At 67.3% G+C, this 92,646-nt stretch carries 97 protein-coding genes and 1 riboswitch (1 of these 98 running past the window's edge); of the genes, 50 read left to right on the top strand and 47 right to left on the bottom strand.

Going from position 1 to position 92,646, the window contains the following annotated elements:
- Positions 1 to 172: 172 nt before the first annotated feature.
- From FKQ52_RS04010 to FKQ52_RS04030, 5 genes are all read left to right on the top strand, one after another.
- Positions 173 to 760, top strand: coding sequence for a hypothetical protein (locus FKQ52_RS04010; protein WP_141625996.1), 588 nt, complete (start codon positions 173 to 175; stop codon positions 758 to 760).
- 90 nt (positions 761 to 850) lie between these two features.
- Positions 851 to 1,780, top strand: a complete 930-nt coding sequence (locus tag FKQ52_RS04015; RefSeq protein WP_141625997.1) for a DnaJ C-terminal domain-containing protein — start codon at positions 851 to 853, stop codon at positions 1,778 to 1,780.
- A 3-nt stretch (positions 1,781 to 1,783) separates the two neighbouring features.
- Positions 1,784 to 2,947 carry a phosphoserine transaminase gene (locus FKQ52_RS04020; RefSeq protein WP_141625998.1) on the top strand — a complete coding sequence of 388 codons (1,164 nt, stop codon included), beginning with the start codon at positions 1,784 to 1,786 and terminating at the stop codon, positions 2,945 to 2,947.
- Positions 2,948 to 3,019: 72 nt separating this feature from the next.
- The gene (locus tag FKQ52_RS04025) at positions 3,020 to 4,315 is read left to right on the top strand and encodes an adenylosuccinate synthase (protein ID WP_141625999.1); all 1,296 of its coding nucleotides are present in this window, start codon (positions 3,020 to 3,022) and stop codon (positions 4,313 to 4,315) included.
- Positions 4,316 to 4,387: 72 nt separating this feature from the next.
- On the top strand, positions 4,388 to 5,194 hold the full coding sequence (locus tag FKQ52_RS04030) for a two-component system response regulator (RefSeq protein ID WP_141626000.1): 807 nt from the start codon (positions 4,388 to 4,390) through the stop codon (positions 5,192 to 5,194).
- A gap of 71 nt (positions 5,195 to 5,265) precedes the next feature.
- Here FKQ52_RS04030 and rpoH read toward each other — a convergent pair whose 3' ends face one another.
- The 3 genes from rpoH to FKQ52_RS04045 form a co-directional block, all read right to left on the bottom strand.
- A complete protein-coding gene (gene rpoH, locus FKQ52_RS04035; protein ID WP_141626001.1) occupies positions 5,266 to 6,153 on the bottom strand; it encodes an RNA polymerase sigma factor RpoH in 888 nt (295 codons plus the stop codon).
- 215 nt (positions 6,154 to 6,368) lie between these two features.
- Complete coding sequence (locus FKQ52_RS04040) at positions 6,369 to 6,674, bottom strand: GNAT family N-acetyltransferase (protein WP_141626002.1); 306 nt, start codon at positions 6,672 to 6,674, stop codon at positions 6,369 to 6,371.
- 10 nt (positions 6,675 to 6,684) lie between these two features.
- Entirely contained in the window at positions 6,685 to 7,686 is a 1,002-nt protein-coding gene (locus FKQ52_RS04045) for an RluA family pseudouridine synthase (protein ID WP_141626003.1), read from the bottom strand.
- A gap of 99 nt (positions 7,687 to 7,785) precedes the next feature.
- Here FKQ52_RS04045 and FKQ52_RS04050 point away from each other — a divergent pair, with 99 nt between their 5' ends.
- Positions 7,786 to 8,424 carry a DUF2799 domain-containing protein gene (locus FKQ52_RS04050; protein ID WP_141626004.1) on the top strand — a complete coding sequence of 213 codons (639 nt, stop codon included), beginning with the start codon at positions 7,786 to 7,788 and terminating at the stop codon, positions 8,422 to 8,424.
- Between the two features lie 23 nt (positions 8,425 to 8,447).
- Here FKQ52_RS04050 and fba read toward each other — a convergent pair whose 3' ends face one another.
- From fba to FKQ52_RS04080, 6 genes are all read right to left on the bottom strand, one after another.
- On the bottom strand, positions 8,448 to 9,533 hold the full coding sequence (gene fba, locus FKQ52_RS04055) for a class II fructose-bisphosphate aldolase (protein WP_141626005.1): 1,086 nt from the start codon (positions 9,531 to 9,533) through the stop codon (positions 8,448 to 8,450).
- A gap of 142 nt (positions 9,534 to 9,675) precedes the next feature.
- Positions 9,676 to 10,869: a phosphoglycerate kinase gene (gene pgk, locus FKQ52_RS04060; RefSeq protein WP_141626006.1), complete on the bottom strand. Its 1,194-nt coding sequence runs from the start codon at positions 10,867 to 10,869 to the stop codon at positions 9,676 to 9,678.
- Between the two features lie 21 nt (positions 10,870 to 10,890).
- Positions 10,891 to 11,250 carry a hypothetical protein gene (locus FKQ52_RS04065; protein WP_141626007.1) on the bottom strand — a complete coding sequence of 120 codons (360 nt, stop codon included), beginning with the start codon at positions 11,248 to 11,250 and terminating at the stop codon, positions 10,891 to 10,893.
- Complete coding sequence (gene gap, locus FKQ52_RS04070; protein WP_141626008.1) at positions 11,250 to 12,257, bottom strand: type I glyceraldehyde-3-phosphate dehydrogenase; 1,008 nt, start codon at positions 12,255 to 12,257, stop codon at positions 11,250 to 11,252. The genes FKQ52_RS04065 and gap overlap by 1 nt, the downstream gene beginning before the upstream one ends.
- 118 nt (positions 12,258 to 12,375) lie before the next feature.
- Complete coding sequence (locus tag FKQ52_RS04075; protein WP_141626009.1) at positions 12,376 to 13,908, bottom strand: ATP-binding protein; 1,533 nt, start codon at positions 13,906 to 13,908, stop codon at positions 12,376 to 12,378.
- On the bottom strand, positions 13,905 to 14,624 hold the full coding sequence (locus FKQ52_RS04080; protein WP_240811734.1) for a response regulator: 720 nt from the start codon (positions 14,622 to 14,624) through the stop codon (positions 13,905 to 13,907). The genes FKQ52_RS04075 and FKQ52_RS04080 overlap by 4 nt, the downstream gene beginning before the upstream one ends.
- Before the next feature lie 132 nt (positions 14,625 to 14,756).
- Here FKQ52_RS04080 and FKQ52_RS04085 point away from each other — a divergent pair, with 132 nt between their 5' ends.
- The 3 genes from FKQ52_RS04085 to FKQ52_RS04095 are packed head-to-tail and all read left to right on the top strand — an operon-like array spanning position 14,757 to position 18,100.
- Positions 14,757 to 15,476 carry an EF-hand domain-containing protein gene (locus FKQ52_RS04085; RefSeq protein WP_141626011.1) on the top strand — a complete coding sequence of 240 codons (720 nt, stop codon included), beginning with the start codon at positions 14,757 to 14,759 and terminating at the stop codon, positions 15,474 to 15,476.
- 59 nt (positions 15,477 to 15,535) lie between these two features.
- The gene (locus tag FKQ52_RS04090) at positions 15,536 to 16,819 is read left to right on the top strand and encodes a S41 family peptidase (RefSeq protein ID WP_141626012.1); all 1,284 of its coding nucleotides are present in this window, start codon (positions 15,536 to 15,538) and stop codon (positions 16,817 to 16,819) included.
- Between the two features lie 9 nt (positions 16,820 to 16,828).
- On the top strand, positions 16,829 to 18,100 hold the full coding sequence (locus FKQ52_RS04095; RefSeq protein ID WP_141626013.1) for a S41 family peptidase: 1,272 nt from the start codon (positions 16,829 to 16,831) through the stop codon (positions 18,098 to 18,100).
- On the opposite strand, the gene purT is transcribed toward FKQ52_RS04095, so the two are convergent.
- Genes purT through tkt form a run of 4 tightly spaced genes read right to left on the bottom strand, consistent with a single transcriptional unit; the run spans position 18,071 to position 22,456 of the window.
- On the bottom strand, positions 18,071 to 19,267 hold the full coding sequence (gene purT, locus FKQ52_RS04100) for a formate-dependent phosphoribosylglycinamide formyltransferase (protein WP_141626014.1): 1,197 nt from the start codon (positions 19,265 to 19,267) through the stop codon (positions 18,071 to 18,073). The genes FKQ52_RS04095 and purT overlap by 30 nt on opposite strands.
- A 15-nt stretch (positions 19,268 to 19,282) precedes the next feature.
- Entirely contained in the window at positions 19,283 to 20,107 is an 825-nt protein-coding gene (locus FKQ52_RS04105) for an alpha/beta hydrolase (RefSeq protein WP_141626015.1), read from the bottom strand.
- Positions 20,107 to 20,502: a VOC family protein gene (locus FKQ52_RS04110; protein ID WP_141626016.1), complete on the bottom strand. Its 396-nt coding sequence runs from the start codon at positions 20,500 to 20,502 to the stop codon at positions 20,107 to 20,109. The genes FKQ52_RS04105 and FKQ52_RS04110 overlap by 1 nt, the downstream gene beginning before the upstream one ends.
- A gap of 4 nt (positions 20,503 to 20,506) precedes the next feature.
- Entirely contained in the window at positions 20,507 to 22,456 is a 1,950-nt protein-coding gene (tkt, locus tag FKQ52_RS04115; protein WP_240811790.1) for a transketolase, read from the bottom strand.
- 141 nt (positions 22,457 to 22,597) lie between these two features.
- Between tkt and FKQ52_RS04120 the strand changes: the two genes are divergently transcribed.
- From FKQ52_RS04120 to FKQ52_RS04150, 7 genes are all read left to right on the top strand, one after another.
- Positions 22,598 to 22,855: a hypothetical protein gene (locus FKQ52_RS04120; protein ID WP_141626018.1), complete on the top strand. Its 258-nt coding sequence runs from the start codon at positions 22,598 to 22,600 to the stop codon at positions 22,853 to 22,855.
- Positions 22,855 to 23,169 (top strand): cell division protein ZapA, encoded by a 315-nt coding sequence (locus FKQ52_RS04125; RefSeq protein WP_141626019.1) that lies wholly within the window; start codon positions 22,855 to 22,857, stop codon positions 23,167 to 23,169. Before FKQ52_RS04120 ends, FKQ52_RS04125 begins: the two co-directional genes overlap by 1 nt.
- An 88-nt stretch (positions 23,170 to 23,257) precedes the next feature.
- Complete coding sequence (locus tag FKQ52_RS04130; protein ID WP_205750849.1) at positions 23,258 to 23,770, top strand: GbsR/MarR family transcriptional regulator; 513 nt, start codon at positions 23,258 to 23,260, stop codon at positions 23,768 to 23,770.
- Between the two features lie 21 nt (positions 23,771 to 23,791).
- Positions 23,792 to 24,457, top strand: coding sequence for a DUF4166 domain-containing protein (locus tag FKQ52_RS04135; protein ID WP_141626021.1), 666 nt, complete (start codon positions 23,792 to 23,794; stop codon positions 24,455 to 24,457).
- A gap of 1 nt (position 24,458) precedes the next feature.
- The gene (locus FKQ52_RS04140) at positions 24,459 to 26,000 is read left to right on the top strand and encodes a TIGR01777 family oxidoreductase (RefSeq protein ID WP_141626022.1); all 1,542 of its coding nucleotides are present in this window, start codon (positions 24,459 to 24,461) and stop codon (positions 25,998 to 26,000) included.
- Positions 26,001 to 26,245: 245 nt separating this feature from the next.
- Positions 26,246 to 26,818 carry a 5-formyltetrahydrofolate cyclo-ligase gene (locus FKQ52_RS04145; protein WP_240811735.1) on the top strand — a complete coding sequence of 191 codons (573 nt, stop codon included), beginning with the start codon at positions 26,246 to 26,248 and terminating at the stop codon, positions 26,816 to 26,818.
- A 3-nt stretch (positions 26,819 to 26,821) separates the two neighbouring features.
- Positions 26,822 to 27,643 carry a TIGR00282 family metallophosphoesterase gene (locus FKQ52_RS04150; protein WP_141626023.1) on the top strand — a complete coding sequence of 274 codons (822 nt, stop codon included), beginning with the start codon at positions 26,822 to 26,824 and terminating at the stop codon, positions 27,641 to 27,643.
- Positions 27,644 to 27,650: 7 nt separating this feature from the next.
- Here FKQ52_RS04150 and FKQ52_RS04155 read toward each other — a convergent pair whose 3' ends face one another.
- From FKQ52_RS04155 to FKQ52_RS04165, 3 genes are all read right to left on the bottom strand, one after another.
- A complete protein-coding gene (locus FKQ52_RS04155) occupies positions 27,651 to 28,085 on the bottom strand; it encodes a DUF305 domain-containing protein (RefSeq protein WP_141626024.1) in 435 nt (144 codons plus the stop codon).
- Complete coding sequence (purL, locus tag FKQ52_RS04160; protein WP_141626025.1) at positions 28,085 to 30,295, bottom strand: phosphoribosylformylglycinamidine synthase subunit PurL; 2,211 nt, start codon at positions 30,293 to 30,295, stop codon at positions 28,085 to 28,087. The genes FKQ52_RS04155 and purL overlap by 1 nt, the downstream gene beginning before the upstream one ends.
- A gap of 69 nt (positions 30,296 to 30,364) precedes the next feature.
- Positions 30,365 to 31,174 (bottom strand): hypothetical protein, encoded by an 810-nt coding sequence (locus FKQ52_RS04165; protein ID WP_141626026.1) that lies wholly within the window; start codon positions 31,172 to 31,174, stop codon positions 30,365 to 30,367.
- A gap of 109 nt (positions 31,175 to 31,283) precedes the next feature.
- Here FKQ52_RS04165 and FKQ52_RS04170 point away from each other — a divergent pair, with 109 nt between their 5' ends.
- Entirely contained in the window at positions 31,284 to 31,478 is a 195-nt protein-coding gene (locus tag FKQ52_RS04170) for a hypothetical protein (RefSeq protein WP_141626027.1), read from the top strand.
- 12 nt (positions 31,479 to 31,490) lie between these two features.
- Here FKQ52_RS04170 and FKQ52_RS04175 read toward each other — a convergent pair whose 3' ends face one another.
- The 8 genes from FKQ52_RS04175 to purC all read right to left on the bottom strand — a co-directional run bounded on the left by FKQ52_RS04175 (position 31,491) and on the right by purC (position 38,557).
- Positions 31,491 to 32,042, bottom strand: a complete 552-nt coding sequence (locus FKQ52_RS04175; RefSeq protein ID WP_141626028.1) for a sugar O-acetyltransferase — start codon at positions 32,040 to 32,042, stop codon at positions 31,491 to 31,493.
- Between the two features lie 68 nt (positions 32,043 to 32,110).
- Complete coding sequence (purQ, locus tag FKQ52_RS04180; RefSeq protein WP_141626029.1) at positions 32,111 to 32,773, bottom strand: phosphoribosylformylglycinamidine synthase subunit PurQ; 663 nt, start codon at positions 32,771 to 32,773, stop codon at positions 32,111 to 32,113.
- 33 nt (positions 32,774 to 32,806) lie between these two features.
- Positions 32,807 to 34,048 (bottom strand): MFS transporter, encoded by a 1,242-nt coding sequence (locus FKQ52_RS04185; RefSeq protein WP_141626030.1) that lies wholly within the window; start codon positions 34,046 to 34,048, stop codon positions 32,807 to 32,809.
- 114 nt (positions 34,049 to 34,162) lie between these two features.
- On the bottom strand, positions 34,163 to 36,487 hold the full coding sequence (gene metE, locus FKQ52_RS04190) for a 5-methyltetrahydropteroyltriglutamate--homocysteine S-methyltransferase (protein WP_141626031.1): 2,325 nt from the start codon (positions 36,485 to 36,487) through the stop codon (positions 34,163 to 34,165).
- 106 nt (positions 36,488 to 36,593) lie between these two features.
- Positions 36,594 to 36,803, bottom strand: a riboswitch (cobalamin riboswitch).
- 80 nt (positions 36,804 to 36,883) lie between these two features.
- Positions 36,884 to 37,363 (bottom strand): YbhB/YbcL family Raf kinase inhibitor-like protein, encoded by a 480-nt coding sequence (locus FKQ52_RS04195; protein WP_141626032.1) that lies wholly within the window; start codon positions 37,361 to 37,363, stop codon positions 36,884 to 36,886.
- Between the two features lie 71 nt (positions 37,364 to 37,434).
- Positions 37,435 to 37,566 (bottom strand): hypothetical protein, encoded by a 132-nt coding sequence (locus tag FKQ52_RS16750; protein ID WP_255431444.1) that lies wholly within the window; start codon positions 37,564 to 37,566, stop codon positions 37,435 to 37,437.
- Complete coding sequence (gene purS, locus FKQ52_RS04200; protein ID WP_141626033.1) at positions 37,563 to 37,799, bottom strand: phosphoribosylformylglycinamidine synthase subunit PurS; 237 nt, start codon at positions 37,797 to 37,799, stop codon at positions 37,563 to 37,565. Before purS ends, FKQ52_RS16750 begins: the two co-directional genes overlap by 4 nt.
- Positions 37,799 to 38,557, bottom strand: a complete 759-nt coding sequence (gene purC, locus FKQ52_RS04205) for a phosphoribosylaminoimidazolesuccinocarboxamide synthase (protein WP_141626034.1) — start codon at positions 38,555 to 38,557, stop codon at positions 37,799 to 37,801. Before purC ends, purS begins: the two co-directional genes overlap by 1 nt.
- 269 nt (positions 38,558 to 38,826) lie before the next feature.
- Here purC and FKQ52_RS04210 point away from each other — a divergent pair, with 269 nt between their 5' ends.
- Positions 38,827 to 39,150 carry a DUF1476 domain-containing protein gene (locus FKQ52_RS04210; protein ID WP_205750851.1) on the top strand — a complete coding sequence of 108 codons (324 nt, stop codon included), beginning with the start codon at positions 38,827 to 38,829 and terminating at the stop codon, positions 39,148 to 39,150.
- A 75-nt stretch (positions 39,151 to 39,225) separates the two neighbouring features.
- Here the strand turns inward: FKQ52_RS04210 and FKQ52_RS04215 are convergent, their stop codons facing one another.
- The 6 genes from FKQ52_RS04215 to FKQ52_RS04240 form a co-directional block, all read right to left on the bottom strand.
- A complete protein-coding gene (locus FKQ52_RS04215; protein WP_141626035.1) occupies positions 39,226 to 39,813 on the bottom strand; it encodes a fasciclin domain-containing protein in 588 nt (195 codons plus the stop codon).
- Between the two features lie 123 nt (positions 39,814 to 39,936).
- Positions 39,937 to 40,443, bottom strand: a complete 507-nt coding sequence (locus FKQ52_RS04220; RefSeq protein ID WP_141626036.1) for a DNA-deoxyinosine glycosylase — start codon at positions 40,441 to 40,443, stop codon at positions 39,937 to 39,939.
- A 10-nt stretch (positions 40,444 to 40,453) separates the two neighbouring features.
- Entirely contained in the window at positions 40,454 to 40,813 is a 360-nt protein-coding gene (locus FKQ52_RS04225) for a hypothetical protein (protein ID WP_141626037.1), read from the bottom strand.
- A 3-nt stretch (positions 40,814 to 40,816) separates the two neighbouring features.
- Entirely contained in the window at positions 40,817 to 42,115 is a 1,299-nt protein-coding gene (gene purB / locus FKQ52_RS04230; RefSeq protein WP_141626038.1) for an adenylosuccinate lyase, read from the bottom strand.
- Between the two features lie 284 nt (positions 42,116 to 42,399).
- Positions 42,400 to 44,061, bottom strand: a complete 1,662-nt coding sequence (locus FKQ52_RS04235) for a lytic transglycosylase domain-containing protein (RefSeq protein WP_141626039.1) — start codon at positions 44,059 to 44,061, stop codon at positions 42,400 to 42,402.
- Between the two features lie 170 nt (positions 44,062 to 44,231).
- A complete protein-coding gene (locus FKQ52_RS04240) occupies positions 44,232 to 45,023 on the bottom strand; it encodes a uracil-DNA glycosylase family protein (protein WP_141626040.1) in 792 nt (263 codons plus the stop codon).
- Between the two features lie 200 nt (positions 45,024 to 45,223).
- On the opposite strand from FKQ52_RS04240, the gene FKQ52_RS04245 reads away from it, so the two are divergent.
- The 5 genes from FKQ52_RS04245 to FKQ52_RS04265 all read left to right on the top strand — a co-directional run bounded on the left by FKQ52_RS04245 (position 45,224) and on the right by FKQ52_RS04265 (position 51,820).
- Entirely contained in the window at positions 45,224 to 46,873 is a 1,650-nt protein-coding gene (locus tag FKQ52_RS04245; RefSeq protein ID WP_240811791.1) for an electron transfer flavoprotein-ubiquinone oxidoreductase, read from the top strand.
- 145 nt (positions 46,874 to 47,018) lie between these two features.
- Positions 47,019 to 48,866 carry a tetratricopeptide repeat protein gene (locus FKQ52_RS04250; protein WP_141626042.1) on the top strand — a complete coding sequence of 616 codons (1,848 nt, stop codon included), beginning with the start codon at positions 47,019 to 47,021 and terminating at the stop codon, positions 48,864 to 48,866.
- Positions 48,867 to 48,869: 3 nt separating this feature from the next.
- Positions 48,870 to 49,736, top strand: a complete 867-nt coding sequence (locus FKQ52_RS04255; RefSeq protein ID WP_141626043.1) for a 4-(cytidine 5'-diphospho)-2-C-methyl-D-erythritol kinase — start codon at positions 48,870 to 48,872, stop codon at positions 49,734 to 49,736.
- A gap of 223 nt (positions 49,737 to 49,959) precedes the next feature.
- Positions 49,960 to 50,802 carry a fasciclin domain-containing protein gene (locus FKQ52_RS04260; RefSeq protein WP_141626044.1) on the top strand — a complete coding sequence of 281 codons (843 nt, stop codon included), beginning with the start codon at positions 49,960 to 49,962 and terminating at the stop codon, positions 50,800 to 50,802.
- Positions 50,803 to 50,899: 97 nt separating this feature from the next.
- Complete coding sequence (locus FKQ52_RS04265) at positions 50,900 to 51,820, top strand: hypothetical protein (RefSeq protein WP_141626045.1); 921 nt, start codon at positions 50,900 to 50,902, stop codon at positions 51,818 to 51,820.
- Positions 51,821 to 52,028: 208 nt separating this feature from the next.
- Here the strand turns inward: FKQ52_RS04265 and FKQ52_RS04270 are convergent, their stop codons facing one another.
- Positions 52,029 to 52,769: a polysaccharide deacetylase family protein gene (locus tag FKQ52_RS04270; protein ID WP_141626046.1), complete on the bottom strand. Its 741-nt coding sequence runs from the start codon at positions 52,767 to 52,769 to the stop codon at positions 52,029 to 52,031.
- A 270-nt stretch (positions 52,770 to 53,039) separates the two neighbouring features.
- On the opposite strand from FKQ52_RS04270, the gene FKQ52_RS04275 reads away from it, so the two are divergent.
- From FKQ52_RS04275 to glyS, 3 genes are all read left to right on the top strand, one after another.
- Entirely contained in the window at positions 53,040 to 53,927 is an 888-nt protein-coding gene (locus FKQ52_RS04275; RefSeq protein ID WP_141626047.1) for a glycine--tRNA ligase subunit alpha, read from the top strand.
- 107 nt (positions 53,928 to 54,034) lie between these two features.
- Entirely contained in the window at positions 54,035 to 54,484 is a 450-nt protein-coding gene (locus FKQ52_RS04280) for an endonuclease domain-containing protein (RefSeq protein WP_141626048.1), read from the top strand.
- Positions 54,484 to 56,568, top strand: coding sequence for a glycine--tRNA ligase subunit beta (gene glyS / locus FKQ52_RS04285; RefSeq protein WP_141626049.1), 2,085 nt, complete (start codon positions 54,484 to 54,486; stop codon positions 56,566 to 56,568). Before FKQ52_RS04280 ends, glyS begins: the two co-directional genes overlap by 1 nt.
- A gap of 209 nt (positions 56,569 to 56,777) precedes the next feature.
- Here the strand turns inward: glyS and FKQ52_RS04290 are convergent, their stop codons facing one another.
- The 5 genes from FKQ52_RS04290 to FKQ52_RS04310 form a co-directional block, all read right to left on the bottom strand.
- A complete protein-coding gene (locus FKQ52_RS04290; RefSeq protein ID WP_141626050.1) occupies positions 56,778 to 57,773 on the bottom strand; it encodes a glycerophosphodiester phosphodiesterase family protein in 996 nt (331 codons plus the stop codon).
- A gap of 55 nt (positions 57,774 to 57,828) precedes the next feature.
- The gene (locus tag FKQ52_RS04295) at positions 57,829 to 58,734 is read right to left on the bottom strand and encodes a cobalamin biosynthesis protein CbiG (RefSeq protein ID WP_141626051.1); all 906 of its coding nucleotides are present in this window, start codon (positions 58,732 to 58,734) and stop codon (positions 57,829 to 57,831) included.
- An 80-nt stretch (positions 58,735 to 58,814) separates the two neighbouring features.
- The gene (locus FKQ52_RS04300; RefSeq protein WP_240811792.1) at positions 58,815 to 59,321 is read right to left on the bottom strand and encodes a hypothetical protein; all 507 of its coding nucleotides are present in this window, start codon (positions 59,319 to 59,321) and stop codon (positions 58,815 to 58,817) included.
- 12 nt (positions 59,322 to 59,333) lie between these two features.
- Positions 59,334 to 60,131 (bottom strand): exodeoxyribonuclease III, encoded by a 798-nt coding sequence (gene xth, locus FKQ52_RS04305; RefSeq protein WP_141626053.1) that lies wholly within the window; start codon positions 60,129 to 60,131, stop codon positions 59,334 to 59,336.
- Positions 60,132 to 60,235: 104 nt separating this feature from the next.
- Positions 60,236 to 61,219 (bottom strand): hypothetical protein, encoded by a 984-nt coding sequence (locus FKQ52_RS04310; protein ID WP_141626054.1) that lies wholly within the window; start codon positions 61,217 to 61,219, stop codon positions 60,236 to 60,238.
- A 137-nt stretch (positions 61,220 to 61,356) separates the two neighbouring features.
- On the opposite strand from FKQ52_RS04310, the gene FKQ52_RS04315 reads away from it, so the two are divergent.
- The 6 genes from FKQ52_RS04315 to FKQ52_RS04340 are packed head-to-tail and all read left to right on the top strand — an operon-like array spanning position 61,357 to position 66,189.
- Positions 61,357 to 62,448, top strand: a complete 1,092-nt coding sequence (locus tag FKQ52_RS04315; protein WP_141626055.1) for an MBL fold metallo-hydrolase — start codon at positions 61,357 to 61,359, stop codon at positions 62,446 to 62,448.
- Positions 62,445 to 63,218 carry an enoyl-CoA hydratase gene (locus tag FKQ52_RS04320; protein WP_141626056.1) on the top strand — a complete coding sequence of 258 codons (774 nt, stop codon included), beginning with the start codon at positions 62,445 to 62,447 and terminating at the stop codon, positions 63,216 to 63,218. The genes FKQ52_RS04315 and FKQ52_RS04320 overlap by 4 nt, the downstream gene beginning before the upstream one ends.
- Positions 63,219 to 63,252: 34 nt before the next feature.
- Positions 63,253 to 63,726 (top strand): GNAT family N-acetyltransferase, encoded by a 474-nt coding sequence (locus FKQ52_RS04325; protein ID WP_141626057.1) that lies wholly within the window; start codon positions 63,253 to 63,255, stop codon positions 63,724 to 63,726.
- Between the two features lie 41 nt (positions 63,727 to 63,767).
- The gene (locus FKQ52_RS04330; RefSeq protein WP_141626058.1) at positions 63,768 to 64,322 is read left to right on the top strand and encodes a DUF1285 domain-containing protein; all 555 of its coding nucleotides are present in this window, start codon (positions 63,768 to 63,770) and stop codon (positions 64,320 to 64,322) included.
- Complete coding sequence (locus FKQ52_RS04335) at positions 64,319 to 64,981, top strand: CoA pyrophosphatase (protein ID WP_141626059.1); 663 nt, start codon at positions 64,319 to 64,321, stop codon at positions 64,979 to 64,981. Before FKQ52_RS04330 ends, FKQ52_RS04335 begins: the two co-directional genes overlap by 4 nt.
- Positions 64,978 to 66,189, top strand: a complete 1,212-nt coding sequence (locus FKQ52_RS04340; RefSeq protein ID WP_141626060.1) for a CCA tRNA nucleotidyltransferase — start codon at positions 64,978 to 64,980, stop codon at positions 66,187 to 66,189. Before FKQ52_RS04335 ends, FKQ52_RS04340 begins: the two co-directional genes overlap by 4 nt.
- Here the strand turns inward: FKQ52_RS04340 and FKQ52_RS04345 are convergent.
- On the bottom strand, positions 66,170 to 67,162 hold the full coding sequence (locus FKQ52_RS04345) for an endonuclease/exonuclease/phosphatase family protein (protein ID WP_141626061.1): 993 nt from the start codon (positions 67,160 to 67,162) through the stop codon (positions 66,170 to 66,172). The two genes, FKQ52_RS04340 and FKQ52_RS04345, sit on opposite strands and share 20 nt — an antisense overlap.
- Positions 67,163 to 67,194: 32 nt before the next feature.
- On the opposite strand from FKQ52_RS04345, the gene FKQ52_RS04350 reads away from it, so the two are divergent.
- From FKQ52_RS04350 to ssb, 12 genes are all read left to right on the top strand, one after another.
- Positions 67,195 to 67,668, top strand: coding sequence for a DUF4112 domain-containing protein (locus FKQ52_RS04350; RefSeq protein ID WP_141626062.1), 474 nt, complete (start codon positions 67,195 to 67,197; stop codon positions 67,666 to 67,668).
- 145 nt (positions 67,669 to 67,813) lie between these two features.
- Positions 67,814 to 69,292, top strand: coding sequence for a DUF2793 domain-containing protein (locus FKQ52_RS16755; protein WP_141626063.1), 1,479 nt, complete (start codon positions 67,814 to 67,816; stop codon positions 69,290 to 69,292).
- The gene (locus tag FKQ52_RS16375) at positions 69,289 to 69,456 is read left to right on the top strand and encodes a hypothetical protein (RefSeq protein WP_168196789.1); all 168 of its coding nucleotides are present in this window, start codon (positions 69,289 to 69,291) and stop codon (positions 69,454 to 69,456) included. The genes FKQ52_RS16755 and FKQ52_RS16375 overlap by 4 nt, the downstream gene beginning before the upstream one ends.
- A complete protein-coding gene (locus FKQ52_RS04360) occupies positions 69,453 to 69,734 on the top strand; it encodes a hypothetical protein (RefSeq protein WP_141626064.1) in 282 nt (93 codons plus the stop codon). The genes FKQ52_RS16375 and FKQ52_RS04360 overlap by 4 nt, the downstream gene beginning before the upstream one ends.
- Positions 69,731 to 70,216, top strand: coding sequence for a hypothetical protein (locus FKQ52_RS04365; RefSeq protein WP_205750853.1), 486 nt, complete (start codon positions 69,731 to 69,733; stop codon positions 70,214 to 70,216). The genes FKQ52_RS04360 and FKQ52_RS04365 overlap by 4 nt, the downstream gene beginning before the upstream one ends.
- Positions 70,217 to 70,611: 395 nt before the next feature.
- Positions 70,612 to 71,439 carry a flagellin gene (locus tag FKQ52_RS04375; protein ID WP_141626065.1) on the top strand — a complete coding sequence of 276 codons (828 nt, stop codon included), beginning with the start codon at positions 70,612 to 70,614 and terminating at the stop codon, positions 71,437 to 71,439.
- Between the two features lie 92 nt (positions 71,440 to 71,531).
- Positions 71,532 to 71,816 (top strand): flagellar protein FlaG, encoded by a 285-nt coding sequence (locus FKQ52_RS04380; protein WP_141626066.1) that lies wholly within the window; start codon positions 71,532 to 71,534, stop codon positions 71,814 to 71,816.
- 131 nt (positions 71,817 to 71,947) lie between these two features.
- Positions 71,948 to 72,781 carry a flagellin gene (locus tag FKQ52_RS04385; RefSeq protein ID WP_141626067.1) on the top strand — a complete coding sequence of 278 codons (834 nt, stop codon included), beginning with the start codon at positions 71,948 to 71,950 and terminating at the stop codon, positions 72,779 to 72,781.
- A 256-nt stretch (positions 72,782 to 73,037) separates the two neighbouring features.
- Positions 73,038 to 75,761 carry a transcriptional regulator gene (locus FKQ52_RS04390; RefSeq protein ID WP_141626068.1) on the top strand — a complete coding sequence of 908 codons (2,724 nt, stop codon included), beginning with the start codon at positions 73,038 to 73,040 and terminating at the stop codon, positions 75,759 to 75,761.
- Between the two features lie 60 nt (positions 75,762 to 75,821).
- The gene (locus FKQ52_RS04395) at positions 75,822 to 76,514 is read left to right on the top strand and encodes a hypothetical protein (RefSeq protein ID WP_240811736.1); all 693 of its coding nucleotides are present in this window, start codon (positions 75,822 to 75,824) and stop codon (positions 76,512 to 76,514) included.
- Positions 76,514 to 76,918, top strand: coding sequence for a hypothetical protein (locus FKQ52_RS04400; RefSeq protein WP_141626069.1), 405 nt, complete (start codon positions 76,514 to 76,516; stop codon positions 76,916 to 76,918). The genes FKQ52_RS04395 and FKQ52_RS04400 overlap by 1 nt, the downstream gene beginning before the upstream one ends.
- Positions 76,919 to 77,122: 204 nt before the next feature.
- On the top strand, positions 77,123 to 77,617 hold the full coding sequence (gene ssb, locus FKQ52_RS04405; RefSeq protein WP_304580236.1) for a single-stranded DNA-binding protein: 495 nt from the start codon (positions 77,123 to 77,125) through the stop codon (positions 77,615 to 77,617).
- A 37-nt stretch (positions 77,618 to 77,654) separates the two neighbouring features.
- Here the strand turns inward: ssb and FKQ52_RS04410 are convergent, their stop codons facing one another.
- Complete coding sequence (locus tag FKQ52_RS04410) at positions 77,655 to 77,855, bottom strand: hypothetical protein (RefSeq protein ID WP_141626071.1); 201 nt, start codon at positions 77,853 to 77,855, stop codon at positions 77,655 to 77,657.
- 208 nt (positions 77,856 to 78,063) lie between these two features.
- Here FKQ52_RS04410 and FKQ52_RS04415 point away from each other — a divergent pair, with 208 nt between their 5' ends.
- Positions 78,064 to 78,429, top strand: a complete 366-nt coding sequence (locus FKQ52_RS04415; RefSeq protein ID WP_205750855.1) for a DUF4253 domain-containing protein — start codon at positions 78,064 to 78,066, stop codon at positions 78,427 to 78,429.
- Between the two features lie 81 nt (positions 78,430 to 78,510).
- Positions 78,511 to 79,416 (top strand): DMT family transporter, encoded by a 906-nt coding sequence (locus FKQ52_RS04420; protein ID WP_141626072.1) that lies wholly within the window; start codon positions 78,511 to 78,513, stop codon positions 79,414 to 79,416.
- Between the two features lie 59 nt (positions 79,417 to 79,475).
- On the opposite strand, the gene FKQ52_RS04425 is transcribed toward FKQ52_RS04420, so the two are convergent.
- Both FKQ52_RS04425 and lspA read right to left on the bottom strand, forming a co-directional pair.
- Complete coding sequence (locus FKQ52_RS04425) at positions 79,476 to 80,039, bottom strand: DUF3035 domain-containing protein (protein ID WP_141626073.1); 564 nt, start codon at positions 80,037 to 80,039, stop codon at positions 79,476 to 79,478.
- A gap of 61 nt (positions 80,040 to 80,100) precedes the next feature.
- Positions 80,101 to 80,643, bottom strand: a complete 543-nt coding sequence (gene lspA, locus FKQ52_RS04430; RefSeq protein WP_141626074.1) for a signal peptidase II — start codon at positions 80,641 to 80,643, stop codon at positions 80,101 to 80,103.
- Positions 80,644 to 80,821: 178 nt separating this feature from the next.
- Between lspA and FKQ52_RS04435 the strand changes: the two genes are divergently transcribed.
- A complete protein-coding gene (locus tag FKQ52_RS04435) occupies positions 80,822 to 82,081 on the top strand; it encodes a cation:proton antiporter (RefSeq protein WP_141626075.1) in 1,260 nt (419 codons plus the stop codon).
- Between the two features lie 66 nt (positions 82,082 to 82,147).
- Here the strand turns inward: FKQ52_RS04435 and FKQ52_RS04440 are convergent, their stop codons facing one another.
- Positions 82,148 to 82,927, bottom strand: a complete 780-nt coding sequence (locus tag FKQ52_RS04440; protein WP_141628229.1) for a PhoH family protein — start codon at positions 82,925 to 82,927, stop codon at positions 82,148 to 82,150.
- A gap of 286 nt (positions 82,928 to 83,213) precedes the next feature.
- On the opposite strand from FKQ52_RS04440, the gene FKQ52_RS04445 reads away from it, so the two are divergent.
- The gene (locus FKQ52_RS04445) at positions 83,214 to 83,741 is read left to right on the top strand and encodes a gamma carbonic anhydrase family protein (RefSeq protein WP_141626076.1); all 528 of its coding nucleotides are present in this window, start codon (positions 83,214 to 83,216) and stop codon (positions 83,739 to 83,741) included.
- Here the strand turns inward: FKQ52_RS04445 and FKQ52_RS04450 are convergent.
- Together FKQ52_RS04450 and FKQ52_RS04455 are read right to left on the bottom strand one after the other, a co-directional pair.
- Entirely contained in the window at positions 83,738 to 84,940 is a 1,203-nt protein-coding gene (locus FKQ52_RS04450; RefSeq protein WP_240811737.1) for a cation:proton antiporter, read from the bottom strand. The genes FKQ52_RS04445 and FKQ52_RS04450 overlap by 4 nt on opposite strands.
- A 106-nt stretch (positions 84,941 to 85,046) precedes the next feature.
- The gene (locus tag FKQ52_RS04455; protein ID WP_168196790.1) at positions 85,047 to 85,589 is read right to left on the bottom strand and encodes a PAS domain-containing protein; all 543 of its coding nucleotides are present in this window, start codon (positions 85,587 to 85,589) and stop codon (positions 85,047 to 85,049) included.
- 154 nt (positions 85,590 to 85,743) lie between these two features.
- Here FKQ52_RS04455 and FKQ52_RS04460 point away from each other — a divergent pair, with 154 nt between their 5' ends.
- The gene (locus FKQ52_RS04460; protein WP_240811738.1) at positions 85,744 to 86,601 is read left to right on the top strand and encodes a hypothetical protein; all 858 of its coding nucleotides are present in this window, start codon (positions 85,744 to 85,746) and stop codon (positions 86,599 to 86,601) included.
- Positions 86,602 to 86,730: 129 nt separating this feature from the next.
- On the opposite strand, the gene FKQ52_RS04465 is transcribed toward FKQ52_RS04460, so the two are convergent.
- The 4 genes from FKQ52_RS04465 to hfaA form a co-directional block, all read right to left on the bottom strand.
- Positions 86,731 to 89,577 carry a pitrilysin family protein gene (locus FKQ52_RS04465; RefSeq protein WP_141626079.1) on the bottom strand — a complete coding sequence of 949 codons (2,847 nt, stop codon included), beginning with the start codon at positions 89,575 to 89,577 and terminating at the stop codon, positions 86,731 to 86,733.
- 141 nt (positions 89,578 to 89,718) lie between these two features.
- Positions 89,719 to 90,975 (bottom strand): holdfast anchor protein HfaD, encoded by a 1,257-nt coding sequence (hfaD, locus tag FKQ52_RS04470; RefSeq protein ID WP_141626080.1) that lies wholly within the window; start codon positions 90,973 to 90,975, stop codon positions 89,719 to 89,721.
- On the bottom strand, positions 90,902 to 91,915 hold the full coding sequence (gene hfaB, locus FKQ52_RS04475; protein ID WP_141626081.1) for a holdfast anchoring protein HfaB: 1,014 nt from the start codon (positions 91,913 to 91,915) through the stop codon (positions 90,902 to 90,904). The genes hfaD and hfaB overlap by 74 nt, the downstream gene beginning before the upstream one ends.
- Complete coding sequence (hfaA, locus tag FKQ52_RS04480; protein WP_141626082.1) at positions 91,912 to 92,337, bottom strand: holdfast anchoring protein HfaA; 426 nt, start codon at positions 92,335 to 92,337, stop codon at positions 91,912 to 91,914. Before hfaA ends, hfaB begins: the two co-directional genes overlap by 4 nt.
- 171 nt (positions 92,338 to 92,508) lie before the next feature.
- On the opposite strand from hfaA, the gene FKQ52_RS04485 reads away from it, so the two are divergent.
- A protein-coding gene (locus FKQ52_RS04485) for a rhomboid family intramembrane serine protease (RefSeq protein WP_141626083.1) crosses the window boundary here: on the top strand, positions 92,509 to 92,646 show its beginning. Its footprint extends 477 nt past the window's final position; only the first 138 of its 615 coding nucleotides appear in the window; its start codon is at positions 92,509 to 92,511; the stop codon falls past the right edge of the window.

Consider the following 92,646-nt stretch of genomic DNA (forward strand, 5'->3'; position numbering starts at 1 on the left):
CGCGACGGTGGCGACCCTGCTGCATCCGATCACCCGCGGAGCGCGCCATCGCTGGGATCATACACAGACGTTGACGATCAACGTCGAGGGGCGTGCCCCCGAGAGCCTGAGTACTGCGGCTGTATTGGGCGGTGGGAACGCAATCGCCCTGGAAACCGGTCAGGGATGGGAGTTGATCCAGTTCCGCCGGGCGGACCTGTTGGGTGATGACACATGGCGGCTGTCAGGCCTGTTGCGGGGGCAGCAAGGGACCGAGCGCGCCATGAACGCCGGTGCGTCCGCGGGAGCGGTGGTTGTGCTGCTGGACTCCGGTCCGGAGAGGATGGTCGTGGCGGCGGGAGAGCGGAACCTGCCTTTAATCTGGCGAGCCGGCCCCGAGGGCGTTCCGGGTGGCGAGGGCGTCACGGAGACTCAATTCCAACTGACTGGCGCTCATGCCCGCCCCTGGAGCCCCGCCCATCTCAGAGTGAAGGCGCTCAACGGGGGAGGTTTCACGCTCAGCTGGATTCCTCGCTCGAGAATCTGGGGAGACCTGTGGGATGGCGACGACTATCCGAGTGATCCGTCTCGTTTCCGTATCCGGGTAATGGACGATGACCGGCCGGTCCGGGTGTGGGAAGTTCAAGCCGCCGAGGGCGTCTATTCGTCTGAAGACTTCGCGGCTGATTTTCCTGACGGAGCACCCGCGCGTGTCAGAATCGCCGTGGCGCAATGGGGCGAGGGCTACGGATGGGGCGAGGAGGCTTTGTTCCGACTGTGATCTGCTGCATCCGCGAAGGATGAGGTTTGCGGAATCCTTCGGATGGCCTAACTGAAATGCTCGGCATTTGACGCAGGAGCGAACTCGAACGTGGCGGGCGATCCCTACAAGGAACTGGGCGTGGCCCGGGGTGCGAGCCAGGACGAGATCAAGAAGGCGTTCCGCAAGCTCGCCAAGGAACTCCATCCCGACAAGAACCCCGGAAACAAGGAAGCCGATGAACGCTTCAAGCGTGTCACAGCGGCCTTTGACATCGTGGGCGACAAGGACAAGCGCGCGAAGTTTGATCGTGGAGAGATCGACGCTGACGGCCGTGAACAGTTTCGCGGTTTCGGCGGCGGCGGCGCGACCGACGGGCGTGGCCCTGGCGGGTTCGGCCAGAACCCGTTCGGTCAGGGCAGCGGCGCGCGCGGCGGTTTCGAAAACATCGATCTCGACGAGATATTCGGCGGCATGTTCGGTGGTGGCGGCGCGCGTCAGGGCGCCCGTGGGGGGGGCTTCGCCAAGGGACAGGATGTTCGCGCGACGCTGGAGATCAGTCTTGAAGACTCGATTTCCGGCGCGACACGGCGGATCCAGTTTTCCGACGGCCGCACGCTGGATGTCGCCATCCCCAAGGGCGCAGGCGACGGTCAGACCATTCGTCTGAAGGGGCAGGGCATGCCCGGCAGGGGCGGTGAAAGCGGCGATGCGTTGATCGAGTTGAAACTGGCTCCGCACCCGGTCTTCACCCGCGATGGGGCGGACCTGACGATGGATCAGCCGGTGCCGCTCTATGATGCTGTTCTGGGCGGCAAGGTACCGCTCAGGACGCCGGAAGGCACAGTCAGCATGACCATTCCCGCCGGGTCGAGTTCGGGCAAGGTCTTGCGTCTGAAGGGGCGGGGCGCCTTCGCCAACGGAAAGCGCGGTGATCTGCTGGCCAAGCTCATGATCGTCTTGCCCGAGGGCGACGACGCATTGACCAAGCTGGCCCAGAAGGCGCGTGACGCCGGGCCGATCCGGCCGTTCCGTGACTGACCGATGACCAGCAAGCCGAACGCCAAGCCTGAACGTCCGTGGTTTTCCTCTGGCCCGACCGCCAAGAGGCCTGGCTGGTCCTCACAAGCGATTTCCCATGATTTGTTGGGACGAGGAATCCGCGCGCCGGAAGTGGTCGGTCGCTTCGCCTACGGGCTGAAACTGACCCGCGAACTGCTTCAGCTCCCCGAGGATTGGGTGATGGTCTACGTCCCGGGCTCCGACACCGGCGCGGTCGAGGCGGCGATGTGGTCGATGCTCGGTGAGCGTCCGGTGCAGGTTCTGGCCTTCGAGAATTTTGGAAAGGTCTGGGCGACCGACGCCAAATCGCACCTGAACCTTGATCCCGAAATCATTTCTGCGCCTTGGGGGCAGTTCCCGGACACGTCGCGGGTCGATCCGGCAAAGGATCTGGTCTTCCCCTGGAACGGCACGACCTCTGGCGTGAAGGCGCCCGGCGCGGACTGGTTGTCGACCGAGCGCGAAGGCCTCGTGATCTGCGACGCCACCTCCGCGGCGTTCGCCATGCCCCTGCCATTCGAGAAGCTGGATGTCGTGACCTTCAGCTTCCAGAAGGCATTGGGCGGTGAAGCCGGGTTGGGCGTGGCCGCCCTGTCGCCACGGGCGGTCGAGCGGCTGGATCGCTACGAGCCGCCTCGTCCTGTTCCCAAGGTTCTGCGTCTGCGCGGGGACAACGGCTTCGAGCGAACGCTTGCGACCGGTTCGATGCTGAACACCTTCTCGGTCTGGACGCTGGAAGACTGGATCGACGGCGTTGAATGGGGGATTTCGATTGGCGGCCTTGAGGCCCTGATCGCGCGCACCGACGCCAACGCCGCGGCGCTGGACCGGTGGGTGTCGCGGACGGATTGGGTGGAGTATCTCGCCGAAACGCAGAACATCCGTTCGACCACCTCTGTCTGCCTCAAGATTGTCGATCCACGCGTCACGGCGCTGGATGATGAGACCCGTCGGGATCTGGTCACCCGGATGAAGGCGCTGGTTGAGAATGAGGGTGCGGCCTTCGACATCGAAGGCCACCGCAACGCGCCCGCCGGTCTGCGCATCTGGTGCGGCTGCACGGTCGATGTGGCGGACATCGAAGCCCTGACGCCTTGGCTGGATTGGGCGTTCGCCACGGCGATCATCGAATATTCCGTCGACTGAGCAGGACACCCGGCGATTCCCCCGCTATAGGCTGCGCCCGCATTCCGGAAACCGGATCAGCGGAGAAGTGTCTTGGCGAACGTCGCGGTAGTCGGCGCCCAGTGGGGTGACGAAGGCAAGGGCAAGATCGTCGACTGGTTGTCGAACCGGGCCGATATGGTCGTGCGGTTCCAGGGCGGGCACAACGCAGGCCACACACTGGTCGTTGACGGCAAGGTCTACAAACTGGCGCTGCTGCCCTCGGGCGTTGTGCAGGGCAAGCCGTCGATCATCGGCAACGGCGTGGTCGTTGATCCTTGGCATCTGGTCGGCGAGATCGAGAAAATTCAGGCCCAGGGCGTGGCCATCACCCCGGACATCCTGACCATCGCCGACAACGCCTGTCTGATCCTCCCGGTCCACCCGGCGCTGGACGTGGCGCGCGAGGCCGCCGCCAGCGCGCCTGGCGCCAGGATCGGCACGACCGGGCGCGGCATCGGTCCGGCGTATGAAGACAAGGTGGGCCGTCGCGCCATTCGGGTGTGCGATCTGGCCAACGAAGACGATCTGAAGATCAAGATCGACCGCCTTCGCTCGCACCATGACCCGCTGCGCGCGGGTCTGGGGCTTGAGCCCATCGATCCCGACGTTCTGCTGAAACAGTTGCTCGAGATCGCGCCCAGGATTCTGCCCTATGTGAAGCCCGCCTGGCGCGTGCTGGATCAGGCGCAAAAGTCCGGCAAGCGCGTGCTGTTCGAAGGGGCGCAGGGCGCCTTCCTCGACGTGGATCACGGCACCTATCCCTATGTGACCAGCTCAAACACCGTGGCCGGTCAGGCTGCCGCCGGCTCCGGCATTGGTCCGCGCGGCGTCGGCTATGTGCTGGGCATCGTGAAGGCCTACACAACCCGCGTCGGCGAAGGGCCCTTCGCCTGCGAGCTCAACGATGCGGTCGGCGAGCATCTGGCGACCGTCGGTCGTGAGGTCGGCGTCAACACCGGTCGCGCCCGTCGTTGCGGCTGGTTTGATGCTGTGCTGGTGCGCCAGTCCGTGGCGATCAACGGTATCGACGGCATCGCCCTGACCAAGTTGGATGTGCTGGACGGGCTGAAGACTTTGAAGATCTGTGTCGGCTATCGGGTCAATGGCGAGGTGCTGGACTACCTGCCCTCCAGCCTGAAGGACCAAGCCGCCGCAGAGCCGGTGTTCGAGGAGCTGGAAGGCTGGATTGAAAGCACCGCCGGTGTCCGGAGCTTCAAGGACATCAACGCCAATGCGATCAAATATGTACGCCGCATTGAAGAGCTGATCGGCGCGCCGGTGGCTCTGCTGTCCACCAGCCCGGAGCGGGATGACACCATCCTGATGCGTGATCCGTTCCTCGGCTAAGGACAACTCCTTAGCGTTCAAGTCAATTTAACCCGGACCGATCATAAGGGGTGGACCTGAGGAGGTTTCCCCTTGTTCGCTATTGATCGTCGCATCCTCGCCCGGATTGAGCCGGTGACGAAGCGGGTTCTGATTGTCGACCCTAACCCTCACGCCGCGAGGCTGTTGACGGACGTCGTCAAGGCGCTGGGCGCCCGTGATGTGATCGTGGAATCGGAGGAGGCGCGGGCGCTCAAGGCGGCGTCAGCGCTGGAGCCCGGCATCATTTTCACTGAACGCACTGGACCCGGGCTGGATGGTGAAAGCCTGTCGCGCCGCATCCGTCGGTCCGACATGGACTGCCGCCGCGCGCCGATCATCATGGTGACGGCTGAAGCGACCGCGACGACCATTCTGGGCGCCCGGGATTCCGGGGTTCACGAGTTCCTGCGCAAGCCGTTCACCAGCGGCGACTTGCTGAAGCGGGTGGAGAACGTGGCGCTGAAGCCGCGCGACTGGATCGAGGCGGTCGGCTATGTCGGCCCGGATCGCCGCCGCTTCAACTCGGGTGAGTACACCGGTCCGGCCAAGCGCAAGGGCGACCGGGGGACGAGCGGCGCGGCGGCCATTGACGCGGCCAAGGATCAGGCGATGCGCATCCTCGCCTCGGCGCTGGATCAGTTCGATCATGATCCCATGCAGGCGGTCCGTGCGATCCGCGAGCAGGCCGGGGCCCTGAAGGCCGTGGCCATGAAACTGGCTGACACCCGTCTGGTTGTCGCTGTCGGTGCGCTGGAGGTCAGTCTGGCTGCCGGCGCGGCCAGCAAAGAGACCCTGGCGGCTCCGATCGGCGCCTTGCTGGCGATGCATCAGGCCGCGCCCATGAAAAAGGCGGGCTGAACCAGCCCGCCTTGATCAGTTTTGCTTTGTCGCTAGCGCTCGCGACGCGGTCGCTCACTGCTTGAGCGCCTTTAAGCGTCGACCAGATTCCGCTCTTCCGCGGCGGCGCGCATGGCCTTCTGCAGCTTCTCGAACGCCCGCACCTCGATCTGACGTACGCGCTCGCGGCTGACGCCGTACTGGCCGGCCAGTTCTTCCAGCGTCACCGGGTCATCCTTCAGGCGACGCTCGGTCAGGATGTGTTTCTCGCGGTCAGTCAGCTCTTCCATCGCTTCCTGAAGCAGGCCCATGCGGAGCGACTTCTCCTCGTTCTCCGCCAGCGCCGTCTCCTGCGAAACAGCGTTGTCGTCGGCCAGCCAATCCTGCCATTCGCTTTCGCCGTCCGCGCGCAGCGGGGCGTTCAGCGAGGCATCGCCGCCAAGCCGGCGGTTCATGCTGATCACATCCTCATTGGTCACGCCCAGCTTGGTGGCGATGGCCTCGACGTGTTCCGGATGCAGGTCGCCCTCCTCGAAAGCCGAGATCTGGCTCTTGGCCTTGCGCAGGTTGAAGAACAGCTTCTTCTGCGCGGCGGTGGTCCCCATTTTGACGAGCGACCAGCTGCGCAGGATGTATTCCTGGATTGAGGCGCGGATCCACCACATGGCGTAGGTCGCCAGACGGAAGCCCTTGTCCGGATCGAATTTCTTGACCGCCTGCATCAGCCCGACGTTGCCCTCGGATATCACTTCGCCGATCGGCAGGCCGTAGCCGCGATACCCCATGGCGATCTTGGCCACGAGACGAAGGTGCGATGTCACGAGGCGGTGGGCGGCTTCAGGGTCCTGATGTTCCGTCCAGCGCTTGGCCAGCATGAACTCTTCGTCCTTGGCCAGCATCGGAAACTTTCGGATTTCCGTGAGATAGCGCGACAGGCCCTGTTCGGGCGACATCACCGCAAGTGTAGTATTGGAAGCCATAGTCTTTGGTCCCTCCGACCGTATCCCGAGCGGGTCCAACGGTATCGGCCACCGAATGTGCACCGACGCCTCACCCCTCAACCGGCTAGATGGGAACGGGTTTCCGTCTTTGTCAGAGGCGGATTGTCACACGAAAGCGTGACCGTTGCCCGGGCGCCACTACGCCAGTCGAGGGAGCTTATAGCGGATAGTTAGTTTCTAATCAATACGCACTATCAGAGGCCGAGAATCTGGCGATAGGTCGGGTGCACGGCTTCGGCGTGTTCCGGATGCTTCTGCAGATAGCTGGAGAAGAAAGGGCAGACGGGCAGAATCAGCAGGCCGCGCGCCTTCGCGTCGGAAAGCACGTGTTTGGCCAGTCGGCTGGCGATGCCGCGGCCTTCCAGCCTTTCCGGAACCAGCGTCTCGGTGATCATCAGGTTGGGCGGCGACAGGTTGTAGGTCACCACGGCGACCTCGCCGTCGACGGTTAGTTCGTAGCGCTTGGCGTCGGCGTTATCGCGGATTTCGGGATCAAGCATCTGGCGACCTTCAGAGGTGTTGGAGGAGGGTTTCGAGTGCCTGCATGTCGGCGGGCGGCGCGGTCTCGAACCGCAGGGCCTCGCCGGTAACGGGATGAACGAAGCCGAGGACGGCCGCGTGCAGCGCTTGTCGGGTCAACCCGGCCTCGGCAACGGCGGCGCGCACCGGGGCCGCGGGACTGCCGGAGCCATAGACAGGGTCCCCGAGGATCGGTGAGCCTTTCGAGGCCAGATGGACCCGGATCTGGTGCGTGCGTCCGGTGTGCAGGGTGCAGGCGACGCGCCCGGCCAGCGGCGCTCCGCCGGCCCGCGCCGGCTCTCCGAAGGTTCGATCCACCACATAGTCGGTGATGGCGTTGCGCCCGGTGGACTTCAGCACAGCCATCTTCTTGCGGTCGGAGGATGAGCGACCGATCAGGGTCTCGATACGCCCCTTCGACGGACTTGGCGCGCCGCGCGTCAGGGCGATGTAGGTGCGTTCAATGTCGTGGGTGGCGAACAGCGCCGAGAGCCCCTGATGCGCGCGATCCGTCTTGGCGGCGACCATGACGCCGGAGGTGTCCTTGTCGAGCCTATGCACGATCCCCGGTCGCGCGACGCCGCCGATCCCCGATAGGCTCTCTCCGCAATGGGCCAGCAGGGCGTTGACCAGTGTGCCGGTCTCATTGCCCGGCGCGGGATGGGCCGCCATGCCCGCGGGCTTGTCGATGACGATCAGGTCCGCGTCTTCATAGAGCACAGCCAGCGGGATCGCTTCGGGCTGCGGCGTGGCCGGCGCGATCGGGGGCAGGGTGATGGCGTACAGGCCTGCCTTCGCCTTGGACGAGCCGCCCGAAATCACGCCCCCGTCGAACGTCACCGCGCCCTCGCCCAGCAGCGTTTGCAGACGCGCCCGCGACAGGCTCGGGAAGGCTTCGGCCAAGGCCTTGTCCAGACGCACGCCCGCCGTCTCGATGCGAGCCTCCAGCACCGGGGCGTCGTCGTCTTCCGTCAGCAAGGGTTCGTCAGACACCCCGCACCTCTAGCATGGGCCGGACCGCGCGCGTCAAACCCGTCTTGGACCGAGCGTGGCGGCAAGGTAGAATATCGACGGTCTTCGGGGGAGGGCGCGATGCGCATCGTTGTCGTCGGTATGGCCTTGGTCGTCGCGGGCTCGCTGCTGGGCAGTTGCGCGACCATGAGCGCGGAAGAGTGCATGGCCGGCGATTGGGGTGGTCGCGGCTTCGCGGACGGCGCGGCGGGCTACGCCCAGAGCCGTCTGGGGGAGCATGCCGAGGCGTGCAGCAAGCATGGTGTCGTTCCCGATGACGGCGCCTATCGCGCCGGCTGGGCGCAGGGCGTGCTGCGCTACTGCACCCTGCCCAATGGCTTCGCCCAGGGCCGCAGCGGCGCAGCATACAACGGCGTCTGCCCGCGCGACCTTGAGCAGGACTTCCTGCCCGCCTATCAGGACGGTCAACTGGTCTATGCGGCCGAACAGGCGGTCTCCACAGCGCGAAGCAGCGTCGACAGTCTGGGCGGCCGACTGACCGAACTCGACGACAAGATCACGGCGAAACAGCGCGAACTGCGTCAGGACGGCCTGACCGATGAGCAGCGGGATCAGATCCGCAACCGCATCCAGGAAATCCGTCGTGAGCGCGAGGACACCGAGCGCAGCTGGCGCCGTGCCCAGGATGAGGTGGATGACGCCGAGCGCAACGCCCGCGACGTTCGTTATCGCTTTCAGAGACTCTACGGCGCCTGGTGAGAGCGCCGTAGGTCACGTCAGGATCAGGCCGCGCGCGAGGCGGCGCCGCCGAAGTGCGGGTCCAGCTCGCCCGAAGCGTAGCGCTTGGCCATCTGGGCGGTGGACAGCGGCTTGATCTTCGAAGCCTGACCTTCGCAGCCGAACTGCTGGTAGCGCTCGATGCAAAGCTTGCGCATGGCTTCCTTGGCGGGCTTCAGATAGGCGCGCGGGTCGAACTCGCCCGGCTTCTCGGCCAGCACCTTGCGGATGGCGCCGGTGATGGCCATCCGGTTGTCGGTGTCGATGTTGATCTTGCGCACGCCGTGCTTGATGCCGCGCTGGATCTCCTCGACCGGCACGCCCCAGGTCTGGGGCATCTGGCCGCCGTATTGGTTGATGATGTCCTGCAGGTCCTGCGGCACCGACGACGAGCCGTGCATCACCAGATGGGTGTCCGGCAGGCGGCGGTGGATTTCCTCGATCACGTTCATGGCCAGCACTTCGCCGTCCGGCTTGCGGCTGAATTTGTAGGCGCCGTGGCTGGTGCCCATGGCGATGGCCAAGGCGTCGACCTTGGTGGCGCGCACGAAATCGACGGCCTGATCCGGGTCGGTCAGCAGGGCCGAGTGGTCCAGCTTGCCTTCGAAGCCGTGGCCGTCCTCGGCCTCGCCCATGCCGGTTTCCAGCGAGCCCAGCACGCCCAGTTCGCCCTCGACCGAGACGCCGCAGCTGTGCGCCATCTGGGTGACGCGGCGGGTGACGTCGACGTTGTACTCGTAGCTGGCCGGGGTCTTGGCGTCTTCTTCCAGCGAACCGTCCATCATCACCGAGGTGAAGCCGTACTGGATGGCGGTGGCGCAGGTCGCCGGGCCGTTGCCGTGGTCCTGGTGCATGCAGACCGGGATGTGCGGGTACAGCTCGGCCAGGGCGTCGATCAGCTTGGCCAGAACGATGTCGTTGGCGTAGCTGCGGGCGCCGCGCGAGGCCTGGATGATGACCGGCGCGTTGACCTCGTGGGCGGCCTCCATGATGGCGAGGCCCTGCTCCATGTTGTTGATGTTGTACGCGGGCAGGCCGTAGCCTTCCTCGGCCGCGTGATCGAGCAGTTGTCGCAGCGTGATGCGCGCCATGGCGTGGTCTCCTGAGCCCTTTTTGATTTTGGGCAGGGTTTAGACCGGCGACGGATGGAAGTCACGCTGTGTTACAGCCGGGCAGGCCCGTCCCTGCAAGGAAGAACGGGCCTGTGGCGGGCAAGCGACGCCCGTGGAGCCGTCAGGCCTGAAGCGCTTCGACGCCGGGCAGGGGCTTGCCTTCCATCCACTCCAGGAAGGCGCCGCCGGCGGTGGAGACGAAGGTCATGTCGTCGGCGACCCTGGCGTGATGCAGGGCCGCGACGGTGTCGCCGCCGCCGGCCACGGCAACCAGCTTGCCGGCCTTGGCCAGTTCCGCTGCGTGCTGGGCGGCGGCCACGGTGGCGCGATCAAACGGCGGCACCTCGAACACGCCCAGCGGGCCGTTCCAGATCAGGGTCTTCGACGCATCCATCGCCGCGATCAGACGGGAGACGGTCTGCGGACCCGCATCCAGAATGCGGTCGTCGGCCTGAATGGCGTCCAGTCCGCGCACGTCCGGCTCGACACCCGGCGTCAGGCCCTTGGCCGTCACCACATCGACCGGCAGCAGGAGTTCGCAGCCCTTGGCTTCCGCCTCGGCCATGATCTCGCGCGCGGTGCCGGCCAGATCCTTTTCACACAGCGAGGCGCCGACATCGTGCCCTTGGGCGAACAGGAAGGTGTTGGCCATGCCGCCGCCGATGGCGAGGCGGTCCAGCTTGCCGACCAGGTTCTTCAGCAGATCCAGCTTGGTCGAGACCTTCGACCCGCCGACGATGCCGATCACCGGCTTCTGCGGATTGCCCAGCGCGGCGTCCAGCGCATCCAGTTCACGGCGCATCGACTCGCCCGCATAGGCGGGCAGCAGGCGGGCCAGACCCTCGGTCGAGGCGTGGGCGCGGTGCGCGGCCGAGAAGGCGTCGTTCACATAAACATCGCCCAGTTCCGCCAGTTGCGCGGCGAAGGCCGGGTCATTGCTTTCCTCACCCGCGTGGAATCGGACGTTCTCCAGCAGGATCACGCCGCCCGCGTCCAGATCAGCCACCGCCGCCTTGGCTACATCGCCCACGCAGTCGTCGGCGAACCGCACCGGCGCGCCCAGCAGGTTTTCGAGCGGCTCGACCACCGGCTTCAGGCTCATGGTCGAAACCCGCTGGCCCTTGGGCCGGTCGAAGTGCGCCAGCAGCGCCACCTTGGCGCCCGCGTCCCGCAGCTTCTGGATCGTCGGCAGGGCCACGCGCAGCCGGGTGTCCTCGGTGACCTTCCCGGCCTCCATCGGGACGTTGAAGTCCACGCGAACCAGCGCCGTCTTGCCGGCGAGGTCCTTGGCGTCGTCGAGGGTGCGGAAGGTCATGGGGTGCCGGGTCTCGAGAGATTAGAAAGGATTGCAGACAGGATAGGCCATGAGCCAATTTTGCCAGGCGGCAAACCCGAATAGGAGGAGCGCGAGCACCGTCAGAACAATCGTCAGCGGTGAGCGGGGAGCGGGTCGAACAAATGCGACGAGAGCGGCGAGCCATAGCGCTCCCAGCAACGCGAACACCGTCGATCCGGCGAAGGCGCCGAGTCCCGTTCCGGGCATTCTATGATCGAGCGTTGGGCCGAACATCGCGGGGTAGAAGACTACATTTCGGATGAAGCAACCCAGCGTCACGCCCATCGACGCGACCGGGGCTGCCATGACGATCACGATTCCATGCAGGAACCGGCCGGCACGGGGCCCCGGCTTCAGCATCAGAGGAACTTCGCCATCTGCAGGGCGGTGTCGCTCATGCGGGTCGCGAAGCCCCACTCGTTGTCGTACCAGCTCAGCACGCGGGCCAGCTTGCCGTCGACGACCTGCGTCTGCGGCAGGGCGGCGGTCGACGAGGCGGCGATGTGGTTCAGGTCGGTGGACACGACCGGATCGTTGGTCGTGAACAGCACGCCCTTCATCGGACCGTCGGCCGCAGCCTGCAGGGCGGCGTTGATCTCCTGCGCCGTCACTTCGCGCCCGGCGACGACCTTCAGGTCGACGACCGAGACGTTCGGAGTCGGGACGCGGATCGACGAGCCGTCCAGCTTGCCCTTCAGTTCCGGCAGCACGAGGCCGAGGGCCTTGGCGGCGCCGGTCGAGGTCGGGATCATCGACAGGGCGGCGGCGCGGCCGCGGTACAGATCCTTGTGCATCGTATCCAGCGTCGGCTGGTCGCCGGTGTAGGCGTGGATGGTGGTCATGTAGCCGCGCTCGATGCCGAACAGATCGTTCAGCACCTTGGCCACCGGGGCCAGGGCGTTGGTGGTGCACGAGCCGTTCGAGACGATGATGTCGTCGGCGGTCAGGGTCTCGTGGTTGACCTTGAAGACGATGGTCTTGTCGGCGTTCTCGCCCGGAGCCGAGATCAGCACCCGCTTGGCGCCGGCCTTCAGGTGGGCCTCGGCCTTGTCACGGGCGGTGAAGATGCCGGTGCACTCGAACGCGATGTCGACGTTCAGTTCCTTGTGCGGCAGGTTCGCCGGATCGCGCTCGGCGGTCACCTTGATCTTGCCCAGACCCACGTCGATCCAGTCGTCGCCGTGCTCGACCGTGCCGGGGAAGCGACCGTGGACCGAGTCGTACTTCAGCAGGTGGGCATTGGTGGACACCGGACCCAGATCGTTGATCGCCACGACCTCGATGTCACGACGACCGTGCTCGACGATCGAGCGCAGGACGAGGCGTCCGATACGGCCGAAACCATTGATGGCGACGCGAACGGTCATGGGCGGGGCTCCCTTTGGGTGATGCCGGAATATAGTTCGGCGCTTCAATGAGACCCAGAGCCCGGCGTTTCAACCCCGCGACCGTAACAAGACGTGATGAACTGTAACGCCCCGCCGCTCAGAACGCGCCCATGGGCACGGCCAGCCGGGCGATCAGGCCGCCGCCGCGACGGTTGGCCAGCGTCACATCGCCGCCCGCGCCCCGCGCCGCCTGCCGCGCCACGGTCAGACCCAGACCCGCGCCGCCGGTTTCCCGGTTGCGGGATTGCTCGCCACGTCGGAAAGGTTCGAACACCGCCTCCAGCTCGGCGTCCGGCAGGCCGGGGCCGTCATCCTCGACCGTGATGACCGCCTGGCCATCCAGCGCGAAGGCCTTCACCCGCGCCGCGCCGCCGTACTTCACCGCATTGCCGATCAGATTGTCCAACGCCCGCCGCAGCGCCGCCGGGTCCGCCAGTACGTTCAGATGAGCGCCGCCGTCGAAGACCACGTCCGCGCCGGTCTCGGCGAAGCCCGCCGCGCAGTCGGCGGCCAGGGCATCCAGATCGACCGTCTCGCTGCGTTCCGGCGTCGTCTCGCCGCGCACGAAAGCCATGGCCTGTGCGATCAGGGCGTCCATCTCCTCGATATCCGCGACCATCCGGTCCCGCACCGCGTCCGGCGCCGATTCCGCGCGGAAGCGCAGGCGGGTCAGGGGCGTCCGCAGGTCATGCGCGATCGCCGCCACCGTCTGCGTCCGCTGGCGCATGTGATTGCGCAGAGAGGCCTGCATGTCGTTGAACGCGTGTATGGCGGTCCGCACCTCCGAGGGCCCGGAGGGCGTAAGCGGCTCGGCTTCCGGGTCGGCGCCCAGACGCTCGGCGGCGCCGGCGAACACCCGGATCGGGCGGGTCAGCCTCTGCGCCATCCACCACACCAGCGGCGCCAGCAGCAGGACCGAGATGCCCAGCGCCAGCAGAACCCGCTGCTGCCAGGGTGACAGCAGGCCGTGCGGCGGCTCGACCGTCGCCCATCGACCGTCGTCCTGCTGCACAGAGGCGGTGAAGGGCGCGAACGTCAGCCGGTCAGCCCGGATGGTGAATTGCTGGACGCTGGAGTTGACCACGATCTGTCCGCCACGCTCGGGGCGGCTCATGAGAAAGCGCGTGGCGGCGTCGGTGGGCGACGTGGCTGTCGGCCCCTCTGTCCGTCGGGCCTCGCTCTCGGTCGCGCCGGACTTTCCGACGGCATCCGGGCGCACGAAGACGTAGTTGATCTCACCCGCGGGCCTCATGCGGATCGGCGGACCATCCGGGCTGGGGCCCCGGCGACGCGGCGGGCCGCGTTCGACCGAGACGCGCACCTTGTTCGCAGACACCCCCAACCGGTCAGCCAGCGAGGCGGCGATGGCCAGAGCGACAGGGTCGTGGGAATCCCGCTCGGTCCGCTTGACCGGCTGATCAGTGATCCGGCGCTGCAGGGGGCGGCCGTCCGAGGTCTCCGCCGTCTCGCCCTTCAGCGCCTTGCTGGCCGCGTCGATGCTGAAGCCCACAGGCTTCGGGTCTGGCGACAGCACCACGAGCGCGAAGGTCACCGCTTGCGACAGGACCAGCGCCAGCACCGCCAGCGCGGCGACCTGGAACAGGACCGGGAAGGAACTCGGACGTTTCAAGCGGCGCCCCTCAGACGCTCGACCTTCACATCGAACATATAGCCTTCGCCGCGCAGGGTCTGGATCATCTCCAGCCCTGACCCGTCGTCCAGCTTCTTCCTCAGACGGCTGATCTGCACGTCCATGGCCCGGTCGAAGACATCGGCGTCCGAGCCCCGGGCGCGCTCCAGCAACTGGTCGCGGGTCAGCACCCGGCCGGGCCGCTCGGCGAAGGCGCGCAGCAGGGCGAACTCTCCGGCGGACAGGCTGACCAGTTCGCCGTCCGGTCGCGTCAGTTCGCGACGCAGCAGGTCCAGCTTCCAACCCGCGAAGCTCAGGGCGGGGCCGCCAGTGCTGACGGCTTCCTCGCGCGGACGGCGCAGCACCGCCCGCACCCGCGCCAGCAGTTCGCGCGGATTGCACGGCTTGGCCAGATAGTCATCGGCGCCCAGCTCCAGACCGATGATCCGGTCCATGTCCTCGCCCATGGCGCTCAGCATGATGATCGGCACGCCCTTGCCGGAGATGCGGCGGCAGACGGACAGGCCGTCCTCGCCCGGCATCATCAGGTCCAGCACGATGAGGTCCGGCGCCTGAAGCGCGATGGCGCGATCCATCTCGGCGGCGGATGCGGCGCCCACGGCCTCATAGCCGTGCTGACCGAGGTAATCACAAAGCACCTCACGGATGCCGGGGTCGTCATCGACGACGAGAACGCGGGACGTATCAACTTGCATGGGAGCCATTCTGACCGAGCGCGGCGCCGCCGTCATTTCAGCGCTGAAATATTACGGGCGAACGTTGAAATATCTGTGCAAGCGCCGGGTGGTCCAAAGGGGGTGCATCGAAACTCCGGAGCCCGAGTCCCCATGCTCTCTGTCATCGCCCTCTCCGCCGCCCTTCTGCAGGAACCGCCGGCGCCGCCCCCGCCGCCGCCCGTCGAAGCGCACAGCCGCGTCGTTTTCCTCGGCGCCGATGGCGGCCCGCCCGGCGAACTGGACGCCGATAACGACGGCCAGGTCACCCGCGAGGAATTCGCAGCCCCGATGAACGGCGCCTTCCACCGCCTGGATAAGGATGCAGATGGTCGTCTTTCGCCTGACGAACTGGCCCGGCGTCCCGGCGCTCTCGAAGACGGCGTCACGATCCGCCGTCTCGGCGACGGCGAGGTCCAGCGCTTCGAACTGCGCCGTCCCGGTCCGGCGGGCGAAAGCCCGGCCCGCTTCAGCCGTGATGGCGGACGGACTGTGGTGTTTGTCTCGCCTGATGATGACAGCGCCGGGTCCCGGGTGGTCGTGCGGCCCCGTCGGGGCGGCCCCGGCGTCATCCGGTTCGACGGCGTCGGTCCCGGCGGCAGCCTGCCTCACGGAGGCCGCGTCGTGGTCCATGCCGCCGATGGTCCAGGAAACCGCGACCTCGACAAGGACGGCGACGGCAAGATCAGCGAGGCCGAGTTCACCGCGCCCTTGCGTGAAGCCTTCGCGCGCATGGACGCGGATCGTTCCGGCTTCATCGAGGAAGGCGAACGGGGCCGCGACGGCGAGGTCCGAGTCTTCACCCACCGCATCGAGACTCCGGACGACGAGTGATCCGCACCCGTCGATTTCGTGATTTGGCCGTCGCTCGACCGGCGCCATAACGTGGACGGATGATCTTCCGTCGTCTCGTCACACGACTGACCGCGTCGGCCGCGATGGGCCTTGCGCTCATCGCGGCGCCGTCGTTCGCGGCGCCCGTGGTGGAAGGGCCTGTCGTCACCGCTCCGCTCGGCATCGCGGCGTCATCCCCGACAAGGGAACGGGCCCGGATGAACCAGCGGGTGTTCGACCGGGTCTGGGGCGAGGTGCGGACCCAGTACTATGACCCGGACCTGCACGGCGTCGATTGGGACGCGGCGCGTCGCACCTATCGTCCACAGGCCCTGCAGGCCGTCGACGACCGGTCGCTCTATCTGGTCATCGACCAGATGTTGAACCTTCTTGATGACGACCATGCCGGGGCCTCATCGCCCGCCGTCGCGCATCGGCAGGACACCCTGCGCCAGCGCCGCGCCGCCATCGGCCTGTCCCTGCGTCCCGATCCCGTCCACCACGGCGACTACCGGATCGAGGCCGTGCGGCGGGGCTCGCCCGCTGAAGCCGCCGGGGTTCAGGAAGGCTGGCGGCTGCGCGTCAGCGAAGACGGCTGGAGTCCGGAAGTCGATGTCACCGAGGGGCGGACTCTCAGTCTGGTCTTTCTGGATGACGAGGACCGTCCGCACGCGCTGGACCTGACCCCGGTGGTCATGGAGCCGCAGCCGGCCTTCGCCGCAGACCGGTCGCGCCCAGGCGTGGTGGTCCTGCGGATCGAGGGGTTTGAGGCCGGTCTCGGTCGCTGGATGGGGCAGGAACTCGCCGACCTCTCGCCGGACACAGATCTGATCATCGACCTGCGGGGCAATCCCGGCGGACGCCTGATGGAGGCCGACGCGGTTCTCAGCTGCTTCCTGCCGCGTGATCAGGCCTGGGCGACGCGCACCCCGCGCTCGGGCCGCCACATCGTGCTGAGCACCGCGGGCGGCTGCGGTGATCTGGACGCGCCAGTCTCCAATCCGGTCGCGGTTCTGGTCGACAGCGACAGCCGGTCCGCCGCCGAACTGACCCCCGCCGCCTTGCAGGAGGCCGGGCGCGCCGTCGTCGTGGGCGAACGGACCGCCGGCGCGGTGCTGATCTCGCAGGAAACCCGCCTGCCCGACGGCGGGCGGCTAACCCTCAGCCGGTCGGATTTCGTCACCTCCGGCGGCGTCCGTCTGGAGAAACGTGGCGTGATCCCGGATGTGGAGGCGTCCGCCACCCGTCTGGACCGGCGCGAGGGCCGCGATCCGGCGCTGGACGCCGCGATCACTCTCCTGTCCGGCGAAACCGCCTTGGCTGATCCCGCGCCTTCGCTCTAGCCTGCGCGCATGTCCCGTTTCAGCCTGCGCATCCTCTTCGTCGGTCTGGCGCTGTCGCTCGCGGCCTGCGCCTCCATTCCCTATGCCAAGCCCGATGTGCTTCCGCCGCCGGTGCGGGTCGCTGACGGTTCGCCGGAGCGCGCGGCGCTGAATGGTGAGGTCTGGGATGCGGCGGTCCGTTACACCGAGCGGCTGTTCTACAAGCCCGACTTCGGCGGCGTGCCCTTCTCGCAGGAGGCGGCCGCCCGCCGCCCCGCAGCCCTCTCCTCGCCTGACGAAGACCAGTTCTATGCCCGGCTGACCGAACTGCTGGATCTGCTGGACGACGACCACACGCATGCCCTCGGCCCGGTCGAACGCGAGATGGTCCGCGCCCGCGAATTGGGCGAGTCGCGGGCCGGGTACGGCGTCGTCGTTACAGCGCGCGGGGATGACCGCGTCGTCGCCTTCGTCCGCCCCGGCACGCCCGCGGCAGAGGCCGGCGTCCTGCCGGGCTGGCGGATCGACAGCGTCAACGACTTCCCGATCCTCGTCGCGCCTCCAGCCGTGGCGGGCCGAACGGACCGTGTGGTCTTCATTGACGATGATCAGGCCCGGCGCACGCTCGACCTGACGGCGGTTCTGCTGGAACCTCGCCCCCGCTTCGAGACCCGGACGCTGGCCGACGGCGTGGCCTATATCCGCTTCGATGACTTCGACCTGGCCCGATACAATCAGTTCAAGGCCGAGATGGAGCGGCTGGCCGAAACCCCGCCGCCGGGCCTGATCATCGACCTGCGCTCCAACGGGGGCGGTGGTCTGAACTTCGCGGGGCTCATCCAGTCGTGGTTCTTCCCGGACAAGCAGGACATCACCGTACTGCGGGGGCGATTCATCGACCGGCGCATGTTCGCCGATCCCGCGCCGCATCCCTACGCCGGGCCGGTCGCGATCATCGTCGGGCCCGGCTCGGCCAGCGCCTCGGAACTGCTGTCCGGCGTCATGCAGGAGAAGGGCAGGGCGGTGGTCGTCGGCGAGACCACCCGCGGCGCGGTCACCGGAACACGCGCGATCAACCTGCCGGACGGCGGCCTTCTGCGCGTCGGCATGATCGTCATGACCACCCCGGCCGGACGCAATCTGGAGAAGGTCGGCGTAATCCCGGACGTCGTGGCGCCGGACGACTGGCGCGCCATCCGCGATGGGCGGGACCCGCCGCTGGACGCCGCACTGGCGAACGTGCGCGAGCGGGCGACCGCTTCAATCGAGGTGTCAGCCGGCGACCGGCCGGACCTTCCCTGACGCTTCACGGGCCCGCTCGCGGGCCTGATCGGTGTCCGCGCCCCGCGCCAGCGCCACGCCCATCCGGCGACGCTCGAAGCTCTCCGGCTTGCCGAACAGGCGCAGGTCGGCGGTCGGCACCGACAAGGCCTCGGCCACACCCTCGAAGGCGATGCCCACCGCGTCCATGCCCCCGTAGATAACCGCGCTGGCGCCCGGCTCACGCTGGCTGACATCCACCGGCAGGCCCAGAATGGCGCGGGCGTGCAGGGCGAACTCGCTCATCGTCTGGGTGGCCAGCGTCACCAGTCCGGTGTCGTGCGGGCGCGGGCTGACTTCCGAGAACCAGACCTGTTCGCCCTTCACGAACAGCTCCACCCCGAAGACGCCCAGACCGCCCAGTACGTCCGTGATCTTGCGTCCGATATCCTGTGCTGAGGCCAGCGCGGCGGCGGTCATCGCCTGCGGCTGCCAGCTCTCGACATAGTCGCCCTTCACCTGCCGGTGGCCGATGGGCGCGCAGAAGTCTGTGCGGATCGAACCGTCCGCCGCCTTCGAGCGCACGGTCAGCAGGGTGATCTCGAAATCGAAGTCGATCTTGCCCTCGACGATCACCGTCGCCGTCTCGACCCGCCCGCCCGACTGCGCATAGGCCCAGGCGTTGGGGGCGTCCTCGATGGCCTCCACCATCAACTGGCCCTTGCCCGACGACGACATCACCGGCTTTACGAACACCGGCAGGCCGATCTCATGCGCCGCGGCGGCCAATTGGGCGGCCGAGGTGGCGAAGGCATAGGGGCTGGTCGGCAGGCCCAGTTCCTCGGCCGCCAGACGACGGATGCCCTCGCGGTTCATGGTCAGCTGGGTCGCGCGGGCGGTCGGGATCACGGTCGCCATCCCGGCTTCCTCGATCCGCGCCAGCACGTCCGTGGCGATGGCTTCGATCTCCGGCACGATGATGTGCGGGGCCTCGGCCATGATCAGGCCGTTCAGCACCTGCGGATCGGTCATCGGGATGACGTGGCTGCGGTGCGCCACCTGCATCGCCGGGGCGTTCGGATAGCGATCAATCGCGATCACCTCGGCGCCCAGCCGCTGCAGCTCGATGGCGACCTCCTTGCCCAACTCGCCCGAGCCCAGAAGCATCACGCGAATGGCGGAGTCGGAAAGCGGGGTGCCGAGGCGCATGGGGTCAGTCTCCGGTCAGTTGGCGGGCGGCAGGGCGTACAGCCGCCGGAAGGCGTCCAGTGCGGCGCCATGATAGATGGTGGCGTGGCTCTCGGTCGGGCGCGGCTCATAGGTCCAGCTGACGCCCGGCATGGCGAAGTCTCGCAGATTGCCGACCAGAACATCCATCGCCGCCTGCATCTCTCCGCCCTCGTCGCCGATGGTCAGGATCAGGGTGCGCGGCTCGTTCGAGTGGTCGCGCAGATGCGCGCCCGCCTGCCGCGCCAACTGTCCGCCGTCCCACCACAGGCTGGGGCTGACGGCGACCCAGGCGTCGAACATCTGCGGTTCCTTGAGGAAGGTCTCCACGACAAACAGACCGGCCAGCGACTCGCCCATCAGAGCGCTCTCGCCGCTGGTGCGATAGCGGCTCTCGATGAAGGGCAGGACCTCGTCGTTCAGGAACTGGCGGAATCGGGCCGACTGTCCCTGTGTCGGATATTGCGCGATCAGGTCCGCGTCTTCCGTCGGCAGGGCCAGCTCGTTGCGCCGGTCCACGGATGCGACGCCCACCACGATCACGTCGCGCGTCGTGCCGACGATGGTTCCCAATTGGGCGATGCCCGAGATGTGGTGGAAGTCCTGCGCCTGTCCGCCGTCCAGCAAATACAACACCGGATAGGTCTGGGCGGACTCGGCATAACCGGGCGGCAGCCAGACATTGATCTCCCGCGTAGCGCCGTATGTCGCCGAGGGCAGGGCGTACGACTGGCCGATCACAATGGGCGTCGGTTCGACAGTCTGCGCCGCCGCCGGAACAGCGAAAGCCAGGGCAACGACAGCGGCGACGAGACGGAACATCAGGCGGTCTCTCCGGCGGGCTGGATCAGATCCCAGTGGTTGCCATACAGGTCCTCGAACACCGCGACCACGCCATACGGCTCATGCCTCGGCGCCTCGCGGAAGATCACGCCCGCCGCCATCCACGCCGCATGATCTCGCGCGAAGTCCTCGGTCTCCAGAAACAGCCAGACCCGCCCACCGGCCTGATCACCGATGCGGGTGACCTGCTCCGGCGTCGTCGCCTTGGCCAGCAGCAGGGCTGTGTCCCCGCCCTTCGGCGTCACTGTCACCCACCGCTTGCCGCCGCCCATGTCGGTGTCGCTGGTCAGGTCGAAACCCAGCTTGCCGACATAGAAGGCGATGGCCTCGTCGTAGTCGCGGACCAGCAGGCTGACGGCGCCGAGGCGGCTCATCGGATCAGAGCCGCGACTTGACCGCGTCCACCACGGCTTCAGTGGTGATGCCGAACTTCTCGTACAGCACTTCCGCCGGAGCCGAGGCGCCGAAGCCGGTCATGCCGACGAAGCCGCCGTCCTCGCCGATGAAGCGCTCCCAACCCTGCTGCAGGGCGGCCTCGACGGCGACGCGCACGGTGCCGCGGCCGATGATGCTGTCCTGATAGGCCTTGGGCTGCGCGAAGAAGAGCTCGAAGCAGGGAACCGAGACCACGCGGGTCGGGATGTTGTTGGCCTCCAGACGGTCGGCCGCTTCCAGCGCCAGCGGAACTTCGGTGCCGGTGGCGAACAGGGTGGCCTTGGCCTCGCCCTTGGCGGCGCGCAGTTCATAGGCGCCCTTGGCCGTCAGATTCTCCGACGAGGCGGTGACGCGCACGGCGGCGGTCTTCTGCCGCGACAGGCACAGCGCCGACGGTGCGTCCTTGGTCTGCAGCGCGACCTTCCAGGCTTCCATCGCCTCGATGGTGTCCGCCGGGCGGAAGACCAGCAGGTTCGGAATGGCGCGCAGGGCGGCCAGATGCTCGACTGGCTGGTGGGTCGGGCCGTCTTCGCCCAGACCGATCGAGTCGTGCGTCAGCACGTGCACCGCGCGCACGCCCATCAGGGCGCCGAGGCGGATCGCCGGACGGCTGTAGTCCGAGAACACCATGAAGGTGCCGCCATACGGGATCACCCCGCCGTGCAGAGCCAGACCGTTCATCGCCGCGGCCATGCCGAACTCGCGGATGCCGTAGTTGATGTAGCGGCCTTCATAGGTCGGGGCGTCGAGGATCGGGGTGTCCTTGACGAAGGTGTTGTTCGAGCCGGTCAGGTCGGCCGAGCCGCCGACCAGTTCCGGGATCGCGGCGAACAGTTCGTCCAGCGCGGCGCCCGACGACTGGCGGGTCGCTTGGGCGGGCTTGGTCTCGACCAGTTCTGCGATCTTCGCGTCCAGCTTGGCGAACGCGCCGTCCGGCAGTTCACCCTTCATGGCGCGGGTGAAGTCGGCGGCCTGTTTCGACTCGCTCAGGCGGGCTTCCCATGCCTTGCGGTCCTTGGCGCCCTTGCGGCCGACCTTGCGCCAGGCCGACAGCACGTTCTCCGGCATTTCGAACGGGGCATGATCCCAGCTGAGACCCAGCCGGGTCGCCGCGATCTCGGCCGCGCCCAGCGCCGCGCCGTGGGTCTTGTGGCTGCCTTCCATCGTGGCGGCGCCGCGACCGATCTTGGTCTTGCAGGCGATCAGCGTCGGCTTGTCCTGCTTCGTCGCCCATTGCAGCGCCGACTTCACGGCCTTCATGTCGTGGCCGTCGACGGCCTTGACTGCCCATCCGGCGGCCTTGAACCGCGCCTTCTGGTCCGTGACGTCCGACAGGGAGACCTTGCCGTCGATGGTGATGTCGTTGTCGTCCCACAGGACGTGCAGCTTGTTCAGCTTCAGACGGCCGGCCAACGCGATGGCCTCCTGCGACACGCCTTCCATCAGGCAGCCGTCACCGGCGATCACCCACGTCCGGTGATCCACCAGATCGGCGCCGTACCTGGCCGCCAGATGACGTTCCGCCAGCGCGAAGCCCACCGAGGTAGCCAGACCCTGACCCAGCGGTCCGGTGGTCACTTCAACACCCGGCATGTGGCCATACTCGGGGTGACCCGCCGTCTTCGAACCCCACTGACGGAAGTTCGACAGCTCTTCCTTGGTCGCGGCCTTGTAGCCGGTCAGGTGCAGCAGGGCGTAGATCAGCATCGAGCCGTGACCGGCCGACAGAATGAAGCGGTCGCGGTCGGCCCAATCGGGGCGGCTCGCGTCGAACTTCAGAAACTTCGAGAAGAGGACCGTCGCCACGTCCGCCATCCCCATTGGCATGCCGGGGTGCCCGCTCTTCGCCTTTTCTACGCCATCCATGGCCAGTACGCGGATCGCGTCCGCCATCTGCTTCGGGGTGGCTTTCGCGGGTACGGCTTTGGCGTCGGTCACTGTGGAGACCTTTCGTCGGAGGCGGAAAAAGGGAGGCGCGCCGCTTTACCCCGACGCGCGCGCGGGTTCTATACGGAATCTGGAGGTTCTGACCGGATGGATGCTGCAACGGCCGCTAAGGATCGTGTCGACAGGGCGCTGGCCCTGCTTGAACGCCGCCTGCTGGACCTGAAAAGCCGCGCCGCGGGCGCCAGCCGCGTGCCCGACGACGACCTGTTCGCGCCCCAGCCGTCCAGCGAGACTGACCGCGCCCGCATTCATGAGCTGGAGTCCGCGGGTCGTGACGCCGCCGAGGCCCTGTCCCGCGCCGCCGATGCGATTCGCGAAACCCTCTCCGAGCAGGAGGGGCGCTGATGGCTACCGTCACCGTCGAAATCAACGGCCGACCCTACGCCGTCGGCTGCGCGGATGGTCAGGAAGACCGCGTGCGCGCTCTTGCGTCCCAGTTTGACGGCCATGTCCGTCAGGTGGCGGGCGAAGTCGGTCACGTCGGGGACCTGCGCCTGTTCCTCATGGCCGGTCTGCTGCTGGCCGACGAATTGCATGAGGCCCGCACCAATGGCGGCGCGGCTCCCGTCGCCGAACCGGCGCCGCCGTCCAACGACGGCGTGGCCGAGGCGCTCAACGCTGTCGCCGCGCGCCTCGAAAAGATCGTCCAGGGTCTGTGACGCCCTGACGCAGCGGCGTTGCGTTGACCCGCAGTCTCTTCTGTCTGATATTTCTGTCATGACAGAAATAACGAAAATTCCTGCGCCATTGGAACGCTTCGTCCTGCACTGGGGCGAGATGGGCGGCTTCTGGGGCGTGAACCGTTCTGTCGCCCAGATCCATGCCTTCCTGATGACGGCTGAGAAGCCGATGACGGCGGAAGACATCGCCGTCGCCTTGGAAATGGCACGGTCCAACGTCTCCAACTCTCTGAAGGAGCTTCTGGCCTGGAACCTGATCCGGCGGGTGCCGGTGCGCGGCGACCGTCGCGATCACTTCGAGGCCGAGGCTGATGTCTGGGAGGTCGCCTCCCGCATCGCCGCCGGTCGCAAGGCCAAGGAGATCGATCCCGCTCTGGAGACGCTGCGCGCCTGTGTCGCCGAGGCCGAGACGGACCCAACGGTTCATCCGGTCGCGCTGAAGCGGCTCAAGGAAATGCTCGAGTTCACCGAGACCATCGACCGCTGGTACGGCCAGATCACCACCGTGGCTCGGCCCAAGCTGATGGCGCTGCTGAAACTGGGGGCGCGCATCGCCGCCCTCATTCCCGGCGGCAAGTAGGACAGGAAAGGGGAGGGGACGATGGGGGCCGTCGCTGCGATCACGACCACGGAGCATGCGGTTCAGGTGGAACTCGCAGATCTCCGCTTCCGCGCCCTGCTCCCCGCCGCCGAATGGGCGGCCCTGCCGCTTGCCGTGCGCCGTCGCTTCAGCAAGCGCATGAGCCCCGGCGCCACCGTCGTCTATCGGGGCGAGGTCGCCCATGTTCATGTCAGCCTCATGGGCCGTCTGCTGGCGCAGGCTTGCCGCCTGATCGGTGCGCCCCTGCCGCTGGTCTTCCATCCGGGCGTCAGCGTCGTCACCGTCACCGAAGACGCCGTCGGACAGGGGCAGGTCTGGAGCCGCATGTACGTCCGCAAGGACGGCTTCCCGCAGGTGATCCACAGCGCCAAGCGCTTCGCCGGCCCGACCGGGCTTGAGGAACACGTCGGCGCCGGCGTCGGCATGGCCCTGAGCGTCGCCGCCGAAGACGGCGCGCTCGTCTTCCGCAGCGCCTTCTACTTCGCGACCGTGCTGGGCCTGCGCGTGCGCGTGCCGCGCTGGACGGAGCCTGGCGCCCTGACCATCACCCATCGCGATCTGGGGCAGGGCCGTTTCGCCTTCACCCTCGCGCTGGACCATCCGTGGCTTGGCCGCCTGCTCGGTCAGGACGCGATTTTCCGGGATCCCCCGGCTGACGAGGCCTGAAATGACCGACCTGCTCTGGACCCTCGTGGCGCTCCAGATCGCCATGGGCGCCTTCGACACCCTGTTTCACCACGAACTGACCGAGCGACTGGCTTGGAAGCCGTCGCAGAAGTCCGAGCTTCGCCTGCACGGCGTGCGCAACCTGATCTACGCCGCCCTGTTCCTGCTGCTCGGCTGGGCTGAGCCGAAGGGCGCGCTCGCCGTCGCGGTCCTGATCCTGCTGGTGGTCGAGGTGGCCATCACCCTGACTGACTTTGTCGAGGAGGACCACACCCGCCGCCTGCCGGCTTCCGAGCGTGTCACCCACACCCTGCTGGCGCTGAACTACGGGGCGATCCTGACCCTGCTGGTCCCGCTGCTGGTCGGCTGGATCAGCGCGCCGACGGGCTTGACGGGGGTGTCCCATGGTCTGTGGAGCCTGATGATGACCGCGGCCGCCATCGGCGTCGCCGTCTTCGGCCTTCGTGATCTGGCCGCGAGCAACCGCTCTGAGCGGCTTGTCCAGCCCGATCCCGCCGCCATGGGACGTGACTTGCCCGGCCGCCGCCGCGTGCTGGTCACCGGCGCCACGGGCTTCATCGGCCGCCGCCTCATCGCCGCCCTGACCGGCGCCGGGCATGAAGTCATCGCCCTCGTCCGCAATCCGAAGGCCGCTGACTTGTCCGCGCCGATCACCGTCGTCACCGACCTGCGCCAGATCGCCGACGACGCCCGCATTGACGCCGTCATCAATCTGGCCGGCGAGCCGATCAGCGACAGCCCGTGGACCCTGAACAAGCGTCGCCGCATCCTGCGGTCCCGTTTGAAGATGACCCGCGACGTCCGCCGCCTGATCGCCCGCCTGCGGGTCCGGCCCGAGGTTCTGGTCAGCGGTTCCGCCATCGGCTGGTACGGCCTGCATCAGGACCAGACGCTGGATGAGACCGGTCCCGCAAACCCCTGCTTCAGCCACCGCCTGTGCCATGCATGGGAGCAGGCCGCCCTGCGAACCGAAGCCCTCGGTGTGCGGGTGGTTACTGTTCGGATCGGTCTGGTTCTCGGCGCTGATGGCGGGATGCTGTCGAAACTGCTGACCCCGTTCGAGTTCGGTGTCGGCGGGCCGATGGGCTCGGGGCGTCAGTGGATGTCATGGATCGCGCTGGACGACTGCGTGCGTCTGATCCTCCATGCCGTGGCCGAGCCTCGCGTCATCGGCCCCGTGAACGCTGTGGCGCCCAACCCCGTCACCAATCGCGATCTCAGCCGCGCGCTGGGCCGCGCCCTGAACCGACCGGCCTTGCTGGCCGCGCCCGCCGCGCCCCTGCGCCTCGCCTTCGGGGATTTCGCCGAGGAACTTCTGCTCGGGGGACAGCGCGTCCTGCCGGGACAGGCGCTGGCTACCGGCTTCCGCTTCCGTCACCCGGAGGTCGAGGATGCCCTGCGCGCCATTGTCGGCGCCCGCCCGCGTCCCGCCACTGGCGCGAAGGGCGGCAAGCGACTATCTTGCCTCACGGCGGGTCATGCTGTGGCTCACGTCGAAGGCAACATATCCTCGCGGCCTTAATTCACTCGAAGGGATCTGCCCCTGTCCGACCTCGTGGGGTTGGGCACGCGGAGCCCACCTGGCTACCCAGGCTCGAGAGGATTTAAACCGTCCTTCACGGCTCTCACGGCGCCGCCACCCCTTCCTTCTTGGTGCGCTAACGCTCGCGACGCGGTCGCTCGCTGCTTGAGCGCGATCCCGGTTCTTCCCCCTTTGGGGAGGGGACCATCCGTAGCCGCAAGCGAAGGATGGTGGAGGGGCGCCGGATGCGATACGCGATCCTCATGACGGACAAGAGCCAGCTTCGCTCGGATATGCGCGCCCTGCGCAAGCGGCTGGCCGGGCTCGATCCAGAGGCCGCCCCCCGCGCGGCCGGGCACGCCGACGCCCTCCCGCCCGGTGATCCGGTCGCCGTCTATCGCGCCATCGGCTCCGAACTCGACACCGACGCCCTGTCGCTGGCCCTGATCCATCAGGGTCGGGCCCTCTGCCTGCCGGTGGTGCTTCAGCCCGACGCCGCCATGATCTTCCGACTCTGGTCGCCGGGCGAACCGCTGGAGCCGGATGCAGCCGGAGTTCCCGCGCCCCTTCCGTTGGCGCAGGCTGTGATCCCCCACCTGATCCTCACGCCCCTGCTGGCCTTCGACGGTCAGGGTGGCCGATTGGGGCAGGGCGGCGGCTACTACGACCGCACCTTCGCCGCCCTTCCGGACGCCATCCGCATCGGCTTCGCCTACGCCGGACAGCAGGTCGAGGATCTCCCGATTGAAGGGCACGACATACGCCTGCATGGCGTTCTGACCGAGGTCGGCTATACCGCCGCCCGAAAGGTACTCTGAAACATGCGTCTCGCCTTCTTCGGTGATGTGGTCGGCAAGTCCGGCCGCGACGGTCTGTCCGACCACCTGCCCGCGCTCAAGCGTGACCTGAAACTCGACTTCGTGGTGGTCAACGCCGAGAACGCCGCGGGTGGTTTCGGCATCACCGAGCACACCGCCAACGAGCTGTTCATGGCCGGCGCCGACTGCCTGACGCTGGGCAATCACAGCTGGGACCAGCGCGAGGCCCTGACCTATATCGTGCGCGAGCCGCGCCTGATCCGTCCGCTCAATTATCCGCGCCTGATGGACGCACCGGGCGCGGGGGCCAACCTGTTCGAGACCCAGTCGGGCCGCACGGTTCTGGTCATGAACGTGCTGGGCCGCGTCCACATGGATCCCATGGACGACCCGTTCAGCGCGGTGGAGAAGGAACTGGCCGCCTGTCCCATGGGCATGGCCGCCGACGCCATCATCGTCGACATCCACGCCGAGGCGACTTCGGAGAAGATGGCCATGGGTCATTTCTGCGACGGCCGCGCTTCGTTGGTGGTGGGCACCCACACCCACGTCCCGACCGCCGACTGCCAGATCCTGCCGGGCGGTACGGCCTACCAGACCGACGCCGGCGGCTGCTGCGACTACGACTCGGTCATCGGCAACGAGAAGGAGGAGCCGCTGCGGCGCTTCACCACCCGTCTGTCGGGCGGCCGCTACACCCCGGCCCACGGCCCGGCGACCATCTGCGGCGTCTATGTCGAGACGGATGATCGCACGGGCCTCGCCACCCGCGTTGAGCCCCTGCGCGTCGGCGGACGCCTCAGCCAGGCGATCCCGGTCGTCTGACGGACGGTTACTCGCCCGCCGGCTTCCAGGCCCGCATCTCCGCTATTTCGCGGGTCTGGGCGTCCTTGACCGCCTGCGCCATGCGACGGATTTCGGGGTCGGTGGATTGGGCCAAAGCCACATCGGCCATGGCCACCGCGCCGCGATGGTGTTCGATCATCTTGGCGATATAGGTCTCATCGACCGTCTGGCCTGAGGCGGAGGCCATCTTGTCGTGCATGGATCGCTCTGCTCGACGGAATGCGGCGTCGCCTTGCGTTGGACGACCTTCCCATCCCGGCCCTGCGGTCTCGGTTTCGGCGGCTTTCGACACCTGGCCATCCTCCACCGTGGCCGAATGGTTGACCGCCGCCGTCTCTCGCAGGGCCTGCTCCACCGGATCGCCGCCGCCCTCGCAGGCGGCCAGCATCACCAGAGCGGCAAGACCCGGCGCGGCGCGCATCAGCCGTTCATCCAGTTCGGCATCCAGCTCTCGTGCATCTCGCGCAGGTGCGAGACCGGCAGGCGGAACAGTTCGCCCTTCGGCCCCGACGAGGCGAAGTCCGAGCCCTTCACCATGCCGACGACCGAGGCATGCAACCCGGCTTCATGGGCCTTGGCGATCAGGGCGTTGGCGTCGGTGACGGCCACCAGATAGCGGGCCTGGTCCTCGCCGAACAGGAAGGCGTGGGCGTGCGCCGCGCTCGAGGCGTTCAGCTCGACCCCGACATCCGACGCCAGCGCGATGTCCGCCGCCGCGCCGATCAGTCCGCCGTCCGACAGGTCGTGCACGACCGTCAGTTCGCCGCTCTCGATCAGGCCACGCACGAAGTCGCCCGTATTGCGTTCCAGCTTCAGGTCCACCGGCGGCGGCGCGCCGTCCTCGCGGCCCAGCACTTCGCGCAGGTAAATGGACGCGCCCAGCTCGCCGCGGGTCTCGCCGATCAGCACCAGCGTATCGCCCTCGACCGCGCCGCCGAAGCCGGTGACGGTGTCATAGTTGGGCAGCAGGCCGACCGCGCCGACCGTCGGGGTCGGCGGAATGGCGACGCCGTTGGTCTCGTTGTAGAGGCTGACGTTCCCCGACACGACCGGGAAGTCCAGCTCGCGGCAGGCCTCGGCCATGCCGTCGATGGCCCGCACGATCTGGCCCATGATCTCGGGGCGCTGCGGGTTGCCGAAGTTCAGGTTGTCGGTGATGGCGATCGGGCGCGACCCCACGGCGGTCAGGTTGCGCCAGGCCTCGGCCACGCACTGCTTGCCGCCTTCATAGGGATCGGCCTGCACATAGCGCGGGGTGCAGTCGCTGGTGACGGCCAGACCCTTGTCCGTGCCATGCACCCGAACCACGCCCGCGTCGGCGCCGGTGGCCGAGTCGTGCAGGGTGTCCGCCATCACGTGACGGTCGTATTGCTCCCAGATCCAGCGCTTGGACGCCATATCCGGGCAGGTCAGGACGTTCAGCACCGCGTCAGTCCAGTTCTCCGGCGCGGGCACGTCCTTCGGATCGAGGCGCGGCTGCAGGTCCGGCTGCACCCACGGACGGTCGTACAGAGGCGCGTCGTCGAACAGCGGGGCCAGTGGCACGTCGCAGACCACTTCGCCGTGATGCTTCAGCACCAGACGGCCGGTGTCGGTGGTCACGCCGATCACGGCGGCGTCCAGACCCCACTTCTCGAAGATGCGGTAGCCGTCTTCCTCGCGGCCCGGCTTCAGAACCGCCAGCATCCGCTCCTGCGATTCCGACAGCATCATCTCATAGGCGGACATGCCTTCTTCGCGCTGGGGCACGGCGTCCATGTTCAGCTCGATGCCGACGCCGCCCTTGCCGGCCATCTCGACCGACGACGAGGTCAGACCCGCTGCGCCCATGTCCTGAATGGCGGCGACGGCGCCCGAGGCCATCAGCTCCAGCGTGGCCTCGATCAGCAGCTTCTCGGCGAACGGGTCGCCGACCTGCACGGTCGGGCGCTTCGATTCCGACTCATCATCGAACTCCGCGGACGACATGGTCGCGCCGTGGATGCCGTCGCGGCCGGTCTTCGAACCGAAGTAAACCACCGACAGGCCCGCCGAGGGCGCGGCCGAGTAGAAGATGGCGTCCGACTTCGCCAGACCCACGCACATGGCGTTGACCAGGATGTTGCCGTTGTAGCCGGCGTGGAAATTCGTCTCGCCCGCCACGGTCGGCACGCCGACGCAGTTGCCGTAGCCGCCGATGCCCGAGACGACGCCCGAGACCAGACGCTTGGTCTTCTCATGCCCCACGTCGCCGAAGCGCAGGGCGTTCAGCAGGGCCACCGGGCGCGCGCCCATGGTGAAGACGTCGCGCATGATGCCGCCCACGCCCGTCGCCGCGCCCTGATAGGGCTCGATGTAGGACGGGTGGTTGTGGCTCTCCATCTTGAAGATGCAGGCGTCGCCGTCATCGATGTCGATGACCCCGGCGTTCTCGCCCGGGCCGCAGATCACCCGCGGTCCCTTGGTGGGGAACTTGCCCAGATGAATCTTCGAGGATTTGTACGAGCAGTGCTCGGACCACATCACCGAGAAGACGCCCAGTTCGACATGGTTGGGCTCGCGGCCCAGCCGGTCGAGGACGACCTGATATTCGTTCGGGGCCAGGCCGTATTCGGCGGCCAGCTCGGCCATGGTCTTTTCAGGAGCGCTCATGGCCCGGCCTTCTAGCGACAGAAGGCCGTCCTGTCAGCCTTGGACGCAACAACATCGGCGCTGTGCGCCCTACAGCCGCTCCGGATCCATCCGCTCGACCGACGGAGCCAGTCGGAAGGTCAGGATCACCGCCCCGACCAGAGTCAGTCCGGAGGCCAGAACAGCCCCCGTCGCCAGCACCGGATTACGGTCCATCTCCGCCACGAACACCGCCAGCAGCCCCCAGGCGATCGGCAGGGCGAAGGCGGGCGTCCGCAGCACCCAGGTCACCGCCAGCGCCTTCAGCGTGACCAGCAGCACGGCGGTCAGCGCCCAGACCGTCGGAGACAGGACGGCCGGCAGGTCGCCGTTCCCGGTCAGCACGGTCAGCAGGTTCACCGGCGCCGCGATCCCCAGCCAACCGGCCAGCAGGGCCAGCGGCCAGACCACCATCCAACGCTCCCGCGAGGCGCGGGGCAGGACCCGGATCGCCCGGGCGTTCATGAGCAGCGGAATCAGCAACACCAGCAGCGAGCCGAAGATCAGCAGGATGGTGCCCAGTTCCCAATCGAACGCCGCCGCCACGATCCACAAGCCGATGCCGAGGAAGGCGAGGACGGACGGCCAGCCCAGTCGCGTCAGAAGTTCGCTCTCGCCCGTCGCGGGCAACACCTGCCGCACCGCATAGATCAGCAGGCCCAGATAGATGACGCCCCATATGGCGAAGGCGTAGCCCGCCACCTTAAGCGTCGCGTCGCTGTCCGCCGCGAACGCCTCGGCCGTTTGCCCAAGGCCGAAGCCCATCTGCACCTGCGCCACCACCACAGCGAAGATCGCGCTGGCCAGTACGATCAGGCGTCGTGTCATCTGGGCGGGGGTAGGGCGGACGATGGATGACATGGGCGCTCCGGACGTGACTGTCCCTGGTCTACGTCTGGCGCAGAGCTTTGGTTCACCGGAACCCTCTCGCGCGTCTGCGGTTCAGCCCTCGCACAACCGGAGACGACCGATGACCGAACAGACGCCGCGTTTCGAAACCGACTTCGTTGAAGCCGACCGCGCCCGGGAACAGGGCCTGGGTCTGGGCGAACGTGAACTGAAGGCCCAACGCGATCCGGGCGGCATCGCCACGCCGGACGTCGATGAGGATGATGAGCCCGGCGATCCGGTTGTCCGCAACGTCAATGACGACCTGGGCGGCTGATCGCCCCTTCGCTCAGCGCTTCTCGCGCGCCGGATTGCCCATGACGGTCACGCCGGGCGGCACGTCGCGTGTCACCACCGATCCCGCGCCGATGACCGCGTCATCCCCGATGGTGACGCCGGGCAGGATGATCGCGCCGCCGCCGATCCACACATTGCGCCCGATGGATACGGCCCGACCGAACTCCAGCCCCCGCGCCCGCTCCTCGGGATCGCGCGGATGGTCGGCGGTCAGGATTTGCACGCCCGGCCCGATCTGCGTCAGGTCGCCGATATCGACCTCGCACACATCCAGAATCACGCAGTTGAAGTTCAGGAAGACGTTCCGACCCAGCCGGATATTGTAGCCGTAGTCACAGTGGAACGGCGGGCGGATCACCACGCCCTCGCCGATCTCGCCCAGCTTCTGGCGCAGCAGATCGCGCCGCTCGGCGGGCGTCGAGGCCAGTGAGGCGTTGTAGCGCGCCATCCAGTGCTTGGCGGCGGTCTGGTCGTCCTGAAGCTCGGGGTCGCCCGGATTGTAGGGCTGGCCCGAAATCATCTTCTGCCGTTCGCTGATGAACATGCCGCTCCCCCGGTCCCTCTACGGGAAACCGCACGGTCCGGGGTGTCGGGTCAAGCCCGACGACAGGTTCAGGCGGCGGCGTAGACGCTCTGGAACAGGATCGCGCCGTCGGCGGAGCCCAGCTCGGCTTCGAAGGCGCGGTCCGGGTGGGGCATCATGCCCAGCACGTTTCGGCGCGCGTTCTGGATGCCGGCGATGTCGGCGACCGAGCCGTTGGGGTTGTCGACGTAGCGGAAGACCACCTGGCCCTCGCCCTCGATCCGCTTCAGGGTCTCTTCGTCGGCGAAGTAGTTTCCGTCGCCGTTGCCTTGGGTCATCACGACTTCGCGCTGGCCCTGATAACCCGAGGTGAAGCGGGTCTGGCCATTGGCGACCGTCAGGCTGATCGGCTTGCAGACGTATTTGAGGCCCGAGTTGCGCAGCAGGGCGCCCGGCAGCAGTCCGGCCTCGCACAGGATCTGGAAGCCGTTGCAGATGCCGACCACGGCCACACCGTCGTCAGCGGCCTTCTTCACCGCCTGCATGATCGGAGCCTGCGCCGCCATCGCGCCACAGCGCAGATAATCGCCGTAGGAGAACCCCCCCGGCAGGACGATCAGGTCCAGACCCTTGGGCAGCTCGGTCTCGCCGTGCCACACCATCTGCACCTGTTCGCCGGTGGAGCGTTCGACGGCGACCTTGCAGTCGCGGTCGCAGTTGGAACCGGGGAAGACGATGACGGCTGCGCTCATGGCGCGGGCTCCTAGCAGGCTTCGCGGGAAATGTCAGGCCGTAGCCGCAGTTCGTTGCGTCAGGCGCTTCCCGTCCAGCCACGCCCATACCCAGATCGCGAGTCCGCCCAGCGTCAGGCCCACGGCCACCCAGCCGGTCGAGGCCCAGCCGAAGCCGGCGGCGACCGCCGCACCCGCCAGCAGCGGCCCCAGAGCGTTGGCCGTGTTGAACGCCGAATGGTTCAGCGCCGCCGCCAGCGTCTGCGCCTCGCCCGCGACGTCCATCAGTCGCGTCTGCAGGATCGAGCCCAGCCCGCCGCCCACGCCGATGAACAGCACGACCACCAGCATTGACCACAGGTGCTGCGACGCCAGCGGGTACAGGGCCAGCGAGACGGCGCTCCAGATCAGCACGCCCGCCGCCGCCTTGAAGCCGAACCGATCTCCGGCCCAGGCGCACAGAAGATTGCCGCTGAACATGCCGATGCCGAACACCGCGAACACCCACGGCAGGACTTCAGGGCCGATGCCCGTCACCTCACGCAGCACCGAGGCCAGATAGGCATAGACCGCGAACATCCCGCCGAAGCCGATGGCGCTGACGCCCAGCGTCAGCCAGACCTGCCGGTTCTTCAGCGCCTTCAGCTCCCGCAGGGGGCTGGCGTTCGGATGGGCCGGATCGCGCGGCGCGAACAGGGCCACCAGCGTCATGGTCAGTACGGCCAGTGCACCGACGATGCCGAACGTCCAGCGCCAGCCGTGCGCCTGACTGACCAGATTGACCACCGGCACGCCCAGCACCGTCGCGATGGTCAGGCCCATCAGGATGGTCGACACCGCCCGTGTCCGGAATTTCAGCGGCACCGCCGAGGCCGCGACCAGCGCCGCCACCCCGAAATAGGCCCCGTGCGGCAGCCCGCTCAGGAAGCGGAACACCAGCATGGTCTCGAAATTCGGCGACAGGGCGCTCAGGGTGTTGGCCACCGCGAACAGGGCCATCAGTCCGATCAGCAGGATCCAGCGCGGCAGCCGCGCCCCGAACGCCGCCAGGATCGGCGCCCCGACCACGACCCCCGCCGCATAGGCGCTGATCGCGTGGCCGGCCGTCGGCTCATCGACGCCCAGCCCGCGGGCGAAGTCCGGCAGCACGCTCATCGCCGCGAACTCGGTGACGCCGATGGCGAAGCCGCCCATGCCCAGCGCCGTCAGCAGCAGGGCGACAGCGCCCGACTTCAGGGTCTTCGGCGCCCCCTCCGGATCGGACTCGAGACTGGCGGAGGCGTCGACGGGCGTCATGAAGGATTACTCGGGGGAACAATGTTGCGCTGCAACATGGGGCCTTGTCCCTGAGGATCAACCGCCATCGCGGCGATTGCCGATTTTCCGGTGCGGGCGATGACGAAACGCCGCTCAGCCCCGTGCCGCGCGCGCCGCCGCCACCATGTTCCGCAAGGCGGCTTCGGACTCCGGCCAATTGCGCGTCTTCAGGCCGCAATCCGGGTTCACCCAAAGCCGTTCCGCCGGCAGCCTGCCCTTCGCCGCAACCAGCAGGGCGGTCATCTCTTCGACGGATGGCACGCGCGGCGAGTGGATGTCATAGACTCCCGGTCCGATCTCGGCCGGGTATTTGTAGTCCTTGAAGGCGTCCAACAGCTCCATCTGCGAGCGCGAGGTCTCGATGGAGATCACATCGGCGTCCAGCGCGCCGATGCTGGCGATGATGTCGTTGAACTCGGAATAACACATGTGGGTGTGGATCTGGGTCTCGTCCCGCACGCCCGAGGCCGTGATGCGGAAGCACTCCACCGCCCAGTCCAGATAGGCCTGCCATTCCCGGCGACGCAGCGGCAGGCCTTCGCGCAGGGCGGCCTCGTCGATCTGGATGATCGGCGCCCCCGCGGCCTCCAGATCGACGACCTCGTCCCGGATGGCGAAGGCGATCTGGCGACAGGTCTCGCTTCGCGGCTGATCGTCCCGCACGAACGACCAGTTCAGGATCGTCACCGGCCCGGTCAGCATGCCCTTCATCGGCTTGTCGGTCAGCGATTGGGCATAGCGCCACCACTCAACCGTCATGGGCTTTGGTCGCGACACATCGCCGAAGATGATCGGCGGACGGACGCAGCGGCTGCCGTACGACTGCACCCACGCCGCCCTGGTGAAGGCGAAGCCCGCCAGCTGCTCGCCGAAATACTGGACCATATCGTTGCGCTCGAACTCGCCGTGGACCAGCACGTCCAGCCCGATGTCCTCCTGCCGCCTCACCGTCCGAACGGTTTCCTCACGCAGGAACTGTTCGTAGGCGGCGTCAGCCAGAACGCCCTTGCCGTGCTCGGCGCGGGCCTTCCGCACTTCCGGCGTCTGGGGGAAGGAGCCGATGGTTGTCGTGGGAAAGGCGGGCAGGCCCAGCCGCTTCGCCTGCGCCAGACGGCGGATTTCGAAGCCGTTGGCGCGCTGCGCCGGTGCGGCGTCCGCCGTCCGCGCCTTCACCGCCGGGTCGTGGATCAGCACGGAGTTCCGGCGCGAGACGATGGCCGCATCCGCCGCCGCCAACTCCGCCCGCACGGCGTCCCGGCCCTCGTTCAGCGCCCGCGCCAGCACCTTCAGCTCGCCCACCTTCTGCACGGCGAAGGCCAGCCAGTTGCGGACCTCCGGCGCCAGCGCCGTCTCCCGCTCCAGATCGATCGGCGTATGCAGCAGGGAGCAGGACGGGGCGATGATCACCGACCGCCCGGTCGCCACGATCGGCTCGATCCGGTCCAAAACGGCGCCCAGGTCCGCCTTCCAGACATTGCGCCCGTCGATGACGCCCAGCGACAGCGCCTGATCGGGGCGCGCCCCCGCGACCACCGCCTCCAACTGCTCCGGCGCCCGGACCAGATCGACGTGCAGACCGTGCGCGGGCAACGACAGGGCCAGTTCGAGATTGTCCTGCAGCCCGCCGAAATAGGTCGTCAGCATCACCCGGATCGGCGGCGTCACATCGCACAGCATCCGGTAGGCGAGGGCGTAGGCCTCGGCCGCGCCCTCCGGCAGGTCAGTGACGAGGCAGGGCTCGTCGATCTGCACCCAGGTCGCCTCCGCGCGCGCCAGCGATCGCAGCACCTCGGCATAGACCGGCAGCAGTCTCGGCAGCAGCGAGAGGACGTCGAAGTCGCCGCCTTTCGCCTTGCCCAGCAGCAGATAGCTGACCGGCCCCAGCAGCACCGGCCGGGTCTCGACCCCCTGTTCCTTGGCCTCCAGATACTCGTGCAGCGCCTTGGTCGAGGCGAGGCGGAAGGTCTGGTCCGCCGTGAACTCCGGCACGATGAAGTGGTAGTTGGTGTCGAACCACTTGGTCATCTCGGCCGCCGGCGCGTCCTGCGCGCCATGCCCGGAGACTTGCGCGTGGCCGTGCTCGCACCGGTCCCCCTGCGCCCCCCGCGCCATGGCGAAATAGGTGTCCAGATCGACCCGGTCATCCGACCAGCCGTAGATCGCGGGCACGGCCCCGACCATGGCGGTGGTGTCCAGCACATGGTCGTACAGCGAGAAGTCGTTCGACGGGATCAGGTCCGCGCCCAGCTCACGCTGGCGGGCCCAGGCCTGACCGCGCAGGTCGGCGGCGGCGGCGAACAATGCCTTGGCGTCGAGCCTGCCGGCCCAGTGGGCTTCAAGCGCGGTCTTCAGCTCGCGCTTCGGGCCGATGCGGGGAAAGCCGAGGGTGGCGACCTGGACGGGGAGGCGGGCGGTCATGGGGCGAAACCTTTGCTGTTGGCAGGGCTTCGGACAGGGACGCGCGAACGCTCACGCGGGCATCGGATCCGGCGGCGCACTTGCGGCCTGACCGGACACCCCGCCGGAGGACGTTATCTGTCGGGGCAGGTCTCCTGGCTCACGGGTCACCGCTTCGGGCCCGGCCTTCCCGGAGGCGAACCCCCAGTGACACGAGATGGACCCTCGGCTCGCCGCTTACAGTTGCGGGGGCAGCGCCGGATTTGACGCGAAATGCGTCTCACCGGCTTCCCTCTTAGCTCCGCGCGACCCGAAAGCCGCGCGCAGAACCACGACGCCCGCATAGAGCGGGCATCCTCCGGCGAAGTCAAGAAACATATAAAGACATGCTTATATGTTTATGGGGTTGGCTTGGGGTCAGCCTTGGCCGGTGTTTTCGTAGGTGGCGGTGATCGTCGCCTTGGCCAGCGTATGGAAATGCAGGTTGAAGCCGAAGACGGCGCCCGAATTGTCCGGGGTGACGTCCAGCTTGTCGGTGTCCACGGCGAAGACGGTGAAGATGTAGCGGTGCGGGCCGTGACCGGGAGGCGGGGCGGCGCCGCCGAAGCCTGCGGGGCCGTAGTCCGTGCGCCCCTCGACCGATCCGGCGGGCAGATCGGCGGACGAGGCGCCGGTCTTAAGCTCGGTCACATCGGCGGGAATGTTGGCCACGGTCCAGTGCCAGAAGCCCGAGCCCGTGGGGGCGTCAGGGTCGTAGCAGGTGACGGCGTAGCTCTTCGTGCCCTCGGGGGCGCCCGACCATGACAGATGCGGCGAGGTATTGCCCTTCGCCTGAACCTGCGCGTCCGGCAGCACGCCGCCGTCGGTGATGTCGTTGGAAGTCAGGGTGAAGGTCATGGGCCGCTCCGCAAAAGGACTGCGGACCTCATAACGCGCGCGGGGCGGCCCCGTCACCCGTGGAGCGGGGCTTAGTGCCCCTGCTCGTGCGCGGCGGTGGTGAAGGCGCTGTCGTCCATCAGTCCACCGGCGAGGGCTGCGGCGAAGATCACGCAGCCCGCGACGATGAAGAGGATGACCAGAGGCTTCAGGATGCGTTTCACGCGACCTCGATCCGGTAGGATTCGATGACCGTGTTGGCGAGCAGCGTCTCGCACATCTTCTTCGCCTCGACGGCGGGATCGCCCTCGCCGGCGAAGTCGAACTCGATCAGCTTGCCGACGCGGGCGTTGGAAACGCCGCCCCAGCCCAGACCGTTCAGCGCGCCTTCAACCGCCTTGCCCTGAACGTCCAGAACGCCCGGCTTCAGGAAGACGTGAACCTTGACCTTGGCCATCAGTGCAGCCCTCCCTGAATGACCGTGGGCATGCCCTTCATGATGCCCAGGCGGCGCGCCACTTCGGTGTAGCTTTCGATGACATTGCCCAGATCGCGGCGGAAGCGATCCTTGTCCAGCTTCTCGCCGGTGTTCACGTCCCACAGGCGGCAGCTGTCCGGGCTGATCTCGTCGGCCAGGATCACGCGGGCGAAGTCATTCTCCCAGATGCGGCCGAACTCGATCTTGAAGTCCACCAGCTGGATGCCGACGGCGCCGAACATGCCCGACAGATAGTCGTTCACTCGCACGGTCATGGCCAGAATGTCGTCCAGCTCCTGGGTTGAGGCCCAGTTGAAGGCGGTGATGTGCTCTTCGGTCACCATCGGATCGTTGAGCTCGTCCTTCTTCAGGTAGAACTCGATGATCGAACGGGGCAGGGGCGTGCCTTCCTCGATGCCGAGGCGCTTGCTCATCGAACCGGCCACCACGTTGCGGCAGACGACTTCCAGCGGAATGATCTCGACTTCGCGGATCAGCTGTTCACGCAGGTTCAGACGTTTGATGAAGTGGTTGGTCACGCCGATGCCGTTCAGGCGCGACATGATGAATTCGCTGATCTGGTTGTTGATGACGCCCTTGCCCTCGAGCTGGGCCTTCTTCTCGCCGTTGAAGGCGGTGGCGTCGTCCTTGAAGTACTGGATCAGGGTGCCGGGCTCGGGTCCTTCGTACAGGATCTTGGCCTTGCCCTCGTAGAGCTTCTTGCGCTTGACGTTCATGGGTCTCGTCCGGGCGGGGCCACGCCGGAAACAAAAAACGCGCAGCCAGCGCGTAGGTCTGGTCAGCGCGATCCGGAATCGGGCGGGCGGGTAAATCGTCGCGGTCTCCTTAGCGGAACCCGCCCCGTGATACAAACGGCGCAGCGGATGACACCGATGAGGGACAAGCCGCCGCAACCTGTTGGTTCCGGTTGCGTTCGCCCCCGGTGCGGATATAGAGCAGCGCAACGCGGCCACCCCCCGGTCGTTTGAGGAGCCTGCAGACGCCCATGACCACCTTTGACGATCGCGAAAAGGGCTTCGAGGCCAAGTTCGCCCTCGATGAGGAGCAGGAGTTCAAGGCGACCGCCCGGCGCAACAAGCTGCTGGGTCTGTGGGCCGCCGAGAAGATGGGCCTGAGCACCGAGAGCGCCGACCAGTACGCCGCCGCCGTCGTGCGCGCCGACTTCGAGCAGCCCGGCGAGGAAGACGTCTTCCGCAAGATCGCCCAGGACTTCGAAGGTTCGGGTCTGGTCGTCTCGGAAGGCGAGATCCGTCGCAAGATGGACGAACTGTCCTCCGTCGCCCGCGAGCAGATCCGCAACGGCGAATAGGCGCTTACGGATCGTCCGACAAAAAAGGCCGCCTCGGCAGAGGCGGCCTTTCTCTTTTCTGGCGTGGATTTCGGCCTAGTTCGGCATCACCACGGTGTCGATCGCGTGGATAACGCCGTTGGAGGCTGCGATGTCCGTCTGCGTGACGGTCGAGACATTGCCGGCCTCATCCGTCAGGGTCACGGAGCCGCCGGCGCCGACGCGGGCGGTCAGAGTGCCGCCTTCAACGGTGGTCAGGGTCGCCGTGCCGTTGCCTGCCTGGATTTGCTGCGTCAGGGTCGCGGCATCCACCCGGCCCGGGACCACGTGGTAGGTCAGGATCTTGGTCAGGTCAGCCTTGCCGGCGGGCGCCAGCAGCCCCTCGAGGGTCGCGGCCGGGACCTTGGCGAACGCGGCGTTCGTGGGGGCGAACACGGTGAACGGGCCAGCCCCGTTCAGGGTGCTGACCAGATCAGCGGCCTGGACCGCCGAAACGAGGGTCGAGAAGTCGGGCGCGCCTTGGGCGACGGCGACGATCGTTCCGGCTTCCGTCGTCTGGGCGGGCGCCATGGCGTCGGCGGGAGCGGCTTCGGCCGGCGGCGGGGCTTCTTCAGCATTGCTGCACGCGGCGAGCAGCAAGGTGGAGGCGGCGGCGAGGAGGGCGGCTTGAGCGGTACGCTTCATGGTTCTGTTTCCTTCCTGAGTGACGCACGGGGGGGGTGGCGTCGTCAGGAATTACGCACGAGGCGGGCCTTCGGATGTGGCTGCGTCAGACCGCCGCGACCCGGGGGCAGGAGAGGGGCGGACTCATGGTCTCCCGGTCGGGGAGGCGACGTAGGGCGCGATCCTGGCCCAATGCTCCGCCTTCCACGCAAGCGGTTTCGCCAGCGCCGGGCTGCTCGATGGCAGGTTCAGTCTGACCGGGGCGCCGGTGTCCGGCCCCAGCACGCGCGCGCCGCGCTTCGCCGCCGTGGCTCCGTTGAACGCGATGGCTTTCAGGTTCGGCAGGCGGTCGATCAGCCCGGGCAGGTCGGCCGCCTCGGCGTTCCGGATCGCCGTGTCGAGACTGCCCTTTCGCTCCGCGCCGGCGATGACGTCCCACAGGCCGATGCCCGCGCCCTTCAGCGCCGTCAGCCGGTCCTCATAGGGAAGGGCGGGCAGGTCCCGCCCGATCACATCACCGACCAGCCGCCAGAAGGCGTTGCGCGGATGGCCGTAGTATTGCCCCACGTTCAGCGAAGCGTCGCCGGGCAGGCTGCCGAGGATCAGCAACCGCGTCCCGGCGTCGACGACGGGCGCGAACCCCCGCTTCACCGGATCGGACTCAGAAGGGGTCCTGGATCTGGACGCTCAGGCTGATCGGAATGCTGACCGGGCCGCCGTTGGCCGGCTGGCCGGTGGCGGTGTCGATGAACCGGTACTCACGCGCCAGACAGCGGGCCGCGGTGCGGTGACGGACCGGGTTGTCCTGTCCGGTTTCCAGACGGCACTGGTCCGGCACGCCGTTCCGCACAGTCGCGCAACTGATCGTGATCCGGCTTGATGCCGTGGCGCGATCCGTCGCCAGTGGTCGCATACAGGCATTGAACGGGCGCCCGGACGGCGGCGTCGCCGTCATGCCCGGCGCCAGGACCGCACCGGCGCCCTGCTGCAGGAACAGCGCCAGAAGCAGGGACATCAGCATGGTTTAACCCCCGAAGACGCGCGCGAACACCGTGTCCACGTGCTTGGTGTGATAGCCGAGGTCGAACAGCGCCTCGAGCTGGCTTTCCGGCAGGGTGACACGGGCGTCGGCCTTCAGGAAGTCCAGGAAGCGACCTTCGCCGCGCCACACCTTCATCGCGTTCTCCTGCACGGCGGCATAGGCGTCCTCGCGGCTCACCCCCGCCTGCGTCAGGGCCAGCATCACCCGCTGCGAGTGAACCAGCCCGCCCAGCAGGTCGATGTTCTTCTGCATGTTCTCCGGATAGATGTTCATCCGCTCGACCACGCCCGCCAGACGGTGCAGAGCGAAATCCAGATGGATGGTCGCATCCGGGCCGATGCCGCGCTCGACCGACGAGTGGCTGATATCGCGCTCGTGCCACAGGGCGACGTTCTCCATCGCGGGCACCACCGACGAGCGGACCAGACGGGCCAGACCCGTCAGGTTCTCGGTCAGGATCGGGTTGCGCTTGTGCGGCATCGCCGACGAGCCCTTCTGACCCTTGTCGAAGAACTCCTCGGCCTCCAGCACCTCGGTGCGTTGCAGGTGCCGGACCTCGGTGGCCAGTCGCTCGATGGAGCTGGCGACGACGCCCAGCGCCGCGAAGAAGGCGGCGTGGCGGTCGCGCGGGATCACCTGGGTCGAAACCGGCTCGACCTGCAGGCCCATCTGGTCGGCGACATATTGCTCAACCGCCGGATCGACGTTGGCGAAGGTGCCCACGGCGCCCGAGATGGCGCAGGTGGCGATCTCTTCCTTCGCTGTAATCAGACGGCGCTTCGCCCGCTGGAACTCGGCGTGATAGCCGGCCAGCTTCAGGCCGAAGGTGATCGGCTCGGCGTGGATGCCGTGGCTGCGGCCGACCTGCGGGGTGAATTTGTGTTCCTTCGCACGGGTCTCCAGCGCCGCCAGCACCCGGTCCACGCCGTCGATCAGCAGGTCCGCCGAACGGGCCAGTTGTACGGCGAAACAGGTGTCCAGCACGTCCGACGAGGTCATGCCCTGGTGCAGGAAGCGCGCGTCCTCGCCGACGATCTCGGCCACATGAGTCAGGAAGGCGATGACGTCGTGCTTGGTGGTGCGCTCGATTTCGTCGATCCGGTCGGCGTCGAAGACCGCGTCCTTGCCCTTGGCCCAGATGGCCTCGGCGGCGTCCGTCGGGATCACCCCCAGCTCGGCCATCTTCGTGGCGGCGTGCGCCTCGATCTCGAACCAGATTTTGTACTTGGTCTCTTGCGACCAGATAGCGACGGCGTCGGGGCGGGAATAGCGCGTGATCATGGACGGGCCGTGTCGGTCGCAGGGGCTCCGGAGTCAAGCGCCGCCGCCATTTCACCCGGTCAAACCCGGGCAAGTCCCGTCTGTCAGTGTTGCGTTAACCCCACGTTCCAACCCGACCTTAAGACAACGGCGGTATCAACGGAGCCGAAGCAACGCAGACGCGTTTCAAGGTCCGTCATGTCAATGCAAGCGCCTCAACCCGTCGCCCGCCGCCCCAGCCTGCTGGTGTATGCGCTGCTGATCGTGGTGGCTTGCTGCCTTCCGGCGATGCTGCTGGCGGGTCTCTAGCTGCCCGTCGTCTGAACCGACGCGACCTGTACCGGCTCCACCGGAGCCGGAGGCGGCGGCACATAGTCGAGGCTCAGCGGGATCAGGGTCGCCCCCGACGCCACGGCGTCCAGCGTGTTCAGCGGCCGTCCGTTCATGCGCTGATAGATCCAGTAGGCGGCGACCACCTTCTCCACGTAATCACGCGCCTGCGGCACGTCGATCGTCTCGATCAGCAGCAGCGGGTCGGCGTCCGGCCCCAGCTTGCGGACAGCGGCCATCATCGGCCCCGGCCCGGCGTTGTAAGAGGCCGCGACCCGCAGCAGATCGCCGTTGATCTCGGGACGGGCCAGCACCCGGTTTACATAGGCCTGCCCCAGGCGGGCGTTGATCGCTGGATCATACAGCCGGTCCGGCGCGGTCACGAAACCCCGGTCGCCTGACAGCTCGGCCGCCGTCGTCGGCATAACCTGCATCAGCCCATAGGCCCCGGCGCCGGAGCGGGCGCGGGCGTTGAAGCCGGTCTCCTTGCGGGCGATGGCGTAGACCAGCGACCGCTCGATGACGAAGCCGCCGACCGGCTCGATCACCGGCTGGGCGTAGTTGTTGGCGTCCACCCGGCGGGCGTCGGCGTCGGAACCTGTCACCCGCGGACCCAGCGCGCGACCCAGCGCGGCCCACATCGCGCGGGCGCGGTCGCCCACGGCCGAGCGCATGCCGGTGCGCAGCTCGTCCCGCGCATCGGTTCGGCGTCCGATTTCGAAGAAGGCCACCGTGCGACGCGCGCGCGGTTCGTTGCGGACGAACTCTTCCAACTCGGCGGCGTCGACCCCGATGGGCTCGTCGGGAGTGTAGCTGGCCCGTTGCAGGGTCGCGCCATAGGGCGTCGGCCCCATGTTCTCGATGGTCACGTCCTCGCCCAGCTGGCGCAGGGCGATCTGTCCATAGAAGGTGGCGGGCCAGGCGGCGGCGCGACGCAGCAGCGGCTGAACCCGGTCCTGCTGGCTCGACCGGGCGGCCGAACGCGAGGCCCAGAAGGCCGCCCCGGCGCGGATCCAGCCGTCCTCGGTCGGATCATCCAGCACCCGCTCGAAGGCGTTGGCGGCGGCGCCGAACTCGCCTAGCCGGTACTGGGCCAGACCCACGCTCCACCAGTCGCCGATCTCCTGACCGATGACCACGGCTCCGGCCAGATCATCGCGGTTCAGCGCCACCCGGGCGGCCTTCAGCGGATCGCCTTCGGTGTTCTGACCGGCGGCCGAAGCCGCGGCCCAGCTGCGGTTCGAGAACCGGCCCGGGCGACGGGGCTCCGGCGCGCCGTCCGGCCGACGGCGCAGGGCCAGATTGTAGGCCCGGTCGGCGCACGGCAGGTCGGAATACTCCTCCAGCCAGGCGGCCAGTTCCTCGTAGGTGGCGGAATAGTCGGGATGGAACAGGCGCTCGAACTCGACCTGCCCCAGCAGAACGTGATCCTGCGCCGCGCGGGCCGAGGCGCGCGCGGCCTCCAGATCACCCCGGCGCAGGGCATCGAATGCGGTGGTGTAGCTCAGGCGGTCGGCCGGGCTCAGCGCGGACGGCGCGCGGCGGTCATCGTCTGCGGCATGGGCGGTCGCGCCGAAGGCGGCGAGCGCGAAAGCCAGCGTCGGCGCAAGCAAGGCGCGGCGGAAAGAAACAGGCACTGAGGCGGCCCCCCTGAGAGCGGACCCCTGACCGTCTCGTTTCGGTCGGCGTCTCGCTGTTCGTTCGGTCGTCAGGCCAAAAAGGCGCCACGCCTTCGACCCGTGTCAAGTTTTCCGGAATTTTGGGGCGCTTTTGCGTCCCTCAGGTTAACGCCCCTGCGGTGGTTCGTTCAGTTCGACGCGTCGTCCAGCCGCGCCGCCAGCGCCAGCATATCGGCCCAGGCCGCCTTCTTCGCCATCGGTGTCCGCAGCAGGAAAGCGGGGTGGAAGGTGGGCAGGGCCGGCGCGGACACATTGCCCTCGGCCAGTCGCCACTCTTTCCAGTTTCCGCGCAGCCGCATGATGCCTTCATCTGTCGACAGCACGGATTTGGCCGCCGCCGCGCCGAGCAGCAGCACGGCCTTCGGCTTCAACAGGAAGAAAGCCCGCTCCAGGAAAGGCGCGCATACGGCCTGTTCAGCCGGGCTCGGCGTCCGGTTGCCCGGCGGACGCCAAAATACGGTGTTGGTGATGAAGACGCGGTCGGCCAGTCCGGCCTCGGCCAGCATCCGGTCCAGCAACTTGCCCGCCTTGCCGACGAAGGGCAGGCCCTGCGCGTCCTCATCCGCGCCGGGGCCTTCGCCGATGACCATGATCGGCGCCTGCGGATTTCCGCGTGAGAAGACGGACTGTTTCGCCCCCATGTCGCGCAACGGACAGCCGGTGAAGCCCGCGATGGCCTCGCCCAGCGCCTCCAGCGTGTCGGCGCCCGCCGCCAGCCGTCGTGCTTCCGCCGCCGCGTCGCCGGTGACCGGCAGGGCGACAACCGAAGCCGTCGCCTTCGTGACCGCCTTCACCGCCGGGGGAGGGGCCACATGGGTGCGGTCGACCGGGGCGTCCTCGAAGCAGGCGTCGACGCCCGCATCCCGCCAGAAGGCGAGCAGGCTTTCGGCGGCTGCGGAATCGAGGGCTTGAGCGTTCATGTCGGGCCGAACAGGGATAGTCCTTGACCGCCCCCGCGTCACCTTCCGATAAGCGGATCAGGGAAGACCATACGAATAACGAGGATAGGCGGGCCATGGCCGAGGAAGCGATCGAGGGCGGGGCGAAGAACGCCTGGCAGGAAGCCGTGATCGACAAGCTGCCGCCCGCCGAGGCGCTGGCGGGTGTCGAGCGCGAGATCATGGAATACGACGTCGTCATCGTCGGCGGCGGCCCCGCCGGTCTGTCGGCGGCCATTCGTCTGAAGCAGCGCGCGGAAAAGGACGGCAAGGACATCTCCGTCGCCGTGCTGGAGAAGTCGGCCGAGATCGGCGGCCACATCCTGTCCGGCGCGGTCATCGACCCCAAGGCGCTGAACGAGCTGTTTCCCGACTGGAAGGAGCGCGGCGCGCCCCTCGAGACCCCGGTGACCAGGGATCGCTTCCTGCTGCTCGGGCCGCAGGCCGACATCCCTCTGCCGATGTTCGCCTTCCCGCCGCTGATGCACAATCACGGCTGCTATATCGCCTCGCTGGGCAACGTCGCCCGCTGGCTGGGCGAGCAGGCCGAGGCGCTGGGCGTCGAGGTTTACCCGGGCATGGCCGCCAGCCACGTCGTCTGGGATGAGCCGACCGGCCGCGTGAAGGGCGTCGTCGCCGGCGTCTTCGGCATCGACCGCGAGGGCAAGCCGACCGGCGAGTTCCAGCCCGGCATCGAACTGCACGGCAAATACGTCTTCATCGCCGAGGGCGTGCGTGGCTCGCTGGCCAAGACCATCATGGCCCGCCACAACCTGTGCGACACGGCCGAGCCCCAGAAGTTCGGAATCGGCATCAAGGAACTGTGGCAGGTTCCGGCGGACCAGCACCAGCCCGGTCTGGCCCAGCATTCGACCGGCTGGCCGCTGGACGAGTTCACCGGCGGCGGCAGTTTCCTGTACCATTTCGGCGATCGCTACGTGACCGTCGGCTATGTGGTTCACCTGAACTACAAGAACCCGCACATCTCGCCCTTCGACGAGTTCCAGCGCTTCAAGCACCACCCCTCGATCGCCCGACATCTGGAGGGCGGCACGCGCATCTCCTACGGCGCCCGCGCCATCACCGAGGGCGGCTTCCAGTCGGTGCCGAAGCTGGCCTTCGCGGGCGGCGCCCTGATCGGCTGCTCGGCGGGCTTCGTGAACGTGCCGCGCATCAAGGGCAGCCACAACGCCATGAAGACCGGCATGCTGGCCGCCGACGCCGCCTATGACGCCGTCATGGCCGGTCGCTCGGGCGATGAGCTGGTCGAGTATCAGGCCGCCTATGAGAAGAGCTGGGTCTACAAGGAGCTGAAGCTTGTCCGGAACGCCAAGCCCCTGCTGTCGAAGGTCGGCACCAGCCTCGGCGGCGCGCTTGGCCTGTTCGACATGTGGTTCCAGACCCTGTTCGGCGGCTTCTCCCTCTTCGGCACGATGAAGCACGGCAAGACCGACGCCGCCTCGACCGAACCGGCCGCGAAGCACAAGCCGATCGCCTATCCCAAGCCGGACGGGAAGCTGTCGTTCGACAAGCTGTCGTCGGTGTTCATCTCCAACACCAACCACGCCGAGGACCAGCCCGCTCACCTGAAGCTGCTGGACCCGTCCGTGCCGATCGAGGTCAACCTGCCCAAATACGGGGAACCGGCGCGGCTCTATTGCCCGGCGGGTGTCTATGAGGTGCTGACCGACGAGCAGGGCCAGAACCCCCGCTTCCAGATCAACGCCCAGAACTGCGTCCACTGCAAAACCTGCGACATCAAGGACCCGTCGCAAAACATCGTCTGGACCACGCCTGAAGGCGGCGGCGGCCCCAACTATCCGAACATGTAATCCGGACCATTCCTCCCCGGCGCGGAGCGCGGGGGAGGGGCGCCGTCCGAAGCAGCAGGGCGAAGCAGGGTGGAAGGGGTGCAAAAAGCCGCTCCGGACAAGGACAGGCCTTGTCGTCGCCGCATAAAGCGGGAAGGGTCGCGTCATGCGCTCTTCCTCGCTTCGTGTTCTGCTCTCCGGTTGCGCCCTGCTGGCGCTGACGACTCCTGCCCTGGCGCAGGAGGCTCCCGTTGTTGTGCCCGTTCCGGAAGTCCCCGCCCCGGCCATCACGCCCGAGCGCACGCCCGACCTGCACCCGCCCGCGGTCATCCCCACCGAGGATCCGGTCGCCGAGGCTGAAGCGCCCGCACCGCCCATTCCCGAGGTATGGGAGCCCGTGCCTGTGAACGCACAGGGCGAGTCGGCTTACGGCCTTTATCTGTCCGGCCGCATCGCGGGCTTCCGGGGCGACGGCGCCGCGTCCGCCCGTCTGATGGCGGAAAGTCAGAGCCTGACGCCGGAACAGCCGCTGCTGTGGAACGAGACCTTCCTGACCAGCCTGTTCAACGGCGATCTGGACACGGTCGTCCGCCTGACGCCGGACGTCGCCGGCGTGCCGGAACTGGCGGAGGCGGGGCGTCTCGTCTCCATCGTCCAGTCGGTGAAGCGCGGGGCCGCGGGTGAAGGCTACGCCTCCCTGTCCGGTCAGCCCCTGGGGCAGCCCTTCACCATCATCGGCCAGTTTATCACGCCTTCCTTGGCCGCCGCCGCCGGGGATTGGGACAGGGCGCTCAAGCCGGTCGAGACCGCGCCCCAGGACCCCACCGGCCTTATCCTGCGTCTGCAACGCGCCCAGCTTCTGGAGATGCGTCGCCGGTATGACGAGGCGGATACGGAGTACAAGGCGCTGGTCGCCATCCCCAACGGCGCCCGGCTGTTCAGTGTTCAGTATGGCGAGTTCCTGGAACGTCGCGGTCGTCGCGACGAGGCGCTGCTCCAGTACCGTGCCTCCCTGACCGGGCCGTCGCCCGATCCCGCCGCGCTGGATGGTCTGGAGCGGACGGCGGCCCGCGGTCGGGCTCCCGCCGCACCGACGCCCGCCGACGGCATCGCCGCCGCGCTCGACTTCTCCTCGCTGATGGCCGGCGAGCGGCAGGATCACAAGCTGACCGCCATTCTCCTGCGTCTGGCCGAAAGCCTGAAACCCTCGGACATGACCGCCCTGCGGCTCGGCCTCGCGCTGGCTGCCGACTCCCAGGAAGAGCCTGCCCGCCAGGCCTTCGGCCGCGTCGGTCAGTCCAACAAGATTCTCTACGCCGGGGCCCAGTACAATATCGGGCTCAGCTATCAGGAGCAGGACAACAACGACGCGGCGCTGGCCGCCTTCACCCGCGCGGACGCCGCTGCGCCCGACCAGACCCGCATCACCCTGGCGCTCGTCGGCCAGTTGATGACCATGAAACGCAACGAAGAAGCGCTGGCGATCCTCAACCGCGCCGACGTGAACACTGCCGATCAGGGCGCTGATGTTCGCTACATGCGCGGCTCGGCGCTGGAAGCCCTCGGGCGCATTGAGGAAGCCGAGAATGAGCTCTGGAGCGCCCTTCAGGCGCATCCGGATAATCCTGTCCTGCTCAACATGCTCGGTTACATCTGGGTCGATACCGGTCGCCGCGTCGATCAGGGCGCCGAGATGATCGCCCGCGCCCACGCCGCGGAACCCGAGAACGGCAACATCCAGGACTCCCTCGGCTGGGCCCAGTATCGGCAGGGCCAGTACGAAACCGCCGTCGGCACGCTCGAGGAAGCCGTCGCCAAGGAGCCGGCCAACGCCGAGATCAATGATCACCTCGGCGACGCCTACTGGCAGGTCGGCCGTCGTCGTGAGGCGACCTGGCAATGGAACCGTGTCCTGACGCTGGAAACCGACGCCGAGCGCCGCGCGGAGGTGGAGCAGAAGCTGGCGACCGGCCTGTCCGAACCCCAGCCCGTCGGCGGCGCGGCCCAGCCCTGAGCCATGGCTGCCGCCCCGGCGCTCGCCCCCGCCAAGGTCAATCTGTTCCTGCACGTCGGCCCGCTGGACGCGGACGGCTACCATCCGCTGGTCAGCCTGGTGGCCTTCGCCGACGTCGGTGACCGGATCAGCGTCGCGCCCTCAGACCGCCTGTCCCTGACCGTCACCGGCCCGTTCGGCGCGGGACTGGAGGGGGAGGGCGACAATCTCGTCCTGCGCGCCGTCCGGGCGCTGGCGACCGCCGCCGGTCTGCCCGAGCCGGGCCTGGCCTTCACCCTCGACAAACGCCTGCCCATCGCCGCCGGTCTGGGCGGGGGCTCGTCCGATGCGGGCGCGGCCCTGAAACTGGCGCGCGACGCGCTCGGTCTGTCGATGAGCGATGAGGCGCTCGCCGACGTGGCGGCCACGGTCGGCGCTGACGGCCCCATGTGCCTGCACGCCCGCGCCGCATGGGCCGAGGGCAGGGGCGATCTGCTGACCTTCGAGCCGCGGCTGCCGCCTCTGCCGGCCGTGTTGATCAATCCCGGCGTCCCGTCCCCGACCGGCGCCGTGTATCGCGGCTATGACGCCGTACCGCCCGCCCTCGCGGACCGTCCCGCGCCGCCCGCGGACTGGAGCCTGCCGACCGTGCTCAACTGGCTCTCGGCCCAGCGCAATGACCTCCAGCCGCCCGCTCTGAGCCTGCAACCGGCCATCGCCCGGGCGCTGGACGCCGCCGCCGACCTGTCCGGCGTTCGTCTGGTCCGCATGTCCGGTTCCGGCGCCACGGTCTTCGCCCTCTTCGACACGCCCGCCGCCGCCCAGGCCGCCGCGAAGCACCTTTCAGAACAACGTTCAGGTCTCTGGGTATATCCGACTGTATTGTCGTGATCTTCGGGCCTGAATGAGCTTTTTGTTCTCATGGCGCCGGTAATGGGCCGGTGGTCCGAAAATGGCCCTGACAATACCTTGGCCGTTCCGGTGAAATCAGTTCATTGCATCCCCACATGGAACTCAAGGCCGTCCTTGGGTCTTGAACGTTGCAGTCCAGCGTACTGACGTCCGTCATCACTCCCCCGGCGGCCGTCCATGTTTCATTGCAAGGGATACTGTTATGCTTCGCACCAAACTCCTGACCGCCGTCGCCGCCACCGCCCTGCTGGCCGCCCCCGCCGCCTTCGCCCAGGAGGCACAGCCGCAGCCCGCCCCGGCGCCGCAGGAACAGCCCGCCGCCACGCCTGCTCCGGCCCAGACTCCGGCGCCGGCCGCCGCGACCCCGGCCCAGGCGAACAACGTCATCGAGGCCCTGCGCGCCAAGGGTCAGTTCACCACCCTGCTGACCGCCCTGGATCAGGCCCAGCTGACCGAGACCCTCGCCAGCCGTCCGGCCATCACTATCTTCGCCCCGACCGACGCCGCCTTCGCCGCCCTGCCGGAAGCGGAGCGCACCCGTCTGCTCGACCCGGCCAATGCCCAGGAGTTGCGTGTTCGTCTGCTCTATCACGTGATCGTCGCTGACGTTCAGCCGGGCATGATCGAGGGCGCGCGCGGCGGTGTTCAGACCGCCGCCGACAACAGCCAGCTCCTGCTGGACGGCACCGGCGAGGCCATCAAGGCCGACAGCGCCACCGTCACCATGGCCGATGTCGCCCCGTCCAACGGTTCGGTTTTCGTGATCGACAAGGTTCTGGACCCGGCGACGTCGGAATCCGCCATGGGTGACGAGGAGGCCATGGCCCCAGCCGAGGCCCCCGCTGAGACCTCTACCGAGGCTCCGGCCGCGACCGAAACCACCGCTCCGGCCGCGCCGGGCGCCACGGCTCCGAACGGCGAACCGGCCGCCACGACCACCACGGTCCAGTCGCCGCCGGTCGCCAATCCGACCGACGGTCAGGTCGACAGCCAGGAAGACCCGGCCAACCCGGCCCCCACTCCGGCTCCGACCACCCCGAACTGATCCGGTTCGCCGCGTGAAGAAGGGCGGGAGCTTCGGCTCCCGCCCTTTCTCGTGCGCGCTTAACCGTCGGCAAACCGGTGGTGGTGCAGGATAGGGCATGGAAACGCTCACGCCCGCTCACATCGCCGCGTTCGAGGCCGTTCTGAACCGTGTCCCGTCCGAGGATCGCGCTCGCCTCCACGCGCTGAAGGACCCCGCTGCCGATGCGGCCGCCGCCTCCGCCCCGCACTGGGACTTCGACCAGCCGGGCCATCGCGCCGAGGAGGCGCTGCAAGCCGCCTTCGGTCCGGCCCTGACGGACGACCACCGCCGCGCGCTGGTGGCCATCTGGGCGCTGGAGATGCCGGCCCGCGTCCCCGCCGCCGACCTGCCCGAGGCGTCGCTGGAGCTCTACCCCCAGTGGATCGACCGTCTAGCCGCCTTCCTGATCGAGGGCGCCAACCCCTACGACCGCGACTTCTGGGCCAAGGATGTGCGCATCTCGCTGGTTCTCAGTGTGCCCGGAGCCCGCACCCAGATGATCGACCTGTCCTCGCCCATGGGGCCGGGCCAGATCCTGCGTCACGCCCGCGAGGGATGGGGCTGGTCGGTGATCCCGGCCTACGCCGCCGCCCGGTCGTGGAAGCCCTGGCTGGAGGTCCATACCGAAAGCCGCGAACTTTCGGACTTTAACGAGGCCGGCTGGGACCGCGCCTGGGCCACCGCCGCCGAAATCCTCAAGCGCCGCCCGGAGATGGCGGGCATGCTGGGTTCGTCATGGTTCTATGATCCGCCGCTGGAGCAGATCAGCCCGCGCCTCGCCTATCTGCGCGTGAACCCGCTCAAGCACGGCGCCTTCCTGATCCATCAGGGCCCGGGCGAAATCCACACCCGGCGCGCCGCGACCAGTTCGCCCACCCGCGCCGCCCTGATCGAAAAGGGTGAGTACACCGCCCGGTCGTGGATCGTCGCCTGGCCCCGCGCCGCGCTCATCAGATGGGCGGACGCGCGCAAGGCGCGGTTGGCGCAAGCGGCCTGAGTTCCCTTCTCCCCAAAAGGGGCGAGGGGGATCGATACGACCAATTCTGACGCACGGGCGTGTCACATTGCACGCCATGATCCGCGCGCATCCGTACTGTTCGCACTCTTCGCACCCGTTTTTCTCGTCGGGACCGATAGACGCGATAGACGACATAGACGGGATAGACGGTGTATTTCGACAGTCTCCACAGTCTCGACTGTCTATTTTACCCGGATATAAAGCCGCGCCACGCTTCACCCACCGGCCGGACCTCCAGTCCCGCCGCCTTGGCCAGCCGGATCACCCGGTCCAGATCATCGGGGGTGCAGCCATAGTCGGTCGGGGTGTCCGACACGTCGTGGGCGTAGGCGGTCAGCCAGCCGTTCGACGCCGCCGCTTCGGCCATCAGTCCATCAAGGTCGTAGTGGGGCAGGCGGCGGCTCTCCAGCCCGATGGACTTGATCAGCCCCCGGTCCTCGCGCCCCGCATTGACCCCGTCGCGCACGCCCCGGCCCAGATCGAACCGGCCCCGCACATACCGCTTGGCCGCCAACGTCGCGTCCCCGAACGGATAGGCGAAGGTGGTCATCTCATACCCGCCCAGTCGCTCGCTCACCCACGCCGCATTGGCGTCCAGGCTCAGCTTCAGCGCCGCCGCATCCATGCGCAGCACGCTGGTATGGCCGTAGGTATGGCACCCGACCTCATGTCCGGCGGCATGCAGTTCCTGCAGGTGCCGCACCTCGAACTGGTCCCGGTCCATGTTCCGCCCGCCGGCCAGTCCGCCGCAGACATAATAGGTCGCCCTGATCCCGTGCTCCGCCAGGATCGGCCCAGCCTCGGTCCAGGCCGTCGCCGGAATATCGTCGAAGCTCAGCGAGAACACGCCCTTCGCCGGGGCGATCTGAACCGCCTCCACGTCGAGATACCGCGCGGCCCGCCGCCGCATCTGGTCGATCTGCTTCATGGGTACAGACTGTACCCAAGCCGCTTAACACTCCCCTTCCCCTCGAGGGGGAAGGGGCGGGGGGATGGGGTGGTGGCAGGCTGTCGCCGAGCATGTCGCGAGAGGCTCCGTCGAACAGACCACGCCAACCGCGTCCTTTCACCCCCATCCTGCCTCCACCCCACCCAACCCTCCCCCTTGAGGGGAGGGCTTTCAGACGCCTTCACCTTGCCCCGCAAACCCCCGCCGTCTAGGGTCCGCGGCCTTCTTCCCCGGATGAAATAACCCGCCGTGACGACCGAACCGCTCGCCTTCCAGGACCTCATCCTGACGCTCCACAAATACTGGGGTGATCAGGGCTGCGCGATCCTTCAGCCCTATGACATCGAGGTCGGCGCGGGCACCCTGCACCCGGCCACCGTCCTGCGCGCGCTGGGCCCAAGGCCGTGGAAGGCCGCCTACGTCCAGCCCAGCCGCCGTCCGGGCGACGGCCGCTATGGCGAGAACCCCAACCGGCTCCAACATTATTATCAATATCAGGTACTTCTGAAGCCGAACCCGGACAATCTGCAGGAGCTCTACCTCGGCTCGCTGCGCGCCATCGGCATCGATCCCAGCCTGCACGACATCCGCTTCGTCGAGGACGACTGGGAGAACCCCACCGTCGGCGCCTGGGGCCTCGGATGGGAGGTCTGGTGCGACGGGATGGAGGTGACGCAGTTCACCTACTTCCAGGGCGTCGGCGGCATCGAGGTCGACGTGGTCTCGGGCGAACTGACCTACGGGCTGGAGCGTCTGGCCATGTACGTTCAGGGCGTCGACAACGTCTATGATCTGAAGTTCACCAAGGAGGGCGTCACCTACGGCGAGGTCTTCCTCGAGAACGAGCGCCAGCAGAGTGAAGCCAACTTCCACGGCTACGACGTCGACGGTCTGAAGCGCCGGTTCGAGGACATGGTCTCCGAGGTCTCGAACCTGCTCGCCATGACCGGCCCGCAGGGCCAGCAACTTGTCCTGCCCGCCTACGATCAGGTCCTGAAGGCCTCGCACCTGTTCAACCTGATGGACGCCCGCGGCGCCATCGCCGTCGCCGAACGCCAGAGCTACATCGGCCGCATCCGCGAGCTGTGTAAGGCCTGCGCGACGGCCTACGTCGAGCGCGAAAGGGCCGAGGCGTGACCCATTCTTCCCCCCTTCCCCTCGAGGGGGAAGGGGCCGGGGGATGGGGTGGCGGCACTGCGTTTAAGAACCTGGCGCGTAAGGCGTCATCGAAAGGGAGGGCTTCAATGGTGGATTTCGACCGTTTCGCCGGACCCGACCGGATCAAGCCCGGCGGCGCGGATCGTGCGCGTCGTCTCCGCGCATCTCCAACCTACGCCGAAGCGAAACTCTGGGAGCGCCTGCGTCTTCTGACCATCCGCATTCGTCGCCAGGCGCCCATTAGCGGCTACGTCGTGGACTTCGCTTGCCTGCGGGCAAAGCTGGTCATCGAGGTCGATGGAGGCGTGCACGAACGCGCTGATGTCGCCCTGCGCGACCTTGAACGCGATACTTGGCTCAAGTCCGAAGGCTTCCGGGTCATCCGTATCCCGAATGCTCGTGTTGAAAGCGACCTCGATGCGGTGGTGACCGAGATCGAAGCCGCCATCCGCGCCTCCGTGCCCAACCTGAAACAGCCTGCCACCACCCCATCCCAACCCTTCCCCCTCGAGGGGAAGGGCTTTAGCGACTTGTGATGCCCCAACTCCTCCTCGAACTCTTCTCCGAAGAAATCCCGGCCCGCATGCAGCAGGGCGCGGCGCGCGACCTTGAGCGCATGGTCGCCGACCGGCTGAAGGCCGCGGGCCTGACGTATGAGGCCCTGACCACCTATGGCGGGCCGCGTCGCCTGACGCTGGTGATCGACGGCCTGCCGTCGGCCACGCCTGACCGCGAGGAAGAGCTGAAGGGGCCGAAAGCGAGCGCCCCTGAACAGGCGCTGGAAGGCTTCCTGCGCAAGACCGGCCTGACCCGCGAGCAGCTGGTCGAGCGCGACGGCGTCCTGTTCGCCGTTATCAGCCAGAAGGGCCAGTCCACAGCAGCCCTGATCCCGGCCATGGTCGACCAGATCGTCCGCACCTTCCCCTGGCCCAAGTCGATGCGCTGGGGCTCGGGCACGCTGCGCTGGATCCGCCCGCTGAAGCGCATCCTGTGCCTGTTCGACGGCGCCGTGGTGCCGTTCGAGATCGACTGCGGCGCCTCAAGTAGCGAAGCGGTAGGCGAAAAAATTGTGTCCGGCGACCTGACCGAGGGCCACCGCTTCCTCGGTTCGGGCAAGCCTTTCACGGTCAAGGACTTCGCCGACTACCGTCAGAAGCTGGAGCGTGAGTTCGTCCTGCTCGACGTCGCCGACCGCAAGCTGCGCATCCTCGACGCCGCCAAAGATGTCTGCGCCGACAGGGGCCTCGCGCTCGTTGACGACGACGGCCTGCTGGATGAGGTCGCCGGTCTGGCCGAATGGCCGACCCCGATCTTGGGCGACATGGACCCGCAGTTCCTCGCCCTGCCGCCCGAGGTGGTGCGCCTGTCGATGAAGGTGCACCAGAAGTATTTCGCCGTCCGCGACCCGGCCAAACACGGCCTCGCGCCGCACTTCGTCGTTGTCGCCAACGTCGAGGCCTCGGACGGCGGCAAGGCCCTGGCCGCCGGCAACAGCCGCGTCCTGTCGGCCCGCCTGAACGACGCCCGCTTCTTCTGGGACGAGGACCAGAAGGTCGGTTTCGAACCCTGGCTCAAGAAGCTGGAAGGCGTGACCTTCCACGCCAAGCTGGGCGCCATGTCCGAGCGCGTCGAGCGCATCGCCGCCCTGGCCCGCGAGATCGCACCGCTGGTCGGCGCCGACCCGGATCAGGCCGAACAGGCCGCTCGTCTGGCCAAGGCCGATCTGGCCTCGGGCATGGTCGGCGAGTTCCCGGAACTGCAGGGCGTCATGGGCGGCTACTACGCCCGCGCCTTCGGCCAGCCGGACGCCATCGCCGACGCCATCCGCGACCACTACAAGCCGCAGGGCCCCTCGGACACGGTCCCGACCGCCCCGCTGACAGTGGCCGTCTCGCTGGCCGACAAACTCGACACCCTCGTCGGCTTCTTCGCCATCGACGAAAAGCCCACGGGTTCGAAGGACCCGTTCGCGCTGCGCCGTGCAGCGCTGGGGGTGATCCGGCTGGTGCTGGAGAACCAGATTCGCATCCACCTGCGCGGAGCCGCGATGGACGCGTGGTCTGTGCGTTGGTTCCAACAGAACCACGGTGATCGGTTTGAAGACGTAACGGCCTTCTTCGCCGACCGCCTGACCGTCCTCCTGCGCGATCAGGGCCAGCGGCACGACCTCGTGGCCGCTGTCTTCGCCCTCGGCGACGACGACCTCGTCCGCATCGTGCGTCGGGTGGAGGCGCTGGCCGCCTTCCTGGCCACCGACGACGGCGCCAACCTGCTGGCGGGCTACAAGCGCGCGTCCAACATCCTCAAGGCCGAGGAGAAGAAGGGCGAATTGCCGGTGGGCATGGTCGAGACCGGCCTGCCGAACCAGCCCGCCGAGGAAACCGCCCTGGCCTTCGCCTCCGCCGCCGCCGCGACCGCCGTGGACGCCGCGCTGGAGACCGAGGATTTCGCCGCCGCCATGCGCGCTCTGGCCCGCCTTCGCGCGCCGGTGGACGCCTTCTTCGAGAAGGTCATGGTCAACTCGGACCTGGCTTCGGAACGCGATAACCGTTTGAAATTGCTTGGACAAGTTCGTGCCGTCATGGGCCGCGTCGCCGACTTCGGCCAGATCGCGGGCTGACACCAGCTCACCTCTCCATTCGCCCTCAAGCGAATGGAGAGGACAGATCGGCGCGTAGCGTCGATCAGGAGAGGGCGGTTCCGTCAGGGCCGAAGGAGTCTCGAACACCGGTGTCGGCGGGCCAACCGCCCTCCCTGCGCCGCCCCCTCCTGACCGCTGCGCGGTCTGTCCTCCCCATCGCCTTGAAGAGGGCGATGGAGAGGTGAGCGTCAGCGATACCGGGGCTGATCCATGAACGCCGCATCCAGTCCGTAGCCGGCGAACCGGGCCACCCGCCCGGTGATCCGGCCATGCTCCGCCGGGCCGTCCCCGATCCGGTCCCCCTCCGGGAGGAAGGCGTTCTCGGCCCGGAAGGTCCAGGCGGCCACCTTCAGGTCCGCTGCATGGGCGTCGGCGATCAGCGCGGTCGGCGCGCCCGGCTGCGGCTCGATCATCGCCGTGTCCGCCCCGATCCAGTCGGCATAGGCCCTGACCCGCGCCAGCCCCTCCGGCGTCGCCATGGCCGCATAGGTGAGCTCCGGCCGGTCCGCGGGCCCTCCGCCCCGGGCCATCAGTTGCAGCAGGGGCGTACCCACCCGGCGGCTCAACCGCTCGAGCGGCCCCACCTCGAAGCACTGGACCAGCACCGGCGCATCCGCCCCGGTCAGCCCGCGCCGCTCCAGCACCGCCACGAAGGCGTCCTCCATCGGCAGGCCAATGCCTTTGAAGTAAGCCGGGTGCTTCAGCTCCGGCGCGACCCCGATGGTCCGCCCGGTCCGCGCCGTAGCCTCCGCCGCGATCTCCAGCACCTGTTCGAAGGTCAGGATCGGCTGCTGTCCGTCAAAGGCCGTGCCGCGCAGCTCCGGCAGCCGCTCCCGCGCCCGCAGGGTCATCAGCTCGGCCAGCGTGAAGTCCTCGGTGAACCAGCCCGTCACCGTCTGTCCGTCGATGGTCTTCGTGACCCGCCGGTCCGCGAACTCGGAGTGCGAGGCCACATCGGTCGTACCCCCGATCTCGTTCTCGTGCCGGACGACCAGCACCCCGTCGCGGGTCATGACCAGATCGGGCTCAATGAAGTCGGCGCCCTGCGCGACGGCCAGCTCATAGGCCGCACGGGTGTGCTCGGGCCGTTCGCCCGAGGCGCCGCGATGGGCGATGATCAGCACGTCAGCCACGGCGGGACTCGCGGTCAGCAACAGAAGGGCCGTCAGGATGATCCGGAACATGGCGCAGCGATAGCGCCGCGCCACGACACCCCGATGAAGGCCCTGACCCTGGAAATCAGGCCCCCAGGATCCAGCCTTCTTCCTGCTCCACCTGCTGGATCAGGGCTTCGCTCGCATCCTTCGGCGGGGCGAAGGCCTTCGCCAGATCACCGGCGTCATCCATCTTGGCCAGAGCCTCGGCGGTGACCCGCACCTGCGCCTGATCCTTGTACTCGCCGGGCTCCGGCTTGGCGGCGAACATCGACGGCCACACCTCGACCACGACGGCCGACAGGGGCTCCACGTCCGCCGTGTCCAGCGCGCGCCAGCCGGTGTTGAAGGGCCAGACAGCGCCTGCGTCGCCCAGGCTCTCCAGCAGGCGGCGCACCATCGGGATGCCGACCAGAGTCTGACCGCCCACGGCGCCCGCGCCGTGCATCTGCCAGACCGACTTGGGCTGCAGCTTGCCCTTGCGGACGGTGTCCTCGGTGGCCCGGAACTCGGGGATGTCGGCGCCCGAGCCCGCGGGCGGCTTGGTCGTGGTCAGCCAGCGCTGCGCCTGCTTGGCGGGCGCGCCCCAGAACGGCCAGGCCTCGTCAGTCATCAGCCGGTTCATCTTGGCCGCGACCTGATAGCGGTTGTTGGTGTTGTCGGCCTTGTCCACGACGTTGGCCGTCAGGAACTTGCCCATGGCCGCCCACGGCGTCCCGTCCAGCTTCAGGCGCGCGGCCGTGCCCGCCGGGAAGCCGAAGTTGAAGTCGAAGCCGACCAGCACCCGGTCGCCCCGCTTGCGGTGTTCCGAGATCAGCTTGTTCAGGAGGGCCTCGCCCTCGGCGCGCGTCGCCGTGTTGTGGGTCTCGGTATACAGGCGGAAGCGCACGTCGCGCTTGGCCACGCCGATCCAGACGGACTGGTCGCCCAGCTTCTTGCCTTCAGCGGCAGTCCAGTCAGCGATGATCACGGCGTCGAACAGGCGGGCCACAGCGGGCTCCTTCAGGCTTACTCAAAGAAAGGTTGGGGGCTTCTAGCGCTCCCGCGTCAGGGGAGGAAGCCCGGTGGTGTTCAACCTTTGAGCAGGGCTTCCAGATGCGACAGCCAGCGGCGGCCCAGTCGCAGGGCCTCGCCCGGAGAACTGGTCTGGACGGTCAGGGCGGCGTCCCACAGCGACAACTCGAACTCAGGGTGGCGGGCATCCGCGAACATCAGCCGCAGCACGACCTGCTCGGCTTCCGGGGCCAGAATATCGAGCGACTTGCGGGCCTCCCCCCGGCGCACGCGGGCCACGACATGGCCGTCCACGATGATCTCGCCGCCTTCGATCTCCTCGAAGGCATAGACCAGTCCGGAACCGCCACTGTTCCACAGCACGGCGATCTGGCCGCCGTCGAAATCCAGCCCGGCCGCCCGGCCTTCAGCCGGCGAAAGGGCCTCGGCTTCAGGAATCGCGCCCAGCGACTTCAGCAGGGCCCGACGCATCCGACGCACGGGCTCCATCCACCAGACCAGCAGAAGCGCCCCGGTGGTCAGCGCCGCCGCGGCCAGCGCCACCAGCAGAATGACCCGGAACACCTCGCCCAAGGATCAGTCCTCCAGCTCGACGACCACGGGAACGTGGTCGGACGGCTTGTCCATGTCACGGGCGTCGCGATGCGTCTCGACGCCCCGGAACCGGTCCGCCGCTTGCGGCGACAGCAGGTGGAAGTCGATGCGGATGCCGTGGTCCCTCTGCCAGGCGCCCGCCTGATAGTCCCAGAAGGTGTAGGTCCCCGGCGGTTGCTTGCCGAGCTCGCCCGCCTCGCTCAGACCCAGATAGCGCAAGGCGCGGAAGGCGGCGCGGCTCTCGGGCTGGAACAGGGCGTCATTGACCCAGGCCTTCGGGTCCCTGGCGTCGTCCGGCGTCGGGATGACGTTGTAGTCGCCGCACAGGGTGAAGGCTTCCTCCTGCGCCAGCAGAGTGCGGGCGTGGGCCTCCAGCCGCTCCATCCAGCCCAGCTTGTAGGCGAACCTGGGGCTCTCCACCGGATTGCCGTTGGGCAGGTACAGGCAGCCGACCCGCACCGGACGCGGAGCCTCGATCAGGGCTTCGATGTAGCGAGCGTGGACGCCATCGGCCTCGACGCCGGACTGATCCTCGCCCGGCAGGCCGCGCATGACCTCGGACATCGGGTATTTCGAGAGCAGGGCGACGCCGTTGTAGGTCTTCTGCCCGTGAACCTCGACATTGTAGCCGAGGCTCTCGAAGGCCTCGCGCGGGAACTTCTCGTCCACGCACTTGATCTCCTGGAAGCCGACAACATCCGGCTGGGCAGCCTCCAGCCACGCCAGCACGGTGGGCAGGCGGGCGTTGACCGAGTTCACATTCCAGGTGGCGATACGCATGGAGCGGGAAGCTAAGGCGTGTCGCGGGGCGAGGGAAGCGCCAACGAAAAACTCCCCGGAGTCTCCTCCGGGGCGCTGATCGGTCGTTTGACGGGCTGGCCCGGTTACGGACGGCCGCCGGCCGCCGGAGCAGCCGCGACCTGGGTCAGGGTGCAGCCCCCGCCGATGCGGACAGCGGCGGCGCAGGTGTAGATTTGCTGGGCTTCGCCTGCGGCGTTGATGCGCGCGACATAGCCTTCGCCTTCAGCGGCGCACTTGACTTCGAAGAAGCGGCCGTTGGCGTTGGAGCCCATCAGGCGGACCTGGGTGACGTCGCAGGCCGCGGCGTCGGTGCCGGCCAGCTTGGTCTTGAAGCCGTCGTTCTGTTCCTGCGGGGTGGTGAAGCGGCAGGTTCCCCCCATGGCGTTGACCTGCAGGCAGTCCTTCAGGTCCCAGCCCGTGGCGGTCTTCTCAAGCCAGTAGCCGTCGGCGTTTGCGCAGCCGACTTCATAGACCATGTTGTTGTCGTCGCTCTTGCCGATGGCCAAGGCCTCGTCGATCGTGCAGGTCGCGCCGGCGGCGCGGGCCCAGCTGCCGATCACTGCGACGCCGTTCTGGTTGGCGGGGATGGCGCATTGCTGCCCGACGTCCGCGTTCGGGTCGCGCGAGCGAGCGATGGCGGCGGTCCCGGCCAGCTCGATACAGCTGTAGGCCTGAGGCGGGGTCGAGGCGATCAGGATGTAGCCTTCAGTATTGTTGCAGGCGACTTCATAGACCTGCGACTCGCCGATTACGCCCGGGTTGGAGGCCTCCGTCAGCTCGCAGGTCAGGTTGTTGGCGGCGAGTTGGGCCTGGGCCTCGGTGCGGATCTGTTCCGGGGTCTTGGCGGCGGTCGGCTGGACCTGCTGGGCGCCGGAGCGTTGGCGGTCACGACGGCGGGAAGCTTCATCGGCGCGGTCGGTCTGGTCGCCGCCGATGCGACCGGGCAGGACCCGCTCACCGCGCGGTGTGCGTCCGCCGCTGCCGGAGTTCTGGGCCATGGCGGGCTCGGCGGCCACGAAGGCGGCGGCGACGGCCATCGCCATCAGGGCAAGCGTCTTTCTGGTCAACACGGGCAACACTCCGGAGGGAAAATCTTCGGCACACCCTTGGCGAGACGGGATCGCCGGGTCAAGCGCGGCGGGGGAATGCTGGACGCGAACGGGCGGTTCGGGCTATCCCTCCTGCGTTGCGATTGGAGACGGACTTGGCGGACGGTGTGATCCCGGCGGAGACGGAGGCAAGGCCCACGGAGCGTGGCCTGACCTACCCGTTCGCCGGACCTCCGGCCTCGGGGGAGGCCATCGCCGTGACCCCGGACGTGTTGTGGATGCGCGTCGCCATGCCGATGCAACTGGATCACATCAACGTCTATGCGGTGCGCGACGGCGACGGCTGGGCGGTGATCGATTGCGGGCTCGGGATCAACGGGACCAGGGACGAGTGGGAGCTGTTGCTGGCCGGCCCCATGGGCGGCGATCCGGTGACGAAGGTCATCTGCACTCATATGCACCCGGACCACATCGGTCTGGCGGGCTGGCTGTGCGAGCGCTTTGACGCGCCCCTTGTGATGACCCGGCTGGAATACGTCATGGCGCGGATGCTGCTGGCTGACACGGGCAAGGAGGCCCCGGAGAGCGGCGCGGTCTTCTATCGCGCCGCCGGTTGGGATGAGGCCCAGATCGCCCGGTATCGCAAGGAGTTCGGACGTTTCGGCATGGCGGTGTCGCCGCTGCCCGCCGCCTATCAGCGCATTCGCGAAGGGGATCTGCTGACCCTCGGCGGTCGTGACTGGACCGTGGTTGTCGGTGAAGGCCATAGCCCCGAGCATGCCTGTCTGTGGCGCGAGGACGACGGGATCGTGCTCGGCGGCGACCAGATACTGCCGCGCATCTCTTCGAACGTGTCGGTCTGGCCGACGGAGGCGGACGCCGATCCGCTGGGCGACTGGCTGGCCTCGCTGGAACGGATGAAGACGGTCTTCCCGGACGATGTGCTGATCCTGCCGTCGCACGGAGAGGTGTTCCGGGGCGTGCAGCCCCGTCTGGACGCCCTGATCCGGGGCCATCACGTCGCTCTCAGGCGGCTGGAGCGCAGCTTGCGCGAGCCGAAGCGGGCGGTGGACGTGTTTCCGGCCCTGTTCGCTCGTCCGGTGGGCGACGGCGTGCGTGGCATGGCCACCGGCGAGGCGATCGCGCATCTGAACTACATGCTCCGCCACGGAACCGCCGTTCGCGAACGCGATGCGGACGGGGTCGACTGGTGGCGCTCAACGACAAAAGGGGAGGAGGCGGCATGACCGACCACATCAAGACCGAACTGGGCGACGGCGTCCTGACCGTGACCCTGGCGCGCGCGGACAAGAAGAACGCCATCACCCAGGCCATGTACGCGGCCCTGTCGGACGCCGGCGAGCGCGCGCGGACGGATGACGCGGTGCGGGTGTTGGTCTTCAAGGGCGAGGGCGACAGCTTCTCGGCGGGCAACGACATCGGCGATTTCATCGCTATCGGCTCCCAGACGAGCAACCCGTCCGACATGGCGGTATTCCGGTTCCTGAAGGCCATGGCTGATCTGGACAAGCCGGTGGTCGCCGCCGTGCGGGGGCGCGCAGTTGGTATCGGCCTGACGCTGCTGCTCCACTGCGACATGGTGGTGGTGGCCGAAGACGCGCTGTTGTCGGCGCCCTTCATCAATCTGGCGCTGGCGCCCGAAGCGGCGTCGTCGATGCTGTTGCCGCAGGTGCTGGGCCATCAGCGGGCGTTCGAAATCTTCGCGCTCGGAGAGCCGATCGACGGCAAGACCGCCGTGGCCTGGGGGCTGGCGAACAGAGCGGTTCCGGCCGATCAGGTCGAAGCCGTGGCCGTTGAATTGGCCGCCAGGCTGGCGGCCCGCGCGCCCAACTCGATTCGCAAGACCAAGCGTCTGATGCGCGACGCCGAACGGATCTGGGAGCTGATGCAGCGGGAAGGCGAAGCCTTCGGCAGCCAGATGAAGAGCCCCGAGGCGATGGAGGCGTTCATGGCCTTCACCCAGAAGCGCGCGCCGGATTTCTCGAAAGTCGGTTGATTCCCGGCGGCGCGGGCCTTAGGTGCGCGCGCTCATGACCGACGCCGCCGTCCAGACCCTTGTGCGCATCGACGCAGAAACCCCCGCCGACGCCGCGTCGGTGGAGGCCTTGGTCATGGCCGCCTTCGGGCCGGGTCGTTACGCCAAGACGGCCGAACGCATCCGTGAACAGGCGGGCGTCGCCGCGGGTTTCGTCGCGCGGGAGAACGGTCGGGTCGTCGGGGCTGTGCGTCTGTGGTCGATCACTGTGGGTGAACGCCCGGCCTTGTTCCTGGGCCCCATCACTGTCTCGGCGGACAGCCGCAAGGGCGGACTGGGCGGCGATCTGGTGCAGGCCTGCATCGATCATGCAGGGACAACGGGCATCCTGCTGGTCGGCGATGAACCCTATTTCAGCCGTTTCGGTTTCCGGCACGCGCCGGAAGCCCGGCTACAGGGGCCTGTAGATCAGCGTCGCGTGCTGTGGCTCGGCGCGGACGAGCCGGCAGGGACTGTTCGGGCCGCCTGAGCGGGTTTGCAGGCCCGGGCGAACACCCTAAGTCTGACGCCATGACGAGCGCCGAAAAGACAACAGGACTGGCCGCCGTCGCCGAGGCGGTGAAACAGGCGCCGGGGCGCGGCCTGCCGCCGGTGCATCTTTGGCATCCCGAGCATTGCGGCGACATCGACATCGTCATCCGCGGCGACGGCGTCTGGATGCACGAGGGTTCACCCATCGGACGCCCCGAGCTGGTGCGCCTCTTCTCGACCATACTGCGCAAGGACGCCGACGGCTATGTGCTGGTCACGCCGGGCGAGAAGCTGTCGATCCTCGTCGAGGACCTGCCGTTCCGGGCCGTCTCGGTTGAACGCCGGGACGAGGGGTTGGTCTTCACCACGGATGTCGGCGACGAAGTGGTTGCGGGGGCGGAGTTGCCTTTGATCGTGGAAACGGACGCCGAGACCGGCGAGCCGGCGCCGCGCGTTCGCGTGCGCGCCGACCTGTGGGCGCGGGTTTCGCGCGCCGTCTTCTATGAGTTGGTCGAAATGGCTGACCTGCGGGATGGACAGCTGGTCGTCCGTTCGGGCGGTGAGTCATTCACGCTCGGGGCGGTCGCGGCATGAGTCTGGCCAGTCTGCGCGAACGCTTGCTGGCGAAATTGACCCCGCCATCCGAATGGTCGGCTGAAGCCGGGCCTACACGGTCTGACTTCGACCTGAACCCCGACAGCCGTTTGACCGGTCGGTCGCTTCGACCGGCGGCGGTTCTGATCCCGATCATCGCCAATCCGGGCGGGGCGACCGTGCTGATGACCCGACGATCGGACAGTCTGGCGAGCCATACCGGCCAGATCGCCTTTCCCGGCGGGCGACTGGATCCAGGGGAGACGGCGGTTGAGGCCGCGCTGCGCGAAGCCTTTGAGGAAGTCGCGCTGGACCCGGCGCTGGTCGAGGTGCTCGGCGTATGCGAGCCCTATGAGACCGGGACCGGCTTTGTGGTCACCCCGGTGGTCGGCTGGCTACGTGAGACCCCGTCCACCACCCCGTCGCCCGCCGAGGTAGCCGAGGTGTTCGAGGTGCCGTGGGACTTCGTCATGGACCCCATCAATCACCGCCGGGACTCCTACCAGCTTGAGGGCCAGCCCAAACGCTGGTTCTGGGCCATGCCGTACCGGGAGCGGTACATCTGGGGCGCGACGGCGGGTATTCTGAAGAACCTCTGCGCCCGGCTTTATGGCGATGAGAAGGACCGGGCCGCGGCGGCCGGCGAGGATGCAGCATGACGGCGCTCACCGGGCAGAACTGGCTGACAGCGTCGGCCACGCGCGCGGTGATCGCGGCGTTGGAGGCGGCGGGCGGCCCCGGCTGCGCCCGTTTCGTGGGCGGCTGTGTGCGCAATGCCCTGATGGGGCGGCCCATCGATGACGTCGATATCGCCACCACCCTGAAGCCGGAAGAGACGGAGAAGGCCATTCGTGCGGCGGGGCTGAAGGCCATACCGACGGGGATCGCGCACGGCACGGTGACGGCGGTGGCAGAGCGCCAGCCGTTCGAAATAACCACCCTGCGCCGGGACGTGACCACGGACGGCCGCAACGCCACGGTCGCCTTCACCGACGACTGGGCCGAGGACGCCGCGCGTCGCGACTTCCGTCTGAACGCCCTGTACGCCGACCGCGAGGGGCGAGTGTTCGATCCGACAGGCGAGGGCGTGGCCGACGCCGCGGCGGGACGGATCGTTTTCGTCGGTGATCCGGAGACGCGGATTCAGGAAGACTATCTGCGCATCCTGCGCTTTTTCCGTTTCTTCGCCTGGTACGGGCAAGGCGAGCCGGATGCGGCGGGACTGGAGGCCTGTCGTGCACTGGCTCCCGGGATGACGCGGCTGTCGGCCGAACGGGTGTCGAAGGAACTGATGAAGCTGCTTGCTGCGGAGGACCCGCGTCCCGCCATGGCGGCGATGGCGCGGACCGGTGTGCTGGCTCAGGTGCTGCCCGAGGCGGGCGAGCTCGATCTGTTCAGCGCGATGGTGGACCTGAGCGAGGATCCGGTCGCGCGGCTGATGACCCTGTTCCCCGTTGATGCGGACGCCATGAGGGGCGCGGCGGAGCGGTTGCGGTTCCCGAACTCGACACGGGATCGACTGGTCGCCTCGGCCATGGCCGCGCCGGAGGTATCGTTGGACATGACCGATCCTCAGGCCCGCGCCGCCGTCTATCGCCACCGGGGACAGGCCGTCGCGGACGCCCTTCGCCGGCTGCTGGCCGGTTCGCCGGATCGGGACGCCGGACCTCTGCTGGCCTTGGCCGAGAGCTGGAGCCCTCCGCGTCTGCCCGTGGGCGGCAAGGATGTCGCGCGATCGGGTGTTGCGCCGGGTCCGGAGACGGGGCGGCTTCTGAAAGCCTTTGAGGAGGGCTGGATCGCGGACGATTTCCCGACTGATGGTCATGCCGAACGACTGGCGGCGTTGGTCAGTCCTTCGCGCGGGTGAACTCGGTTACAACCGGGCGGTGGTCCGAACCATTCTGCTGACCCAGCTTTCGGCTGAGGAAGGTCAGGTCGGGCGAGCGCCAGACCTGATCAATGGTGATGCCGAATGCTGACGGCAGGTTGCTGGGCCAGGTGCCGGGGAAGCCGCTCGCGGGCAGCAGGCCCAGGTCCTGCTTCATCTGGCGTCCGATCCGGCCATTGGACACGCTGTTGAAGTCGCCGGCGATGACTACGGGGCCGTCCAATGTTCGGCGGATGTCGCCCAGCGCCATGGTCTGGCTGATCTGACCCCACTGATACTGGAAGGGCCAAGGACGGGTCAGGTGCACGCCAATGACATTGACCTCGCCCAGCGGGGTCTCTGCCACAGCGGTGACGGAATGAAGCCCATCGGGCCGGTTGTCGATCTGACGCAACGGCCAGCGCGAGGCGATGACGGACCGGGACGGGCCCCGCGTTTCGTCCATGCGCATTGAGCCGGCGCGATAAGGGTAGTCTTTGAGCAGTTGGTCCAGCTGTCCCAGCGGCGCGCGTCCCAGTTCGATCAGGATGATGATGTCCGGGTCGGCCGCCTCAATGGACCGGCGCATCGCGGCGACGTCGTCGTTCAGATAGTAGACGTTTGCGGAATACAGCCGGATCGTCGGAGCGCCGGGTTCGGGGGCCTTGGCTCCGGTTGCCCACTGCGGGAACACGGCGACGAACAGGACAAGGCCGGCGACCAGTCCTGCACCGGTCGCCAGACGGAACCGCAGCAGGCCCAGAATGACTGTCGCCGACAGACAGGCGATGAACAGCGGGGCCGTGAACTGGGCGAAAATGTCGACCCAGCGGTGGCCGATCCTCGCGAGGATCAGGCCGCCCAGCAGCATAAGGCCGAGGAAGCCGAGGGCGATCAGACGATCCAGCCATCGGCGGGCGAAGGCCCAGGCCGAAGAACGGTCTTGCGCTTTATGGTGAACGCCGGTCTCCATGGCGCGTTACGGTCTCGCTTTCGGAGGGTGGAATGGCCAGACGGACCATCGGCGATATCGAGAAAATCTGGAGCAATGTCGAGACCATCAAGAAGCTGTCCGATCGGGTTGTCGGCGTCGGGCCTTTCGGCATCGGTCTGGACGGCCTTCTGGCCTGGGTGCCCGGCGCCGGTCTCGTCTACACCGTGGGGGCCGCGGGCTGGCTTCTGACGCAGGCGATCCGGGCCAAGGCGTCCCCGAAGACGATCACGCGAATGATGGCCTACCTTGGGCTGGACACGGTCAGCACGGCGACCGGCGAGGTCCTGTTCGTCCCGGCGGATGTCATCGACATGCTGTTCCCGGGACACCTGCTGGCGGCGAAGGCGCTACAGAAGGACATCGAGAGCACCCACTGGGTTGAGGCCAGCGAACAGGCGGCGAAAGCTTCTGGCGAGCATGACCGGCACCTCGCCAAGGTGAAGGACGACCCGAAACTGCGCCGGGTCGTCTACCTCCACGACTGAGACGTCGCGGAAGTTCACGCTGAACCCGCGCTTTCGGTGCGCCCAAGCGATTGAAGCAAAGGCTGATTGTTTCAGTTCAGCGTCATTTGCCCGCCTGAGGAAGCCGCGCCCGCACACTGATCTCCGACGATTTTCGGAGACAGCAATGAGTGACGACCAGTCCGCTCGCCTCGGCATGCCCTATCTGGCCGCCGGGCAAATGCAGAAGCATGTGACCCTGAATGAGGCCCTGACCCGGCTGGACGCGCTGGTTCAGACGGCCGTCGTCAGCCGCTCACGCCCGGATCAGCCGCCGGACCCTGACGACGGCGCCCTGTTCATCCTGCCTGAAGATCATGGAGGTGAGGCGTGGGTCTCCTTTTCGGCCGGTGATCTGGTCCGTGCGGAAGGCGGAGGCTGGGAAAAGATCGCGACACCCGAGGGACTGCTGGTCTGGGTCGCCGATGACGCGCGTTTCATTGTCCGCGAAGGCGATGGCTGGAGCGATCTGGGCGCGCGGCTGGCGATGGTGGGGCCGGTGGAGCGGCTGGGCGTGGGCGCGACTGCCGACGCATCCAATCCCTTCGCGGCCCGCCTGAACAAGGCGCTGTGGACGGCGCTCGAGACGGCATCGGGGGGCGACGGCGATCTGCGGATGACGCTGAACAAGGAGGGACCGGCCGATGTCCTGTCCCTGCTGTTCCAGTCCGGCTACGGCGGCCGGGCCGAGTTGGGGCTCATCGGTGACGACAATCTGACGTTGAAGGTCAGCGCGGACGGCGCGGTCTGGCGTTCCGCCCTGACGGTTGATCGGGCCACGGGGCGGGTGAGCTTTCCGGAGGGCGCGGGACGGCGTGATGTCGTGACCTTCAACGTCGGCGGTTCCTGGACACCGCCCGCTTGGGCGCGGACGGTTGAGGCGGTCGTCGTCGGGGGCGGTGGTGGAGGCGGGGCAGGCGCGTTCGGCGCCTCGGGCGCGCGCTATGGCGGCGGCGGCGGCGGCGCGGGCGGTGTCAGCCGGGCGATCTGGCCGGCGGATCAGCTGACGGCGGGTCTGACGATTGTAACGGGGGCCGGCGGGGCTGGAGGCGTGGCCGCGACGGGCGGCGGCGGCAGCGGCAGCGCCGTTTATCTAGGCTCGACCTTGCTGGTGTCCGCCACGGGCGGCGGAGGCGGCGGGCTCGGCAATGCGACAGGTGGAACCGCGGGAGCGGGGGGAGCCAGCGTGCCCAACTCCAACGCAGGCGGCGCGTCCAGCATTACCGGGGCGGGCGCCGCCGGGCGAGCTTTTGATCGTCCTGACGCGCCCGGAGGCGGTGGCGCGGGTGGCGGTCTGGACGCCGGGGGCGCAGCGCGCGCGGGCGGCGCCGGAGGAGACGGTGGGGTGCTGGCGGTCAGGGCGGTCGGCGGCGCCGCCGGTTCGGGCTCGACGGGGGGAGCCGGGAGCGCGGCGCCCCTGACGCATCTTCACTGGGCGGGCGGCGGAGGGGGAGGCGGCGCGGCCGTCGCCTCGGGGGCGGGGCATGCCGGCGGCGCAGCGGGCCTCTTCGGGGGTGGCGGAGGCGGTGGCGGAGCCGGAACGACGTCCGGTGGCGTCGGCGGCTCGGGGGCGTCCGGCGTGGTCTGGCTGACGGTGCTGGGATGAGGTCCGCCGCTTTCAACGACTGGAGCGACGCGGACACCGAGCTGCTGGATCCTGAAGCGCGGGAGATACCGGAACGCCTCACCCGCGAGGAGTTGCTGGCCGCATCCGACGCCGGATGGCGGCGAAATGGCTGGCGTTTTGATGAGTTTGAGGACGACCAATGACAGACACCCCGCCGACGGGAACTCCGCCGACGCCTCTCGCCGAAGGGCGGTGGCTGTGGCGACGACTGTATGTCTTCGCGACCAGCGCGGCCGCATGGCTGATGCTGGACAGGGTCATAAACGCTGTCCCGGTGACGGCGACGCCGCGTTTGATCGACTCGCTGATGGGCCTGCTCGCCCTGACCATGGTGCTCTATCTCGTTGCGCCTACTGCTCATGAGCTGCTCTCCGGCCTGCGTCTTTTGCGCCGCGCGCCGGACGAGGAGGTGAAGCGGTGATCCCGCGTGAGGCGCTGCGGCTGCTCAGCCCGTTCGGCTGGGTTGTGGCGGTGGTGGCGATCGTGAGCGCTGTGGTGCTGCTCGGGCGAGGGGCGGGGCTGCGCTGGGACCCGTTCGGGCTGGGCGCGCGCCGTCTGGAGCAGGCCGAACAGCAGGCGTCGGTCGCCACCGCCGAAGCCCGGGCTCGCAGCCTGGAAGCGGAGGCCGTCGTCGAACAGGCGCGACGTCTTGAACAACAACATCAACAGGCCGTCGATCTGGCGCGGGTCACCGCTGTCGCCGGGGCCGCGGCGAGGACCGCCCATGATTCCCGAACGCCCCTGGACCCGGCTCGCGTTGATCGTATCGGCGCTCATGATCGCGAGCTGTGCCGGCTCGCCCCGACGCTCTGTGTCGCCCCCAAGGCTGATCCTGCCGCAAGCGATCCTTTCGCCTTGTCGGCTGGACCGGTTGCCGGACGCGCCGACAATCTCGGATCTTGAGGCGTCCTATATGGCGCGCGGACTGGCTCTGGCCGAGTGCGACGCCGCCCGGGCGCTCGCCGTGGAGACCCTGCTGTCAGAGCGCGCACTTCGGGACGCGTGGCTGGAGGAGGGAGGTGAGGGGCCGAAGCCGCATCGGTGATCCGCTCCCGCCCGGCTCGGCGCCTGGCCCGAAGGGGCAAGTTTTGCAGCCCTTCCCGGCAAAATGTGCCGGGACCCGGCAGGTTTTGCCGACCCGCCGTCATGCTTAACGAGAACTAACGTAGAAAAAACAATGCTCGCCCTTCTGGCACGGCGAAAATGCGACTGGTCCCATCCTTGCTCGGAGGCCCACTGAGCAAAATGCTCCCGGCAGCCAAAATGGCGTCGGACACCTTGAAACAAGGATACTCGTCATGGCGCTGAACAGCGTTAACACGAACACGGGCGCTATGGTCGCCCTGCAGAACCTGTCGGTCACCAACTCCGAACTGGCTACGGTTCAAAGCCGCATCAATACCGGCAAGAAGGTCAACTCCGCCAAGGACAACGGCGCCATCTGGGCTATCGCTCAGGGGCAACGTGCCGAGATGGGCGCCCTGAATGCCGTCAAGGACAGCCTGAACCGCGGTCAATCGGCCGTGGACGTCGGCATCGCCGCCGGTGAAACGGTGTCGGACCTGCTCACGCAAATGAAGGAAAAGGCGCTCGCCGCCACCGACAAGAGCCTGACCACGGCTGCCCGCAATGCCCTGAACGAAGACTTCGTGGCCCTGCGCAAGCAGATCACCTCGACCGTCTCGAACGCCAAGTTCAACGGCGTCGCCGTGATCTCGGGCACCGCCGGCTTCAAGGCTCTGGCTGACTCGGCCGGTTCGACCACCATCGACATCGCCGCCGAAAACATGACGCTCTCGGGTTCCATCGTGACCCTGGCGTCGACCGCCAACATCGCCACCCTGACCCAGGCCACCGCCAACCTGGCCAAGGTCAACGCGTCGATCGATAACGTGTCGGCGTCGCTGGCCCGCCTCGGCACCGGCTCGAAGGCCCTGGGCACTCACCTCGATTTCGTGAGCAAGCTGCAGGACACCATCGACGCGGGCGTCGGCAACCTGGTGGATGCCGATCTGGCTAAGGAGTCCGCGCGTCTGCAGGCCCTGCAAACCAAGCAACAGCTGGGTGTGCAGGCTCTGTCGATCGCCAACTCCTCGACCTCCATGCTGCTGGGACTGTTCCGCTAAGGAACGATCGGAACGGCGGGGCCTTCGGGCCCCGCCTGACCGCTCCAGTCCCTTGAAGGGAACCGCCGCCTTGAAATGCGTCGGCAGGAGACATGCAAAACAATGCGAATGTTGGTGCGGTAAACGCCTACGAAATCACCCCCCTCAGCACGGCCGCCGGTAACGACCCGCAAGAGTCGCCCGCCCGGCAAGAGGCTGAACAGGTCGCTCGCTATCGTCTGGTCATTGAGGAAGGGCCCCGTACAGGATCCTTCATCTACAAGACGATGGATCGTTTGACCGGTGAGGTCGTGAAGCAGTTTCCCCGCGAACAGGTCATCGATCTGATGAACCAGTCTGATTACAGCGCCGGCGCGGTCATCGACACCAGAGCCTGACGCCTTCGAAAATCCGTTCTACCCGCCGTGCTGGAGCGATCCGCGCGGTTAAAATGCGTGGTGAATGCGCGTTAACCATGTGTGCACCCTTACCGCCTTAGCCTTGCCCAAACCTCGAAGGGCTGAGTCGGATGACGAATAGCGTCCATACCAACGTCGCGGCGCAAATCGCGCTCCAGAACCTGACCACGACGAACAACCGTCTGGCGGATGTTCAGGGTCGGGTGTCCACGGGCCTGAAGGTCCAGGGCGCCAAGGACAATGCCGCGATCTGGGCGATCGCCCAGACGCAACGCGCCGACGTCGGGGCCTTGGGCGCCGTGAAGCAGAGCCTGGACCGGGCGACCTCGATCGCCGACGTGGCCCTTTCGGCCGGTGAGTCGGTTTCTGACCTGTTGAATCAATTGAAGGAAAAGGTCACGGCGGCCAAGGACAGCTCGCTGAAAACCCAGTCCCGTCAGCTGCTGAACGCCGACTTCCAGGCCCTGATGAAGGCGATCAAGTCCGCCATCGACAACGCCAGCTTCGATGGCGGCAACATCCTGAACGGTTCGCTGACCAACGGCATCAAGTTCCTGGCCAATGCGGATGCGTCGGCCTTCGTGACGCTGTCTTCGAAGAACCTGACGCTGGGCGGCTCGATCATCGAAATCTCGCTGAGCGACAGCCTGATGACCCTAACGGGCGCGACCAACGCCCTGACCAAGCTGGACGATTCGATCACCCAGCTGAACGCCGCGCTCGGCGAGATCGGCGCCCAGGCCAAGCAGATCGAAGCCCACAACAGCTTCGTGTCAAAGCTGATGGACACGCTAGAATCCGGGATCGGCAATCTGGTCGATGCCGATCTGGCCAAGGAAAGCGCGCGCCTGCAAGCCTTGCAGGTTCAGCAGCAACTGGGCGCCCAGTCGCTGTCGATCGCCAACCAGGCGCCGCAGATCATCCTGTCGCTCTTCCAGGGCTGATGTCAGGCGAGACGGCGGTCTCCGGACCGTCCGATCGCAATCGGCGCGGGGCGTCGGCGTTGGACGCGCGGCCCGAAGCCATACAAGGCAAGCAGCGATATTAGGGCGTTGACGAAGGCACTCATCGGGCACTCCTCCGTATTGATCGCGCTCTGAACGGGCGCGGACAAACATTGTTCCGCGAGTCGGGGCGAATGTCGCGTCTGTTAAGCCCTCGTTACGCCTCCGCTGGCACACTCGCGCGCGGGAGCCGCCTGTGATCGACAACAGCTATCTTCTGGGACTGTTCAGCGGGACGGCGTCGACCACGACGTCGAACGCCGCTGCGACCGCGCTCACCCAGGCCACGAAGCAGCCGACCCCGCCTTGGTCGAGCACCGTCAAGGCGCCCGAACAAAGCGCCCTGCTGCGCGCCGCCCTCGGCGGCCGAAACTTCATCAATGAAGGCACGGCCCAGCTCGATGTGAAGGGCGCATCCGCCGACTACAAGAAACTGTTCGCCCTGTATCAGGGGCTCGAGAGCATGAACGCCCTGGTCAACCGGGCCGGCACCAAGGGCGTCAGCACGCTGGAGCTGACGCAGTTGGACCGCCGGTTCGCCGCGGGCATGGCCGAGATCAGCAAGTGGATCCCGTCTGCTGATCTGGAAGGCATCCGACTGGTTCAGGGCACGTCTTCGACGACCAGCAAGACGACGGCTGCCGTCGCCCGGGATGGCGCGATCTCCGTCACCGGGCCGATCCACGAAGGTTCGCCCGATGAGTTGTCGCCGGCCTTCGCGGGCGAGGTGCAGTTCAGGATTTCGGCCAAGAAATCGGACAACACCACGGTTGAGGTGGACATCGACCTGAACGAGATGGGGACCACCTCCCGGACCCTGACCAATGTGCTGGATCACATCAACGGCAAGCTGGAAAGCGCGGGTCTGGAAACCCGTATCGGACGTGAACTGGTTAAGCCGGAACCCAAGACGATCACCTCGGGCGGCAAGACGATCACACTGCCGGCGGGGCCGGACCAGTTCGCCCTGGCCGTGCGTGGCGTGACCACCGAGAAGGTCAGCTTCGAACCCGCCGTGACCGCGAACGCCGTCTATGTGGTGCAGAAGGCCGGAACCGCCGACGGGCTGCAGATGCTCAAATTCCAGAGCGATACCGGAGGCGACGCCCCGGCCCCGATCGCGGGCGTGGGCGAGACCCAGTGGGTGGACGGCCGCTCGTCCCAAACGGCCCTGCCCGCCGGAGTGGAAACCGTCCGCGCCAGCGCGACGGGACCTGATGGTTCGGTCTGGATGGTGGCAGACCTGACCGCGGGACCAGACAATCAGCCGATCAAGGGCCAGAAGGACGTGGCTCTGATCAAGCTCGATTCCGCCGGCCGGGTGGTGATGATCCAGGCGCTCGGCGCAGCCTCCACGGCCAGCGGATACGCCATCGCTATCGACGCGGACGGCAAGGTGGCTGTGGCGGGCTCGGTTACAGGCGCGCTGGATGCGGGCAAGACCGGCGACGTCGCGGGCGTGGCAGACAGCTTTGTGTCGGTGTTCGACGCGGACGGTCAGGAGTTGTGGACCCAGCGTCGGGGCGCGCGGGCGGCGGACGAGGCGACCTCGGTCAGCTTCGGTCCAAATGGCTCGGTCTATGTGGCGGGCCGGGCCCAGTCCGCGATGACCGGCGCGGTCGGGGTCGGCGGCTGGGACGGCTATGTTCAGGCCTTTACGTCGAGCCAGGCCTATCCTTCGGCGCCGGTCGTGGCCACGGCGGTCGGAACGGTCCAGTTCGGCACCGCCGAGACGGATGGCGTCAGCGCCATCGCGGTCGATGGGAACAACCTCTATTCGGCGGGCGTCGAAGACGGGCGGATCGTCGTTCGCCAGTTCACCCTGGACGCGGACGGCAAGCCGACGCTGGCTGCCTCCCGTGATCTGGGCGATGCGAGCGGCGAGATCAGCGGGCTAGCCATCGTTGATGGCAAGGTGGTGCTGAGCGGCACGACCCGGAACACCTCGCTGGATGTCGGCACGGTCAACACGGCGCACCACGGAGGCAAGGACGCCTTCGTCGCGGTGCTGGACGGTAGCCTGACCGCGTCCGTGGATGATCGCCTGACCTATGTCGGCAGCGCGGGCGACGATGACGCCGTGGACATGAAGATCCTCGACGGCAAGGTCTGGCTGACCGGTGTGGCGGATCGCCCTGAAGGCGCCAAGGACACCGATCCGACGCGGGCCTATCTGACCCGGATCGACGCGACGACCGGGGCGGTCGAGTGGCGGAGGGAGTGGGATGGTGACGGCCAACAGGCAGCCCCGCTGACGCTCGCCGTGTCCTCGGGCGGGGCCAGCGTGCTGGATCGGCTGGGGCTTCCGCAGGGTGAGATCGACCAGAGCCAGTCCAAGACCCTCGTGAACGCGACGTCTCTGAGGGTGGGCGACCGATTCTATGTCTCGCCCGCTGACGGAGGACGTCAGGTCGCTGTCACCATCGAAGCGCGCGATACCCTTCAGACACTTGCGCGGAAGATCGAGCAGGCGTCGAACATGAAGCTCAAGGTCACGGTCTCCTCGGAATCCGCCAAGGATGGCGAGGCGGGAGATCTGGCCACCGCGCTGCGGACCGGCTTGCAGCGCCTGAGCATCACCGCGCGGGACGGGGTGAAGGGCGCCGTGCTGACATCGGGTGAGACCGGGCGTGACGCCCTGGCCGGTCTGGGCCTGTCGCAAGGTTATATCGGCAAGACCTCGGGCGATAACGTCACCCAGACTTTCGGACTGGGGCTGCCGACCAATCTGAATCTGAGCAGCGCCGCAGCGGTCGCGACCGCCGGCGAGAAGCTGCAGGCTGCGATGAAAGCGATCCGCGACGCCTATCGCGGCCTGGCCCCGGAATCGAACACTCCAGCCGTCACCGGCACGGCTCCGGCCTATCTGACGGCCCAGATCGCCAACTATCAGGCGGCCCTCGCCCGTCTGACCGGCTGATCGGGCGACGACGAAACGCGTTGACGGCTCCCGCATCGGCGGGGTTATTGGGGCTTCCCAATGCGCGAGCCCTGTATGCCCAAGGACAACCGAATTCTCATCCTGATCGGGGCGGCCGTGGCCGTCGTGATCGCCGTGATCATCGGCCTGCTGGTATCCGGTGGCAAAGATGACGGCCCCGCCGAGCCGCCGCCCGCGGCCCAGGGCGGGCTCACGGTCGCCGTTGCCGATGCGCCCGGTCTGGATTCCACGCGTGAACTGCGGTGCTACGTTGATGGCCAGTTCATCGGCATGGCGACGCTGAGCGACTGCGCGCGCCGCAACGGCCTGGCGACCGACGCGCTGGATGTCGGGGTGGACGCCTCCGGCGCGCTCGTGGCTGCGCCGACGGCTTCGCTCACCCCGCCGCCTTCGGCCCCGCCAGCCGACCTGACCGAGACCAGGCCGGAGGCCGCCGCGGCCGAACCGACACAGCCTGCCCAGGCGCCGCAACAGCAGGCCGCCGGCGGCGGGCAGTGCTTGCGATACACCGGCTCGGACTGGCGTGTCCTGGCCTCGGGCGTGAGCCTGAACCAGTGCGTGCAGGAACTGTACGCCGGAACCTGCGTGCGCCCGGGCGAGGCGCTGTATGGCCGCTGGGGAGAGACGACGCTGCGTCTGGTGCCGCGTCGGGTCGAGCAGTCGCCGGACAATAGTCGCTTCCGCACCCTCGCGGAGCAGGATCGCAGCTGCCAGTTCCCGGGACTTCGTTGATGATGCGCGCCGTTTCCCTGTTGGCCGTCGCATCGGCCGCCGCCATTCTGTCCGCCTGCGCCGGCGGGGTCGAACCGCCGGCCGAGCGTGGCGTTTGCTATGTGGTCGAACCCGGCGCCGACGGCGCGGACCCGGCTTTCAATGTTCTGGCCCGCGATCAGACCCAGATCGAGTTCTGCGCCGCGCGTCTTGAGGAAATGCGACTGCGCTTCCTGGGTCTGGGCGGCAACCGTCGCGATGTGATCGGCGTCTATCAGGGGCAGTTCATATTCATCGACCGTGCCGGGGTGTGGTTCGGCAAGAGTCTTGATGGACCGCGTTTCATGGCGTTGGCCCGAACGGGGGATGGACGTCTGGCGGTGCCGGGCGCCATCGAACAGGCGCCGGTCGCTCCCGGTCAATAGGTCCCGAACAGGCGGGGCCTCGCCGTCCGCTGGACAAGGGCGAACAAAGGTGGAACAAATCGTCGCTCCGCCCTTGGGCGACGGCGAGTTCTGTGGATTGCGAAGACAAAACGGCCACGGCGGCGTGAAAGCGCGCTAGGCCACGTGGGAAGGGCCTGAATCAGCGCGAAGCGCGGTGGGCCAGCTAGCTAAAGGAGCTCGATGATGGCGGGCAGCGTCAACAAGGTCATTCTGGTCGGTAACCTGGGCAAGGATCCCGAAATCCGGTCTCTCAATTCGGGCGAGCGCGTCGCCAACCTGTCGATCGCGACCTCGGAAACGTGGCGCGACAAGTCGACCGGCGAGCGCAAGGAAAAGACCGAATGGCACCGGGTCGTGATCTTCAACGAGAACATCGTGAAGGTCGCCGAGAACTACCTGAAGAAGGGCTCGACCGTTTACATCGAAGGCTCGCTGCAAACTCGCAAGTACGAGCAGGGCGGCGTCGAGAAGTACACGACCGAGATCGTGCTGCAGAAGTTCCGCGGTGAACTGACCATGCTGGGCGGTCGCGCTGACAGCGGTGGCGGCTCGGGTGGCGGTTACGGCGGCGGTGGGCGTGGCGACGACGACTATTCGTCGGGCTTCTCGACCGGCGGCGCCAACAAGCCTTCCGGTCCGAAGGAAAGCTATGACCTGAACGACGACATCCCGTTCTGATCGGGACGTGGGCGTGAACCGGCGTTCCTGGCTCACGCTACTGGCGGCCTGGCTCGGCGTTTCCGCCGGGCCAGCGGCTGCTGTAGCCGGCCAGAGCACCAGTCTCTACACCACGCATCATGTTGATGGCCGCCGCGCAGTTGCTCTTTGGGAGCAGTTGCGGGCGAGGGGAGACGGCTATCCGGTGATCCTTGGATCGCCTGATGAAGCGGGCGCCTTCCTGATGGACCTGGATCATCAGATCGGGATGGCCCCGGCCCGGATGGAAGCAGCGGCCCGGCTCCGGTTCCCGCAGGACCTTCGGGCGCTACGGGCGGAGAAAAAGGGCCGGTATCCGCGCCCGTCTGACGCCGGATCAACAACAGACGTTCGATGAGGACTGGGCGACCCCCGATGACGGGGAGTGGCCCGAGGATCTTCCCGCCCCGGCGGACGAGCCTGTGGTCGTGCGTGGTCATGACAACCGGTACCGGGACGTTCTGATCGTGGTGCTGCCCGCGCGGGACGCGACTGAAGCGCTGGCGATGCTCGGGTACGAGCCCGGTGAATACGAAACCGTGTGCCCGGTGGAGCATCACATGGCCGCCGTCCGAAACTGGCGGGAGGGCTGGGGCTTTGAACTGGTGGCCTGCTATCGCGGCGCCATCGAGGGGCGGGCGAGCCGTCGTCCGACCGGCCGCGAAGCCGCGTTGGCCCTTGCCCGCGAGCAGTACGAATATTGTCCCGACATCGTTGATCAGGGCGTGGGTTCCACGGCGGCGCTCGCTGCGACCCTGATGGTCTCTGACTGGTGGTACTTCTGGTGGGACTGACCACCCGTCCGCCACATTCCGAAATGCGAAGTGTCGGGCGCGTCTCTCGCGTCCGGCGCGTTCGCGGGCTAACCGGATGCGGTGATCACCCCGGACAAGCCCCACAGCCCTCTGAGCCCTCTTGAGATCGCCGCGATCGTGGCGATCATCGTCATCTGGGGCGTGAACAATGCGGCGGCCAAGGTCGCGACCGAGGTGCTGCCGCCGCTGATGACCGGCGCCCTGCGTTTCGCCATCGCCGCAACCTGTCTGATTCCCTTCGTGCGACCGCCCTTTCCGAACTGGAAGAGCCTGCTGCTCATCGTCTGCATCGGCGGACCGCTACACTACGGGCTGGTCTATCTGGCCTTCTGGTTGGCGCATGACGTCAGTCCGGTGTCCGTGGCGACACAGCTTTGGGTGCCGTTTACAGCGCTGTTCGCCTTCCTTGTGTTGCGAGAGAAGCTGTCGCGGTTCGCCCTGATCGGTATGGGCGTGGCCTTCCTGGGCGTGGCGTGGATGACGCTGGACGCCCATGCAATCGAGGACTGGAAAGCCGTCGCCGTCGGTGTGGTGGCTGCCAGCGCCTGGGCGATGACCACGGTCATCGCCCGCCGAACGACCTCCATCCCTCCGTTGAAGATGCAGGGTCTGCTGGCGCTGGTCGCCCTGCCGACCTTGGCCTTCGCCTCGGCCTTCTTTGAGCGCGGACAATTCGAGGCGTTGCAGAAGGCTGATGCGCTGATCTGGGCCTGTTTGATCTGGGCGGGGGTGGTGTCGTCCGTGCTGGCGACGACCCTCGTCTTCTGGCTGGTGCAGAAGCGGCCTGCCGGACGGGTGACGCCCTATCTGCTGGCGACGCCCGTGGTGTCTATCCTGATCGGCTGGTCCTTGATGGGGGACGTGCTGACGCCCCAGATTCTGACCGGCGCGGCCCTGACCATGGTCGGGGTGGCCGTTGTCGCCATCGCCGAGCGCGGTCTGCGGGCAGGCGCGGCCAAGGCCTGAACGAAAAAGCCCCGGGCGCTGGGCGTCCGGGGCTGATCCGTCGGAACTGAAATCGAACCTTAGAGGCCCGGCAACTTGAAGCCCGTGTCGCGACGCGGGGTGATGCTGATGCCGGCGCGACCGCCGGTCAGAGCCTGCATGCGGGCGTACTCGCTGGCGGCGTCGATGGTGACGGCGCCTTCGGTGGTCTGGGTCGTGGTCGCCACCTGGGTCGCGGGATCCTCGCGGCGCCAGAACATGATGCGGTTGGCCCAGCTCTCTTCCTTGTGGGTCAGGTCGCCGAATTCATCGTCCACGACATAGCGGGCGAGGGGATCAGCGCGGTCGCCGCCGGCCTGTGCGACCAGGATCTGCTCGCCGGGCGAGCGGGTGACCGACTGACGTTGACCCAGCAGAATCTGGCGAGCGGCGGATTCCGGCGCCAGTTCCTGCGGACGGGGCTGGCCCGGCGCCGGCGGACGAAGGCCATACTCCGGCGGAACGGTCAGCGGGGCCGTCGCCACCGTCAGGAACTCGTCCGGCGTCACCTTCGACAGGCCGATGCTTTGCTGGATGTTCGTGCAGGCGCCAAGCGCGAGGGCCGAGGCGGCCAGGGTCAGAACGGCGGTAGTGCGAAGACGCATGATCAATCCCGGTGCAACGCGCCGACGAGGCGCATGCGTAAACCCTAGTGGAAGCGGCTGATTACGACTTTTCGGCGGCGAGGCCAACCTTGGCCGCTTTCTCGGACATCAGACTGTCGAGGATCAGCAGCACAACGCCCACCGTGATGGCGCTGTCGGCGATGTTGAACACCCACGGAAAGACACCCGTGCCGGAAAAATCGAGGAAGTCGACGACAAAGCCGAAGCGAATCCGGTCGATCACATTGCCGATGGCCCCGCCCATAACCAGACCAAGGGCGGTGATCAGCAGACGGCGGTCCGCCTTCATCGCCCACCAGCCGAGGCCCGCGGCGACGATCACCGAAAAGACGCTCAGGAACCAGCGGGCCGACCCGTCACCGAACAGGCCGAAGCTCACGCCGTCATTGGCGACGAAGGTGATGCGGAAGATGTCACCCAGCACCGCGACCGAACGATAGCCCCAAAGCTCCCGATCCAGCATCGCGCCGCCGTCGTCCAGCATGTGCAGGCCGGACAGGACCCACGCCTTCGTCAGCTGGTCCAGGATGATCACGACAAGAGCGAAGCCGAAGGCGGCGTAGGTGATGCGGGGGATTTTCATTCGGGTCGCTGAAAAATTGAGGGGTCCGGGTTAGCAGCCCCCGCCCTGCACGCGAAGCCTATTTTATCGTGTCAGAGGGTCGCGGACGGCCGGTTTTGTCTTGTTCTGATGGGGGCAAGACCCCAAATGTCACGCTTCAACCCGCAAGGATTCCCCTCACGCACCTGAAGGAGCGCCGATGACGCATGCCGATGTGGCCCAACACGCCACCGACGTCGCCAACCACGCAGACAGCCTGATCCTCACTCTGGTGGGGGGCTTTGTGCTCGCCTTCGTGTTCGGGATGCTCGCCAATCGGATGAAGTTGTCGCCTTTGGTCGGTTATCTGGTCGCCGGCGTCATCGTGGGGCCTCACACAGCTGGATTCGTCGCCGATCAGGAGCTGGCGCCCCAACTGGCCGAGATCGGCGTGATCCTGCTGATGTTCGGGGTCGGGCTGCACTTCTCGCTCGCTGACCTGATGAAGGTCCGGAAGATCGCCATTCCCGGCGCGCTGGTGCAGATCGCCGCGGCGACCGCGCTCGGCTGGGGATTGGGACGCCTTATGGGGATGGGCGACGTCGAAGCCGTGCTGATGGGCTTTGCCCTGTCCGTCGCCTCGACTGTCGTGCTGCTCAGGGCGCTGGAGGAACGCAAACAGGTCAAGGGAGACGTCGGCAAGATCGCCATGGGCTGGTTGATCGTCGAGGATCTGGTGATCGTCATCGCGTTGGTCGTGCTGCCGCTGGTGGTCATTCAGCCGGGCGCCGAGGTCAACGGGATGCAGTTGGCCGCCTCGATGGGCTGGACCCTGTTCAAGGTCGCCGCCTTCACGGCTGTCATGCTGGTGGTCGGGGCCAAGGTCCTGCCGTGGGTGCTGGTCCGCATCGCGCACACCAAGTCGCGTGAGTTGTTCACTCTTGGGGTTCTGGCCATCGCCTTGGGTATCGCCTGGGTCGCCTACGCCCTGTTCCACTCCTTCGCCATGGGCGCTTTCCTGGCGGGACTGGTGCTGAACAGTTCTCCGCTGGGCCACAACGCCGCGGAACGCTCGCTGCCCCTGAGGGACGCGTTCGCGGTGTTGTTCTTCGTCTCCGTGGGCATGTTGTTCGACTGGCACATTCTGATCGAGCGGCCGCTGGCTGTTCTGGGCGTGCTGGCCATCATCATCATCGGCAAGTCACTGGCCGCGCTGGCCATCACCACCGCTTTCAAGCTCGACAAGGCGACCAGCCTGACCGTCGCCGCGGCTCTTGCCCAGATCGGCGAGTTTTCCTTCATCCTGACCAAGATGAGCGTGGACCTCGGCGGCATGAGTCCGGACACCCAGAATCTGATTCTGGCGGCTGCGTTGCTGTCCATTTCGCTGAACCCGTTTGTCTTCGCCCTTATAGATCGCTGGGGCGGCAAGCCGAAGCCGCCGGTCAAGGAAGCGCCGCCGGTCAGCGCGCTGATCTGAGCGCGGCAAAAAGAAGGGGCGCCGGTCGATCCGGCGCCCCTTTTCCATTTCAGCTGGCGGGAAGTGTCAGAGGACGCCGATCATGCTGGCGACCAGCGGGTGGCGGACGATGTCCCGCTCGGCCAGCTTGACCACGCCGATGTCCGGCACCGCGGTCAGGCGTTCGGCGATATCCGCCAGCCCCGAGATGCCCGGCAGCAGGTCGGACTGCTGCGGGTCGCCCGTGACCACCATGGTCGAGTGCCAGCCCAGTCGGGTCAGCAGCATCTTCAGTTGAACGTAGGTGCAGTTCTGGGCCTCATCCACGACGATGAAGGCGTTGTTCAGCGTGCGGCCGCGCATGTAGCCGATGGGAGCGATTTCGATCAGGCCCTCGGCCATCAGCGCCTTGACGCGTTTCATCGACAGGCGATCCGACAGGGCGTCGTAGAGCGGGCGCAGATAGGGGGCGAGCTTGTCTTCCATGTCGCCGGGCAGGAACCCGATGGATTCGCCCGCCTCAACCGCCGGGCGGCTCAGGACGATGCGGCCGACCTTTCCTGCCTCAAGAGCCTCGACCGCCTTGGCGACCGCCAGATAGGTCTTGCCGGTGCCTGCCGGTCCCAGTGCGAGGACGAGGTTGTGATGATCGATCATCGTCATCAGTTCGGCCTGGCCGTCCGACTTCGGCTTGAGCGTCTTCAGATAGGCCTGGTCGCGGTCGTCATTGGAGGGCAGGGGAGACCAGCCGGCGTGGGTCGGCAACCGCCGAACCTTGGAATCCTCCGTGAACTGCCGGGAATCGAGAACGCCGTGTTCACGGGTCTGACGCTTGAGGGCTGAACGCTTGGTCATGGACGCCTCCAGGGCATGAAAAAAGGCGATGCCGCAAAAGCATCGCCTCGAACGATCGTGGGGAGGAGAGAAGAGGATGCGCAGCATCCGCCCGGGTCGGAGGAGTATCCAACTTCCAGCGGACGAAGCCGCCGAACCGAACGCGCCACAGCGTTCCCCCAGCTTGACCGGACCGGGCTTGATCCGGTTACCGATCCGGGGCCGAAATGGCGACCTCGAATCGCATCAACAGATTGATGCTAGCGTGGTTTACGAAGGCTTAAAGCGCTGATTAAGCCAAAGATGAGGTGATGTTTCTATGACGATCTATGCGTTGGCGGACAAGAAACCGCAGCTTCCGCCTGAGGGCGAATACTGGGTGGCGCCTAATGCTGTGGTGACAGGAGACGTGATTCTGCAGCCCGGCGCCAGTGTCTGGTTCGGAGCGGTCGTGCGGGGGGACAACGATCCCATCACGATCGGTCATGACACCAATATTCAGGACGGCAGCGTGCTGCATTCCGACCCCGGCGAACCCTTGACCATCGGCGACGGCGTGACCGTCGGGCACATGGTCATGCTCCACAGCTGCGAGATTGGCGACAACACCCTGATCGGCATCGGAGCGGTGGTTCTGGGACGTGCGAAGATCGGAAAGAACTGTCTGATCGGCGCCAACGCCCTGATCACCGAGGGTAAGGTAATACCGGACAATTCCCTCGTCATGGGGCAGCCGGGCAAGGTGGTGCGCGAGCTCGAGCCCGGTCAGATCGAGGCCCTGCGCATATCGGCCCAGCACTATGTCCAGAACTGGAAGCGGTACGTCAGCGACCTGAAAGAGGTCTAGCCGTTCTTGGCCAGCAAGCCCTGAAGCTTCTTCAGCTTCGGGGCCACCAATGGCGTGGTCAGCATGGTCGAACCGACGGCCATCAACAGCAGGGCCGTGAAGGTCGTGTTCGTGATCACCTGTTTGTCCAGCAGGATGTTGGCGAAGATGATCATGATCAGGGCCTTGGTCTGCAGCAGCCAGCCGATGACCGAAGCCTCGCCCTGTTCCCATTTGAGGATTCGCCCGGCGATCCGGACGCCCAGCAGTTTGCCGGCGACGGAAGCGATCAGAAGCACTGCCGCGGCACCGAAGACCATAAGGCCGCCGACGTCCCACTGGGTCCGCAAACCCGTGGACAGGAAGAAGACCGGCATGACGGCCAGCAGGATGTGCTGTCGGAACTGGTCCATCTGCCTCTGGTCGAACCATTCCGCGTCCAGCACCGCGCCTGACAGGAAGGCGCCGACCATGAAGTGCAGCCCGGCCCAGTCGGCGGCGAACCCGCAGGCGGCCAGCCAGATCAGCGAGACGAACCAGCGGTCCGTCTGGGGGATGCGCTTCATCAGCATGCGAATGCCGACCGTGGCCGCGCCGAACCCAACGAGGAAGGCTCCCTGACGGCCGATCCGCTCCCAGTCGAGGAGAATCAGCGCCAGCACGCCCCAGATGGCGATGTCGTCCAGACTGGCGTAGCGCAGGATGCGCTGGCCCAGTGGCTGACGCAGAATGTCCATCTTCTCCATCAGCAGCACGAGAATCGGCAGGGCGGTGACCGCGCAGGCCATGCCGATACCCAGAACCACCTGCCAGGTCTCGCCCTTGGCTCCGGCCCAGCCCGGGCTGAGCACCAGCATGCCCATCGCCGCGAGCGCGCCGAAGACCAAGGGGACCGTCAGGGCCAGTCCCGCTGTTATCCCGGTCTCGCCTCGGTGCTTCCAGGCCTGCTTCAGATCCAGCTCGATCCCGGCGATCCAGACGAAAATCATCACCGCCCACCAGGCGATGCCGTTCAGGGCTGTGATCACGTCCTTGCTGAAGACGAAGGCGTAGTAGTCGGGGAAGGCCGCGCCGAGCACACCCGGCCCCAGCAGGATGCCGCCGGTGATCTGAACCACCACCAGCGGCGCCCAGTAGTCGGTCTTGAACAGACGCCAGACCAGATACGGCACGCTGAAGATCAGCAGCATGGCGATCAGGAACACTTCGGTGGTGGTCATATGCATCTGTCGTCCCCCCGAACGACTGTGGTTCGCCTCGGGCGGGCGATTGGATGCAACTATGTCCCGTGCCGGACAAAAGGCACGTCAAATTATGTGAGCGCTATCAGGCGATGCGACGGCCGTCGCTGACGGCGAGGCTGAGGGCCGGGCGACCGGGCGTTCCGGCGTCGGCGACCAGCCTTGCGACCAGCCGGGGAACATCGCCCCTGACGGGGATGAGGGCGGACGCCGGAGCGAACAGGCCCAGAAGGCGGTCAGCCTGTCCTGAGGTGCCGCGCAGAGGGGCGAGGACCATCTCAAGGGTCAGCGCCGGCTCGCTGTCGGTGAAGGCGGCGATCACCAGCGGACGGGCTTCACGCGCGGTCCGGATGACAGCCTGCTCGAGCAGGTCTGCCGAACCCGGAGTCCACAATGCGCTGAGCGGGGCGCCCGCCAGCGGCGCACGCCAGAAGGTGTCCAGCGCCGTCCCGGCGAGGGACAGAACGGTTTGGCCCTCGCGCCGGTCGGCGATGAAAGCCCGAGGCAGGCGGCGGCCCAAGGCTTCCGGCAGAAGGGCCGAGCGGACGGGAATTCCGCCGCGCACGCCATTCGCGCGGGCCAGACCGGTCCAGTGGTCGATCAGAAACTGCGTATCGGGATGGAACACTTCATTCGCCTCGGGACAGAATGCCGCAAGGCCCGGGCCGCGAAGGCAACGGAAATGCAAGGGTTTCCGGGTTCTGATGCAGGCTGGAACGATCCGCGTGCGTCGCGGGTCGCGCGCTAACTGATCTGGAGGTCGGCCCATGGGGGTGCGGATCATGACCTGGCTGCCGGCCGCGGCGGGCTTTCTGGCCCTGTCGGCGGTCGCCGACGACGCGGCGGCCCAGTGCACCGGCGGCTGCCCGCCGCCGCCCCCGCCGTGCTGCGAGCCTCCGCCCCCGCCGCCTCCGCCGCCCCCGCCGGTGTGCTGTAATCCGCCCCCTCCGCCTTCGTGCTGCGGTGGTGGCAACCTGAACGTCAACGTGAACGTCAACGCAGGGGCCAACGCCAATGCGACGGCGCGCGCGGCTGCGGGCATCAACGCCCGCGCGGGCGGTTCGGTCTGGGTCAGCGGCGGTGGCTCGGCCTATGTGACGGTCGACCAGCCCTATCCGACCACGATCAACGGGCTGAACGTCGAGGGCGCCCGCGTCCGCGAAGTCGTTCGCGTGCCCTACGAATCGCGCCGCCGGTGGGAAAAACGCGTGGTCATCCAGGCCGTCTGCATCGACGACCGGGCGATTCCGCATCCCGCTTCGCAAGTGCGCCCCGACCGTGAGGTCGACGGCGGCTACGAGGGCGAACTCTACCGCTGTCTGGCGGGCACCTCGATGCAGTTCACCTGGGCCGAGTACGACGGTCAGGTCCGCTTTGATCACGGCGAAACTGTCACCTGCCGCAAGGGCGAAGCGCTCTGGTACGGCGGCGGCAATGTCGAGTGCCGGACCCAGCGGGCCGAGCGGGAGTGCAACGAGCGCTCGCTGCTGCGTCGGTACGGCGCCGGTGTGAAGATCCTGACCTGGGTGCGCGAAGAGACCTACACGGCCTATCGCGAGGAAGTGGTCGAAACGTCCGGAATGGCCCTGACGGGCGGTACGATCGCGCTCGACGGCGGTGTCGGCGGTCGGGTGTTCTGATTCCGTTGAACGGCGTGTTCAGCCTGTCGTCAGGCGGGAGAGACTAGAAAGAGGGGTCGTCGGCTCTCCGCCGATGATCCTGAGAAGCGAAACTGGCCCCGGTCCGAAGACCGGGGCCTTTTTTGTCGCTTACTGCTGGGCCTGGGCCGAGACCACGATGGCCTTCCAGGCGGTGTCGTCGCGCAGGTATTGGCGAGCCAGGGCCTGTACGTCAGCCGGGGTGACGGCTTCCAGATCCGAGATGTGGGTCAGGGTCTGTTCCACATCGCCGGGCTTTTCAGCCACTTCCGACAGTTGGCCCAGCCAGTACTCATTGCTGGCCTGGCTGCGGCGCAGGGCCTCGATCACCGGCAGGCGGGCGCGGTTCAGCTCGTCCTCGGTCGGAGGCGCGTCCTTCAGCGATTGGACGATGGACGCCACCGCCGCATAGAAGGGATCGACCTTGTCCGCGGCGATTTCGGCGCGGATGGAGACCGAACCGTAGCCGCGGTAGGTGTCCGACGAGCTGGAGCCGGCGCCCGGCGAGTAGGCCAGAGCCTGCTGTTCACGGATGACTTCCAGCACGCGCAGCTTCAGCACTTCGGTCATGATCGAGACGCGACGGGCTTCGGTGCGGTCTTCCACGGCGTCGGTTGTCGGCCAGGCGATGTAGGCCAGCGTCTGCTCGGCCGGGCCATTGTGGGTCAGGCGAACAGGCGTCGGCGTTCCGGCCGGGAAGCGCAATTCGGTCGCGCCCGGCGCCGGGTTGGCGTCCGGACCACGACGCGGAAGGGCGCCGAAGGTGGGGGCGACGGCGGCGATGGCGTCATCCACGGTCACGTCGCCGACCACGAGCACATCGATCGGCCCGGTGCTGAGGCCGCTGGTGATTTCGGCACGGGCCTGTTCGATGGTCCAGGCGGCGACTTCTTCCGCCGTGGGGAAGGTCTCACGCTTGTCGCCGCTGGCCAGAAGACCCGAGGCCTGCACCTGGAAGGCGCCGCCGGGGGTGGCCATCTGCTGGGCGATGATCTGCGGGAACACGCCCTTGATCTGCTCGAACGGGGCCGCGCGCAGGCCTGGATCCGTCAGATAGGCCGTCAGAACCTGCATCTCGAGGCCGAGGTCGGCCGGACGGGTCGCGCCGGTGAAGGAGTAGCTGTCGCTACCCACCGAGAATCCGGCTGAATAGACGCGACCGTTCAGGACGCGGTTCATCTCGTCAAACGACAGACGGCCGAGCCCGCCGGTGGTCACATAGGCTTGGGCGAGCGCCTGGGGAGTCGAACGATCAGTGGGCAGGCCCTGTTCGCCGATGCCGGTGCGGACGCTGACGAGAATCTGCTCATCGCGGAAGTCGGTCGGTTTGACGGTCAGACGCACGCCGTTGGCGAAGGTCACGACGGTCGCGCTGACTTCACTGATTTCACGGCGTTGAGCCACCGCGCCGGCCGTGCCGAAGTCGGCGTAAGGCCATTGAACCTCGGCCTGCGCGGCCGGGGCAGACACAGGGACCTGACGCGACGCTTCGAGCGCAGCAGTGACGGCGGCTTCACCGCCTTCGATATCGACCGGAGTGACGACCAGAGCCAGCGGACCGCCGCCGGTGAAGACCGTTTGCAGCGAGGCGTTGACCTGCGCGGCGGTCAGACCGTTCACCGCGGCGTTGAAAAGGTCCAGATTGGTTTGCGGCGACGAGAAGACGGCACGACCGTTCACGGCGCCGGCGATGCCGTTGGCCAGGGCGGGGGTGCGACGGGTCGCGGCGCCGGCGACAGCGTTTTCGAGCGCCGTGCGGTACTCGATGATCTCGCGCTGCAGTTCGGCGTCCGACACGCCGTACTGGACCAGACGGCGTTGTTCCTGCTCGATCGAGTCCAGCGCGGCCTTCCAGCCGCCCGGATTGAAGCTGGCCGAGATGGAGGCGATGTCGAGGCTGTCGGCCAGCGTCGACTGACCGCCGCCAGCCGAGGTGAACGGCGGGTTGTCGGTGCGCGAAATCTCGCCAAGACGACGGTTCAGAACCGCCAGACCCAGATTGGTGATCAGGTTGTCGCGGCGTTCGGCGACGGTGTCGGGATCGCGGTCTGGCGCCTTGGTCCAGTTCAGCTGGATGTTCGACTGGATGCCGGGCTCCACCAGAATACTGGTGCCCGGCTGGCGCGGGGCCACGGTGCCCAGATCGGGCTCGGGGCCGTCGGCGGCCTTCGGCTCCCAGCTTTCGAACGCGGCGCGGATCTTGGATTCCATCACATCCACGTCGAAGTCGCCCACGGCCACGAAGGTCGCGCGCGAAGGACGGTAGTAGGCTTCGTAGAATTCGACGAACCGTTCGCGCGGCGCGGTGCGGATGATGTTCAGGTCGCCGATCGGCAGGCGCTGGGAGATGCGCTGACCCGGCGCCAGAAGGGCAAGCTGGGCCTTGATCGAGCGAAGACCCGGCGTATTGCGCAGGCGCTCTTCGCCTTCGATGACGCCACGCTCGGCGTCGACGGCGTCCGGGGCCATCAGGGCTTCGGAGACCTGTTCCCGCATGATGCGCAGCGAGGTGTCGACGGTCTCGTCGTTCGTGCGCGGCAGTTCGAGCATGTAAAGCGTCTGGTCGAAGCCGGTCGACGCATTGGTGTCGGCGCCAAAGGCCAGGCCCAGACGCTCAAGGATACGCAGCAGGTCGTTCTCGGGAATGTTGGTCGTCCCATTGAACGCCATGTGTTCCATGAAGTGCGCCAGACCCAGCTGGTTCTCGTTTTCCATCAGCGAACCGGCGTCGATACGCAGGCGGAACGAGGCCTGGCCCGGAGGCGTGGCGTTGCGCATCACCGCATACTGCATGCCGTTGGGCAGGATGCCGAAACGAACGTTTGAATCCGCCGGTACGTCACTGGTGGCCTGAGCGAAGGGGTCGGTCGGAGCGACCTGCTGCGCCAGTGCGGGCGCGGCGGCCGTCAGGGCCACGGCCGATGCGGCCACGAGGAGAAGGAGGCGGGGGGAACGCATGGGTCGGTCAGTCTCCGAAGGCGCATTTCGAAGCCCGTGCGGGCGCGCCGGCAAACAGGAGGGGCCGCGATCCTGATCTTTACGCCGACGCCCCGCTGCAACCCTTCGGCGACCGGCGGTGTCGGCTCAAGTTACCGAAGATTAATGTGAGGGCCGGGAGACGTGGAAGGTGGCCGAATTTCCTGTCGCGGTGCTGCTCGAGATCACCGAGCGGTTGGAGCCGCTGACCGTCGTCGTCGCCTGCGCGGATACGTCGCCTGAATTGGTCTGGTTGTTCCGCGCTTCCAGATAGCCCTGACACTCTGAACAGGCGTAGCCGGTGACCGTATTCCCCGTGGCTTCGGCGCCGACATAGACATCATAGCCGTTCGTACCGGCGAAGGTGGCCGTCACCTCGACGCCGCCGGTGTTGATCTGGCTGTTGTCGATCTCGACGTAGATGTCGTTGTTGCCCACCGACAGCTGGTTGCCCGCGCCGCTGGCGTAGGCCTGCGCCCGTCCATAGTCATAGGCCGTGGTCGTGGCCGCCGAGCGAATGAAGGCGGCATTGTCCTGCGCCGAGGTCGTCACGACCGAGCCGCCGGAGTTGTAGCTGTTGGCGTAGTTGCCGACCGCGCGGGCGCGGGCCGCCAGATCCCAGCCGTTGCCCGTGTTGGCGCTGGCCTCGGCTTCGACGAAGTCGCCGCCGGAGGTCTGGTCGAAGGTCAGGGTCTGGCCGGAAGTCTGACCGCTGTTCACACCGATGGCGTTGCCCATGGCCTGGGCCTGCACCTCGGCCGCGGCCGGGACATATTGGCTTTCCAGACGGCTGTAGGCGCGCACGGTGGCGGAGGACGACTGCTCGACCGTGCCCTGGATCACGCTGCCCTCACCGTAGAGAGACACGGTGTTGGACGTCGCGGTGGCCGAAACCACGCTTCCGGCCAACAGGCGGGCGTTCTCGTCACCCACGTCGGTCAGGGCGCCGACCAGAGCGCCGGTGTTTCTCTGGGTGGCTTGCACGGTGAGGTCGGCGCCGTAGCCGCTGACCGCCAGATAGTTGCCGCCCGCATTCGACTGGATCGCCACCGGACCGGCGGTGTCTCCGCCGACGGTGACACTGGTGGTGGCGATCGAGTCACCGCGCATGTCCTGATCGGATCGCACCGTGACCGTGCCGTTCTCCACCGAGCCGGAGGCGGCGTTGCCGTTGGCGGTGGTTCCGACGGTGACCTGATCCTGGGCGTTGACGACGTTCAGCGTCTGGTCGGAGAAGACGTCGCCCAGTTGCAGCTGGTTGTTCAGAACCAGGCTGTCATCCTGCGGCGGAGTCTGCGCGGCGGCCTCAGTAGCGGCTGCGACGCAGATCGCCGTCGCGGCTATCGTTCCAGCGAGACGGATCGGCGCGAGTCTGGCCATTGTTGGTGTCCGTGTTGGGATAAGCCGGATAGTAGCCGCCGGTGATGCTGACCGTGCCGGCCAGAGGGTCGCGCCCGGCCTGCAGGCAGACCTCGGGGCCCGGCGCGCCGTACAGATTGGCCATGAACTCCACCGTCGCCCGCTCGATCAGCGACCGCACCGCCAGTTGCACCGGCTCCAGCGCGCCTTCGCCCGCGGAAATGTCGAAGACGTTGCCGTCCAGGAAGTCGAATACGCCCGCCGAGACTTCCCGGCCGATGATCTGCTTCTGGTAGGAGACGACATCCACGACCTCGAGGGTCGTGGTCTGGACCAGACGAAGGTCGATGGCGATGTTCATGACGAACAGCTTGCCCGCGACGGCGACCGACAGGGGCGTTTCGGTCGTCTGGCCGCCCGCGACGTCGAAGCCGCCCGAACGGATGTTGTAGTTCACCTCGGTGATCCCGCCGACGATATAGAAGTCGGAGCCGGGCACCGAGCCGGCGATGATGCGACGGTACTGGATGTCTTCCGCGCCGCCCGCGCCTTCATCGCCGATCAGCCGATTGTTGGCGTAGCGCAGCTCCATCTCGGAAACCGAGGTGTCGTAGCGTTCGACCTGACGGGCGCCGGCCTTGGCCAGGGCGGTCATCGCCATCAGCGAGGCGCCGCCGGTGACCTGGCGGCCGCCATCAGCCGAGACCGTGCCGGTGTAGTCGGCGATCCGGCCCACCGCCATGCGCGGGGAGGGCAGGCTGTACCGTCGGGCGTAGTCGGCCATGCAGACCAGCGCCGCGGAGTATGGGGTCGGGTTCGCCGTCACCGGCGCATTGCCGATCGGCGCGGCGTAGCGGCCGTCCGAACCCGCGCCGGTGGACATGCATCCACTCAGCAGCGCGGCGACCGCGCCGGCGGCTCCGGCGATCTTGAACAGGCGCGTAGGACGGCCGACGCTCATGGAAGCCTCAGGGTGCCGTTCAGGTCGGTGCCGGCGGTGACATTGCCGTTGTTGACCTGGGTGGAGTTGACGATGACCGTGTTGTGGTTGCCCTGCACGACGACGTTCAGGCTGTTGCCGATGGCGGTGGAGCCACCGATCGTCTGGCCGTTGCCCGAGGCGTAGCCGGACGAGCCGACCCCGCCGGACGTGCTGGAGTAGGCGCTGGCCCCGGTCTGGATGATGCCGTTGACGATCAGGCGGTTGCCGTTGGCGTCGCGGGTCGAGCCGGTTTGCGGCTGGGCCGTGGTGTAGCGCGAACCGCCGTAGCCGGCGGTATAGGTTCCCATTCCGGACGAGCCGGCGGACTGCGCCAGGACGACGCCCGGAAGCGAGAAGGCGGCCAGGGCGATGGCGGCGACGACCTTGATCCTGACGGGCATGGCGGCGTTTTCCAGCGAAATACGGTTTACGGGGCGCTAAGCACTCCGGGCGCCAATCTGGGGCAACGGTGTTAACGATGACTTGCCGGGCGAAATTCCATTGAGTTCGCCGCCGAAAATTGGAGTTGTGGCCTGACCGAGTCCCCTTTCGCCGAGAAGCCCGCCGAGAAGGTGTTCAATGCGCCCTTGGTCTCGGTGCTGGTCGCGTTCTCCATTCCGGCGTTTTATTTCCTGCAAGGCTGGCTGTCGGACGGCGGCTTCAGTCTCGCCTTCCGTCCGGCGTCACTGGCGGAAGGGACGTGGTGGCCG

Origin of the sequence: Brevundimonas sp. M20 (assembly GCF_006547065.1) — a bacterium.
In the GTDB taxonomy this organism is placed as follows: domain Bacteria; phylum Pseudomonadota; class Alphaproteobacteria; order Caulobacterales; family Caulobacteraceae; genus Brevundimonas.

Bases quoted from the DNA above. Each gene is read 5' to 3' on its own strand.
- FKQ52_RS04385 (WP_141626067.1), top strand. From the start codon at position 71,948: ATGACGAATAGCGTCCATACCAACGTCGCGGCGCAAATCGCGCTCCAG.
- FKQ52_RS04225 (WP_141626037.1), bottom strand. From the start codon at position 40,813: ATGCTGATGTCCCTGCTTCTGGCGCTGTTCCTGCAGCAGGGCGCCGGT.
- hfaA (WP_141626082.1), bottom strand. From the start codon at position 92,337: ATGCCCGTCAGGATCAAGGTCGTCGCCGCCATCGCCCTGGCCGCCTTC.
- FKQ52_RS04260 (WP_141626044.1), top strand. From the start codon at position 49,960: ATGCTTCGCACCAAACTCCTGACCGCCGTCGCCGCCACCGCCCTGCTG.
- fba (WP_141626005.1), bottom strand. From the start codon at position 9,533: ATGGCGCGCATCACGCTGCGACAACTGCTCGATCACGCGGCCGAGGAA.
- FKQ52_RS04085 (WP_141626011.1), top strand. From the start codon at position 14,757: ATGCTCTCTGTCATCGCCCTCTCCGCCGCCCTTCTGCAGGAACCGCCG.
- FKQ52_RS04150 (WP_141626023.1), top strand. From the start codon at position 26,822: ATGCGTCTCGCCTTCTTCGGTGATGTGGTCGGCAAGTCCGGCCGCGAC.
- FKQ52_RS04395 (WP_240811736.1), top strand. From the start codon at position 75,822: ATGCGCGAGCCCTGTATGCCCAAGGACAACCGAATTCTCATCCTGATC.
- FKQ52_RS04185 (WP_141626030.1), bottom strand. From the start codon at position 34,048: ATGACGCCCGTCGACGCCTCCGCCAGTCTCGAGTCCGATCCGGAGGGG.
- FKQ52_RS04215 (WP_141626035.1), bottom strand. From the start codon at position 39,813: ATGAAGCGTACCGCTCAAGCCGCCCTCCTCGCCGCCGCCTCCACCTTG.
- FKQ52_RS04290 (WP_141626050.1), bottom strand. From the start codon at position 57,773: ATGTTCCGGATCATCCTGACGGCCCTTCTGTTGCTGACCGCGAGTCCC.
- FKQ52_RS04410 (WP_141626071.1), bottom strand. From the start codon at position 77,855: ATGATCCAGGTCCATCAGGAAGGCGCCCGCTTCATCAGGCGATCCAAG.
- rpoH (WP_141626001.1), bottom strand. From the start codon at position 6,153: ATGGCTTCCAATACTACACTTGCGGTGATGTCGCCCGAACAGGGCCTG.
- hfaB (WP_141626081.1), bottom strand. From the start codon at position 91,915: ATGAGCGTCGGCCGTCCTACGCGCCTGTTCAAGATCGCCGGAGCCGCC.
- FKQ52_RS04175 (WP_141626028.1), bottom strand. From the start codon at position 32,042: ATGTTCATCAGCGAACGGCAGAAGATGATTTCGGGCCAGCCCTACAAT.
- FKQ52_RS04140 (WP_141626022.1), top strand. From the start codon at position 24,459: ATGACCGACCTGCTCTGGACCCTCGTGGCGCTCCAGATCGCCATGGGC.
- purC (WP_141626034.1), bottom strand. From the start codon at position 38,557: ATGAACGTCAAGCGCAAGAAGCTCTACGAGGGCAAGGCCAAGATCCTG.
- FKQ52_RS16375 (WP_168196789.1), top strand. From the start codon at position 69,289: ATGAGGTCCGCCGCTTTCAACGACTGGAGCGACGCGGACACCGAGCTG.
- FKQ52_RS16755 (WP_141626063.1), top strand. From the start codon at position 67,814: ATGAGTGACGACCAGTCCGCTCGCCTCGGCATGCCCTATCTGGCCGCC.
- hfaD (WP_141626080.1), bottom strand. From the start codon at position 90,975: ATGGCCAGACTCGCGCCGATCCGTCTCGCTGGAACGATAGCCGCGACG.
- FKQ52_RS04245 (WP_240811791.1), top strand. From the start codon at position 45,224: ATGGAATACGACGTCGTCATCGTCGGCGGCGGCCCCGCCGGTCTGTCG.
- purS (WP_141626033.1), bottom strand. From the start codon at position 37,799: ATGGCCAAGGTCAAGGTTCACGTCTTCCTGAAGCCGGGCGTTCTGGAC.
- FKQ52_RS04320 (WP_141626056.1), top strand. From the start codon at position 62,445: ATGACCGACCACATCAAGACCGAACTGGGCGACGGCGTCCTGACCGTG.
- purQ (WP_141626029.1), bottom strand. From the start codon at position 32,773: ATGAGCGCAGCCGTCATCGTCTTCCCCGGTTCCAACTGCGACCGCGAC.
- FKQ52_RS04280 (WP_141626048.1), top strand. From the start codon at position 54,035: ATGGTGGATTTCGACCGTTTCGCCGGACCCGACCGGATCAAGCCCGGC.
- FKQ52_RS04020 (WP_141625998.1), top strand. From the start codon at position 1,784: ATGACCAGCAAGCCGAACGCCAAGCCTGAACGTCCGTGGTTTTCCTCT.
- pgk (WP_141626006.1), bottom strand. From the start codon at position 10,869: ATGACCTTCCGCACCCTCGACGACGCCAAGGACCTCGCCGGCAAGACG.
- FKQ52_RS04340 (WP_141626060.1), top strand. From the start codon at position 64,978: ATGACGGCGCTCACCGGGCAGAACTGGCTGACAGCGTCGGCCACGCGC.
- FKQ52_RS04425 (WP_141626073.1), bottom strand. From the start codon at position 80,039: ATGCGTCTTCGCACTACCGCCGTTCTGACCCTGGCCGCCTCGGCCCTC.
- xth (WP_141626053.1), bottom strand. From the start codon at position 60,131: ATGCGTATCGCCACCTGGAATGTGAACTCGGTCAACGCCCGCCTGCCC.
- FKQ52_RS04270 (WP_141626046.1), bottom strand. From the start codon at position 52,769: ATGAAGCAGATCGACCAGATGCGGCGGCGGGCCGCGCGGTATCTCGAC.
- FKQ52_RS04250 (WP_141626042.1), top strand. From the start codon at position 47,019: ATGCGCTCTTCCTCGCTTCGTGTTCTGCTCTCCGGTTGCGCCCTGCTG.
- lspA (WP_141626074.1), bottom strand. From the start codon at position 80,643: ATGAAAATCCCCCGCATCACCTACGCCGCCTTCGGCTTCGCTCTTGTC.
- FKQ52_RS04110 (WP_141626016.1), bottom strand. From the start codon at position 20,502: ATGAGCCGCCTCGGCGCCGTCAGCCTGCTGGTCCGCGACTACGACGAG.
- glyS (WP_141626049.1), top strand. From the start codon at position 54,484: ATGCCCCAACTCCTCCTCGAACTCTTCTCCGAAGAAATCCCGGCCCGC.
- FKQ52_RS04120 (WP_141626018.1), top strand. From the start codon at position 22,598: ATGGATGCTGCAACGGCCGCTAAGGATCGTGTCGACAGGGCGCTGGCC.
- purL (WP_141626025.1), bottom strand. From the start codon at position 30,295: ATGAGCGCTCCTGAAAAGACCATGGCCGAGCTGGCCGCCGAATACGGC.
- ssb (WP_304580236.1), top strand. From the start codon at position 77,123: ATGGCGGGCAGCGTCAACAAGGTCATTCTGGTCGGTAACCTGGGCAAG.
- FKQ52_RS04090 (WP_141626012.1), top strand. From the start codon at position 15,536: ATGATCTTCCGTCGTCTCGTCACACGACTGACCGCGTCGGCCGCGATG.
- FKQ52_RS04445 (WP_141626076.1), top strand. From the start codon at position 83,214: ATGACGATCTATGCGTTGGCGGACAAGAAACCGCAGCTTCCGCCTGAG.
- FKQ52_RS04265 (WP_141626045.1), top strand. From the start codon at position 50,900: ATGGAAACGCTCACGCCCGCTCACATCGCCGCGTTCGAGGCCGTTCTG.
- tkt (WP_240811790.1), bottom strand. From the start codon at position 22,456: ATGGCGGACGCGATCCGCGTACTGGCCATGGATGGCGTAGAAAAGGCG.
- FKQ52_RS04040 (WP_141626002.1), bottom strand. From the start codon at position 6,674: ATGCTTGATCCCGAAATCCGCGATAACGCCGACGCCAAGCGCTACGAA.
- FKQ52_RS04165 (WP_141626026.1), bottom strand. From the start codon at position 31,174: ATGTCATCCATCGTCCGCCCTACCCCCGCCCAGATGACACGACGCCTG.
- FKQ52_RS04325 (WP_141626057.1), top strand. From the start codon at position 63,253: ATGACCGACGCCGCCGTCCAGACCCTTGTGCGCATCGACGCAGAAACC.
- FKQ52_RS04460 (WP_240811738.1), top strand. From the start codon at position 85,744: ATGACCTGGCTGCCGGCCGCGGCGGGCTTTCTGGCCCTGTCGGCGGTC.
- purB (WP_141626038.1), bottom strand. From the start codon at position 42,115: ATGATCACGCGCTATTCCCGCCCCGACGCCGTCGCTATCTGGTCGCAA.
- FKQ52_RS04375 (WP_141626065.1), top strand. From the start codon at position 70,612: ATGGCGCTGAACAGCGTTAACACGAACACGGGCGCTATGGTCGCCCTG.
- FKQ52_RS04400 (WP_141626069.1), top strand. From the start codon at position 76,514: ATGATGCGCGCCGTTTCCCTGTTGGCCGTCGCATCGGCCGCCGCCATT.
- FKQ52_RS04380 (WP_141626066.1), top strand. From the start codon at position 71,532: ATGCAAAACAATGCGAATGTTGGTGCGGTAAACGCCTACGAAATCACC.
- FKQ52_RS04240 (WP_141626040.1), bottom strand. From the start codon at position 45,023: ATGAACGCTCAAGCCCTCGATTCCGCAGCCGCCGAAAGCCTGCTCGCC.
- FKQ52_RS04170 (WP_141626027.1), top strand. From the start codon at position 31,284: ATGACCGAACAGACGCCGCGTTTCGAAACCGACTTCGTTGAAGCCGAC.
- FKQ52_RS04195 (WP_141626032.1), bottom strand. From the start codon at position 37,363: ATGACCTTCACCCTGACTTCCAACGACATCACCGACGGCGGCGTGCTG.
- FKQ52_RS04465 (WP_141626079.1), bottom strand. From the start codon at position 89,577: ATGCGTTCCCCCCGCCTCCTTCTCCTCGTGGCCGCATCGGCCGTGGCC.
- FKQ52_RS04350 (WP_141626062.1), top strand. From the start codon at position 67,195: ATGGCCAGACGGACCATCGGCGATATCGAGAAAATCTGGAGCAATGTC.
- FKQ52_RS04145 (WP_240811735.1), top strand. From the start codon at position 26,246: ATGCGATACGCGATCCTCATGACGGACAAGAGCCAGCTTCGCTCGGAT.
- FKQ52_RS04335 (WP_141626059.1), top strand. From the start codon at position 64,319: ATGAGTCTGGCCAGTCTGCGCGAACGCTTGCTGGCGAAATTGACCCCG.
- FKQ52_RS04330 (WP_141626058.1), top strand. From the start codon at position 63,768: ATGACGAGCGCCGAAAAGACAACAGGACTGGCCGCCGTCGCCGAGGCG.
- FKQ52_RS04105 (WP_141626015.1), bottom strand. From the start codon at position 20,107: ATGTTCCGTCTCGTCGCCGCTGTCGTTGCCCTGGCTTTCGCTGTTCCG.
- FKQ52_RS04435 (WP_141626075.1), top strand. From the start codon at position 80,822: ATGACGCATGCCGATGTGGCCCAACACGCCACCGACGTCGCCAACCAC.
- FKQ52_RS04210 (WP_205750851.1), top strand. From the start codon at position 38,827: ATGACCACCTTTGACGATCGCGAAAAGGGCTTCGAGGCCAAGTTCGCC.
- purT (WP_141626014.1), bottom strand. From the start codon at position 19,267: ATGCGCCTCGGCACCCCGCTTTCCGACTCCGCCATTCGCGTGATGCTT.
- FKQ52_RS04345 (WP_141626061.1), bottom strand. From the start codon at position 67,162: ATGGAGACCGGCGTTCACCATAAAGCGCAAGACCGTTCTTCGGCCTGG.
- FKQ52_RS04080 (WP_240811734.1), bottom strand. From the start codon at position 14,624: ATGCAAGTTGATACGTCCCGCGTTCTCGTCGTCGATGACGACCCCGGC.
- FKQ52_RS04255 (WP_141626043.1), top strand. From the start codon at position 48,870: ATGGCTGCCGCCCCGGCGCTCGCCCCCGCCAAGGTCAATCTGTTCCTG.
- FKQ52_RS04155 (WP_141626024.1), bottom strand. From the start codon at position 28,085: ATGCGCGCCGCGCCGGGTCTTGCCGCTCTGGTGATGCTGGCCGCCTGC.
- FKQ52_RS04065 (WP_141626007.1), bottom strand. From the start codon at position 11,250: ATGCTGAAGCCGGGGCCCCGTGCCGGCCGGTTCCTGCATGGAATCGTG.
- FKQ52_RS04095 (WP_141626013.1), top strand. From the start codon at position 16,829: ATGTCCCGTTTCAGCCTGCGCATCCTCTTCGTCGGTCTGGCGCTGTCG.
- FKQ52_RS04360 (WP_141626064.1), top strand. From the start codon at position 69,453: ATGACAGACACCCCGCCGACGGGAACTCCGCCGACGCCTCTCGCCGAA.
- FKQ52_RS04450 (WP_240811737.1), bottom strand. From the start codon at position 84,940: ATGACCACCACCGAAGTGTTCCTGATCGCCATGCTGCTGATCTTCAGC.
- FKQ52_RS04125 (WP_141626019.1), top strand. From the start codon at position 22,855: ATGGCTACCGTCACCGTCGAAATCAACGGCCGACCCTACGCCGTCGGC.
- gap (WP_141626008.1), bottom strand. From the start codon at position 12,257: ATGACCGTTCGCGTCGCCATCAATGGTTTCGGCCGTATCGGACGCCTC.
- FKQ52_RS04050 (WP_141626004.1), top strand. From the start codon at position 7,786: ATGCGCATCGTTGTCGTCGGTATGGCCTTGGTCGTCGCGGGCTCGCTG.
- metE (WP_141626031.1), bottom strand. From the start codon at position 36,487: ATGACCGCCCGCCTCCCCGTCCAGGTCGCCACCCTCGGCTTTCCCCGC.
- FKQ52_RS04135 (WP_141626021.1), top strand. From the start codon at position 23,792: ATGGGGGCCGTCGCTGCGATCACGACCACGGAGCATGCGGTTCAGGTG.